The sequence below is a fragment of the Vibrio sp. Y51_MX_L26 genome, from assembly GCF_024181935.1.
Taxonomy (GTDB): domain Bacteria; phylum Pseudomonadota; class Gammaproteobacteria; order Enterobacterales; family Vibrionaceae; genus Vibrio; species Vibrio diabolicus.
The window spans coordinates 190,014-305,356 of the sequence record NZ_JAMZAS010000001.1; the positions used below are offsets into that span (position 1 = coordinate 190,014).

At 44.5% G+C, this 115,343-nt stretch carries 107 protein-coding genes and 1 riboswitch (2 of these 108 cut by a window edge); of the genes, 48 read left to right on the top strand and 59 right to left on the bottom strand.

Annotated elements, in window-relative coordinates; translation table 11 throughout:
- The 8 genes from NL645_RS00800 to NL645_RS00835 all read right to left on the bottom strand — a co-directional run.
- A protein-coding gene (locus NL645_RS00800; RefSeq protein ID WP_005373685.1) for a YccF domain-containing protein crosses the window boundary here: on the bottom strand, window positions 1–41 show its 5' end (the start). The gene continues 391 nt to the left of window position 1, outside the view; only the first 41 of its 432 coding nucleotides appear in the window; the start codon lies at window positions 39–41; its stop codon lies off the left edge, out of view.
- A gap of 217 nt (window positions 42–258) precedes the next feature.
- Window positions 259–1,191, bottom strand: coding sequence for a Gfo/Idh/MocA family protein (locus NL645_RS00805; protein ID WP_145534548.1), 933 nt, complete (start codon window positions 1,189–1,191; stop codon window positions 259–261).
- Between the two features lie 123 nt (window positions 1,192–1,314).
- Window positions 1,315–2,970 (bottom strand): phosphoethanolamine transferase, encoded by a 1,656-nt coding sequence (locus NL645_RS00810; protein WP_253650986.1) that lies wholly within the window; start codon window positions 2,968–2,970, stop codon window positions 1,315–1,317.
- 22 nt (window positions 2,971–2,992) lie between these two features.
- On the bottom strand, window positions 2,993–3,349 hold the full coding sequence (locus NL645_RS00815; protein WP_012842368.1) for a diacylglycerol kinase: 357 nt from the start codon (window positions 3,347–3,349) through the stop codon (window positions 2,993–2,995).
- A gap of 143 nt (window positions 3,350–3,492) precedes the next feature.
- Window positions 3,493–3,885, bottom strand: coding sequence for a glycine zipper family protein (locus tag NL645_RS00820; protein ID WP_253650987.1), 393 nt, complete (start codon window positions 3,883–3,885; stop codon window positions 3,493–3,495).
- 117 nt (window positions 3,886–4,002) lie between these two features.
- Window positions 4,003–5,298: an ATP-binding protein gene (locus NL645_RS00825; RefSeq protein ID WP_253650988.1), complete on the bottom strand. Its 1,296-nt coding sequence runs from the start codon at window positions 5,296–5,298 to the stop codon at window positions 4,003–4,005.
- Window positions 5,298–6,011: a response regulator gene (locus NL645_RS00830; protein WP_005396348.1), complete on the bottom strand. Its 714-nt coding sequence runs from the start codon at window positions 6,009–6,011 to the stop codon at window positions 5,298–5,300. The genes NL645_RS00825 and NL645_RS00830 overlap by 1 nt, the downstream gene beginning before the upstream one ends.
- Before the next feature lie 214 nt (window positions 6,012–6,225).
- Window positions 6,226–6,522, bottom strand: coding sequence for an isoamylase early set domain-containing protein (locus NL645_RS00835; RefSeq protein ID WP_005396349.1), 297 nt, complete (start codon window positions 6,520–6,522; stop codon window positions 6,226–6,228).
- A gap of 284 nt (window positions 6,523–6,806) precedes the next feature.
- On the opposite strand from NL645_RS00835, the gene NL645_RS00840 reads away from it, so the two are divergent.
- Both NL645_RS00840 and NL645_RS00845 read left to right on the top strand, forming a co-directional pair.
- Window positions 6,807–7,187 (top strand): hypothetical protein, encoded by a 381-nt coding sequence (locus NL645_RS00840; RefSeq protein ID WP_253650989.1) that lies wholly within the window; start codon window positions 6,807–6,809, stop codon window positions 7,185–7,187.
- 85 nt (window positions 7,188–7,272) lie between these two features.
- Window positions 7,273–7,872: a thiol:disulfide interchange protein DsbA/DsbL gene (locus NL645_RS00845; RefSeq protein WP_005396351.1), complete on the top strand. Its 600-nt coding sequence runs from the start codon at window positions 7,273–7,275 to the stop codon at window positions 7,870–7,872.
- A gap of 70 nt (window positions 7,873–7,942) precedes the next feature.
- Here NL645_RS00845 and NL645_RS00850 read toward each other — a convergent pair whose 3' ends face one another.
- The 14 genes from NL645_RS00850 to NL645_RS00915 form a co-directional block, all read right to left on the bottom strand.
- The gene (locus NL645_RS00850) at window positions 7,943–8,188 is read right to left on the bottom strand and encodes a hypothetical protein (protein ID WP_005373664.1); all 246 of its coding nucleotides are present in this window, start codon (window positions 8,186–8,188) and stop codon (window positions 7,943–7,945) included.
- A 152-nt stretch (window positions 8,189–8,340) separates the two neighbouring features.
- Window positions 8,341–8,784: a DUF3429 domain-containing protein gene (locus NL645_RS00855; protein WP_005396352.1), complete on the bottom strand. Its 444-nt coding sequence runs from the start codon at window positions 8,782–8,784 to the stop codon at window positions 8,341–8,343.
- Window positions 8,785–8,794: 10 nt separating this feature from the next.
- Window positions 8,795–9,340 carry a glutathione peroxidase gene (locus tag NL645_RS00860; RefSeq protein ID WP_043046033.1) on the bottom strand — a complete coding sequence of 182 codons (546 nt, stop codon included), beginning with the start codon at window positions 9,338–9,340 and terminating at the stop codon, window positions 8,795–8,797.
- A 104-nt stretch (window positions 9,341–9,444) separates the two neighbouring features.
- Window positions 9,445–10,101, bottom strand: coding sequence for a 3,4-dihydroxy-2-butanone-4-phosphate synthase (gene ribB / locus NL645_RS00865; RefSeq protein WP_006741191.1), 657 nt, complete (start codon window positions 10,099–10,101; stop codon window positions 9,445–9,447).
- 113 nt (window positions 10,102–10,214) lie between these two features.
- A riboswitch (FMN riboswitch) is annotated at window positions 10,215–10,355 on the bottom strand.
- A gap of 104 nt (window positions 10,356–10,459) precedes the next feature.
- Window positions 10,460–11,077 (bottom strand): acetyltransferase/hydrolase, encoded by a 618-nt coding sequence (locus NL645_RS00870; RefSeq protein WP_005396355.1) that lies wholly within the window; start codon window positions 11,075–11,077, stop codon window positions 10,460–10,462.
- Window positions 11,078–11,194: 117 nt separating this feature from the next.
- A complete protein-coding gene (locus NL645_RS00875; protein WP_253650990.1) occupies window positions 11,195–13,048 on the bottom strand; it encodes an MFS transporter in 1,854 nt (617 codons plus the stop codon).
- 146 nt (window positions 13,049–13,194) lie between these two features.
- Window positions 13,195–13,953, bottom strand: coding sequence for a helix-turn-helix transcriptional regulator (locus NL645_RS00880; protein WP_253650991.1), 759 nt, complete (start codon window positions 13,951–13,953; stop codon window positions 13,195–13,197).
- Window positions 13,954–14,592 carry an HD domain-containing protein gene (locus NL645_RS00885; RefSeq protein WP_226420430.1) on the bottom strand — a complete coding sequence of 213 codons (639 nt, stop codon included), beginning with the start codon at window positions 14,590–14,592 and terminating at the stop codon, window positions 13,954–13,956.
- Between the two features lie 261 nt (window positions 14,593–14,853).
- Entirely contained in the window at window positions 14,854–16,131 is a 1,278-nt protein-coding gene (locus NL645_RS00890; RefSeq protein WP_253650992.1) for a cytosine deaminase, read from the bottom strand.
- Between the two features lie 9 nt (window positions 16,132–16,140).
- Window positions 16,141–17,379, bottom strand: coding sequence for a cytosine permease (gene codB / locus NL645_RS00895; protein WP_253650993.1), 1,239 nt, complete (start codon window positions 17,377–17,379; stop codon window positions 16,141–16,143).
- A gap of 805 nt (window positions 17,380–18,184) precedes the next feature.
- Window positions 18,185–19,531, bottom strand: a complete 1,347-nt coding sequence (locus tag NL645_RS00900; protein WP_005396363.1) for a magnesium transporter — start codon at window positions 19,529–19,531, stop codon at window positions 18,185–18,187.
- A gap of 112 nt (window positions 19,532–19,643) precedes the next feature.
- On the bottom strand, window positions 19,644–20,966 hold the full coding sequence (locus NL645_RS00905; RefSeq protein ID WP_253650994.1) for an AarF/ABC1/UbiB kinase family protein: 1,323 nt from the start codon (window positions 20,964–20,966) through the stop codon (window positions 19,644–19,646).
- A gap of 101 nt (window positions 20,967–21,067) precedes the next feature.
- Window positions 21,068–22,291 carry an HlyD family secretion protein gene (locus NL645_RS00910; protein ID WP_253650995.1) on the bottom strand — a complete coding sequence of 408 codons (1,224 nt, stop codon included), beginning with the start codon at window positions 22,289–22,291 and terminating at the stop codon, window positions 21,068–21,070.
- Window positions 22,291–22,617, bottom strand: coding sequence for an MFS transporter (locus tag NL645_RS00915; protein WP_046875867.1), 327 nt, complete (start codon window positions 22,615–22,617; stop codon window positions 22,291–22,293). Before NL645_RS00915 ends, NL645_RS00910 begins: the two co-directional genes overlap by 1 nt.
- Before the next feature lie 107 nt (window positions 22,618–22,724).
- Here NL645_RS00915 and NL645_RS00920 point away from each other — a divergent pair, with 107 nt between their 5' ends.
- Window positions 22,725–23,726 carry an AraC family transcriptional regulator gene (locus tag NL645_RS00920; protein ID WP_054866979.1) on the top strand — a complete coding sequence of 334 codons (1,002 nt, stop codon included), beginning with the start codon at window positions 22,725–22,727 and terminating at the stop codon, window positions 23,724–23,726.
- An 85-nt stretch (window positions 23,727–23,811) separates the two neighbouring features.
- On the opposite strand, the gene NL645_RS00925 is transcribed toward NL645_RS00920, so the two are convergent.
- Window positions 23,812–24,501, bottom strand: a complete 690-nt coding sequence (locus NL645_RS00925) for a hypothetical protein (RefSeq protein ID WP_041853146.1) — start codon at window positions 24,499–24,501, stop codon at window positions 23,812–23,814.
- Between the two features lie 12 nt (window positions 24,502–24,513).
- Window positions 24,514–26,055, bottom strand: coding sequence for a hypothetical protein (locus tag NL645_RS00930; RefSeq protein ID WP_253650996.1), 1,542 nt, complete (start codon window positions 26,053–26,055; stop codon window positions 24,514–24,516).
- Between the two features lie 365 nt (window positions 26,056–26,420).
- On the opposite strand from NL645_RS00930, the gene NL645_RS00935 reads away from it, so the two are divergent.
- Both NL645_RS00935 and NL645_RS00940 read left to right on the top strand, forming a co-directional pair.
- Window positions 26,421–27,113: a response regulator transcription factor gene (locus NL645_RS00935; RefSeq protein ID WP_006741176.1), complete on the top strand. Its 693-nt coding sequence runs from the start codon at window positions 26,421–26,423 to the stop codon at window positions 27,111–27,113.
- A 3-nt stretch (window positions 27,114–27,116) separates the two neighbouring features.
- Window positions 27,117–28,439 (top strand): ATP-binding protein, encoded by a 1,323-nt coding sequence (locus NL645_RS00940; protein WP_253650997.1) that lies wholly within the window; start codon window positions 27,117–27,119, stop codon window positions 28,437–28,439.
- Here NL645_RS00940 and NL645_RS00945 read toward each other — a convergent pair.
- Window positions 28,420–29,076 (bottom strand): pyridoxamine 5'-phosphate oxidase family protein, encoded by a 657-nt coding sequence (locus tag NL645_RS00945; protein ID WP_182018719.1) that lies wholly within the window; start codon window positions 29,074–29,076, stop codon window positions 28,420–28,422. The genes NL645_RS00940 and NL645_RS00945 overlap by 20 nt on opposite strands.
- Before the next feature lie 100 nt (window positions 29,077–29,176).
- Here NL645_RS00945 and NL645_RS00950 point away from each other — a divergent pair, with 100 nt between their 5' ends.
- Window positions 29,177–30,622, top strand: coding sequence for a PLP-dependent aminotransferase family protein (locus NL645_RS00950; RefSeq protein WP_253650998.1), 1,446 nt, complete (start codon window positions 29,177–29,179; stop codon window positions 30,620–30,622).
- On the opposite strand, the gene yjeH is transcribed toward NL645_RS00950, so the two are convergent.
- A complete protein-coding gene (gene yjeH, locus NL645_RS00955) occupies window positions 30,623–31,885 on the bottom strand; it encodes an L-methionine/branched-chain amino acid transporter (RefSeq protein ID WP_006741172.1) in 1,263 nt (420 codons plus the stop codon).
- Between the two features lie 327 nt (window positions 31,886–32,212).
- Here yjeH and NL645_RS00960 point away from each other — a divergent pair, with 327 nt between their 5' ends.
- The 3 genes from NL645_RS00960 to NL645_RS00970 all read left to right on the top strand — a co-directional run bounded on the left by NL645_RS00960 (window position 32,213) and on the right by NL645_RS00970 (window position 34,335).
- Window positions 32,213–32,668 carry an Lrp/AsnC family transcriptional regulator gene (locus tag NL645_RS00960; RefSeq protein WP_005396378.1) on the top strand — a complete coding sequence of 152 codons (456 nt, stop codon included), beginning with the start codon at window positions 32,213–32,215 and terminating at the stop codon, window positions 32,666–32,668.
- Window positions 32,669–32,710: 42 nt separating this feature from the next.
- Window positions 32,711–33,625 carry a LysR family transcriptional regulator gene (locus NL645_RS00965; protein ID WP_005396380.1) on the top strand — a complete coding sequence of 305 codons (915 nt, stop codon included), beginning with the start codon at window positions 32,711–32,713 and terminating at the stop codon, window positions 33,623–33,625.
- A 95-nt stretch (window positions 33,626–33,720) separates the two neighbouring features.
- Window positions 33,721–34,335: a LysE family translocator gene (locus tag NL645_RS00970; RefSeq protein ID WP_225460942.1), complete on the top strand. Its 615-nt coding sequence runs from the start codon at window positions 33,721–33,723 to the stop codon at window positions 34,333–34,335.
- A 144-nt stretch (window positions 34,336–34,479) separates the two neighbouring features.
- Here NL645_RS00970 and NL645_RS00975 read toward each other — a convergent pair whose 3' ends face one another.
- On the bottom strand, window positions 34,480–34,701 hold the full coding sequence (locus NL645_RS00975) for a hypothetical protein (protein ID WP_005397748.1): 222 nt from the start codon (window positions 34,699–34,701) through the stop codon (window positions 34,480–34,482).
- 240 nt (window positions 34,702–34,941) lie between these two features.
- Entirely contained in the window at window positions 34,942–36,375 is a 1,434-nt protein-coding gene (locus NL645_RS00980; RefSeq protein ID WP_074190481.1) for a glyceraldehyde-3-phosphate dehydrogenase, read from the bottom strand.
- Window positions 36,376–36,990: 615 nt separating this feature from the next.
- Here NL645_RS00980 and NL645_RS00985 point away from each other — a divergent pair.
- On the top strand, window positions 36,991–39,627 hold the full coding sequence (locus tag NL645_RS00985) for an ATP-binding protein (RefSeq protein ID WP_253650999.1): 2,637 nt from the start codon (window positions 36,991–36,993) through the stop codon (window positions 39,625–39,627).
- 62 nt (window positions 39,628–39,689) lie between these two features.
- On the opposite strand, the gene NL645_RS00990 is transcribed toward NL645_RS00985, so the two are convergent.
- Window positions 39,690–41,027: an MATE family efflux transporter gene (locus tag NL645_RS00990; protein WP_253651000.1), complete on the bottom strand. Its 1,338-nt coding sequence runs from the start codon at window positions 41,025–41,027 to the stop codon at window positions 39,690–39,692.
- A gap of 121 nt (window positions 41,028–41,148) precedes the next feature.
- Window positions 41,149–41,463 carry a DUF496 family protein gene (locus NL645_RS00995; RefSeq protein WP_005373603.1) on the bottom strand — a complete coding sequence of 105 codons (315 nt, stop codon included), beginning with the start codon at window positions 41,461–41,463 and terminating at the stop codon, window positions 41,149–41,151.
- 241 nt (window positions 41,464–41,704) lie between these two features.
- On the opposite strand from NL645_RS00995, the gene NL645_RS01000 reads away from it, so the two are divergent.
- From NL645_RS01000 to NL645_RS01035, 8 genes are all read left to right on the top strand, one after another.
- A complete protein-coding gene (locus NL645_RS01000) occupies window positions 41,705–41,908 on the top strand; it encodes a hypothetical protein (protein ID WP_031780656.1) in 204 nt (67 codons plus the stop codon).
- A 165-nt stretch (window positions 41,909–42,073) separates the two neighbouring features.
- On the top strand, window positions 42,074–42,724 hold the full coding sequence (locus NL645_RS01005; RefSeq protein ID WP_047008119.1) for a YceH family protein: 651 nt from the start codon (window positions 42,074–42,076) through the stop codon (window positions 42,722–42,724).
- Window positions 42,721–43,041, top strand: coding sequence for a GIY-YIG nuclease family protein (locus NL645_RS01010; RefSeq protein WP_012842363.1), 321 nt, complete (start codon window positions 42,721–42,723; stop codon window positions 43,039–43,041). The genes NL645_RS01005 and NL645_RS01010 overlap by 4 nt, the downstream gene beginning before the upstream one ends.
- Window positions 43,042–43,360: 319 nt before the next feature.
- A complete protein-coding gene (locus NL645_RS01015; protein ID WP_005397733.1) occupies window positions 43,361–44,458 on the top strand; it encodes an autoinducer 2-binding periplasmic protein LuxP in 1,098 nt (365 codons plus the stop codon).
- Window positions 44,458–47,034, top strand: coding sequence for a quorum-sensing autoinducer 2 sensor kinase/phosphatase LuxQ (gene luxQ / locus NL645_RS01020; protein ID WP_199804259.1), 2,577 nt, complete (start codon window positions 44,458–44,460; stop codon window positions 47,032–47,034). Before NL645_RS01015 ends, luxQ begins: the two co-directional genes overlap by 1 nt.
- A gap of 296 nt (window positions 47,035–47,330) precedes the next feature.
- Window positions 47,331–47,786 (top strand): MarR family transcriptional regulator, encoded by a 456-nt coding sequence (locus NL645_RS01025; protein WP_005397727.1) that lies wholly within the window; start codon window positions 47,331–47,333, stop codon window positions 47,784–47,786.
- Between the two features lie 35 nt (window positions 47,787–47,821).
- Window positions 47,822–48,880 carry an HlyD family secretion protein gene (locus NL645_RS01030; protein ID WP_006741161.1) on the top strand — a complete coding sequence of 353 codons (1,059 nt, stop codon included), beginning with the start codon at window positions 47,822–47,824 and terminating at the stop codon, window positions 48,878–48,880.
- 13 nt (window positions 48,881–48,893) lie between these two features.
- Window positions 48,894–49,931 (top strand): DUF2955 domain-containing protein, encoded by a 1,038-nt coding sequence (locus NL645_RS01035; RefSeq protein ID WP_006741160.1) that lies wholly within the window; start codon window positions 48,894–48,896, stop codon window positions 49,929–49,931.
- 2 nt (window positions 49,932–49,933) lie between these two features.
- Here NL645_RS01035 and NL645_RS01040 read toward each other — a convergent pair whose 3' ends face one another.
- Window positions 49,934–50,596, bottom strand: coding sequence for a flagellar brake protein (locus NL645_RS01040; protein WP_065646235.1), 663 nt, complete (start codon window positions 50,594–50,596; stop codon window positions 49,934–49,936).
- Between the two features lie 94 nt (window positions 50,597–50,690).
- The gene (locus NL645_RS01045) at window positions 50,691–51,617 is read right to left on the bottom strand and encodes a DMT family transporter (RefSeq protein WP_047008123.1); all 927 of its coding nucleotides are present in this window, start codon (window positions 51,615–51,617) and stop codon (window positions 50,691–50,693) included.
- A gap of 148 nt (window positions 51,618–51,765) precedes the next feature.
- Between NL645_RS01045 and NL645_RS01050 the strand changes: the two genes are divergently transcribed.
- Both NL645_RS01050 and NL645_RS01055 read left to right on the top strand, forming a co-directional pair.
- On the top strand, window positions 51,766–52,221 hold the full coding sequence (locus tag NL645_RS01050; protein WP_031780652.1) for an Lrp/AsnC family transcriptional regulator: 456 nt from the start codon (window positions 51,766–51,768) through the stop codon (window positions 52,219–52,221).
- 5 nt (window positions 52,222–52,226) lie between these two features.
- Complete coding sequence (locus tag NL645_RS01055) at window positions 52,227–52,850, top strand: class I SAM-dependent methyltransferase (RefSeq protein ID WP_005397716.1); 624 nt, start codon at window positions 52,227–52,229, stop codon at window positions 52,848–52,850.
- A gap of 24 nt (window positions 52,851–52,874) precedes the next feature.
- Here the strand turns inward: NL645_RS01055 and NL645_RS23180 are convergent, their stop codons facing one another.
- Window positions 52,875–53,105, bottom strand: a complete 231-nt coding sequence (locus NL645_RS23180; protein WP_031780651.1) for a hypothetical protein — start codon at window positions 53,103–53,105, stop codon at window positions 52,875–52,877.
- Window positions 53,106–53,376: 271 nt separating this feature from the next.
- A complete protein-coding gene (locus NL645_RS01060) occupies window positions 53,377–53,925 on the bottom strand; it encodes an ATPase (RefSeq protein ID WP_065646236.1) in 549 nt (182 codons plus the stop codon).
- A 103-nt stretch (window positions 53,926–54,028) separates the two neighbouring features.
- Here NL645_RS01060 and NL645_RS01065 point away from each other — a divergent pair, with 103 nt between their 5' ends.
- The 4 genes from NL645_RS01065 (at window position 54,029) to secF (ending at window position 58,210) form a co-directional block, all read left to right on the top strand.
- The gene (locus tag NL645_RS01065; protein WP_134645497.1) at window positions 54,029–54,697 is read left to right on the top strand and encodes an SH3 domain-containing protein; all 669 of its coding nucleotides are present in this window, start codon (window positions 54,029–54,031) and stop codon (window positions 54,695–54,697) included.
- A gap of 125 nt (window positions 54,698–54,822) precedes the next feature.
- Window positions 54,823–55,302 carry a hypothetical protein gene (locus NL645_RS01070; protein ID WP_046875884.1) on the top strand — a complete coding sequence of 160 codons (480 nt, stop codon included), beginning with the start codon at window positions 54,823–54,825 and terminating at the stop codon, window positions 55,300–55,302.
- A 164-nt stretch (window positions 55,303–55,466) separates the two neighbouring features.
- On the top strand, window positions 55,467–57,305 hold the full coding sequence (secD, locus tag NL645_RS01075) for a protein translocase subunit SecD (protein WP_199804262.1): 1,839 nt from the start codon (window positions 55,467–55,469) through the stop codon (window positions 57,303–57,305).
- A gap of 2 nt (window positions 57,306–57,307) precedes the next feature.
- Complete coding sequence (gene secF, locus NL645_RS01080) at window positions 57,308–58,210, top strand: protein translocase subunit SecF (protein WP_005397711.1); 903 nt, start codon at window positions 57,308–57,310, stop codon at window positions 58,208–58,210.
- Window positions 58,211–58,272: 62 nt separating this feature from the next.
- Here the strand turns inward: secF and NL645_RS01085 are convergent, their stop codons facing one another.
- Window positions 58,273–58,539, bottom strand: coding sequence for a hypothetical protein (locus NL645_RS01085; RefSeq protein ID WP_048625155.1), 267 nt, complete (start codon window positions 58,537–58,539; stop codon window positions 58,273–58,275).
- Between the two features lie 16 nt (window positions 58,540–58,555).
- A complete protein-coding gene (locus tag NL645_RS01090) occupies window positions 58,556–59,176 on the bottom strand; it encodes a LysE family translocator (RefSeq protein ID WP_048624835.1) in 621 nt (206 codons plus the stop codon).
- Between the two features lie 996 nt (window positions 59,177–60,172).
- Here NL645_RS01090 and NL645_RS01095 point away from each other — a divergent pair.
- From NL645_RS01095 to phaC, 4 genes are all read left to right on the top strand, one after another.
- Window positions 60,173–60,913 carry an SDR family oxidoreductase gene (locus tag NL645_RS01095; RefSeq protein ID WP_046875888.1) on the top strand — a complete coding sequence of 247 codons (741 nt, stop codon included), beginning with the start codon at window positions 60,173–60,175 and terminating at the stop codon, window positions 60,911–60,913.
- Window positions 60,914–60,925: 12 nt separating this feature from the next.
- Window positions 60,926–62,134 (top strand): acetyl-CoA C-acetyltransferase, encoded by a 1,209-nt coding sequence (locus tag NL645_RS01100; RefSeq protein WP_253651414.1) that lies wholly within the window; start codon window positions 60,926–60,928, stop codon window positions 62,132–62,134.
- 44 nt (window positions 62,135–62,178) lie between these two features.
- Complete coding sequence (locus NL645_RS01105) at window positions 62,179–62,526, top strand: phasin family protein (RefSeq protein WP_005398278.1); 348 nt, start codon at window positions 62,179–62,181, stop codon at window positions 62,524–62,526.
- A gap of 80 nt (window positions 62,527–62,606) precedes the next feature.
- Complete coding sequence (gene phaC / locus NL645_RS01110; protein ID WP_006741150.1) at window positions 62,607–64,382, top strand: class I poly(R)-hydroxyalkanoic acid synthase; 1,776 nt, start codon at window positions 62,607–62,609, stop codon at window positions 64,380–64,382.
- A 203-nt stretch (window positions 64,383–64,585) separates the two neighbouring features.
- Here phaC and NL645_RS01115 read toward each other — a convergent pair whose 3' ends face one another.
- The 6 genes from NL645_RS01115 to napF all read right to left on the bottom strand — a co-directional run bounded on the left by NL645_RS01115 (window position 64,586) and on the right by napF (window position 69,194).
- On the bottom strand, window positions 64,586–64,720 hold the full coding sequence (locus NL645_RS01115; protein ID WP_005373546.1) for a TIGR02808 family protein: 135 nt from the start codon (window positions 64,718–64,720) through the stop codon (window positions 64,586–64,588).
- Between the two features lie 11 nt (window positions 64,721–64,731).
- Window positions 64,732–65,310: a NapC/NirT family cytochrome c gene (locus NL645_RS01120; protein ID WP_005398274.1), complete on the bottom strand. Its 579-nt coding sequence runs from the start codon at window positions 65,308–65,310 to the stop codon at window positions 64,732–64,734.
- A gap of 28 nt (window positions 65,311–65,338) precedes the next feature.
- Entirely contained in the window at window positions 65,339–65,794 is a 456-nt protein-coding gene (locus NL645_RS01125; protein ID WP_031780699.1) for a nitrate reductase cytochrome c-type subunit, read from the bottom strand.
- Window positions 65,795–65,872: 78 nt separating this feature from the next.
- Complete coding sequence (gene napA, locus NL645_RS01130; protein ID WP_006741149.1) at window positions 65,873–68,362, bottom strand: periplasmic nitrate reductase subunit alpha; 2,490 nt, start codon at window positions 68,360–68,362, stop codon at window positions 65,873–65,875.
- Window positions 68,359–68,667 (bottom strand): chaperone NapD, encoded by a 309-nt coding sequence (locus NL645_RS01135; protein WP_005398456.1) that lies wholly within the window; start codon window positions 68,665–68,667, stop codon window positions 68,359–68,361. Before NL645_RS01135 ends, napA begins: the two co-directional genes overlap by 4 nt.
- 41 nt (window positions 68,668–68,708) lie before the next feature.
- Complete coding sequence (napF, locus tag NL645_RS01140) at window positions 68,709–69,194, bottom strand: ferredoxin-type protein NapF (protein ID WP_005398455.1); 486 nt, start codon at window positions 69,192–69,194, stop codon at window positions 68,709–68,711.
- A gap of 247 nt (window positions 69,195–69,441) precedes the next feature.
- Here napF and narQ point away from each other — a divergent pair, with 247 nt between their 5' ends.
- Both narQ and NL645_RS01150 read left to right on the top strand, forming a co-directional pair.
- Complete coding sequence (gene narQ / locus NL645_RS01145) at window positions 69,442–71,178, top strand: nitrate/nitrite two-component system sensor histidine kinase NarQ (RefSeq protein WP_253651001.1); 1,737 nt, start codon at window positions 69,442–69,444, stop codon at window positions 71,176–71,178.
- Window positions 71,165–71,797 carry a response regulator gene (locus NL645_RS01150; RefSeq protein WP_005398453.1) on the top strand — a complete coding sequence of 211 codons (633 nt, stop codon included), beginning with the start codon at window positions 71,165–71,167 and terminating at the stop codon, window positions 71,795–71,797. The genes narQ and NL645_RS01150 overlap by 14 nt, the downstream gene beginning before the upstream one ends.
- 80 nt (window positions 71,798–71,877) lie before the next feature.
- On the opposite strand, the gene NL645_RS01155 is transcribed toward NL645_RS01150, so the two are convergent.
- Window positions 71,878–72,051: a hypothetical protein gene (locus NL645_RS01155; protein WP_005373524.1), complete on the bottom strand. Its 174-nt coding sequence runs from the start codon at window positions 72,049–72,051 to the stop codon at window positions 71,878–71,880.
- A 261-nt stretch (window positions 72,052–72,312) separates the two neighbouring features.
- On the opposite strand from NL645_RS01155, the gene NL645_RS01160 reads away from it, so the two are divergent.
- On the top strand, window positions 72,313–73,176 hold the full coding sequence (locus NL645_RS01160; RefSeq protein ID WP_253651002.1) for a DUF6279 family lipoprotein: 864 nt from the start codon (window positions 72,313–72,315) through the stop codon (window positions 73,174–73,176).
- Window positions 73,177–73,346: 170 nt separating this feature from the next.
- Window positions 73,347–74,585 (top strand): peptidase T, encoded by a 1,239-nt coding sequence (pepT, locus tag NL645_RS01165; RefSeq protein ID WP_253651003.1) that lies wholly within the window; start codon window positions 73,347–73,349, stop codon window positions 74,583–74,585.
- A 79-nt stretch (window positions 74,586–74,664) separates the two neighbouring features.
- Here pepT and NL645_RS01170 read toward each other — a convergent pair whose 3' ends face one another.
- Entirely contained in the window at window positions 74,665–75,129 is a 465-nt protein-coding gene (locus tag NL645_RS01170; protein WP_005373515.1) for a dCMP deaminase family protein, read from the bottom strand.
- 417 nt (window positions 75,130–75,546) lie between these two features.
- On the opposite strand from NL645_RS01170, the gene vmeY reads away from it, so the two are divergent.
- Both vmeY and vmeZ read left to right on the top strand, forming a co-directional pair.
- Window positions 75,547–76,674: a multidrug efflux RND transporter periplasmic adaptor subunit VmeY gene (gene vmeY / locus NL645_RS01175; RefSeq protein WP_005396140.1), complete on the top strand. Its 1,128-nt coding sequence runs from the start codon at window positions 75,547–75,549 to the stop codon at window positions 76,672–76,674.
- Between the two features lie 9 nt (window positions 76,675–76,683).
- Window positions 76,684–79,836 carry a multidrug efflux RND transporter permease subunit VmeZ gene (gene vmeZ, locus NL645_RS01180; RefSeq protein ID WP_046875892.1) on the top strand — a complete coding sequence of 1,051 codons (3,153 nt, stop codon included), beginning with the start codon at window positions 76,684–76,686 and terminating at the stop codon, window positions 79,834–79,836.
- A 91-nt stretch (window positions 79,837–79,927) separates the two neighbouring features.
- Here the strand turns inward: vmeZ and NL645_RS01185 are convergent, their stop codons facing one another.
- Both NL645_RS01185 and arfB read right to left on the bottom strand, forming a co-directional pair.
- On the bottom strand, window positions 79,928–81,697 hold the full coding sequence (locus NL645_RS01185) for a methyl-accepting chemotaxis protein (protein ID WP_253651004.1): 1,770 nt from the start codon (window positions 81,695–81,697) through the stop codon (window positions 79,928–79,930).
- Between the two features lie 101 nt (window positions 81,698–81,798).
- Entirely contained in the window at window positions 81,799–82,212 is a 414-nt protein-coding gene (gene arfB / locus NL645_RS01190; protein ID WP_005396137.1) for an alternative ribosome rescue aminoacyl-tRNA hydrolase ArfB, read from the bottom strand.
- 76 nt (window positions 82,213–82,288) lie between these two features.
- Between arfB and NL645_RS01195 the strand changes: the two genes are divergently transcribed.
- Window positions 82,289–82,891 carry a beta-phosphoglucomutase family hydrolase gene (locus NL645_RS01195; protein ID WP_253651005.1) on the top strand — a complete coding sequence of 201 codons (603 nt, stop codon included), beginning with the start codon at window positions 82,289–82,291 and terminating at the stop codon, window positions 82,889–82,891.
- A gap of 87 nt (window positions 82,892–82,978) precedes the next feature.
- On the opposite strand, the gene NL645_RS01200 is transcribed toward NL645_RS01195, so the two are convergent.
- Window positions 82,979–83,971 carry an OmpA family protein gene (locus tag NL645_RS01200; RefSeq protein ID WP_005396135.1) on the bottom strand — a complete coding sequence of 331 codons (993 nt, stop codon included), beginning with the start codon at window positions 83,969–83,971 and terminating at the stop codon, window positions 82,979–82,981.
- Between the two features lie 461 nt (window positions 83,972–84,432).
- Between NL645_RS01200 and aroG the strand changes: the two genes are divergently transcribed.
- The 3 genes from aroG (at window position 84,433) to NL645_RS01215 (ending at window position 88,574) form a co-directional block, all read left to right on the top strand.
- The gene (aroG, locus tag NL645_RS01205) at window positions 84,433–85,485 is read left to right on the top strand and encodes a 3-deoxy-7-phosphoheptulonate synthase AroG (RefSeq protein WP_012842357.1); all 1,053 of its coding nucleotides are present in this window, start codon (window positions 84,433–84,435) and stop codon (window positions 85,483–85,485) included.
- Window positions 85,486–85,627: 142 nt separating this feature from the next.
- The gene (locus NL645_RS01210) at window positions 85,628–86,800 is read left to right on the top strand and encodes an MFS transporter (protein WP_047008131.1); all 1,173 of its coding nucleotides are present in this window, start codon (window positions 85,628–85,630) and stop codon (window positions 86,798–86,800) included.
- A gap of 211 nt (window positions 86,801–87,011) precedes the next feature.
- Window positions 87,012–88,574 (top strand): PAS domain-containing methyl-accepting chemotaxis protein, encoded by a 1,563-nt coding sequence (locus tag NL645_RS01215; RefSeq protein ID WP_253651006.1) that lies wholly within the window; start codon window positions 87,012–87,014, stop codon window positions 88,572–88,574.
- Between the two features lie 141 nt (window positions 88,575–88,715).
- Here the strand turns inward: NL645_RS01215 and tkt are convergent, their stop codons facing one another.
- Both tkt and tal read right to left on the bottom strand, forming a co-directional pair.
- A complete protein-coding gene (gene tkt / locus NL645_RS01220) occupies window positions 88,716–90,707 on the bottom strand; it encodes a transketolase (protein WP_145472775.1) in 1,992 nt (663 codons plus the stop codon).
- Between the two features lie 123 nt (window positions 90,708–90,830).
- The gene (tal, locus tag NL645_RS01225) at window positions 90,831–91,781 is read right to left on the bottom strand and encodes a transaldolase (protein WP_253651007.1); all 951 of its coding nucleotides are present in this window, start codon (window positions 91,779–91,781) and stop codon (window positions 90,831–90,833) included.
- Window positions 91,782–92,247: 466 nt separating this feature from the next.
- Here tal and NL645_RS01230 point away from each other — a divergent pair, with 466 nt between their 5' ends.
- The gene (locus NL645_RS01230; RefSeq protein WP_005396112.1) at window positions 92,248–93,249 is read left to right on the top strand and encodes a sugar-binding transcriptional regulator; all 1,002 of its coding nucleotides are present in this window, start codon (window positions 92,248–92,250) and stop codon (window positions 93,247–93,249) included.
- 131 nt (window positions 93,250–93,380) lie between these two features.
- Window positions 93,381–94,673: a glycoside hydrolase family 18 protein gene (locus NL645_RS01235; RefSeq protein ID WP_253651008.1), complete on the top strand. Its 1,293-nt coding sequence runs from the start codon at window positions 93,381–93,383 to the stop codon at window positions 94,671–94,673.
- Window positions 94,674–94,698: 25 nt separating this feature from the next.
- Here the strand turns inward: NL645_RS01235 and NL645_RS01240 are convergent, their stop codons facing one another.
- The 7 genes from NL645_RS01240 to moeA all read right to left on the bottom strand — a co-directional run bounded on the left by NL645_RS01240 (window position 94,699) and on the right by moeA (window position 103,023).
- Window positions 94,699–96,990 (bottom strand): EAL domain-containing protein, encoded by a 2,292-nt coding sequence (locus tag NL645_RS01240; RefSeq protein ID WP_253651009.1) that lies wholly within the window; start codon window positions 96,988–96,990, stop codon window positions 94,699–94,701.
- A 21-nt stretch (window positions 96,991–97,011) separates the two neighbouring features.
- Window positions 97,012–97,842 (bottom strand): sulfurtransferase, encoded by an 831-nt coding sequence (locus NL645_RS01245; protein WP_176319213.1) that lies wholly within the window; start codon window positions 97,840–97,842, stop codon window positions 97,012–97,014.
- A gap of 39 nt (window positions 97,843–97,881) precedes the next feature.
- Window positions 97,882–98,178: a hypothetical protein gene (locus tag NL645_RS01250; protein WP_006741132.1), complete on the bottom strand. Its 297-nt coding sequence runs from the start codon at window positions 98,176–98,178 to the stop codon at window positions 97,882–97,884.
- Window positions 98,179–98,273: 95 nt separating this feature from the next.
- Window positions 98,274–98,720 (bottom strand): hypothetical protein, encoded by a 447-nt coding sequence (locus NL645_RS01255; protein ID WP_164665480.1) that lies wholly within the window; start codon window positions 98,718–98,720, stop codon window positions 98,274–98,276.
- Between the two features lie 10 nt (window positions 98,721–98,730).
- The gene (locus NL645_RS01260) at window positions 98,731–100,842 is read right to left on the bottom strand and encodes an LruC domain-containing protein (RefSeq protein WP_253651010.1); all 2,112 of its coding nucleotides are present in this window, start codon (window positions 100,840–100,842) and stop codon (window positions 98,731–98,733) included.
- 186 nt (window positions 100,843–101,028) lie between these two features.
- A complete protein-coding gene (gene moeB, locus NL645_RS01265; protein WP_253651011.1) occupies window positions 101,029–101,778 on the bottom strand; it encodes a molybdopterin-synthase adenylyltransferase MoeB in 750 nt (249 codons plus the stop codon).
- A 9-nt stretch (window positions 101,779–101,787) separates the two neighbouring features.
- Complete coding sequence (gene moeA, locus NL645_RS01270; RefSeq protein ID WP_253651012.1) at window positions 101,788–103,023, bottom strand: molybdopterin molybdotransferase MoeA; 1,236 nt, start codon at window positions 103,021–103,023, stop codon at window positions 101,788–101,790.
- Window positions 103,024–103,310: 287 nt separating this feature from the next.
- On the opposite strand from moeA, the gene folE reads away from it, so the two are divergent.
- Together folE and NL645_RS01280 are read left to right on the top strand one after the other, a co-directional pair.
- Window positions 103,311–103,964, top strand: coding sequence for a GTP cyclohydrolase I FolE (gene folE / locus NL645_RS01275; protein ID WP_006741127.1), 654 nt, complete (start codon window positions 103,311–103,313; stop codon window positions 103,962–103,964).
- Between the two features lie 266 nt (window positions 103,965–104,230).
- On the top strand, window positions 104,231–105,469 hold the full coding sequence (locus NL645_RS01280; protein WP_006741126.1) for an NRAMP family divalent metal transporter: 1,239 nt from the start codon (window positions 104,231–104,233) through the stop codon (window positions 105,467–105,469).
- 46 nt (window positions 105,470–105,515) lie between these two features.
- On the opposite strand, the gene NL645_RS01285 is transcribed toward NL645_RS01280, so the two are convergent.
- Complete coding sequence (locus NL645_RS01285) at window positions 105,516–106,463, bottom strand: TDT family transporter (RefSeq protein WP_199804270.1); 948 nt, start codon at window positions 106,461–106,463, stop codon at window positions 105,516–105,518.
- Window positions 106,464–106,724: 261 nt separating this feature from the next.
- Complete coding sequence (gene clcA / locus NL645_RS01290) at window positions 106,725–108,128, bottom strand: H(+)/Cl(-) exchange transporter ClcA (RefSeq protein WP_074190503.1); 1,404 nt, start codon at window positions 108,126–108,128, stop codon at window positions 106,725–106,727.
- A gap of 491 nt (window positions 108,129–108,619) precedes the next feature.
- Between clcA and NL645_RS01295 the strand changes: the two genes are divergently transcribed.
- Window positions 108,620–109,198: a hypothetical protein gene (locus NL645_RS01295; RefSeq protein ID WP_074190504.1), complete on the top strand. Its 579-nt coding sequence runs from the start codon at window positions 108,620–108,622 to the stop codon at window positions 109,196–109,198.
- Here NL645_RS01295 and NL645_RS01300 read toward each other — a convergent pair.
- Window positions 109,179–109,592 carry a helix-turn-helix transcriptional regulator gene (locus tag NL645_RS01300; protein WP_253651013.1) on the bottom strand — a complete coding sequence of 138 codons (414 nt, stop codon included), beginning with the start codon at window positions 109,590–109,592 and terminating at the stop codon, window positions 109,179–109,181. The genes NL645_RS01295 and NL645_RS01300 overlap by 20 nt on opposite strands.
- Before the next feature lie 95 nt (window positions 109,593–109,687).
- On the opposite strand from NL645_RS01300, the gene NL645_RS01305 reads away from it, so the two are divergent.
- The 5 genes from NL645_RS01305 to NL645_RS01325 form a co-directional block, all read left to right on the top strand.
- Complete coding sequence (locus NL645_RS01305; RefSeq protein ID WP_047008144.1) at window positions 109,688–110,596, top strand: aldo/keto reductase family oxidoreductase; 909 nt, start codon at window positions 109,688–109,690, stop codon at window positions 110,594–110,596.
- Between the two features lie 366 nt (window positions 110,597–110,962).
- Window positions 110,963–111,967, top strand: coding sequence for a response regulator (locus NL645_RS01310; RefSeq protein ID WP_253651014.1), 1,005 nt, complete (start codon window positions 110,963–110,965; stop codon window positions 111,965–111,967).
- Window positions 111,967–112,404, top strand: a complete 438-nt coding sequence (locus NL645_RS01315) for a PAS domain-containing protein (RefSeq protein ID WP_253651015.1) — start codon at window positions 111,967–111,969, stop codon at window positions 112,402–112,404. Before NL645_RS01310 ends, NL645_RS01315 begins: the two co-directional genes overlap by 1 nt.
- 86 nt (window positions 112,405–112,490) lie before the next feature.
- On the top strand, window positions 112,491–114,032 hold the full coding sequence (locus tag NL645_RS01320; protein WP_253651016.1) for an NAD(P)H-hydrate dehydratase: 1,542 nt from the start codon (window positions 112,491–112,493) through the stop codon (window positions 114,030–114,032).
- Window positions 114,033–114,468: 436 nt separating this feature from the next.
- Window positions 114,469–115,343, top strand: partial view of a GMP reductase gene (locus tag NL645_RS01325; RefSeq protein ID WP_005396079.1) — the 5' portion only. Its footprint extends 169 nt past the window's final position; the window shows 875 of its 1,044 coding nt (coding positions 1–875); it begins with the start codon at window positions 114,469–114,471; its stop codon lies beyond the right edge, outside the window.

Here is a 115,343-nt window from a genome sequence, read left to right on the forward strand (position 1 = left end):
CCACCAAATACAAACCAAATGATGTTACCGAGTGTTCTCATTCTATTTCCTTTACTCTTGAATATGACGATGCAGGTTCCTGAGGGTATAGTAATGTAAAACTAGAACCACTCCGTTAATAAACGTGATCCGTTCCCTCATTCACTTGCTTGATAGAATAGCCGCATAAGTATTAACAGAGAATGAATGACTCCCTGAAGCTACGTTTGTTTTAGTATAGAGCGTAATACTCGATTAAGCATATAGCCAAGAATTAAGCTACCTAGAGTTAACTTTCTCGATATATTGACAAATTTGCTCTGCTAACTGATGGCTAGCAATGTTGCGTTTCACTACTTCACTAGCGATTTTTCCAGATTCAACGACGTTAAACCAGTCTAGCAACATCGCATGGAAACCTTTGCTCGTCAGCATTGGCGTCCAATCTTTCAAATTGATTTTTTGCTCTTGGTTCGCTTGCCATCGTTTCCCTTCAACGAAAGAGTCGAATTCCACTGCTTTGTTAGCATAACAAGCTTGAACGCGCTCCATAGTCACACCGAAGTGACGATTCATCGAAGCGTGGAGTAAAGTATCTCCGTGTTGCCACTGAATGTCTAAACGCGCCAATTGGGCACCCTCAAGTTGATGCGTTATATAAGCCTCTTTTAAATCGGTCTTGGCTGTCACGTTAATACTGTCTAATGGGTGAATAAAATCATCAAATATAAAGGTACGAATATCGCCTGGTAGTTGGTGACGGTTCTTTTCCCAGCGTAGCGATTTTAGGTCAGAAATGTTGCCTTGCTGTACCTCTGGCATGTGTTGGTTGTAAAGCGGAATATGACGTCGGTTGAAGCCCACATAAAGTGGTTGTTTTTCTTTTTCGGCAATATCGTACAGTTTTTCCACGTCATCAGCATTGTCCGCTAATGGTTTGTCGACAAAGGTTGGGATTCCATGTTGCAAAAAGAATGCTGCGATTTGAGGATGTACGCTTGTTGCCGCATGAATCATGACAGCATCTACGCCAAAGTGCAGAAGCTGCTGGTAGTCTTGACAGGTCTCTGAGATTCGATATTGCTTAGCCAGACTCTCAAGTGCATTTGCGTTGCGGGTACAAAATACAAGTTCGATATTTGGAAGCTGAGTGATAACGGGAAGGTATGCTTTCTGAGCAATATCTCCTAAACCAATAATACCAATTTTCATCCTAGTCCTTATTTCGATGTATGGATGGCAGGTTGTAGTATAACGCTTGGCAAGCTGATGAGTTTAAATGCCTTGTTAGAAAAGAGCCTGACTCACATTTTGAGTCAGGCTTTGTTGGTCCACTTAGGAAGTCGTGCGGCAATCTTTGAATATATCCAACTTGCCGTCGTAGGCTTGGGTTTGTACATCCATAACGCCTAATAAAGAGTGGAACACGTTATCATGTGAGTACTGGCCTGCCTTTTGCGCTTCATTCGACAAACAGTCGGTGTTTATTTGTTTCACTTGCTTAAAGCCGGAAGATAGCCACATGAGCAAAGGAACACGTTTTTGGAAGTCTGGTGCAAGGCCGTAAGGCATGCCATGTAAGAACAATCCGTTTTCGCCTAATGATTCACCATGATCTGATACGTAGATGAGAGCGGTATTATATTGAGACTCTAATGCTTTGAGTTTGTTGATAGTTTCTGCCAACACAAGATCAGTGTAGCGTATCGTATTGTCGTACGTATTCACGATTTGTTCGACGCTACAGTTTTCTATATCTGCACGTGGGCAGTCTGGTTTGAAAAACGCTTTGTCTCTAGGATAACGCTGGAAGTAGGTAGGACCATGGCTTCCTATAAGGTGCATGGCGACAACGCGATTGCCGTGCATATCCGCAACTTCTTGATCAAAGTGATCTAACAGCGCCATATCGTAACAGGTTTGACCGTTACACAGAGGACTTGCTTGCTTTCGGTTAACTTCAATTTTCTTGATCTTGTGGGCGACTTCTTTGTCTCCGCCATCATTTTCTTTCCAGATGAGGTCAACTCCAGCGCGCTGCATGATGTCGAGAGCATTATCTTGGTTATCTGCCTTGGTCCGTTCAAACTCGCTTCGCGTGAGCTGAGAAAACATGCAAGGCACAGATACTGCAGTTGCAGTGCCACAAGACGCAACCTCTTGAAATGAAATCACATCCAGCTTACTGGTGTAAGGGTTTGTCTCTCGCTTATAGCCATTGAGTTGGTAGTTCTGCGTTCGAGCGGTTTCTCCGACAACAAACACCAGTAGTGTCGGCTTGTTCTGTGCTTGCTTTACTGCGCTATCTGACTGCTTTGCATCGATTCCAATCTCGCGATACGGCTCTGGCGTGGTGAAGTATTTCTCCTTTACATACCCAGTCGCGCTGTAAACGAATTGAGTGGGAATAATGATTTTTTTCAGATAGCTGTTATTGCGACCGACAGATGCATAGTCTTGGTAGTAAACACTGGCAATAACAGCAATTACTGCAAGAGATGACAACATCGACACCAACTTCGTGAGAGAAAAATACAGCAATTGGTTGCGCTGAGATTGCAACTTGACCTTATAGACAATCATCGCAGGGACGCCCCCCATAAGTAGCGTCCAGACTACAGAATAAGTACTCAGGTAAGAGCTTGCCTCGCTCGAATCGGTTTCAGCAATATTAGCAATCATTCCAGAATCGAAAAGCGTGCCATAGTTGTAACTTGCGTAGCTCACCATACTCGAAATTATGAGCAAAATAATAAAGAATGGCTTTCCAACCCAAGGCCAACTAAATAAGTTAAAAAGGAAATTGAGCGCGGCAAGAAAGAAAATGGGTATCGTAATAATAAAGCCAATTTTGACATTATCTAGGCTTGAAAAAATACCATTCAGCTCTTTGTAAATAGGAATGTTTACAACCAGCGCGAAATAGAGTGCCAACAAGAAAGTAAAGGTAACGTACGAGATACCTTTTTGTTGCAAATTATGTGTCTTCATAAGTAAATGTCTTGAATCAAAATCAGAGCAAGAACGAAGCCCAAACAAAAAGGGCAAGAGTGAGCGCAACAAATACTGCAGCCGAGCCGATATCTTTGGCTCTACCACTGAGCTCGTGCCAGTCATCGCTAACACGGTCGACAACCGCTTCTACGGCGGAATTAATAAGTTCGACGATCAGGACCAATAACAGGCTACTGATCATCAGTACTCTTTCAAATGTGGTGACTGGAAGGAAAAAAGCACAGACGGAAAGCACTAAGGCTAGAATCAATTCTTGTCTGAAGGCGGCTTCGTATTTCCATGCGGCTTTCAATCCCTGAAATGAATAGCCGGTCGCATCCATGACACGGCGTAGACCTGTTTTTCCTGGCTTCAAAATATGACCTTACTACAGCTTAATAATTTAGATTGTGCATCTATCCAAACGATGAAATGAGACTAATCGTTCTTGCGTGAAACATTTGTGAATGGCATTCATCACACAACGATATAGGGTTTGAATAAGAAAAAAGAGTTGAATTAATCAAGGTCGTAGACGGTATAGCCTTTATTCTGAAGGCATTTTCGCAGTACGAGAGATTGTGTCTTGGTGGAGTCATTGCTTCCACTCAACGCTCCGGCCCCTGCTCCTACAGCACCGCCTGCAGCGGCACCTATAGCAGCCCCTCCTATCCCGCTTTCTAGTGCTCCAGCTGCTGCCCCAATTAGTGCACCTGTAACTGCACCATTAGCGGTTTCAGATTTTGCAGCTTCCGTTTTGTCTACGTTGTCCGCATACCCTTGGCAATAAAGAAAATCTTGTTCATATTTAGCAGGATCAACATTGGTCATGTCGACAACAGGCTTTTGATTATAAGTACAAGCGCTAAGAGTAGAGGCAAGCGTCATAACCAGAATAAAAGGTTTGTACATGAGTATTATCCATTTGTTCTGTGAATTTATGGATTAAATGTACACTGTTTTATTGTTGGGCTCTGTCGCTGGAGTGTATTGAAGTGTCGTCTTCTGTAAAGGAGGAAAGACGTTAACTTAACTGTCTGATTTTGGAAGACGAAGTGTGAAGCAAGCACCACCAAGTGGGCTATGAGAAATCGAAACCTCACCATGTTGAAGTTCCATTATCTGCCTGACGATCGCCAAACCGAGCCCAAATCCACTCGTGTTTTTGTTTCGGGACTCATCCGCGCTATAAAATGCTTCAAAAAGGTGAGGCCAATGCTGCTCTTCTATACCTATACCATCATCATGTACATGGATTAAGCAGCTTTGCTGATCATTTTTTATCTCAACCATAATTTGAGTATTTGCGTATCGCATTGCATTGCGTAGCAGATTATCCAAGGCACGCTTTAGCAGTTTTGGATCGGCGAATGCGCGCGCGTTTTCAGAGTTTGTTTCATTGAGTGAGATTGATAATTTGGTCTCTTTTTGCCATCTCTGTTTTAACTCATTAACTAACTTGGCGAGCGCTACGTTTTCTGTTTGCAACGCCGTATCTGGGCGTTCCATTTTGGCGTAATAAAGCAACTCTTCAACCATGTCTTCCATCTCGTCAATGTCCTCGACGATACTACGTACATGCTTTTTCTGTTGTTCGGTTAATGTAGAGTCCGATAACAAGTCAGCTTGCCACTGTAAACGAAAAATAGGAGTGCGTAATTCATGCGCAACTGCATTGGTCAGCATTTTATTGCTAGTGATCAGGCGAGAAACTTTGTCAGCCATCGTATTAAAGCTTTTGTTCAGTGTCCCAACGGATTTGGCGCTTGAGGTGCTTGCTCGTGCTTTGAAGTTGCCTGAAGCAAACTCGACCGTGACTCTTTCTAACTCACGAATTCGACGACTCAAAAACCAGATCAGCAGTATGCAATACAGAGCAAATCCGGCTAAAAAGAATAACCATACAATGTTGTCATCAAAGTTAATCGCCTGAATAACTGAGCTATCCGGATCATCGATCATTTTGAAAATAGGGGTGTCCGCATCTAGGCGGAACCATATATCCCTTTCTTCGTCGTAAGCAACGTTAACAGAGGTTTCACTTTCAAATGCTTTTCTGATGTCCTCTGGAAGTTCTTCGAGCGCGTGAGGAATCAACAAGCGATGGCTGGACGTGGCAAATTGCTCAAGCTGTTGTTGAGTGTATTCTAGTCCGTGCTCTTCGTAGATAGGATAGATAAGATCGTGGAAAGCTTGACCTTCTTGCTCTTGTAGCAGGTAATCGTAATCTGTGTTGATCTCATAGACTAAGAATTCGTAACCCCACAAACTCACCATAAATAGAATGATAAGACCGACAAAGCTTTCCAGATAAATCCGTCTCATTATTCATTCCATGCATCAGGCATAAATAGGTAGCCTTTGCCGCGAACCGTAATGATTTTTTGTGGAGAGCAAGAAGCATCGCCTAATTTTTTTCTCAATGTCACAATACGGTTGTCAATGGTGCGATCTGTACCGTCGTACTCAATACCACGTAGTGTTTTCGTTAACCACTCACGTGAGAGTGTTTTTTCTGCGTGTGTTGCGAGAACCCATAATAAATCGAACTCACCGTCAGTCAGCGCAATTTCTTCCTGGTTCATGACGCATGATTTACGTAATCGGTTTAAACACAGCACTCCAATTTGTAGACCGTTTTCGGACTCGGTAGAGGCTGCCTCTTTTCTTCTCAATAGCATGCGAATGCGTGCCAGCAGCACGCGAGGTTTGATAGGCTTGGTAACAAAGTCATCGGCGCCAATTTCTAATGCGGCGACGTGATCGAAGTCGTCATCACTCGCTGTCAGCATCAACACTTTGCCTTTGTAGCATTCACGGATTTGACGACATACGCTCAGGCCGTCTTGTCCAGGTAGCATCAAATCTAACAAAACCACGTCTGGCTGTGTGTCAATAATCGCTTCCGGTGCGTCTGTCCCGTTGTCGATACATTTGACCTGGAAACCTTGTTCAACAAAATACTCTCCCAGCATAGCTTGTAATTTGGGATCGTCTTCCACAATGATTAAAGATGGTTTGACTTGTTGTGCGTTCATTTGAGTGATGTATACAATATTTAATATCACTGGAACTTAAACAAATTTACGAATTATTTCAAATAAAGCTTTCTCAGAATAAGGTTATCGGATGAGTTTATTCGATAAATACCCCAAGTAATGATTCAAACTTAATCATTAATCACATTTTGAAAAGTCTAAAAAAGGCGCAACTGTTGCGCCTTAATATGGAATATTAGGGTGAACTTACGTTTTATTCGGTGGTGCACACGACGCTGTTGTCGCTGCCAAAAGCATTGGGAACATAAGCGTCGGCTTGAGGATCGTTTTCCCACTTTGCATCATTGAGCAAGTAGCGGAACTGAACATTCTGCTCTTTAGGTAAGCGCGTTTTAAATTTAAATTGACGGCTTTTCTTCACTAATTTCATCGGTTCTGGCTGCCAGTTGTTAAAATCCCCAGCAATATGGATGGAGTCCCACTGGTCTTTATCTAGCTCGAACGTGACTTCAACTTCATCTTTTGTCTTAAAGAATCTCTTTTTAAGCATTGATCTTTCCTTGTTCGTACAAAAACTGCTCTAACTATTACTCGTGTTTCATAACGATTTCAAGTTTTATCGAATTGTCGCTGGTATCAGGTGAAGAACTATCTGAATGATGAATAGCTTAATCGCTATGAGTTCATGTGAGAGGGGAGCGGTATTGAGAAGCCTCAAGGATATGGAACCGTTAACGTACCAAGTTTTTAGGCGAGGCGGAACTCAGAGTCCGTATCTTGAAGTCAAATCGTTATCATGTATTATCTTAAATCACCATTTTTGTTGATGTAGCTATGTTGAAGTTTAACCGTACATTGTTGATCGCGATAGTTTGTTTAGCCGCTATGCTTTTGAGCAGTGTCGCTCCTATGGCAAAGGCTTCAGCCCCGGTGAAAACAATTGAAGTACGCGATACTATTGTTCAACAGGCTGCTCTGCACAAACAACTTGGCGTCAATGACGACTGCGTAGAATCACATCACGATGAGTCAACTATCAATAAGGTGCAACAGTCTCACACGAGTTGTAGCTCTTCCTGTATGGTCAAAATTCCCGCCAACTTATCTCAAAACGACTTACTGCTTCTTCCTTACAGCCTTGCATTGATTGATAGGCCTTTAGTCGAAAAAGTAGTGACAGTGATCACCAAGCTTTATCGTCCTCCGATTGTTTAATTCCTCATCTCAAATTACTTGGGATTTCCCCCCCTTTTTACCAAATGAAATGATTTGGCATTTGAATGCCACAAGGAAATAAACAATGAAAAAACTACTTGCCTTATGTAGCGCACTTTTACTGACTTTTACCGCTCATGCAGCGCAATTTGAAGAAGGGAAGCACTACAAAGTTCTGGATGTTAAGAAAGCATCGAAACCTGTTGTGACGGAATTCTTTTCTTTTTATTGCCCACATTGCTACAAGTTCGAGTCGCTTATTGAGCGTTTAAAACCTGCTCTGCCAAAAGAGGCAAAGTTTGAAAAGGTACATGTGGGGTTCATGGGCGGAGATATGGCGATTCCGATGGCCAAGTCCTACGCGACGATGGTGTCGCTCGGGGTTGAAGATACAATGATTCCTGCCATGTTTGCCCAAATTCATCAAAAGCGACAAGCGCCAAAAGATGAAGCTGAGCTGAAACAGCTCTTCGTTGATAATGGCGTAGAAGGTAAGAAGTTTGATGCCGCTTACAATAGCTTTGCCGTAAACTCAATGCAGAAAGGCTTTGACAAACAATTTGCAGCCAGCACGTTAAGAGGGGTTCCAGGTGTGGTTGTGAACAATAAGTACATTGTTTTGGCCAACGAAATTCGTACTTACGACGAGTACAATCAATTAGTTAATTACTTATTGACGCTGTAACTATAAATAGCATTGATGCTTAAAAATGGCGACGGTAGAGTCGCCATTTTTTATGCTTATCACTTTCGCATTATCTAAGAACGCTTGTGCATGCTTGAGTCGGAACACTAGTCATAAATATGGCATGCGGATAAAACAAGCTAGCTGCAGTGATTGCGACATTACATGGCTGAGCAATCGTGGTTTTAATCACATTGGTAAGCACGGCGCCTGTATTATTTACTGTTTGAGCGGCGGCTTGTTGTGCTTGGTAAGACACGCAACCTGTCGTTGCATTGATCATCGCAGTGCTAAACAAAAGTTTGCGAAAAAACATATTCATATCCTTTGTGAATGCTTTGAAATACTTATATGTGGATTGATTCATAAATAAAACAAAACAGTGTTCAAAATATGTGTGCATTCACGAAATGAACATTGTTTTATAAAAAGACGTTTTTTTGTGATCTTAGCACTGGACAGACCAGGTTATGAAACTAAAGCCAATCCGTGCATTACGATTACGCCGAAGGTCAGTTTGCTCCTCATTCCTTGATATCCCTTGGGCTCGGCGTCTTGTTCGACTTTCCTCACGAGTTTTTCTGCATACCAAACAGCAAGATACCCAATTGCTAAGAGTAGGGTAGCGACCGCGTAATGTTTGTGACCCTGCAGTAATGCGCCCCAAGCAAGTAAGACAAAAAGGTTGCTGAGAATTAATATATTTCTGCTAAGGCGGTGGTAGTAATGCTCAATGCCGTTACCCCAAAGGATGCCGGATAAAAAACTTAATATAACGGCGCTGTATGCGATGAAAAATTGCTGGCCACTTAAATTGAACAGTGAGATGTCAGTGAAAATCAGCCCTAAACTAAACACAAATGGAACCAGACCTAAGTAACCGAGTTGTAGCATGGTTGAGCGTGTTGTCATGGTCGTCACCTTACAATTGTTGCTCTATCATATTGGTAAGCGTAGTACTTGTCGGTGATGTGGAGCTTGGAAAAGTGGCAATAACTTTGCCTTCAGAGCTAATTAGAAACTTATAGAAGTTCCATTTTGGTTTGATGCCAGCTTGGTTAGTAATCTCGCTGAATACGGGGTTTGCATCTACGCCTAATACTGAGGAGCGAGCCATCATTGGAAAGGTGACCCCGTAATCGAGATAACAGACTTTCGCAGTGTTTGTTTCGCTTCCTCTATCCTGTCGGAAGTCATTGCTCGGGAAGCCTATAACGGTGAAGTTTTGGTCTTTGTAAGTTTGATAGAGGGTTTCTAACTGTTCGAACTGAGGAGTGAAGCCACACTGGCTTGCTGTATTGACGACTAGTAGTGTCTTTCCCTTAAAGCTTTCGCATAGATCGACTTCTTCTGTTGAGTTTAACAACCTTTGCTTACCTTGAAGAATATCAGGGCACTCAGATGCGAGAGCAAGCGAACTCATGGAGATAAAGCTAACGATAGCGGCGAGTTTCAGTAATCCTTTCATGGTGTTGTTCCCCTTGTTTCAATAAGTATAACTACTCAAGTGCAAAGAGGATCGATCAAAAAAGCCGCACAAATGCGCGGCTTCTGTCACGAGCTGAGATCTGATTATGCCAGTTTCAACTCGAACTGGTTGCGGTACATCACCATGTCTTCAATCGTCAGCACTGGCATGTTGTGCAGGCGACCAAACGCAACGATCTCTGGTGCTTTTGCCATCGTGCCATCTGGGTTGGTCACTTCACATAGTACGCCAGCGGGTTGAAGCCCTGCCATTTGCATCAGGTCAATCGTACCTTCTGTGTGACCACGGCGAGTCATTACACCACCTGGACGTGCGCGCAGAGGGAATACGTGACCCGGACGAGCAAGATCTTCCGGTTTTGCGTGCGGGTTTGCCGCCGTTTTAATGGTCGTCACGCGATCTGCTGCTGAAACTCCCGTTGTTACACCAACTTTCGCTTCAATAGAAACCGTAAATGCGGTTTGGTTTGCACTGTTGTTGTTTACCACCATTGGAGGCAGTTCCAGTTTGTCTGCTTGAGCATCTGTTAAGCACAAACAAACGATGCCGCTACATTCGCGGATCATCAATGCCATTTGCTCGTTAGTGAGGTGCTCGACTGAATAAATGATATCGCCTTCGTTTTCGCGATCTTCATCATCAAGAAGTAGTACGCCACGACCTTCTTTTAAAGCGATAAGTGCGTTTTCAACGCGAGTAATTGGGTCGCCGAATTCGGCAAGTAGTGATGACTGATTCATGGTTAACTCCTAAATTTCACCAGAATCAGGGCGGTATGAGAGATCGTCGTAAAATACGATCAAAAAGAAGTGCACCAGCACTCTTAGCAATCTGACTCGCTATGCTGGTGTATTCTTATTCTCTTTCATCCGGACTATAACCGTCGGCTCTGGCATCTCACCAGATCTGCTGACCTCGACGAATCGAGCGCTCGCGGGCTCACTTGAAAAAGTATACCGCCGGTGGGGAATTTCGCCCCGCCCTGAGAACAATTAAAAATGTGCCACTTCATCCAAGTTGTGAGGAAGTGGAGCTAGGATAGTACTGCGAACTGAATAGCTTGGAAAGTCGATTCCATCTGTATGATGGAAAAGTGTGCTATCGACGGAAATAATCTGTGCGAATAAAGTGATCAATCTGCTGCGGCACGAAGGTGTTGTAAATCAGGCTCGTATGCGTTTGCTTCACTTCGATATGATCTTGCATACCGTCCAGTCTTGTCTCTTCTACGGTAACGGTACCGTCCGACATGGTGTTGTCATTACGGATCAACAATGGGCGAGCGCCAATCGGCATCGTTCCTGCGATACTGCCGAGTTTTTGCGGAAAAGCCCACGCGTCATCATGTTTGTTTAATCCGTGGTGTGGCGAATTGCCTAAAATGGCACCCAACCCGAGATCTTGAATCCGACCTACTATGGACGCGCCTTTAAGAGGCGAACCGATAGCGACAACATGAGAGATTAAGCTAGTGCTCGGTTTTCTGTTGGCGAGATAGCGCTTAATCATCAAGCCTCCCAGGCTGTGCCCCACGAGCACGTTTGTGGTCAGTGGATTAAGCGAATGATCAATAGAATCAAACAGTGAAGACTCATCGATAGCAACAGTGTTATAGCTGAGTACTTGCGTTTCGTATCCGAGTTTTCGCAGCTTTTGGCTAAGAGGTTGCATGACCAGTCCATGCATATAAAGACCATGTAAGATGATGATTCTCATAATACCTCCTAGATTTATGACGTCGTAGATATCCTACTCTAATTAACAAGGAACTACTTGTGCTTTGTGGTGCATATTTACGTTTTGCTGCAAAGTTTGATCGGTATAGCAAGCGTATCAGCCCAGTAAATCCTGTACTTGTTGTTGCAATTGATGACGATTTAAAGAAGCTGGGCTTAACACTTCACCGATTACAACATCCACTTTTGACCAAAAACGAGTCGGTCGTTTTGTGAGAGCATGTCCGCCTTTGTGGCTGAAAAAAGAACCCCAAAGCCCTTTTAACGCCATAGGAATGACAGGAACAGGGTTACGTTCAAGGATTTTTTCCACACCAGGGCGAAACTCACCCAATTCACCGTTAGACGTTAAACGACCCTCAGGGAAGATACAGACAACTTCACCGTCGTTTAGCGCTTGTTCAATCTGCTCAAATGCTCGTCGGTAAGTATCGGCACACTTACGTGGGGAACAGATAGGGATAACACCGGCATGACGGAAAACATATTTAAGAACAGGCAGCTCGCTGATGGACTTGTCCATCACAAAACGAACCGGGCGAGTAGAGGTTCCCATCAAAATCAACGCATCGACATAGCTAACATGGTTAGCCACGATTAACGCAGCACCTTGTTCAGGAATATGTTGGCGCCCCTTTACTGACACACGATACATACAATGGCTGAGTAAATAACTGATAAAGCGTTGTGTAAATTCCGGTACTTGACGATAGACATAGATTGCCACGAAGAAGTTGCCTATTGCCATCATGGCAAACAGTTCCACAATAGAAAGCTCTAGTACGCTGAGTACAACGATCGAAACCAAAGCAGACACCACCATAAACAACGCATTCATGATGTTATTAGCAGCAATGGCACGTGCACATTCACCTTTGTTTGAACGCGATTGGATGAACGCATAAAGAGGAACAATAAAGACACCGCCGCTTACACCAACAAGGAATAGGTCAATCATGACGCGCAGATGTTTGGATTCGGCAACGAAGCTTTGCACATCATAGAAGTGCACCGGAAGTGATGGATAACTTGGGACTGCCCATAGCAAGTCGACGCCAAAGACTGTCAGACCAAGGATACCGAATGGCAAAATACCAAGCTCAACGTGGTTGAAAGAGAGCTTTTCACACAACCAAGAGCCTGTCGCGATACCAATGGAAAATAATGCCAACAGTAAAGAAACGACAGTGCTGTCTGCAAACAAATGTTCACGCGCAAAGTTAGGGAATTGAGTCAGGTAAGTCGCACCCATGAACCAAAACCAACTGATGGCTAGAATAGACATCCAAATGCCTCTCTGTTTTTTTGCCACTTTTAACGTGTTCTTTAAACCAGAAATCGGTTCAAATTTCGCTTTGTCATTCGATTGGCTAGGCATCGCTGGAATGTTCACACTGCTCATAAACCCAAGCAAAGACAAGGCAATCACGATACAAGAAGCAATCAAGGTACCATTAGGAATGGCTAGCAGGAGGCCTGCGCTAAGCGTACCTATAAGAATCGAAAGAAACGTGCCCATTTCAACCCAAGCATTTCCTTTAACAAGCTCATTTGGTTTGAGCGCTTGTGGTAGTAAGGCGTATTTTACGGGACCAAAATAGGCCGATTGAGTGCCTGTCATAAACAAAAGAGCCAGCATCAGCATGGCACTTTGAGTGGCAATAGCGGTTGCAGCGCAAGACATGATAGCCAGCTCGATGAGCTTTAGACGCCGGATTAATTTGGCTTTGTCCATGCTGTCAGCGACGGCACCAGCATGCGTAGAGAATAGAAAGAAAGGTAGGATGAATAAGCCTGCCGCCAAATTAACGAATAGATTGACGGATATTGGTAGGTTATCAATTTGGCTGTATGTCACCATCAACAACAGGACGTTTTTGTAGATGTTGTCATTGAGTGCGCCAAGGCATTGCGTCACAAAGTAAGGAAAAAAGCGTTTTGAGAAAAACATACGGGCCCCGATTAAACAAAGTCGAATGAGATGGGAGCACTTTATGCTCAATGAGCTATTAAACCAGCTTTCTCTTTCAAGTGACGTTTTATGCCACCAAAAGTAACGAAATTCGTTACTTTCATTTCCATTCGTTTATTGAGTTACTAATTACGAGACTTCTGAGTAGGTTTTCTTTCCCATGGTTCAAACAGAGGGAACGTCCAACGACGCATCGCAATAATCAGAGAGGTGCCGTGCTTTTCGTCCATATCGAGAGAGCTATCACTTTGGCAAGCCTGATAAAACTCATCGATGACCTTTTGCAGTTTCTGTTGCAGCTTCTTGTTGGTTGGTACGCTCATCAATCCTGTTGCCATGGATAACTGTTCATCTTCACCAGAAAAGTAGCTTTGGAAAAAGGCGTCTTGAACTTGCTGTTGGAAGAACCGTTGAATAGGGCCGCCCATCTGCCACTTAAATGTCGGAGATATACGCAAACGAATTTTGTTATTTGGCTGCAAGTCGATGATGTTCAGACGATCCAAATGAGCAAGCTTTTGTACCAGTTCCAACTCATTGAAGGTGTATTGCTGAACGATTTGTTCAAACTGATAGCCATTTACAACACAGATCGCCACGAGTAGCAGGGCTTTATCGTCAACCAACTGCTTTTCTTGCTCTAATGTTAGCGACTCTAGACCTTTATTGTGCGCAGCCGCGAGCTTAAACAGTTCCGCCATTTCTAAGCCAATCAATTGGCAAATTCGCTCTAAGCGCTCAAGGCTAATGTGTTGACCTTCAGCGAGTAAACGTTTGACGCTTCCTTCACTTAAATCAAGGTGTTGTGCAACATCGGCATAATGCAGCCCAGCTAACTTTAGTTGGCGTTTAAGCTCTTTAATTAACGTATAGCTTTCTGACATTTATGCTGTCACCTCGTCGTGTAATTGCTCTATATACGCTTGCATAAAGGCTTTGCGTTTTTGAGCTTCGCGTCTCGCTGACTCCGTGTTCATAGTTTCAGCGATTTTGAATAACTTGGTTTGAAAGTGATCCAGAGTGAATTGTTTATCGTCGAGCTCTCGCTGTTGAGCAAAGATGTCTTTGTCATCGTAAAGTTGCGCATCAAACTCAGTGCTCACTTGTATACAGCGAGTAATGCCAATTGCGCCTAAAGCGTCCAGACGGTCGGCATCTTGAACGACTTTTGCCTCCAATGTGTTGGGTCTGATATTAGCGCTAAAGCTGTGTGCTTCTATCGCATGGGCAATGGCATCATGGTATTGCTGCGGATAATCGATACTTTCTAAAAACGCGACCGCTTTTTTGGCTGCAATGATTGAGCTCTGCTTGCGGTTGGGATGATCTTTCGGATAGGTAAAACAATCATGTAAATAAGCGGCGGGAAGCACAATAGATAAGTCGGCGCCTTCTTCCATAGCCAGTTTTTTTGCGGTGTTTACGACCCGTTGAACATGGCTTATGTCATGCGCCGCATCGACTTGCATCTCTTGCTGCATAAATTCCAAAAATTGCGATTCTATCTGGCTTAATAAGGTCATGAGTTATATCTACAACTAAAGTGAAGGCAGAAGTATGCCGAACGCAGAGAGGAATTTCCAAGTTCGATAGTGTAATTGAGATTTAGCCATCAGAACCTTATGCAACTTAGTAAGTATCGGGTCATCTTAAATAGCATTTTTGTGCGCTCGGTTGGCTACTAAGGTCGTAAGACACAAAACAGCAGTGACGTTTGCCAATAGCAAAAGGGCCTGATGATTTCGTCAGACCCTTTTTCGTTTTAGTCGGTATTTTTACGAACCTTAGCGCTTGAACGTCACTTGCTCTGCTTGTTCAAGATGAATATGAGTCGTCGCAGGTTGCGTTTCTGCAATGACTTTACCGTGACGAACCGAGTAGCGCACAGTCACTTGGCGACGTACTGCATCAAAGCCATTTTCAGCTGGAAGAATCAGAAGACTACCTGGTTTGCCTTCTTCAATTCCGTAATTGTCTTGAATGTTCAATGTGCGCGCTGAGTTGGTGCTGATGAGATCTAGTGAGTTATTGATTTGCTCGTAACCCATGACCTGACATACATGTAGGCCCATGTGTAGCACTTGCAGCATGTTTGCTGTACCAAGTGGATACCATGGGTCGAATACGTCATCGTGTCCAAAGCAGACGTTGATGTTGGCATTCAGCATCTCTTTTACTCGTGTTACGCCACGACGTTTCGGATAATCATCAAAACGGCCTTGTAAGTGAATGTTCACCAGAGGGTTTGCCACGAAATTGATACCGGACATGCGTAATAAACGGAACAGGCGAGATGCGTATGCGCCGTTGTAGGAACCCATCGCTGTTGTGTGACTGGCCGTGACTTTACTTCCCATATCGAACTTGTGCGCTAATGCTGCTAGCGTTTCAACGAAGCGAGATTGTTCGTCATCGATTTCATCACAATGCACGTCGATCAGACGGTCGTATTTTTGCGCTAACTCGAATACGTAGTGCAGCGATTCAATGCCGTATTCGCGTGTGAATTCAAAGTGTGGAATCGCGCCAATAACGTCCGCACCTAATTTGACGGCTTCTTCTAGTAGCTCTTTGCCATTTGGGTAAGAGAGAATACCTTCCTGCGGGAAGGCGACGATTTGGATATCTACCCACTCTTTCATCTCTTCACGCACTTCTACCATCGCTTTTAGGGCAATTAGGGTAGGGTCTGAAACATCGACGTGGGTACGAACGTGTTGTACACCATTTGCGATCTGCCATTTTAAGGTTTGTTTTGCGCGTGCTTTCACGTCTTCAATCGACAGCATTTCTTTGCGCTCAGCCCAACGTTCAATACCCTCAAACAATGTGCCAGAGATGTTCCAGCTTGGCTCGCCTGCGGTTTGCGTTGTATCTAGGTGGATGTGCGGCTCGCAGAAAGGCGCCACCGCCATGCCGCCTTCAGCATCGATGGTGTCACCGTTATGATTAAGCTCCACATCGTTGCTTTCAATGCGCTTGAATTGACCATCTTCAATCAAAATTTGCTGTAGACCTTCTTGTCCTTTTAGCGTTGCGTTTTTGATCAGTAGTGTTGTCATGATGGTTCCTTACGCTGGCTGTGTTGCCAGTGCTTTTTTGTTGAGAATAGGATTAAGAATCAGGAAGCTAATTGCACCGCCAAGTACAGCGTTAATCGGTACTACGCCAGGAAGGAAGTGTCCTGCACCAACGCCAATCGCTACAGCGATAATGCCAGCCCAGTTTACGCTTTGGAACTGGGTGGCTTCAAAGTTTGCGTAGCGTTTACGGTTCGTGAAGAAGTCAGCGATGATCACGCCGCCAATCGGTGGAATTGCCAACGATAAGAAGGTCAGCCAGCCAACAAAGTTATTGTAGAGCCAGAGAGCGCAAAGTGTGCCAACAAGCCCGTTCGCCATCGAGATGTATTTACTTGGTAAGCCTGTGATGTTGGAAAATCCAAGACCCGATGCGTAGAGCGCGTTGTCGTTAGTCGTCCAAATGTTTAATCCAAGTACGATGATGGCGGGAATTAATAAGCCTTGCGCAATCATCACTTCAGAGATGTCTGATTGACCCGTCACCGACGCACCTGCCGCGCCAAAGATAAACATTAACGAGTTACCGATGAAAAATGCCACCATGGTGATCATCACGGCGCTGCGCGGCTTTTTGCCAAAGCGCACGAAATCTGCCGTTAATGTACCAGCACTGACAAAAGAGCCGACAACCATCGCGAGAGCTATTGAAAAATCGAGTGGCTCGGTTGGTTGAACCTGTTGTAGTTCGCTAATACCGCCAACGCTATTTACTGCCTCGATGACAGAGTAGCCGCCAAGTAGCGCAATGGCAGGAACGGCAATTGCTGACAACACCATCAGTGCTGAGATGCCAAAGTAAACGGTCGCGGTCATGAGCAAACCGGAAACGAGGATCAATGTATTGGTATCGATGCCCGTTGCTTTATGCACCGGAATCGCAAACATCGCGACACCAACTCCAAACCACCCAACTTGAGTACCACCAAGAAGAGCAGAAGGAAGCCAAGATCCTTTAGAACCAAAAGAGAAACGAGCAAGAAGGTGAGTAGAGAGACCAGTAGAAGCGCCGATGTAACCGAGGAAAGAAGTGTAAATACCGAGGATTAGGTTACCGATGAGAACAGCGAGGAAAAAATCATTAAAGGAGAGCCCAGTACCGAGAGAACCCCCTGTCCACATACTTGCGGAGAAAAAAGTGAGTCCTAACATCACCATGGTTAGTGACGCCACGCCTTTTCTGGCCGTGTTGGGAACTGGTCCAAGACTGTAGTTATTGTCTCCAGCCATTATTACCTCCGCACATTGAAATATTAAATTATAGCACCTGGTTTTCAGGCAAACGGCGCGTATTATCGTGATGTAAATTTAATAGTCAATGATAAAATTGCAATTTAAACGTTTGCTTGATTTTTGGTTTCTGTTTTTTCTGTTAATAACAATGATTTGGTTTTTAAGTTCTAAAAGTGAAAAGTTTATTTTTACGTATTTTCTATGATTTATAGACAGGTTTTCTATGTGAAATGAATGTTTTGAATTGCTATTTGTTTTTATGGATTAAATTTATCTATAACTCTGGATTGTTCAGTCGATTTCTATGAAAAGAAAACGATTTCATGATGAGATTTTTGGTTTGGACGTTATTTGTTCTTTTTTGGGGTGTGTTTTCTTGGTTTTATTTTGTGTAGGTGATTTGTTTTTGTTGAAGCTGGTATTTCTAATGGTTTAGTGGGCGAATATTTGAATTTTATAAACAGTAAACAATCTGTTGTGGGCAAGAAAAGTACAACCGAGCTCGGTCAGAGGATAAGAGAGCAATAGCCACATAAAAAAAAGGCCAACCGCAAAGAGTGCGATTGGCTTATATACATGTGAACAAAATCAAGTTCACTAACAACGTCAGTTGGCTAGGTGACCCTCGGCTTAAGAAGGGTCGATTTATATAATGCAGTTACTGTGCCAACTTTAATATGCCCTAAAATACGTAGTTTCTGTGACATGCGTTGCTTAAAGTTTGAGTTTGTTTGCAATTTGCAACTGCGTTATGCAATTTGACTCTATTATGCTAATGATTGATTAATAAACAGTGGACTTTTTAGAGCATGACTAAACTCGCCGTCCCTAAAAAGGCGAAAAAACCAACCACATCTGTCACTGTTGTTAGAATCACCGAGCCAGCCAAAGCAGGGTCCAATTTAAACTTATCCAAAATAATGGGTATCAACACACCAAATAAAGCAGCGGTAATAATGTTGACGATAATGGCCAGCGCGATGGTTCCGCCTAAAACTGGCGATTGGAACCACAATCCGGCTAACCCGCCGATGATTAGCGCCCAAGCAATGCCGTTCAGTGAGCCTATGCCCAACTCATTTTTTAAGAATTTGAATCGGTTACCTGGGGTAATCTGATTAAGCGCCATCGCACGAACCATTAGAGTCAGCGTTTGGCTGCCTGCAATGCCACCCATCGATGCAACAATTGGCATTAGTACGGCTAAAGCCACCACTTGAGCAATCACGTCTTCAAATAGCCCGATAGTGACAGACGCTAAAATTGCAGTCAGCAAATTGATGCCCAGCCACACGCCGCGTTTTTGTGAGCTTTTTAATACTGGCGCAAACAAGTCATCGCCTTCATCCATACCAGTACCGGCCATTAAGCGCGCTTCGTAGATTTCACGTTGCGTACTCAATGCAAATTGCCAATCGACTTCACCAATCAGAGTTTGGTCTGCATCAGTCACAGGCAGAGCGGGCAGTGTGCTGTGCTCTAATGCTTCTACCGCTTCGGGAAGCATCATCTTACTGTCTAGCACCGTCACCGCTTCAATAACGAGTGTTTTCAAGCGAGTATCAGGATCACTACGTAAAATTTCGTAGTAATTGACTGTCCCTCGATACTGTTTATTACGGTTGATCAGGTAGACTTGTTGAGGCGTGTCGTAGCTATAGCGCTCCATTAACTGCTTAGCCGTTCCAATCGTAATATTAAAGGGCAGGGTGATGATTTTACGCTCAGCCCAGTGGCCGAGTTCTTCATCTTCATATTCGTTTGCCTGATCGTAAAGCTCTAACTCATCTTTTTCGATTAACGCGAGCGCTTCGTTGATGATCGACTCAGGCAACGAATCCGCCCATTCGATCAGCGATAAGTTATCAAGTTTAGCGAGGGTGAGTTTTAGCTCGACTTCAGATAATGCATTGATGATAGAAAAACGTACGTCGGCACGCATTTCCGTTAACACGTCGATATGCAGTTCTAGTGGTAAAGCTCGCCATAAGCGAACACGATCATCGATTGGAAAGGCTTCCAGAATTAGGGCGACTGCGCCAGGTTCGAGACCCGCTTCAATAGATTCATTGAGCGTTGCGACTTGATCCGCTTCTTCGGCTTGGCCAATTTGCTGGATTAGAGTGGAGAGATCTTGAAACTTGCTCACCGAGTACCCCGATAGTTAATTCGTTTTATGGAAGTATGGCATGTTATTGAGATGCACAACTATGCATCTTAACCTTGCTCAAGGTACTTGAAAGTAACAGAAAAACAATAGGCTATTCGCTGTTGATAGTGAGATATGGCTGTACCAATTGGCGAATGTTCACTTTTGCGCCAATTCTCGCTGCGAGCAAATACATTCCACCAATTTTACGATGTAAAAATAGGGCATCGGCAGGTGGGGTATGCCAGTACTCTTGTTCCATGCTCAAAATAGTGCCAGCTTCGCGAAGTTTTTGCGCTAAGCCACTGGCTTTAAAATCATATGGCTCATCAACTAACATGGGTTCACATGCCATTTTTACTAAATCGAGAATCGCTTGGCGCTGATCAGGTAAGATGGTTTGGCTGAAGAAGCCAATTTGTTCAAGCGCGTCATTCAAGCCTTGTTCGTCATTATTCATGACGGACGCAAAGGCTTGGCGATAGCCGGCACTGAATCGTTCGCTGTATTCGCGAGTTGCACCGAAATCTAACAAGCCGATTTGGCGAGTACTTTCAATGTACAAGTAATTGGCGAAGTTAGGGTCGGTTTGCACCATCTTGAATTCGAACAGCTCTCTGAACAGCAATTCGAGCAAACTGTGCATGACAAAATCTCGCGTACTTTGATCATAATGTTCGATGTGTTCAATGGGTACGCCGTCAATAAATTCCATGGCGAGAACGGAGTCTGAGCAACTTTCAGTGTGAATCTTTGGTACGACAAAATGAGGATGCCCCTTCAAAGCATCATGGTAACGAATCGCAAATTGCGCCTCTCGTGCGTAATCGGCTTCATCATGCAGTTGCTTTTTGGCTTCTTCTAGTAGCCCTTTGTAGTCGACGGATTCTGGAATCAACCCAACCACTTTAAGCAGCGTACCTACGTTGTTTACGTCGCTATCGATACTTTTTCGTATGCCCGGATATTGCACTTTGACGGCTAGGTTATCGCCCGCATCGCTGTAGGCTTGGTGCACTTGTCCTATTGATGCACTGGCGATTGGTTTGAAGTTAAATGATAGAAACTCAGCTTTCCAATTCGTTCCAAGCGAACTTTCCATTACTGCGTTGAGTTGTTTTGCAGGCATTGGGTCTGCGTCGGAACGAAGACGGGAAAGAATATCGGCAAGTTCAGGTTCTAAAACATCACCAGCATCCATTGAGAGCATTTGACCAAGCTTCATTGCAGCGCCACGTAGGTGAGCAAGTTGGTCGGTTAAACGCGCGATGTTTTGCGGCGTCAGCAATAGGTCTTTCGCTTTTGGTTTGTTGCCTTTGGCTATCTGCTTCGTGCCTTCTGCAATCACATTGCCTGCGACACGGGTAGCAAGTGAGGCGAATTTGCTGAATCTTGAGATGCGATGGGTAGGTAGGCTTCTTTCCTTTGCCGACATGAATCTTCTCCGCTATTTACTAACTAATTGTTATACGGGAAAAGGATATGTTTGGATACAAATGAAAAGAAAACCGCCAGCGTAACTGGCGGTTTGCGAGTTTAGATAGAGTAGAAGAAGTACAGTTGAGACTTCATTCGGATGATGATCCCGCGAATCACATCTAAGAAGGCCATGAAGCCTATCGGTTTTTCACCGCTGACCCATGCGAGGCCAACAGAGCCAACAGGGATGTCGTAGCCTTCTGGCTCATCAATCTTAAGACGAACAAAGTGGTGTTTGTTCAGTAAGTTCTTTCCAGTGGTGACACGTACGGAATCATCGAAACCCAGTAGATTACCTTGTGACTCACCTGTTGCTTCAACAATGCCTTCAACGGTCGCTGAGAAGATCTTACCTGGGTAAACGGACGAAGAGAATTCCGCTGGCTGACCCGGTTTGATGTTACGAATCGCCTGGTGGTTGACTCGCATCAGCACGTACTTCTCGTTAGTGTACATGTTGATACGCGGCATCATCGATACACGCTGACCTTCACGCAGGATAAAGTTGGTGACAAAGCCATCTGTTGGGGCATGAACTTTTGTGCTATTCAAATCCCATTGCGCTTTTGCAATTTGCTCTTCAGCTTGGCGCAGTTCGGCTTGTTTGGTTTCAACTGCAAGTTCCGCTTTATGAATCGCCAGTTTTGCACGGGAAATATCGACTTGTTTCTTCTTAATTTGAGACTCAAGGGTTAACACGTTGTGACGTGCCATATCAACCGCACTCGATTGTTTGTCGATGTCGCTTTCCGTGATGGTGTTTTGCACCACTCGGTTTTGCTCAACATAACGATCTAGCATCTTTTTCTGCAATTTGTAGTCAACGTTCGCCGCTTCCAATTGGCTCTTTGATGTTTCTAGATCTTGCACCAATGCTTGATGATTCGCTTCTTCAATCTCGATGTCGCCTTTTGCCGTAGCTAATGCGACTCGTGCAGAATCGGCGGATACGTTCGCCTGATTTAATGCGATTTCGTATTGAGTTGGGTCAAGTTCATAAATAAGCTGACCTTCTTTAACTTGTTGATTTGGCTTAATGTAAATGTGGTCAACTTTACCCTTCACATTGGTTGAATCTGGACGCAATTGGATGTGTGGTGACTGCACGACAGAACCACCGGATAAATCCATCGGGGTGAAGTTAATCAAACCTACCCATACGAACATCAGCCAACTCAAACCGCCAAGATAAGCGAACGATTTGGTTGCTTTGTTCCAAGGCATGCCAACCAAACGCAGCAGATAGATGAAGAGAGCCCATACCGCTAAACCTTCTAACATTACGCTTCCTCTTTTGGCTGTGTTTCTGTTTGCGGTTTACTTCTCCATGTATCACGCAGATTGATGATGGCTTTTTCCATATCAACGAATGCAAAGATAACAGCTAGCACCCAAACCCAGTGCCAGACAAACCCTATCCAGGTGAGCGCAGTGATGAGCCCTATCTGATGATGGTCTTTGCTGTGCGCCTTATTAATTGGCAATTCATGGATTTTCCAAAAGCCGTAACACGCGCCCGCGACACTCGCGATTAAAACGACAGCAGCGACAACATGTAACGCTGTATCTGCACCAGTTCCGACAAATGGGACACTCAGTAAACTCATTAAACACTCCTCTATCAAACGGTTGGCGTATTGTGATCTGGATTTGATTTAGGTCTTTCTTTGTGACAGATTCAATCAATAGAGGATTAAATTTGATGTGATTGGTAATGAAGACGGTTCGATTTATTCGCGCGATGGGCATTCTAAACATGCATAACCTCGCGTTATCTAAATATAATTTGGGCTCGGATGAACTGGGGATTCCGTCGTCGGTATTTCACAACCCAATGACACTGATCCCGCTAAAAGCCGTCGCAGAATGGTATCGTTGTGTTGAACAAGCCAGTAGTGATCCAGATGTGGTTTTGAGTCTCAGCCGAGGTATTGAACTGCAAAAGCTTGGGCCTGTGGGACGCTGGCTATTTTCTGGGAATGATTTAGCCAGCGCGATTCGACGCGTTAATTATGGTGCGAGTAACTTACAATCTGGGGCATTTTTTGCTGGCGAACAGTCGGGCAAAATCATCAAATGGACTTACCACAATCCGTTTATAGAAACGTCAGTAAAGGTGCACGATAGTATCCGCTGTGCGGTATTTATGATTAAAGTGCTACGCGAATTTCTTGGTAAAGACTATCAGCCTTTGCGCGTCAAGATTTCAGGGTCGAGAAAAAATACTGAGCGATACCGGGAATATTTCGGCTGCGAGGTGGAATGGAGTCAGCCAAAAACAGAAATATGGATCCCGGGAGATGACCGATTAGCTTCCCGCCAAGTGAGCCATCGCGAGGACAGCCGTCTAGCGATGAGTTTTTCCGATTTGGATGATTTGCTTAATATGCCCGACCCAGAAGATGAGTTGAAAGTGATTTATGAAGTGGTGAACTACAGCAGTCATTATGGATTGCCAACGTTAGAGCGCGTTTCTTCTCTGCTTGATTTATCTGAACAGCAGTTTCAACGTCGTTTGCACAAATTAGGCCTCAACTTCTCGATGGTATCCGGCTATGTATTGAGTAATGTTGCGGCTGGGTTATTGAGTAAGCGCGTGAGTATTGATGACATAGCCATGCGCCTTGGTTACACCAATGTGGCGAGCTTCAATCGTATGTTTAAGAAACATCGTGGATTAACGCCCAAGCAGTATGCGGGAAGATTAGAAAAGTAATGCTTCACTTGTCTTTATGAAAACAAGCAATAAAAGCCCTCAAGGTAGAGGGCTTTGCTATTTTTGGTGTTGTTTAATGTAATGGCTATTTCTTAGGGCGCCAGCTTAGTGCACTTGCAACAGCGCCGATGGCAATCACATCCTTTTTTTGTTCACTAAGTTCTGGGAGCATTTGTACCGCAATGGTACCGTTCGTCTGTACAGCGGCAATTTCTTGTGTGCCTTCCTTAAAGCTATAACCCAATGGAATGTCTACCGCCATCATGGCGTCGGGACTAGTATGTACGGTTTCTACATTAAAGTGGGTGCTGCCGATACGCACTACGCCAGTCTCTTTTTTCTCGAAGCTGATGTCGATGAGAGCGGATTTTGGCTCCATAGCAAATTCTCCCACTTTGACGCCATCTTGGGTGATATCACAGGTGTAAGGATCATTCCCACCAAAATCGACGCCCATGTAGTTAACCGACATACCGCCTCCAGAGCAGCTCAGAAGCCAAGTTTCCCCGTTGTCGATACGAGTAACTTCTGCGCCCATCGTACCTTCTTTGAAAGAGATATGGTTAAACCAACTTGAGTTAGAAGCACTGCGTGAATAGTTGCCTTTGTACTTACCAGCAAAATCAAAATGACCATCTGCACCGAATCCCCAAAAATCTCCGTCGGTTTTGATCAGCATTTCTGGTTGTGCTTTTACGGCATCAGTACGATCCATGACGGCTAGGCCACCACAACCTACAAGGAGTAGGGGAGCGAATAGAGTAAGTTTTTTCATGTTTTTCATCGTTTATAGCTCGGTTACATCTAAGAATTGGTCGGTGAATTGGATCTTTTGAATGTCGTACAACTCATCCGAGCCTGTACTCGGACACTTAACAGAAACGCTCTTTGCTTTGATAACAGTACATTCTGCCAGTTTGTGTGGCACGATATAGGTGTTGATACCACCTTCACCATAAATGCTGTTGTCTTTGCTGTTGCCTTCAAAGGTATTGTCTTGGTCATTACCGATGACATTCATTGCGTCGTCGCCAATGATCTTCACTCTTGTCAGCCACTGAGATTTGTAGGTGTATGCTTCTATCAAGCCGTCTTTGTTGGGAGCCATACGGAAGGTAGGCACTGTGCCTGGATTTGTCTTTTCTGTGTAAAGTTTGACGCCCGCAGAGTCGATGTTCGCGGTGTATTGCAGGTATCCGTGGAATAAGCCGCTGATCCAATCAACGGCTTGTGGATCTTGAGTTTGCATTTCTTCACGTGTTAACGCTTGGTAGCCATCTAAACCTTGTCCGTTTGCTTTTGCTACACCCATGTAAGCTTCAAAAGCGGCAGCAAAGTATTCGTGAGAATATGAAGGGCCCGTTTGTTTAACACTTTCAGGATCGAAGTCGTCCGATTTCCAATCGTCCCAGTCATACTGAGTTGGGCGCCACACCGTCGGTTTGCCCGCTTGAATATCGTTATAGATTTTTAACGCATGAGCTTGAATGTCATTTTGCAGTGCCGCAGTCCCCGTGTTAGGTGCAATACCTTGCGCTTGGACCAAGTGTAAAATTTCTTCAAAAGCGGCGTCTCGTTCGGCTTTTTTACCAAGATTGGCACAGTAATCGGCAAAATTACTCATGTAATGGCAATCGCCTTCAACTGTCAGTTCTCGATACATCAAAGATTGGCTGTTCCTTAGCCAGTTTGGTGTTTCTTTACTATTTACTAATGTTGCCACGATAGATGTGACAAGTGTATCCATATCTTCTTCGTTAAGTACCATCATGCTTACAACAAACTTTTCTAGAGAACTCGTATCAAAAGAGTGTGCTAAGCCCGAGTTTGTCACTGCATCGTTCAGTTTGTCTTGGCGAATCAGTTCGTTGATAAAGATTTTGGTTAGCATCTCATCATTCTGTTCGTCGTTTTCGGTCAGCATTAGTGTGGCATCACGCTCGGCTAATGTCTTAGCGATACGAGACTTGTCAGCACCGTACTTAGAGTCTGGTTGGTTTGTGAGAAGGTGTTGTATGATTTTGGCTGCACGAAAGATTTTTTCATTATTCGCACCGTCATCAACAGCCACAATGTGAAATGTATCATTGTTATTTGCTTCAGAAAGGGAGATTTTCACATAGTGGGTGAAGCCCGCATCAGCAGCCACTTTTAACTTGGCTGGAAGCTCTGTAGAAACGACAGTTGGGATTGTGACAGTGCTCAATGTTGGCGCTGGTGGTGTTGGAGGTGTCGTTGTCGATGGTTTCGAATTAGATTCACTGCCGCCGCAAGCAGTTAGACTTATAGCGCAAAATATGGCTAAAGGTGTTAATTGGGAATATCTCATTTCATGTTACTCGTAGACTTTATTAGAGCAATAAACTTAAAAGCAACATAAAGTCCTGTCTATATAAGCAAATCAAGTCATATATATCGATATTGTTTTTTGGTAAGGACTATCATTCGATATATTTAAAAGTGTAGTGGATTTTTATTCCGAATTTTATTTTTATGTGAAGCTATATTCTGCTAATGAATAAAACATCAGGTTATTGCATGGTTTTAGGGGCGTAGAATGATTAGGATTATCGTATATGTATGGTTTGTAAGCGTATGTAAGCCTGCTTTTTATTAAAATTATCATTTAAGTGGGTTGCGCAGTATAGGACGAGCGATATACTCCCTCCATCATATTGGTGGAGTAAATGATTCATGGTGGGCAATACAATCTTACTGGTAGAAGACGACTCTGAGATTGCTCGATTAACCAAAATGTACCTCGAAGCCGAAGGCTATACAGTAATTGTTATCGATAACGGTCAAAATGCATTAGAAACGATTAAGGAACTCAAGCCGGACCTAGTGCTGTTAGATTTGATGTTACCAGGAAAAAATGGCGCAGAAATATGCCAAGAGGCACGTAAATTTTATCATGGGATTATCATTGTTTTGACTGCAACCGATGATGAAATGAGCGAGGTGAGCTTATTTAAGTTCGGTGCTGATGATTACCTTACCAAACCGATAAAAGGCAATATCCTTCTCGCCCGTATTGAAGCGGCGCTGCGTCGCTATCGCCGTCAAGTTGATACCGTTGAAGAAGAAAAGCTGAGCCGATATGGCATTAGCCTTTGTCTTCGTCGTTCCCAAGCATTTTATTTGCAAAAAGATATTGGTTTGACGAGTTCTGAGTTTGAAATTTTAGAGCTCCTGATGCTGAATGTCGATAAGCCAGTATCTCGTGAATCATGTTGCCGTCTTGCCAGAGGTATTGAATACTGTATTACTGATCGTTCGATTGATATGCGTATATCCTCACTAAGGAAGAAATTCTCTAAGGCTCATATCCATACCGCTACCATTAAGACCATACGTCACCACGGCTACATGCTGACAGGTAAATGACGCATGTTTTCCCTGTTTACTCGTCTATATGTGGGGTTAGTTACTGGCCTTGCGCTGACTGTTGCTTTGTTTCTCTTTATGGGGGAAGAGTACATGCGCAAAACAGAAGTCGGCGTTTTTTTGAGTGATGGTGCTTATTTTGTCGATCAATACATTGAGCAACGAGGCACTCCGGATTCTCTCTACAAGAAGTTAACCGAAAACGGCAAGCAAGATTTCTTTATCTTTGATTTAACATTGGTTGAAAACTGGGACGGATCATCGCCTTGTCGAGATTGTAAGCTACTGTACCGAATACAAGGGATACCTGTTTATCTTATTGATGGCAGTACCTATGCTGCGGTATTCCCTTTACCTAACACCTCGCAGAGTTTAGTTTTCAAAGAAAAAACGGATTTCTTTAGCCCAGATGTTGATTGGAATGAAGATTCAGAGATTGTATTTATACTGACTCTACTTTTGGTTGTTGTGTGCAGTTTAGGCATTATGGTTTACATACCTGTACGACGTCTTGACCGCCAAATTCGGCAACTAACGGCTGCACAACAACAATTTGGTTATGGTGAGTTGAATACGAGAGTCGATCTAAAGCAATTTTCGCAACCCGTGAAAGAGCTCGCCCAAGGCTTCAACTGCATGTCTGAAGAGATTGAGAGACGAGTACGTCAAACACACATCTTTACTCAAGCTATTCCTCATGAAGTGCGCACTCCGCTGAGTCGTATTCAGCTAGCGACGGATTTAGCTAGGCGCACGAGTGGTGAAATGCAGGCAGAGTTACATGACGATATTGAACGATACGTTGATGTAGTGACGGATTTAACATCCGACATCGTCATGCTGTCTCGCTTGAGTGTGAAAAACCACTCATGGATCGATTCTGTTGAAACCATGGAACTGCCACTTTGGTGTAAAAGCCGCATGAATTACCTAGGCTTAGAGTCCGCCATGTTGAGAGCAGAAAATGAACTCGCGAACCAATTGATTCACTTTCAGCCTACTTTGGGTAACCTCGTCCTCGATAATTTACTGCAAAACGCCAAGCGTTACGGTGAATCCTGCGTTGAGGTGACGATTCGAATGGTAGCGGATTGCTGGAGCATCGATATTGAGGACGATGGTCCGGGCATCCCTGAATCGATGCGAGAAGAAGTGTTTATGCCATTTTCACGTTTAGACAAAAGCCGTAACGCCGACGTGAAAGGTTTTGGTTTAGGGCTTGCCATTGCTACCAGTGCAGCGAGGCAATTAGGTTGGGAACTTTCTGTCGGCGAGAGTCACTTAGGCGGCGCACGTTTTACAGTGCTTATTCCTGCCAACGATTAGAATAGGCACTGCGATAGTCTGGCTCAGCGATACCTTCATACAAATCTTCACAAGCTTGCAGTGGACCTACGACAGTTCGGTAGGGTAGGACACCTGCCCAAACAGGAATGTCCATGTCTTCTGCGTCGTCGTTGACGCCAAAATTGCTGATTTTCACAGATGCCTCTGTGAGCGGGATACGCAGCAGCATGGTGGCTTTGAGCTCTTTTTCATTGCTCAAACGGACTTGTTTTGTTCTCCCTGGAGCGATCTGTTCGATAAAGTGATTCAGCAACCTGTCTTTTTCTTGGTTATCCTCCACCATCTCAAATTGGCCAAAGACCACTGTACTGCGATAATGCGCACTGTGGTGAAACGCACTTCGAGCCAATACCCAACCATCAAACAAAGTAAAGGTTAAGCACGTTTGCACTCCTTGTTTGAGTGAGCGTAACAGTCGACTGTTGTTGGCACCATGGATATACACGTAATCATCCACACGCCATGCCAGCATAGGGATGACCACAGGGCCTGACTCGTTGGTTATCGCAATATGAGCGATTAGGCTTTCATCTATGATGGCGTGCAGTTTGCTAACATCATAGACTGCTTTATGTGCGCCTTTCTTAATTTCCGTTCTATTGGTGTTGGATAGCATTTTCTCTCCTTGTTTACTCACGATTATGAGCCATTGATCCTCACTCTTTGATTGCAATGTAGCGTTTAACTGGTAGCTTAAAGAGAGCCAGTTTTAACTAATGGATGGATCCAGTTTGTCTTTGATTGATATCGGTGACCTGCATTTAAAAGACAGTGATGGAACGCGTCAGCAAGCGTTGTTTTTTGCTATCCGCGAGAAGATTGTTCAAGGGTTGTGGGCGAAGAATGGGAAATTGCCGTCTACGCGAAAGCTTTCACAAGAGCTTAATCTAAGTAGGAATACCGTGATTTCTGCCTACGAACAATTAGTGGCGGAAGGGTACTTGAACAGCCAAAAAGGTTCTGGCTTTTATGTTGCCGTAGAACTGCCAGAGCAGTACTTGCCTGAACCTAGTTCAGTTCAGAGAGACTCATCACCGAAAGCTCACTTTGATATCAACCGCGCATTTGCACCGGGTGTGCCGGATTTGGACGCATTTCCGATGGCGCAATGGCAAAAGTTACTCACTCGCCACATGTCCCGCACCTGCTTGCTAGGGAATCAAGATATTCAGGGCAGTTGGGCATTGCGCTGTGCTTTAGCTGACTACCTTGCATCAAGCCGTTCAGTAAATTGCTCCCCAGAGCGCATCATTATTACCTCTGGGGCACAGCAAGCGTTGTCAATCGCGACGATGGTAGCTCTAAAACAAGGTGATAAGATTTTGATGGAGCAACCGGGTTACGCGCAAATGCGGAAGTTGATTCAGTTCCAAAACTATCAATTTGAGCCTTTGTTCGTAAGAGAGAAATTAGGCTTTGATGTGGAAGCTGTGACCTCAAGCGATGCCGATGCGCTGTATATCACACCAAGTAATCAATATCCGATGGGGACCACACTCAATACCGAGCAAAGAGGAAAGATCATCAACTGGGCGGTCGAGCAATCAAGTTGGATCATCGAGGACGATTATGACAGCGAATTTCAGTTTGCTCATCGTCCCTACACCAGCTTACAGGGGCTAGCCGCTCAAATGGGTCGAGATGAGCATGTGTTGTATGTGGGTTCCTTCAGTAAAGTGATGTTTAACGGATTGCGGCTTGGCTACCTGGTGGTTCCTGAACGTTTAGTAGAGCAATGCTTAGTGGTTAAAGATGCGTTAAGTGGTGATTCACCGACGCACACTCAAGAAGCGTTGGCAGATTTTATTACCGAGGGTGGGTTGTTGCGCCATATCCGAAAAATGCGCCGACTATATAAAACCAAGCATGAACAGATGCATTTATCCATTCAACAGCATTTTGGCGACAGTGTTTGCGTCGTTAGCCAAGCGGCTGGGCTTCATATTACGTTGAAATGGCAAAACGGTATAGATGAGCTGCGTTTTACAAAACTGGCAGAGCATGAAGGGATCATATTGCGACCTTTGAGCTATTATGAACATCCAGGTTTCCAAGCACGTCACTGGCATGGTGCCGTGCTTGGTTATGGTAATATCGCGTTAGAGAACATAGACGCTGGTATCCAACGTTTAGCCCAAATTTTTCGACATGGGAAGCGGTGACTATTCAACTGCGCGTGTTTGTCGTTTATGTCGCCACTGTTTCCAAGGCAGTAAAAGTAGAGTGAAAATGCCAAGTGCATAAAACATTGACCAGCCTAAACATATAAAAACACCGGTACAAAGCAGTAGAGAAAGTCCCGCAAGCGCTTTACCAAACCCACGGAGCAATTTATAAGCGGCTAACATCGCCAACATGTAAACCAAAACGAATACACTATTTGCTAGTTTTAGGAAAAACTCCAGATCGAGCTGCGATAGCGTTCCTATCACGCAAGATATTAGCAGTACGCCGCCAACTAATAAGGTGGCTGAGAAAGGGACACCACGACGCGAAATCTTGGCTAGTGGGCTGTAAGGACGATGTTCCCGAGCTTGAGCCCAGACCATTCGCGCTAGGCTCTGTGTGTATAAGTTAACGCTCGCGAAACAAGCGGAGAATCCGATCAAACTGATTATCCATTTGGCCCCATCGCCAAGTAGTTGAGCACTCAACCATGGAATCGATGCATTATCGAATTGAGCATTACCATATGCACCAAACTTTAAAATAACAACAGAGCAAGCCCAGTACGTAGCTCCCGCTACAAAACAACCGACAATAATGGCGATAGGGAAGTCTCTTTGAGGGTTTTTGAATTCTTCCCCCATATGAGCAAAAGCCTCTATGCCAACAAAACACCAGAACATCACGCCAAGCGCTGCGGTAATAGGCCAAATTGACTCTTGTGTGATAGCTGGCATCACGAGATCGGCGCTGTTAACGTCACCTTTCCATAAAAATGTGCCAACGAGCGCAAAGACACTCAAAGCAATAAGAGTTTGTAAATGACCTGATGACTTAGTGCCCATCAAGTTGACGAACACAAGAAGTAATACCGTTAGAATTTGTGCAAACAGATTATTGCTAATAGGCTCTGGCAATATTTGCTGTAGAAAGCCTGCGGCGAGTGCAATCGCGGCCGGAACCCCTACCGGAATGACACTAACAAATAGCCAAGCTACACTACTTTCCAGCTTGGCGTTAAATGCTTTACGCACAAAAAATGCGGTTCCGCCCGCGTTGGGATATCGCTTGCCTAGCTGGGCAAAAGTCAGCGCAATAGGACAAATGGCGATGAATAATAAAATCCAGGCCCATAGTGAAAAATGACCCGCTATGCCTGCTGCAATGGCTGGTATCATAAAAAGCCCCGTTCCCATTAATGTTGTGGATAGTTGGGCGATACCGGATGTGAGTGAAATGTCTTTTTTGAGCTGTTCCATGCTAATTGATTCATCCAATGTTGTAGGTCTTATGACGAAAACGCTTGTGGCTTCTAATTATCTCATTTATTGGAGTTTAATGAGCCCGCTAGTGCGCTGAGTGCATAAGAAGCGTATTTGATTTCAATGCGTTATCGCTCTTTTATTTGAATGGATAACGGTGCTCATCTCATGCTTACCAAATAGCATATCCAAAATCTTAATAACAAAATGATTTACTGAACCGTCAATATGACGGTTGTTTTAAATATTTCCAACAAAATGTTGGTTTCTTATGCAGTTAGAATCGGTATAGAATGAGAAAAATAAGGAAAGCTTGGTAAGTATATGGACAAGTTTGATCACAAGATTGTGGATCTTCTCCGACACAACGCTCGGCTGTCGGTGACTGAAATTGCGGATAAAGTGAACCTTTCTCGTTCTGCGGTGACGGCTCGTATTCGTAAGCTAGAACATGACAAAGTGATTCTCGGGTATCACGCTGAAATTGCCTCTTCAGGCGGGGACTCGATTTGTGCTTATTTTGCTCTAAAGTTCGATAAATCTACATCCACGTATTATTGCGAATCATATGCCGACGAACTATACAAAATCGATGGCGTAAAATGGTGCCATGCAATCAGTGGTGAAACGGATATGATGGTTTTTGTCGAAGTACCTACGATGACTCGTTTGAACGAAATCAGAGATCAAATTCAACGTTACCCAGAGCTAAGGCACCTCATGACTCATACCGTTTTAGCTGAGTTCTTTAATACGACTGGCAACCAGTTTGTGAAATAAGCATCATGGGTGCCATTATTTATTAAACCTTCTTGAGCCGGTATGTTAAACAACATCAATTTGAATCTACTTAGGTCCTTGCATGTACTTTTAGAAGAGTGCCATGTCAGCCGAACTGCAGAACGTTTGCACATTACTCAGTCTGCGGTTAGCCGACAGCTTGCACAATTGCGCGATCTGTGTGGTGACCCACTGCTTATTCGTCAAGGTAATCAGCTGATACCAACCCCGCGAGCAATAGCATTAAAATCAAAGCTTGATGCGTTACTGGCTGAGTTTGACCATTTACTCGATGACAAACCTTTTGAGCCGCAACTGTGGCAAGGCGAGCTGGTTATTGCCTCAAGTGATTACGTGGCACAATACGTTTTGCCCGATATTGCATCTCACTTAGGTGAACAAGCACCACAATTGGATTTGGCGTATCGACTGTGGCAGCTAGATTTTATCGATAAGCTTCACGAGTTAGGAATCCACCTTGCTTCTTCTATGTATCCCACTCAGCCTGAAGGTGTATCTAGCATCAATATTGGTTCTGATAAGTCAGTTTGTTTGATGAAGGCATCTCACCCTTTAGCTGGTAAGGCTTCGATTTCTGTAGAGGACCTCATTAGTCATTCGCATATTCAAGTGACGGGTGGGGGAGACAAAGACTCAAGTACCGATATGGCACTAAAAGACAGGGGGCTGATGCGTCATGTTACCTTTAAAGTGCCTTTTTTCTCTGCGGCGGTAAATCGTTTGGTCTCAAGTGAGCACTTGATGGTAGTTCCGGAGCACATTGCAAATAATTTGGCCAAGCACTGGCCTTTGGTTCATAAAGCGCTTCCTTTTGAGACACCTACCCATGAATACTGGCTGATGTGGCATCCTAAATACGACAATGATCCAGCTCATCAATGGGTGCGAGAGCAAATCCACGCGGTGATGAAAATATCGGAATACTCCATCCATTAGGCTATGATTTTAAATCATGACTTTTATGCGAAACTTTGATTTCAAATTATAGCTCTTCAATTGATAGATTGAATTCAAATGGAGAGAGGTTATTTATGACACTAACAGTTTGGTTATCACTTTTTACCGTGTGTTTACTCGGTGCTATGTCACCTGGGCCTAGCCTAGCGATTGTGGCAAAACATGCCTTGGCTGGTGGACGCATCAATGGTTTGGCAACGGCTTGGGCACACGCTTTTGGAATTGGCATTTATGCGTTTATTACGCTGATTGGCCTCGCTGTTGTTTTGCAGCAAAGCCCGATGTTGTTCAAGACGATCAGCCTTGCAGGCGCGGCATATCTTGCATATTTAGGGTTCAATGCGCTGCGTTCGAAAGGCGGTGTGGCGGCGAAGTTGGAGTCAGGCGAAGAAACAACGGTAAGCCAGTCTGCTCGAGAAGGTTTTTTTATCTCGATTTTAAGCCCCAAAATTGCCTTGTTTTTTATCGCACTATTTAGTCAGTTTGTAGCGCTAGGTAATGATTTGAGCAATCAAATGATCATTGTGGCTACACCATTTGTTGTGGACGGGCTTTGGTATACCTTTATCACCCTAGTGTTATCGAGCTCTAAAGTAGTGGACAGAATTCGTTCTAAAGCGATGTTAATTGATCGTTTGTCAGGGATTGTTCTCATGCTATTGGCACTTCGAGTGGTCGTAACCGTATAAATTTGCAAAGACAACAAAATATTAAAGGCAGCCCTGATGGCTGCCTTTTTTGTAAAAAGCACCCTGCCATTGTAAAGACAGGGTGAAAGCAAGAAGTTTCTCAGGAGCAGTCGGGGGAGAGAAACTTATATAAATTCGATTTACTTATCGGCGAACCTCTTCGAACTCACCTTCAATCGCATCGGCTTTACCAGTATTGAATTCATACTCTTCATGCATTTCTTTCTGCATTTTCTTCACGCGCTTCTCAATACGCTTGCCTGTAATCAATGCTGCGATGGTCAACGGAATCGCAATGATCAAGCTAAATACTAATGTAAAAAAGCCCGTAATCAGTGCCAGTGCGGTAACAATAATCCGATTCATAATCATGACCTCTCTGTAATTCATGTGTTCAGATTAATGCTGTGAACATGAACAAAACATGAATGATAGCCTTCACTTTGTCCGGAGAGTGTCAAATGAGCGAAATGAAAAAACGCCTGAGGGTGATCAGGCGTATAAACGGGGAAAAATATTAGTAATGCGCTTCGCGCTTATTATTTAGAACAAATATGAGATATTGTCCGTTACGCTATGTGGTTAACGTTGTGGAGCAAAGTTCACCTATCGAGGGAATGTTTGGTAACGAACACCCATCATTTGTTCCATACAGTGCACAACTTGGCAGCTGTAACCGAATTCGTTGTCGTACCAGATGTAAAGTACGCAACGTTTGTCTTGTGCGATAGTCGCTTGACCATCCACGACGCCTGCATGGCGAGAACCAACTAAGTCAGTTGATACAATTTCTGTTGAATCGGTGTAGTCAATCTGTGCCGAAAGCTCAGAGTTCAACGCCATTTCACGCAAGTAATCGTTCAGTGAATCACGGTCTACGTCTTCACCTAAGTTTAGGTTAGCGACTGCCATCGAAACGTTTGGTGTCGGTACGCGAATTGCGTTACCTGTTAGCTTACCAGCTAGCTCTGGCAGTGCTTTTGCTACTGCTTTAGCTGCGCCAGTTGAAGTTAGAACCATGTTCAGAGAAGCACTACGTCCACGGCGGTCACCAGAGTGGAAGTTGTCGATCAAGTTTTGGTCGTTTGTGTATGAGTGCACGGTTTCGATGTGACCAGAAAGGACACCATATTTATCATTCAGCGCTTTAAGAACCGGCGTGATTGCGTTTGTGGTACAGCTCGCTGCAGAGATGATGGTGTCATTTTCTTGAATAACTGATTCATTTACACCGAATACAACGTTTTTAATATCGCCTTTACCTGGTGCCGTTAGCAGCACTTTCTCTGCACCTTGACACGCTAAGTGTTGGCTTAGGCCTTCAGAATCACGCCAAACACCTGTGTTATCAACAACAAGCGCGTTGTTAATACCGTAAGCAGAGTAGTCTACTTCGCTTGGATTGTTTGCGTAGATGATTTGGATGTAGTTACCGTTAACGATCAGAGCTTTACGTTCCTCATCGATCACGATGCTACCGTTGAACTGACCATGGACTGAGTCACGACGCAGTAAGCTAGCACGCTTCTCTAAATCGCCTTTTTTACCGCCACGAACCACAATCGCTCGTAGTCGTAGTGGGTAACCTGGGCCACTTTTCTCGATCAGAAGGCGAGTTAGTAGTCGACCAATGCGACCAAAACCGTAAAGAACTACATCACGCGCTTTCAATGAAGAGTCTGCATCGCGTGCGCCATCAAGTGCAGTGATAAGGAAATCATTTAGAGACGCAGTATCGTCATGCTCATTCCAGTACTTAGTTGCCAATTGGCCAACATCGACACGACACGAAGAAATGCTCATTTCACATAGCGCTTGAATGATAGGCATTGTGTGCTCAAGTGAGAGTGGGCTGCCTGTATAACGTCTTGCAACGCGATGAGTTTTGAGAATGTCTATAGTAGTAGCATTGATAAGCGTTTTACCAAACAGAACCACTTCGATTCCTTTTTGACGATATAGCTTACCAATTAGAGGGGAAATAGATTCAGCAATCGTTTGGCTAGTTTGCCAGTCTTGGAGATATTTCTCTGGACTCATTGTTGTATTAGACCTTTCACGTTTTGGGGGCTAACCATACTCTCTGCTGTTGCCTCTTCGGCAGCGTGCAAGAGTGTGGTGGGTTATGTAATCGGGTTGTAATAGTTATGTGTGCGGATTCTAAGGTCGGAGCCCTTATTCTGCTAGGAAAATTAAATCCAGTGTAAAACACTAGTTAAGGTCGTGTTAGTGGTGAATTAATGTGACTAAAGCGGTGGTTTTCACGTATTGACATTTAAAAAGTCATCCACTTTTTTCGCGATGATAATGTGTGTTTTCAAATTAGTTTTGTTGTCACTGTTAATTCGTTTGCATTTTTGTGTGATTTGTCTCGATAAGGCAACGAAATAGGTGAACATATGGTTTGGAATTTTATGAAAAGTGATGTGCATCTTAGGTATGAGTGAAACTTCACTGTTTGTACTCAGCTTGAAGATCAAAAAGTATGATTCGAGTCACAATTACCATTTCATTGACCGATGGCGAAATAAGCGGAATGACCATGGTTTTGGTAGGTGAATGTTGTTTTAAAGTAACCATGTCGTATATGCCTTTCAATGCTAGAAACTAGTCTAGTATTAAATAATCGGATGAGATCAACCATTGGGCTGATAGATGTTGAGATTATCAATAAAAACACGCTTAGCACTCCTCGCACTATTACCCACGGTGGTGATAGTGGTTTTTGCAGTTCAGCAGTTTTCTGACAATGCGTTGCGCGTAAGCCGTCTCAATCAAACGGTAATCAATATCCAAGGTTTCCAGTTGATATCCCAAGCCTCTCACTTTATATACTCCATAGAGAAAGCACGCCGCCAGCCTACGCTTCAAGCATCAGCCGCACTTAATATAGAAGAACAAGACGGTGTTATTTCTTCCATGCATCAAAAATTCGTCAGTAACCCCAATACCGCGGAATATGCTGATGAGCTGAAAGAGGCCATGCTAGGGGTATTATCCGGTAGGTTGGACGAGATGGATGACCTTGGCGATTGGGCATTTCAACTGCTTCAAAATATGTCGCGCTCTTTGCTACAAAATCATCAGTGGTATGGCAGTGAGGACGGTATTCGAATGCAGAATTTTATTGCTTACCTTGCTCAGCTGTCTTTTTGGACACAGAAAGAAGCCTGGTTGACGCATCGCCTAGTTCAAGATCCTAAGAGTCGGTTGAGTCAGAGTCTGTTTTTTCAGGCTATTGATCGACAGCAGCAAAATTTGGATGCGTTTTTAAATTTAGGAGGGTCATACGATCAAGTTGATAAGCTGCTAGGCTTGTTTACGTCGCCCAGATATCAGAGAAATTTGGCATCTCGTGGGCGATTAATGTCAGGGGACATGTCACGTAGTGACTATGAAGCGTATTTGAGAGAACTCGATTTCCGTGTGCAACGCTTGCAAGTACTCATTGATGGGTTCACGAAACAAACAGAGCAATCGCTCCTAACACAAGTTCATGAACAAAAGACCAATATTGCGATGATTACCTCTGGCGTTATTTTGGTTATCGTCATGCTTTGCTGGCTTGGTTTTGGCACTTGGTTTCGGGTTAATAGCAAACTAGATGCGATTATTCATACCTTAACGGCGCTGATCAACGATGAAGAGAAACAGACGAAAGTCAAAGTCGATGGCAGTGATGAACTGACGATTTTCGCTCAGCAAGTGAATCGAGTGGTTGAAGAAAAGCAGAGACAAACAGACGAAATACTCCATGCTAAAGAGTCAGCAGTGTCTGCTAATCGCGCTAAATCAGTATTTCTTGCCAACATGTCGCATGAAATACGTACCCCCCTAAACGGTATTATGGGCATGACGGAGATACTCTCTCAAAGCGAATTATCTTCCCATCAACAAGAAGTCGTTGATGACATTGACTCTTCATCCCAAACATTACTTACCTTGCTTAACGATATTTTGGATCTTTCTAAAATCGAATCTGGTCGACTGGAGTTGTCGTTAGTCGAGGCCGATATCCGAGAGGTGGTGTACCAGTCGATGGTTTTATTTCAATCCAAAGCCACATCTAAACAGCTAGAGCTGGGGATTAACTTAGCTGAAAACATTCCAACTCGAGTGATGGTTGATGACCATCGCATCAAGCAGGTCATCACGAATCTGGTATCGAATGCGGTCAAGTTTACCGAAAGCGGGCATATACGTGTTGATGTCAGTTATGACGAGTCACCTGAGAAAGAGTGCGGAGTGCTGATGTTTAAAGTCGAAGATACCGGGATAGGCATTGAACAAGATAAGTTAACGACGATTTTTGAACCCTTTACTCAGGAAGATGAAGGGGTGTCGAGGCAGTTCGGCGGAACGGGACTGGGATTGGCAATTTGTCGTCAACTGGTATCCATGATGGGAGGGCAGCTTATAGCGACATCCACAAAAGGAGTGGGCACATGCTTTGAATTCTCTATTGAGGTTGATGTTATTCCGGTGTTTGGCTGGCGCTCGGACGTGATAAATAAAGGGCTCTTGATCTGCACAAATTACGATTACGCTGATCAACTTTTGAAAGAGTGTCGATTAGCAAAAATCAATCTCTTTGGTGCGAATAATGTTAATGAAGTAAAAGCAATAAACGATGACTTTGATGTCATATTTCTGTGCCATAGTGACGACTCCAATACGGATGAAGCCTTAGATGAATTGTCACTCAAATATGATCTTCGTCGTGTGATTATTTGTCAGCATCATCTATCCACTCCCTACGACAATGCAGAAAGAGTACATGCTGTACTCACATTGCCTTTTCTTGGCAATCGATTTAAGCATGTCATTGACGACTTAGCGAAGGTAGAAAAAACCATTTCAAGTGACGCTGTCACTAATGGTGTTCCAAAGTCTGAATATCGAACGTCGCGCTCTCACAGGAGGATCTTAATCGCGGAGGATAACTTGATGAATCAGAAAATCGCGAGTTTCTTTCTGGATAAAGCAGGATATGACTATTTGATAACAAGCAATGGACAAGAAGCGTTGGAAGCCATCACAAAGGGAGAAGAATTCGATGCAATTTTAATGGATTGTATGATGCCGGTGATGGATGGACTGACCGCGACGAAAGAAATTCGTCGTTGGGAAAAGAAAGCCGGGCGTGAGAAAACGACCATTATTGCGCTCACCGCGAGTGTTTTGGAAGAAGACATTCACAACTGTTTTGCTGCAGGTATGGATGCTTATTTACCTAAGCCTTATAAATCGAATCAGCTATTTGAGCTCTTCAATGAATTAAAACTCGCCTAAATCGATAACATTTCAAGACGATAAAGCCCCAATCAAAGGGGCTTTATTTTAACCATGCATTGTTATGCGTTTGCTTGAGCGCTAGCGAGTTTACGTATGGTTTGTCGATAGGTTAGGTAAGCGGAAATGCCCGCCAGAATGTTGCCGATACAAGCGCCTAAAAGTAGACCTCGGATTCCCCCCGTTTGAGCGCCAACCCATAAGCAAGGAAGGAAAAAGACAAACAAGCGTAGCGCTGAAATGGTGAGCGCGGTGTAAGACTTACCTAATGCATTGCAAAGAGAAACCATCAACATACATACACCTAGTGAACCTAAGCTGATAGGAACAATCAGCAAATGCATTTCTAATACTTGCTCTACTTGAACATCACTGGTCATCAGTAGTGCAAGTGGGTTTGCGACGGCAAACGTAATGGCTGCGATCAAAAGTTGAAAGCCCAGAATGAATTTTACGGCAATACTGACTAGCGATTGGATATCTTGGTAGTTTTTTGCGCCAAGTAAGCGCCCGACCATTGGGGGCATAGACATTGTCAGCGCTAACACCGAAACGATAGCAAAGAATTCGTAGCGTGAACCGAGCGCCCAAGCGGCGACTGCGGCGGTCCCGAAGCTTGCCAACAACTTTGTTGCTAACATGGACGACAACGGAGGCAGCAGTTGGCTGATCATCGCAGGTCCCATGATGTTACCGATAGACGCAACACTTTTAGTTACGTTGAGGTCTTGCCACTGCGTTGTTGCCCAGTGATTCTTTTTTACGCGAGGCGCGACGACTAAAATACCAAACCCAAAGGCAACGATGGTTGCTATTGCGGCTCCGTTAATACCCAAGTCAAACGTGAAAATAAATAGTGGATCGAGCACAAGGTTCACACCGCTGGTCACCATCATCATTGTGCCAGGCAACATGGTGTTGCCGTTAGCTCGGCAAATACTGTAGTAAAAATATAAAACCGCGCCAGTCCATGAACTTAGCAGCCACCAAGGCCAGTAGCTGTCGATAATCGGCATCACAGATTCTGGAGCACTTAATAGAGATAAAATGGGGTAGCGCAAAAGCCAAATTAGCCCTCCAAAAACGGCTACACCGATTGAGCCAATCATCAAAACTAAGCCACCGAGCTGTTTGGCATAACGACTTTCATTCGCCCCAAGCGCTTTAGAAATGACAGCGGTCGTGGCGATACCTAAACCGACTTGAATGCCGATAATGACCATTTGCAACGGAAGAGTAAAACCTTGAGCGGCCAAAGGTAAAACGCCGAGCTGACCGATAAACGCACTATCTACAAGCTGAAAGCTCATTAAAGATAGAACGCCAAATAGCATTGGCCAAGTCATCGTAAATAATTGTTTTGCAAGTGTTGGTTGTGTACTTGTCGTAGTTGAGGACATAGAAAGCTGAATGCGTTAGGAATAAGAGTTGGATTGATTGTACACGGCGCTTAGTTTAGAGACAAAAATAAACCCCGAGGAAGGTAGCCTTACTCGGGGTTGAAAAATCTAGCTTACGTGTTTACTTTTTGCCGCTAGTTTGCTTGTCTTCTTCGGTCAGTTCGCGAATACGACGGCTGATGTCACGACGTGCTTTAGAGATTTCTGCACTTTTGATGATGTGGTCATCAACACGATCTTCGTAGTCTGCTTTCATATTTTTGATGATTGCGACGATTTCATCGTGAGTCATTTCTGGTTTGATGTAATCTAGAAGGTTTTCTAGAAGGTCAACACGTTTGCGGTTATCACGAACTTTCTTTTCGTTATCAAGCAGCTCACGTTTTAGTTTGTTTTTACGACGAGCTTGGTTAACGATTTCAAATACGCTACTCATAGTTCTCTTTCCTAATTTTATGAATATCTCCCTCGATTAAAGCACAACATCCAGTGGCATAACAGTCTTTAGATCAATCACAATGCAGAGTTGAACATTTCTCAACCAATTGCGATGTGTCCACATAATCACGCTTCTTTAATCGAGTTTTGGGCAACATCGTAGAATCCATCGATTCATTGTCATAACGTGGCCTTCACTATATTATCAACACCATTGAATGCAAAATGATGAACTTGATATGGACTCTGGGAACACTGCGGAGCAAGTAAGTAGTCAAGATAATGAGCAAGCCACTCGCTCTGTGGCTGAAAAGTTAAAAACAGCGTATATCAACGCTCGCGAGCAACTCGAAATCATCGAAGTTGAGCTGAATCGTTCAAAAATAATGATGGTTGATCAAGATGGCAATTTGACGAAAGTGCCAATTCTCTCGGAGCATTGATACCTGACCCGATTCGCAAAGGGTGCCAGGTCTTGCGCTATGCTTTAGCCTGACACCGACACCTGAATCGTTAACGCTTCTTGCATCTCTTTGCCAATGTATGATGCATGATTTCGAAACGATTTAGGTACCAAGTCAAATGCAAAAATAATAAGGAAATGCATTATGAAAGTTGAGCTAACGGCAATTGAAGCACGAGTCATTGGTTGCTTGATCGAAAAAGAAGTCACCACTCCAGATCTTTACCCCCTCAGCCTAAACGCATTAACCAACGCGTGTAATCAAAAAAGCAACCGTGATCCCGTAATGTCGCTCTCTGAGTCAGACGTTCTCGATGCCGTTGATGCTCTAATTGAGCGTAGGCTCGTCAGTGACGAAAGTGCGTTTAACAGCCGTGTTAGCAAGTATCAGCACCGTTTCTGTAATACGGAGTTTGGTGATTTAAAACTGACAGAACAAGAGAAGGGAATCGTGTGCTGTATGCTTTTGCGTGGTGCTCAAACGCCTGGGGAAATTCGCACTCGTACCAATCGTCTCGCGACATTTCATGATGTAAAAGAAGTTGAAACGGTTCTGGAGCACTTAGCAAGCGAAGACAAAGGGCCATTAGTGGTCAAGTTACCGCGTGAAGCCGGAAAGCGAGAGTCACGCTATATGCATTTGTTCTGTGGCGACGTTGACGTCTCTGAGCTAGCAGTGCCAGTGTCAGCGGCTGGCTCTAATTCTGATCGAGTCAGCCAGCTAGAGCTCGAAGTTGCTCAGCTTAAAGAAGAGCTCGATGAACTTAAAGCTAAGGTCGAGTCACTACTTTCATGATTGAAAATACAGCGCAGCGTTGGAGTGTCTATTTGATACGAAATAACCGCAATGCGCTGTATTGCGGTGTCACAAACAATGTTGAGCGAAGATTCAATCAGCACCAAACGGGCAAAGGAGCGAAAGCTTTAAAGGGAAAAGGTCCCTTGGTATTGGAGTGGTCTTCGGATTTTGATTCAAAGACACTTGCCATGCGGGCTGAGTATTATATTAAGCAACTAACAAAAGCTAAGAAAGAGCTGCTTGTGACGTCAAAAGCAAGTATTGTCGTTGATGAAAATCAGCAGATGATGTTAGAAATGGCTTTATCGAAATAAGCGTTCGCGACATGCCGAATAACAAAGAAACCGTCCACTGAGGCGGTTTCTTTTTAGTTTTGGAGTACCATGTAAGAACAAACTGACGCATAATGGGTTGGTGTTCTGTTTAAACACTCAGAGTATGAAAAGGAGAAATGATATTTGTGACCTTGCAATTAGGTACACAATAAACGTTTATTCGTTCCAACTCAGACTAAGAACCAATTTATTATTGAAACAGGCACTCAGAGGAAGGTAGATTACAAGAGTAAAGGATGACTCGGCTAGGTAACGAATAGAGCTGAATTAGGCTCATAAAAAGCTAAAAGAGCAGTAGATGAAAAAAGCGTTAGTATTCTCCCTGATGTCAATGGCCACTGTCGCGCCGATAGCGCAAGCCACTCAAGTTCTCAATGGGTATTGGGCATATCAAGAATTTTTAGACCAGTTTCCAGAACAGAAGCAGTTAACGAATGCGTTGGCTGACGCCGTGCGAGAGACTCCTGTTCCGGTTGAAAGAGACAAAAAACGTCCGTTAAAAATTTCTGTGGTTTATCCAGGCCAACAGATTTCGGATTATTGGATTCGAAATATCGACGCATTTGAACAGCGTTTAGATAAACTCGATATCGACTATCAACTTAATCAAGTATTTACCCGTCCCAACGCAGATATTAAGCAACAAAGTTTGTCTTTAATGGAAGCGCTGAAGAGCAACTCCGATTATCTGATTTTCACTCTCGATACCACTAGGCATCGTAAGTTTGTTGAACACGTCTTAGACTCAAAGAAAACCAAGTTGATCTTACAAAATATCACTACACCGGTAAGAGATTGGGAGGATCACCAACCGTTCCTTTATGTTGGTTTTGATCATGCTGAAGGCAGCCGTGAGCTTGCCGTGGAGTTTGGTAAGCGTTTTCCAAAACAGAGCCATTATAGTGTGCTCTACTTTTCAGAAGGGTATATCAGCGATATCAGAGGCAATACCTTTATCAATCAAGTCAACCGTGATAACAACTTTGAACTACAATCTGCTTACTATACCAAAGCGACAAAGCAGTCTGGGTATGAAGCAGCAAAAGCGAGTTTGGAAAAATACCCTGACGTCGATTTTATTTATGCGTGTTCTACAGATGTGGCGCTAGGGGCTGTTGATGCGCTGAAAGAATTAGGGCGTGAAGATGTCATGATCAACGGCTGGGGTGGCGGCTCTGCAGAATTAGAAGCGCTTTCGAAAGGGGAGTTAGACGTTACTGTTATGCGTATGAACGATGATACTGGCATTGCAATGGCAGAAGCGATTAAGTGGGATCTTGAAGGGAAACCCGTTCCAACCGTTTATTCTGGTGATTTTGAAGTCGTCACGAAATCTGATTCTCCAGAAAGAATTGAAGCATTAAGAAAACGCGCATTTAGATACTCAGACAATTGATGACAACTACATCAAAAACAAGAAAGCGTCGCTCATTGTCGACGCTTATTACGAAAATAATCATTCTCGTACTTGCTCCGATCATTTTAGGCATCTTCGTTCAGAGTTATTACTTCTCGAAGCAAATTATTTGGCAAGAAGTGGATAGAACTAAGCAACAGACGTCAGCGCTGATTCTTAATATTTTTGATAGCCATTTTGCTGCGATTCAGATTCATCACAACAGTAACTCGAAGAGTGATGTTGTTTTAGATTTTTATACAAAACGGGATGAAGAAGCTCTCAATTACTTTTTCATGAGTATTGACCAGAGTGATCCTTCTCATACGCCAGAATTTCGCTTCCTCACCGATCATCAAGGCATTATTTGGGACGATGGGAATGCGCATTTCTATGGCATCAATAACTTGATTCTCAATGACCTCGCGAGCCAAGTGACTTTTAGCAACAATTGGTATTACCTTCCTTCACATACCCCAATGGGAACTCGCCATCTGTTACTGCGTCGTGTACCGGTTTTACAACCTAAAACCGGTGAAGTGATGGGGTATTCTTACAATGTTGTTGTTCTAGATAACAACTTCGGGTTGATGGAAAGACTAAAAAACGAAGGGAACGTTGATAATGTTGTTTTGGTGGCCAACGATACGCCACTAGCTAGCTCACTAGTCGGAGATGAAGCGTACAAGATATTTGATGTTCTGAAGCGGCGAGAGTCTCAGCAAAAGCTTGACCAGTTGTTGATCATTAAAACCCCTATCGAAGTCAATGCTGCCACGACGGATTTGTGTTTACTAACCGTGCAGGACAATCAGAGTGTTGTGACGCTGCAAATCCAGCACCTTTTAGCGATGCTGGCTTCGGTTATCGGGATGGTGATGATTGCGTTGATGACCAAAGAGTGGATTGAGAATCGAGTTGTCGAAGAGCTTGGCTCGTTGATGGCATACACTCGTTCGGCTCGTGAAGAAAAAGGGTTCGAACGATTTGGCGGATCGGATATCGAGGAGTTCGATCATATTGGTTCGACACTAGAAAACACCTTTGAAGAGCTGGAAGCGCAAAAGCGTTCATTCCGCGATCTGTTTAACTTTGCGTTATCGCCGATTATGGTTTGGTCAGAGTCTGGCGTACTCATCCAAATCAATCCGGCAGCCCGCAAAGAATTGGTCATGGAAAACGACATTGAAACCATGCACCCAGTGTTTAAAGGCTTCAAAGAAAAGTTGATGCCGCACCTGCGAATGGCAGCTCAAGGAGCCACGTTAACTGGCGTCAATGTACCAATTGGAGACAAGGTATATCGCTGGAACTTATCGCCGATTCGAGTGGATGGTGATATCAGCGGTATCATTGTTCAAGGTCAGGATATTACGACGCTTATTGAAGCGGAAAAACAAAGTAACTTGGCACGTAAAGAGGCAGAAAAATCCGCCCAAGCACGTGCCGATTTTCTGGCTAAAATGAGCCATGAAATCCGAACGCCAATCAATGGCATTCTAGGAGTTGCTCAATTATTAAAAGACTCGGTCGAAACGGAAGAGCAGAATAACCAAATTGATGTACTCCGACATAGTGGTGAGCACTTACTTGCTGTTTTGAATGATATTTTGGATTTTTCGAAGATTGAGCAGGGTAAGTTTAATATTCAAAAGCACCCGTTTTCGTTCACTGACACGATTCGAACGTTAGAAAACATTTATCGTCCAATTTGCGAAAATAAAGGCGTTAACCTTGTCATTGAAAACAAGATTGATCCCAATGTTGAAATCTTTACTGACCAAGTTCGTCTGAACCAAATTTTATTTAACTTAGTCAGTAACTCAGTCAAGTTTACCCCCTCGGGCAGCGTACGCTTGCATGCTGAACTGGAGCAGTTCTACGGCGCCGAAAATAGTGTGTTGGTAGTGGAAATTACGGATACGGGCATCGGCATAGAGCCCGATAAGCTTGACCAAATGTTCGAACCTTTCGTTCAAGAGGAAGCAACGACCACTCGAGAATACGGTGGCAGTGGCTTGGGACTGACCATTGTGAAAAGCCTCGTCGATATGCTGGAAGGTGACGTTCAAGTACGTAGTCAAAAAGGTTTGGGTACGACCTTTGTTATTACAATGCCAGTGAAAGATCGTGAGCGAGTGCTCACCCCTCTTGATTCAAGCTTGAGAGTTAAACCTGGTGAGTTATTCGCAGAGAGTCTAAAAGTACTGTTGGTAGAAGATAACCATACTAATGCTTTCATTCTCAAAGCATTTTGTAACAAGTACAAAATGCAGGTTGATTGGGCAAAAGATGGGTTGGAAGCGATGGAGTTCTTAAAAGATCATACTTACGATTTGATTTTGATGGACAACCAACTGCCGCATCTTGGAGGAATTGAAACAACCAAAGAGATCCGACAGAAGCTGAAGTTAGGCACGCCAATTTATGCTTGTACTGCCGATACGGCGAAAGAAACCAGTGATGCGTTTATGGAGGCGGGCGCGAATTACGTATTGCTCAAACCGATTAAAGAAAATGCGCTGCATGAAGCCTTTGTTGACTTCAAGCAGCGATTCTTAATTGAACGAACGTGATGAACTCATTCGCTATGAGCCTCAATTGATAATTCAATCGCTCACTAAACCGAAAAGCACAACGCCATAACTTAGGGTTGTGCTTTTTTTGTATCTCAATGCTTCACTTGTTGATAAGCCAGGAGTGCTGATATCACCTTTAGTGTCGTATATCACTACTATTCAACCCAAGTACTACGTTACGCAAACTTGTTCCCCAATGGCATATTCTATGTGATTTAAATCACAAAAACTTATTTACTTAGCGTGCTAACTATTTTATATTACTTAGCAAGCTAAGTAATTGAGTAGATCTTATGATTCAAGACATCAACAGTTTGCGCGACCTTTCTCTGGCTGAAAAGTTATCTCGTGTTGCCCGTTTGTGGAAAATGGTTGCAGATCGCGAGTTGGAGCCTTTAAACCTGACGTACCCGCGTTGGACTGCGTTATGGAAACTTTATCGAATGGGCGACAACGTTAGTCAGAAGCATTTGGCTGAAGCGCTTGAGATTGAGTTGGCATCGCTGATGCGCACATTAAAGCTATTAGAAGAGCAATCTCTGATCACTCGCCATTGCAGTGAGCATGACAAGCGAGCACGCATTGTTAGCCTTACAGAAGAAGGTAAAACCCTACTCAAGCAAATGGAGACTCGAATTCTTCAAGTACGGAGCAAGCTACTGACAGAAATCAATGACCAAGAGCTTCAAAAGCTTTCATTGATCCTAGATCAGATTGCTCACAATGCACTTGATTCACTTAGCGAATAAGTCAGAAACCCGAATTAAAAGAGAAGTAAACGCCTATGACTCCAGATCAAAAATTCGCACGTTGGATCAAGTATTCTTGCGTCGCGTTTGTCCTTGTCTTTGCCTATTTTCTAGTCGCAGATCTCGCCATGCCACTGACGCCCCAGGCAATGGCAACGCGAGTGGTAACTAAAGTAGCTCCCCGTGTGAGTGGACAGATTACGCATCTTTATGTTGCCAACAACCAAGAAATAAGCCAAGGCGATCTACTATTCCAGATTGATCCACAGCCTTATCAGCTCGCCGTAGAAAAGGCTCAACTTAACCTTGAGCGTGTGATTCAAAATAATGAACAGCTTGATGCCTCTATTGCAGCGGCAAAAGCGGACGTTGAAGCAAGCAAAATTGTCGCCGAGCAAAAAGTTCGCGAAGCCAAACGTCTTGATACATTGTTTCATCGCAATGGCACCTCGCAACAACAGCGTGATGACGCACAAAGTAGTGCAACGGCAGCCAGAGCAAACTTACTGGCCGCGCGCGCTCGTTTAAAAGAGTTGGAAGTAAACCGAGGCGATTTAGGTGCAACGAATGTAAATATCCGCGTGGCACAAAACCAGCTAAAACAAGCGGAACTTAATCTGTCTTACACTAAAGTAATTGCTGAACATGATGGCGTTGTCGCTAACTTGCAGCTGGAAACGGGTGCCTATGCGGCAGCTGGTACGCCTCTTGTGGCTTTAGTCTCGGATGACGTGGATATTATTGCCGACTTTCGTGAAAAGAGTCTGCGACACTTCAATCAGAACAGTCGGGCGTTAGTGGCCTTTGATAGCTTGCCAGGTGACGTATTTGAAGCTCGTATTACGAGTGTGGATGCGGGGGTAAGCTCGGGCCAGTTTGATGCGGATGGCCGTTTAGCGACACCGACAGACTCAAACCGTTGGGTGAGAGACGCGCAGCGTTTACGTTTACATTTAGCTATCGATGAACCTCAACAGCGCGCATTTCCGGCCGGGGCACGTGCGACTGTGCAACTGTTGCCAGAAAACTCGTTATCTGGCTGGTTAGCGAGATGTCAGATCCGATTTTTGAGTCTTCTTCATTACATTTATTAACGGGGGAGGCGATATGAAGTTATGGGATCATCCCATGTCGGAAAACGACTTCCGCCAGTGTTTGCGCATTGCAACTGGCGCGACCATTGGCTTCACCTTATGTAAGGTCTTTGGCTGGAATTATGGCGTATTTTTTACCGTAACACCGATGTTGTTACTTGGAATGGTACCAGTCATGAGCCTGCATGCTGCACGACAGCTGATTTTTTCAGCGGTCGTATGCGGATTAGAGGTCGGTATTCTTGGTGGGCTATTTGGTGGACATCCTGGCATGATGACGATCATCGCCTTCGGGTTGTTTTTGTATAAGTTCGCCTGTATGTCAAAAGGGAGCTTATTCTTGTTTGGGGCAAATAGCGTGCTGAGCTTGAGCATCATGCTGCATTTTGCGAGTTATCCAACAACCGACTTAAATGATCTGATATTCAGCAACCTACAAGCGAATGTTATTTCAGTGATCGTGGCCTACGTCGTGACATTTTTGATCCCTGATGCAGAGCCTCGTCAGCCATCGGCCAAACCATCTCAGCCTAAACAGAATCACCGCATGCGTCATGAAGCCCTTATGGGGGCGAGCATCGCTACAATGTCTTTCCTTGTATTCCAGCTATTTGACCTCAGTGATTCTATGTCCGCTCAGGCGACAACCTTGCTTTTATTGTTTCCTATGCATTGGAACGGTGCTTTAGGGTATGCGCGCAAAAGAGCAATGGGGACCTTGATGGGGGTAACCTTTGGTATTGCTGGGCAGCTCGTACTATACGATTGGTCGGATACCTTGCTGTTTATTGTCCCATTGCTGTGGATTGGCGCGATGATGTTCAGCTATATGCATGTAAAAGAGTCTAGTGGGTCAGGAGCTGGGTTTGGCGGATTAACTACATTAGGTATTTTATTTGGCCAATACCTTACTCCGGATGGCGATTTAATGTTCAGCGCGCTGTATCGCGTGAGTAGTATTTTGTTTGCTATTGTTGTCACTCTGCTCGTGACCTATGCGGTGCACAGAGTGCTCAACAGCTTTGAGGCGACGCGCTTTAGCCAGCAGTAAGTTCAGACGTTACTGGTTAGAAAGGACTGCTCCAGTAACTCTGTTTTTAGCTCGTGACTCATCGCTATTGGGCTTTCAAACTTAATTCCTATTACCCAGCCTTTCACCAACTTCTTAATGTTGGCAATGACACACCGATTTTCTTCTCCGATATAGTGACTTAGAGAAGAGTCGATAGTGACACTTTCACCAACGTTGAATTCAGGCTCTATAAAAGTTGAGATACCAATACCTGCCAGTGAGAAGTCGATAAGGCTACCGTCGTAAACATTCCCCGCGTGAACAATCTTACAATCCATTTGCAGCTTATATCGTTCGTGTTCCCGGACTGGTTTGGTTGCAAATGTTCCTGGAATTCGAATAAATAAAAGGGGCGAAGGACGAACCGCAGTTGTTAGAACACTGGATTTAAATGCAATGACATGGCCTAACTCCGTATCTGATACACCACGCACGATGACATCGGCGTTTGGGAGTTTTCTCATCACTTGCTCTTCAAGCAAACGCATCGGTATATCAAGAATCAAATACGCGTTCTCTTTCATCCCAAGATAGGTGGTGGAATACGTATACTGGTCCTTAGGCCCAAACTCGAAATTAGTCGAAAGTTTCATTCCCGGTTTGAGGAATCTATGCAGTTCATCTTTAGTATGAGTGGCAGGCATTACATTGGCGTTTTAATTATTGGTTAAATCGAGGCTATCAAAACGCCATTTTGTTATTCAAGATAGTAGGACAAAAGTTTTTGTAAAATTATCGCTATCTGTGAAGTGGTGGGCGATAAGTTTGGCTCATTCCATCTTTCATAAAGATTTGGCTTGCCACAATACTGCCGCAGGTTACCAGCATCAGCGCTAACCAAGTAAGTGAATCTGGTTGTTCACCAAAGATTGGAACGGCAAGAAGTGTCGCGACGACTGGAGTTAATGACCCAAAAGCAGCACTGGCTTCGGCGCCAATAATTCGGATTGCATAGATAAAGGTAAAAGAGGCGATTAAGCCTGCGCCGACACCTTGCAACATCGCGTGGCCAAATAACTCTTCCCACGGCCACTGACTGATCGGCGTTATCGCTAGGTAACTATCTACCCATCCGAAGCCAACCGCAATGATGAGCAGTGCCAAAGACGCGATTGCAACGAACCCAGCACAGACATGCGCATTAAGGTTAGCAACACGAGCACTGATGGTGAAAACGGCCCACATAATGCTACCGGTTAGAAACAAGATGTGGCCTTGTAATTGAGACCAGTTGTACTCTGCACCGCTATTAGAAAGAAGGAATACGAAAATCCCTAACAACACCGTAGAAAGCCCGATTAAGCGGTGAGCACTCAGCGACTGTTGATAGCACAACACCGCGATAGCAGAAACAAATAATGGCAAAGTGCCAGGTACTAATGCACTGCCGTGCGCCACGGGAGCGAAATGCATAGCTGTGCCGACGACCAGCAGGTAGGGCAGGCCACTCCCTACCACAACACCAGTTAGGTAGCGTTTAGGCACGACGCGAAGCGCCTGCTTATGCTTAATCACAAATGGTAATAAAATTAAACTTGGGATTAGAAAGCGAACTAACGCGATATCGGCTGGCTGCAAGTTAGAAATTGCGCCCCCTTTTAAAGAAATAAAGAAACCAGACCAAAGCAGTAAGGTCGTTAATATAGCTGCGTATCCCAAGATCATTGTCGGCATGTCCATTTGTAAATGATGTGTTAATTGTTGAATAAAACTCGTGCCAAAGGGAGGCAAAGTTTGACGTAATTAAGCTTGATGTTGGTGATAAAGCGCGTATAAATGTTAATTGTTAGTGATTATTGGCACGGAAGGATAAATGGACAAAATTGACAGGCAACTGATCAACTTGATGCAGAAGGATGCAACCCTGACTACGGCAGAGCTCGCTGACAAAGTAGGATTATCGGCATCACCTTGTGCAAGACGCATTAAGCGTTTAGAGCAGGAGGGCGTAATTAGCGGTTATCGAGCCATTGTGTCCAGAGACACGGTGGGTATTGCGATGACTGTATTTGTTGAAGTCAGTTTGAACAACCACCAAGCTTCTTCGATTGATGAATTTGAACATGCTGTTGTTGAAATGGACGAGGTGATCTCGTGCCATGTTGTATCAGGGGCTTATGATTATTTGTTAGAAGTGGTCAGCAAAGATCTCGCTGGCTATGAAACATTCACTAGAAAGCTACAACGATTAGAAAACGTAAAAGATATCCATACGCACTTGGCGATTAGACAAGTGAAAGGAAATGGAAGCTTGCCGATTTATGCATAAGAAAGATGAAATTTCTCGATAGACTTAAGATTGCTCACTATCACCGAAAGCGATACCGACAGTTCGGTACAGACAGAGCGCGAACGCTGGGATGGAGAGATAAGTACAGCCAAATCAGTCGATTTGAAGCCTTGTGCCGTGGGTTAACGTTAGACGGTTCAAGTCTTTTAGATATTGGGTGCGGCTACGGAGACTTATTAGCGTTTATTGAGTTCAACAATCTGCGCCCCCAAAGTTATATTGGCATTGATCAGCAAAAACAGTTTATCTCTGAGGCCAGAAAGCGGGACTTTCGTACTCAAAGTGAGTTCGTATGCGGTGACTTTTCAACGTTGGTATTGCCCCGCAGTGATTATGTCTTTGCTTCTGGATCATTGAATTATCAATCCGCGAATCCAAATCATACCATTGAGATGATCGAGAAAATGTACCGGGCCGCAGAGAAAGGGTGCGTGTTTAACTTATTGGATGAAGAAAAGCTGCCGAGCATGAGAATGCTCGCATCGCATAATAAAGTTGGGGTGTTACGCTATTGCCGATGGCTATGTCCAGACGCACAATTGATCGAGGGTTATTCCGATCACGACTTTACGATCGCGATGATCAAAAAAGCGGAATCAGTTTCCTGACTCCGCCTTATAAATTCTTAAGCCTTATTGGTGCTTGTATTGTGAGATTTCACAGTTACCTGTGTATCTATCAACCTTGAATGAGAACGCAGCTGAATGGTATTCCCTCCCATCACTCCAAATTGTTTCTCCGAAGATTTTACAAAGGTCCAAATCGCTGATTGAACCAAACTCTTTTACGTGCCTAACTACTGACAAAAACTTGGCTTTGGTAGCATTAGGACAGTCCCTGTTACTTAATCGATTGATAACCATGGTTGTAGCATCATCTCCAGCCAAATGTGACTTTTTATTAAATTTTATTAATGGGTAAATTAACCAAAAATTGGCCATAAGTAAAGCATTATTGTGACGTATGTCTCTATAAGTTGCCTCTCTTGGTCATGGTTTAGTCAAGTTTGTAAAAGGGAACAGTCCCATTTTTTACATATAATGTTGGGATCACTAAAAGAGGGAATTAAAGCACGAATAACGTCCAATATTGGAGTGAAAACCCGACATCGTCTTTTCAAAACGGGCTCGATTTTTACCTCGAAACATCTTGAGCGTATTGAAGCGATCTCGCTTCTTTATCATAGAGTTGCGCTAGTGCTTGGTACTGTGAAGAAAGGCGTTTGTAATCCTCGGTAAGTTGCAAAGCGTTGGTGTTATACCACTCCGCAGTGATTTGATTGGCAGTTTCGTTTGACTCACGGCACTTTTGGGCAAGTTTCTTCCATCCATTTGCTGACCATTGAGATTGTGTGCTCAATTTAATCAACTCATTAGCTTTAGTCGTGAGTTCTTCTTTATATTGAATGGAGGCTTTTAATTGAGTTTTGAACGCATTTTGGTTCGAGCGGGCGCGCCAAAGTAACACGAGTTCATGTAGGGAAAAGGTTTGGGACAATAACTGGCGCTGCTTATGTTCGGCTAAAAGTGCATTGAATACCTCAACATGCTTATTGTAATTGGACTCTAAACGATTGAATTGGGTAAGATTGTCATTCCACGACGATGGGTTACATTGAATATTGGCGTGCCCCATAATGGGGAACAGAAGAAACAACAGTATCCAATTGAGTTTGTTGATCATTATTGCTCGCGTTAGTTGACCGACCCTTTTGAGTATATACCCAAATTTCCGCGACATGCGTGTTGCCGGTGAGATAAGAACAAAGAATGAAAAGGAAAAGTACATGAAGAAAATTCTCATCGCATTGATTGTCATACTGTTGCTCGGTGGGGCGGGTGCTGGATACTATTTCTTCTTTATGCAGAAAGATGAACCTGAAGTGCCAAAAGCTGCGCAAGTGGAGCAAGCGCCCGTGGAAGAAGAAACATCCAAACCGATTCTGGATTTAGAAACCTCCCCTCCTGAAGTGACCGAATACTATGTCATTGAGCGTCGAATCAATGTTTACAATAAGCCAAATGCTAATGCTTTGGTTGTCGATACGCTCTATAAGGGAGAAAAAGTATCGGTGTTAGAAAAAGTGGATGGTTGGTATCGAATCTCTGGTTACCTTGTTTATGAAGAGGGCGGTGAAGAAAAAGCTGAGTGGTTGAATTCCGAAGGATTATCTGATGCAGAGCCAGTTATTAAAGAACAAGAGCGTTTAGAAATACTGGATGGATATTTGCAGAAGTCGGATGATTTAAAAGTCCACTTAGACATCTTCCGCAAGAAAACACAGCAATTGTTAGATGATGAAACCTGTGATCCGAGTGATTTTGAAGAGCTCGGTGGCTGGGTTCGTTCGGTTACTTATGACAAGCGCAATGTGTACTTCATTTATTGTGGTGGTTTGGAGCAAGAAAATAAAATCTATTTAGATGTCGATAAAGGCGATATCTTTTACCGCTAACAGGGTGCCTTTAGTTTAAAGCCTCTAGAGATTTATAACTTTTTAGTTGTGAACCATAATTAATAGGAATACTATCATCGAGTCGAGTGAAAAAACTCGACTCGTTTTGTTTTTAGTGAGTTCGTATGTCTCAGATTTGCTTGAAAAAATTGCTTTTTATGCTGCTTGCGATGGTGTTGCTACCAGCGCATGTTTTTGCTGCGCAAATCGATCAGAAAGCTCATTTACCTTACTTTTCTAAGCTGCAACCATTTGTTGCGAGTATTGCTTTTGCAAATACCTCAATCGATTTTTCTGAGGTCTCAGAAGAAACGACGCAGTCTCCGATTTCTGAAAGTCACGCAAGACTCGATACGCTAGCCCTATTTAACACTCAACGTTGGGTTTCTCACTTACGTGAAGGCCTCGATGATGAGCATGTTGACGTTGTTGGTGACCTAAACACGCCTTTCTATGCTGACGCAGGTTATGCCTACAGCCTGATGGATATCAATTGGCGTCAAAACCAGTACACTTTTTATCATTTCACAAGCGATCATCGCATTTCTGGTTGGAAAGAGACCAACGCAATGTACGTCGCACTCAATAGTCAGTTTTCTGCCTAAACACCATCTATTTGCACCATTGTGCACTCTTAACACGACGATTGTATTCAACAGGGCGTAACCGTCCTGAGCATTTCATACCCTGAATTTTTTCTGGGGGCATCTGTCGTGTGTTAAGCCTTGTTATTAAAAGCTTCACTTCGTAGTGAAGGGATGATGTTTACATGAAAAAAACAGCAAAGCAGCAAAAGAACAGAAAGTTGATGAATCACTATTCAGCTTGGAAATATGTCGTATTAATCACGACGGTCATTATCTTAACGTTAAGCGCGATTCCGACTTGGTTCGGTGAGCAACCATCGATCCAGCTAACGTTTTCAAACCAAAACAGCAGTGAAATGTCGGTTGTTCAGTTGAATCAACTACTGAAAACCAATCACATCTCAGCAGACAAAATCATCGAAAAAGATGGCAAAACGACCATTGTATTCGATGATGAAAATGCGCAAAGCAAAGCTCGTGCGTTACTAAACAATGAGCTAAATAAAGAAGACAGCATTACCTTCTCATATGTGTCTGTTGCTCCAGAGTGGCTGAATGAGATGGGGTTTAGCCCAATCAAACTCGGTCTTGACCTTCGCGGTGGGGTACAGTTCCTCTTGAATGTCGACGTAAATAAAGCATTTGAGGAGCAACGTAATGCTTTGATCGATGAGATCAAAGCAAGCCTGCGAGATCAGCGCGTGCGTGGTGTACAAATTCGCGCAGAAAGTGGTAACCGCATTGCGGTAAACAGTGAGAGTGATACCGCCCTGGCTGAAGTAAATAAATTCTTGCGTCAAAACTATCCAGGTTGGGTGGTGAAAAGCTCGTCTCGCGGTTTTGTTCTTGAGCCAAGTGAGCAGAATATTCAAGAGTTCCAATCAACGACATTGCAACAAAACTTGAAGATTATGCGTGGTCGTATTGAAGAGCTTGGCATTACGGAAGCATTAGTTCAGCGTCAGGGTAAAGACAGCATTCGTATTGAGCTCCCAGGTGTACAAGACCCAGCACAAGCGAAAAACGTTATTGGTGCCACTGCGAGTTTGGCATTCTACGAAGTGAAAGATGCAGGCCAAGCGCGAAGCGGCCAAGATCTTGTGCTGAAAGATAACGATGGCCGAACTGTTATTCTGGAGAAACGACCAGTCCTAACGGGTGAGCACATTGTTAACGCTCGTGCAGGCGTCGACAATATGGGTATGTCAGAAGTTAACATCTCGCTTGACCACGCGGGCGGTAAAAAGATGAGTGATTTCTCTGCAACGCATATTGGCAAACCAATGGCGACGGTTTATCGCGAATACAAGACAAACGATCGTGGCGTAACAGAGCGCAGCGAGCGCGTTATCAGCGTTGCGACTATTCAATCTCAACTTGGTAGCCAGTTCCGTATTACCGGCGCTGGCAGCATGGACGAAGCGCAGCAGTTAGCGCTATTACTTCGTGCGGGGTCGCTAACAGCCCCGGTTACTATCGTAGAGGAGCGTACTATTGGTGCTTCTTTGGGGGCTGAAAACATTGAAAATGGCTTTGCGGCACTTGCTTTGGGTATGGGTTTAACACTGACCTTTATGGCCCTTTGGTACCGCCGCTTAGGTTGGGTGGCGAACGTGGCGCTTTGTGCCAACATGCTTTGTTTGCTTGGCTTAATTGCCTTGTTACCAGGTGCGGTGCTAACGCTTCCAGGTATTGCAGGGTTGGTGTTAACTGTTGGTATGGCAGTGGACACCAACGTTATTATCTTCGAACGTATTAAGGACAAAATGCGTGAAGGCCGCAGTTTCGCTCAAGCGATTGATCTGGGCTTTGATAGCGCGTTCTCGACCATCCTTGATGCCAACATTACTACCATGATCACCGCCGTGATTTTATACGCCATCGGTAACGGTCCAATCCAAGGCTTTGCTTTAACACTCGGATTAGGTTTGTTAACCAGTATGTTTACAGGCGTATTTGCCTCTCGAGCAATGATCAATTTAATTTGGGGCCGAGATGCCCGTCGTGATGTGAGGGTTTAATCATGGTCGAAATGCTAAAACAAAATATTCGTAAAATTCGCCACTTCACTACGCTAGTTTCTATCGTTTTGACGGTGATCGCACTTGGTGCTCTGGGCTTTAAAGGGTTGAATCTCGGCTTGGATTTCACTGGTGGTATGGTGACAGAAGTGAAAGTCGATAAGTCGTTAACCAACCACGATCTGCTTGATGCACTACAACCAAAACTTGGTGAATCAACCTCTGTCACCCGCACAGGTGAAGATGGTCGTTGGCTCATTCGCTACTCCGCCCCTGAAGAAGGGCAAACTCTGCCAAGTGTGGAAGAGGTATTAAAGCCAGTTTCACATCAAGTTGATGTCGTCAGCAACAGTATTGTTGGTGCTCAAGTTGGTCAGGATTTGTTTGACCAAGGCGGTTTAGCACTATTGATTTGTGTGCTGAGCATCCTTGGTTACTTGTGTTTCCGTTTTGAATGGCGCTTAGCGAGTGGCTCTGTATTTGCTCTGGCTCATGACGTAATTGTCGTCCTCGGCTTCTTTGCCGTTACCCAAATGGAATTCAACTTAACGGTTTTTGCTGCCGTATTGGCAATTTTAGGCTACTCATTGAATGATTCGATCATCATTTCAGATCGAATTCGTGAGCTACTGATCGCGAAACAAAGTTGGAAAATGGAAGACATCAATGACCAGGCTGTCATCGCGACGTTCTCTAGAACGATGGTGACATCAGGCACAACACTGATTACTGTTGGTGCACTATGGATTATGGGGGGAGCACCGCTAGCGGGTTTCTCAACAGCGATGTTTATTGGTGTGCTATCAGGTACATGGTCTTCCATTTCCATTGGTACCGTATTACCTGAACTGTTCAAGCTCGAACCGAAGCATTACTTGCCTGTTGAGATTGATACCGCGCCGTAATACGAGGTGCTGAAGGTAAAAAGTGCTTGCGCCACTCAGTTTGAGTGGCGTTTTACTTTGTGCTATTTCACACGCATCAGGCGGTGTTTGACGTGACCTAAGTCGAACTCAATGATTTGAGAGCGCTTCATCGATTCAACCAGGCGCAGCATGGATGTGTGATAACCTTTCTTTTTCATCCATTGCAATGGCTCGGAAAAGCTGTCTTCGTTTACAACGTAAGATTCGCCTTTGTGTTCTCCAGCATAAACGTTTACGACCCAAACCCGGGCCTGAAAATCTAATACTGCACTTATGTTTCGCGTAATTTTTCTTAGGATATTTTTCATCATTTCCAGCGTTGCTTTAGCTCAGTAATAGCCAAACACCAACCCCCATCATTAAAGTGCCCGCGATACGGTTCATCAGGCGCACATTCTTTGATTGACCCAACACGCGTTTCAGTCCTTTACCACCCGTGGCATACAGAGACATACAAATGAACTCAAAAAGAAGGATGATGGAGACAAGCACGATCAGCTGTGGAGCAAGAGCCGCATTTTGATCGATAAAAGGCGGCAGCAGAGAAATCATAAATGCCCAGCCTTTTGGGTTTGCGATAGCGGTAACGAAGCCTTGCATGATGAGCGCGACGTTGCCACTTCTGGGTTTTTCTAAATTATCGACATTTATTGCTAACTTACCTCGAGATCGCCACATTTCTACACCAAGATAGAGTAAGTAGCCGCCACCAATAAACTTGAGTGCGATAAACATCCAAGGATAGTTGAGCATGATCGCTGCGATCCCTAGTACTGCCGAGACTGAAACCAGCGCGACACCGACGAGTTCACCAATCATCATCCATAATGTGCGGCGATAACCGATACTCATTCCTAGCGTTAAGGCGAGCGTCATGCACATTCCTGGTGTAATTGAGACAAAAAAGAAGGTAGGGATGAACATACTGAGCAATGCAAGATTCATGTTTGTTGATAACTAAGTGATTTGATAGAAGCCACAAAGATAGTGCAAATTGATAAAGGATACTATCCCCAAATAACCTCAAGGTGCTTAGGTTCAGCGAGAATGACTTGGCTCACAGGCACGGCAACGATTTGAAGATCTAGTGGTTCTAAATCAAAAATCGTTAACAAAGGCTGTGGGATAAGGAAACTCGCCCTGCGGAGCATGTCACTGACACGATTTCTGCATCTTGACGTCATTTGGGTATAACATCAATTTACTGGGTTAAAGAATCTAGATGATTGCTTTAGGAGATGGCACCATCGAATATTGCACCGTACCGGTACTTCAATAGATAAAAAGTGATTCGATACGTTAAATGCTAGTTAATTGATGTTATTTGGATATTTAAAATAAAACTGAAATTATTTTTTAATTGCTGCGTCATAATAGTGCGAACTGCACCAAAATGAGACGTTTTCTTCTATTGTTTACATTCTAAATATACCAATTTTCATAAGCGAAACTATAAATATAAAATTAAGTTTATACTGTCTTAAATATCATTTAAGTTAGTAATTAAATGATATTACTGACAATTGCTTATATTGATATTTGAATTATTATTCTAATCGTATTTATAGAGAACAACTCTGAGCATGAGAGTGGTATCTGAAATCATGAGATGATGTAACGTCCACTGTTCGGTATGTAACCTATTGATAAATAATGCTTAAACTTATGTTCTGATAAGCTTGTGTTTAACTTTATTTTATTTAAAACAATGACTTATAAAGAGTTAACCATTTTATAACATTTCATGTTTAATGAGATCTAAATCAATCTTATGCAAATGGATTAGTTTTTTATTTGAAATGTAATATTTCTGGTTTAACTTAAAATAAAAGGCATCACAGGATTGATAGCCAAAAGAATAAATAAACACGTCAGTTGGTGATTTATTTCATCAGTGTATTTAGTTTGCTTTTTTAAATGCCGTTAAGAATGGAGTCTTCGATGAAGAAAGTCGCTTTGATCACCGGATCAAAAGGCGGAATTGGTTCTGCTATTTCCTCTCAATTAGTGAATGATGGTTACCGTGTAATCGCTACTTATTTCACAGGAAACTATGAATGTGCGTTGGAGTGGTTCAACAGTAAAGGGTTTACCAAAGATCAGGTTCGCCTTTTTGAGTTGGACGTAACAAACACTGCAGAGTGTGCAGAAAAGTTAGCGCAATTGCTTGAGGAAGAAGGGACCATTGATGTCGTTATCAACAACGCAGGTATCACACGTGATGGCGTGTTTAAAAAGATGACTGCGCAAGCTTGGAATGACGTCATTAATACCAACCTCAATAGTCTATTCAACGTTACGCAACCTCTGTTCGCTGCGATGTGCGAAAAAGGCGGTGGTCGTGTCATTAACATCTCCTCAGTCAATGGCTTAAAAGGGCAGTTTGGTCAAGCAAACTACTCGGCGGCGAAAGCTGGGATGATAGGTTTCTCTAAAGCCTTGGCGTATGAAGGTGCTCGTTCGGGTGTGACAGTAAATGTTATTGCGCCAGGTTACACTGGTACACCAATGGTTGAGCAAATGAAGCCAGAAGTATTGGAATCCATCACGAATCAAATCCCAATGAAACGCCTTGCTACACCAGAAGAAATTGCAGCATCAGTCAGCTTCTTGGTCAGCGATGCAGGAGCCTATATCACCGGTGAGACTTTGTCGGTGAATGGCGGCCTATATATGCACTAAGGAGAGAAGATGATGGAAAAAGTATTTATCGTAGCGGCGAAGCGCACTCCAATTGGTGCCTTTGGTGGCAGTCTTAAAAATACCTCTGCTGGCAACTTGGCAGCAGTAGCGATTAAAGGCGCGTTAGAAGCGGCAAAGTTGACTGGTGATAAGATTGATGAGGTGATTGTTGGCAACGTTGTCGGCGCAGGTCAAGGCATGGGAGTCGGTCGTCAGGCGGCATTGTTCGCTGGGATTCCGGACGCGGTTCCTGCGTATGGCGTAAACATGGTTTGCGGCAGTGGCATGAAAACGGTCATGGATGCAGTTTCACATATCCGTAGTGGCGATACAGAGATTGTTGTTGCAGCAGGTGTTGAGGTCATGTCTCAGATACCGTTTGCCGCGCCAAGTAGTATTCGTGATGGCAACAAAATGGGCAACCTAGAGCTGAAAGACCTGCTCGTAGCGGACGGTTTAACCGACGTTTACAACCAATATCACATGGGTGTGACGGCAGAAAACGTTGCAAAAGAAATCGGCCTAACCCGTCAACAGCAAGACGAGTATGCGCTGTCTAGCCAACAGAAAGCGGTGGCGGCAATCGAAGCGGGCAAATTCAAAGACGAAATTGTGCCTGTAGAAGTAAAGCAACGCCGTGAAACGGTGCTATTCGATACCGACGAATACCCAAAGGCTAATGCGACTATGGAAGCGTTAAGCAAGCTGCGCCCTGCTTTTGACCGTGAAGGCACTGTGACTGCGGGGAATGCATCAGGTATTAACGATGGTGCGAGTGCAATTATCGTCGCGTCTGAGAGCGCAGTTAAAGCACATGGACTCACGCCTATTGCTGAGATCGTAAGCTATGCGCAATCGGGACTTGATCCGAAAATCATGGGTCTAGGTCCAGTGGAGTCAGTCAATAAAGCATTAGCAAAAGTGGAATTAACGGTAAACGACATTGACGTTTACGAGTTGAACGAAGCATTTGCTGCGCAAGCACTTGGCGTGATTCATCAGTTGGCGGAAACCAACCAAGTTCCCGTTAACGCGATTCAAGATAAAGCGAACTTTAATGGTGGTGCTATCGCGCTAGGTCACCCACTTGGTGCATCGGGCAACCGAATCTTAGTGACGCTTGTTCACGAGCTTCATAAGCAAAATGGTCAATATGGTGTCGCATCACTTTGTGTGGGCGGCGGCATGGGGACGGCTGTGGTTATAAAAGCAGTTAAGTAATTATTTAAACGGACATTTTTAATTCTTTCTCTAGGAGATAAACCATGTACACAGATTTCTTCAAAACCTTTAGCGATCAAACTGAAAAAAATCTAGAACCTTACTTGAAGTTCAACAAGCTAGTGACAAAAAACGTAGAAGTGTTGACTGAGCTTCAACTGAACGCAATTCGTACTTACAGCGAAGTGGGTCTGAACCAAATGAAAGCGGCATCAGAAATCAAAGACGTAACGTCATTGACTGCTTTCAACAGCCAGCAACTAAGCGTTCTTACTAAGCTTTCTCAACAAATGATGGACGACAGCAACAAGCTTCAAGCTATTGCAAAAGAGTTCAAAGAAGACGTTGAGAAAATGACTTCGGAAAATCTAAAGACTGTTACTCCAGCGTAATTTGTCCGATTCTCGCCGCCTTAGGGTCTCTAGACCCTAATTTGGGCGGCGTTGTTTTTTCCGAATATAGGAGTAAGACTATGTTTCAGCACTTCTTTTCGGACTATCTTGTACAGCTTCAACAAACCAATCAACAGTGGTGGCATGATTTCGAAGTGAACAAGGCAGTCGTGAACTCTCCTTTAAATAAGGCCATGCAAGAAGTGAACTTGGAAGACACTGCCAAACTCTTCGAACAAGCTGTAAATCAACCTGCTGCGATCTTAAAACTGCAAGCAGAATGGTGGGAACAGCAGCTACAAATTTGGCAGAATGTCGCGTTGGCAGGTAACCAAAAACAGATCATTGAAGCAGAAAAAGGGGACAAGCGTTTTTCTAATGAAGCGTGGCAAAATGAGGTGATGTATAGCTTCATTAAGCAATCCTACCTGTTATTCAGCAAGACTTATTTAGATACAATTGAGTCACTCGAAGGTTTGGATGAAAAATCTAAAGAGCGAATACTTTTCTTTTCTCGTCAAGCCATCAATGCACTTTCCCCTTCGAATTTCATCGCGACGAATCCAGAACTCTTGAAACTGACACTTGAGCAAAACGGTCAAAACCTTCTGGCTGGCTTAGAGCAGTTAAAAGAAGACGTTGAGTCCAGTGCGGACATTTTGAAAATTCGTATGACGAACAACAATGCGTTCCGCGTGGGTGATGACGTGGCGACCACTCCGGGCGATGTGGTTTTTCAAAACGAATTGTTTGAGTTGATTCAATATCGACCTCTAACAGAGAAAGTGAATGCGACGCCACTGCTCATCGTTCCGCCTTTCATTAATAAATACTACATCCTTGACTTAACAGCGAAGAACTCAATGGTTCGATGGTTGCTAGAGCAGGGACATAGCGTATTTATGATGTCTTGGCGCAACCCAGGCAAGGCACAAGCGCATGTAGAGTTTGGTGACTATGTGACAGAAGGCGTCGTCAAAGCCGTCGCCGCAATTGAAGATATAACGGGCCAAGAGCAAATCAACGCGGCTGGTTACTGTATCGGTGGTACGGTTCTGGCGAGCACGGTTGCGTACTATGCGGCAAAACGTATGAAGAAGCGTATTAAATCAGCGACTTTCTTCACCACATTGCTCGACTTTTCTCAGCCAGGCGAAGTTGGCGCGTACATCAATGACACCATTGTGAGTGCAATTGAGGCGCAAAACAACGCAAAAGGGTATATGGACGGTCGTTCATTAAGCGTCACATTCAGCTTACTGCGCGAAAACAGCTTGTACTGGAACTACTATGTCGACAACTACTTGAAGGGCAACAGCCCAGTCGATTTTGACTTGTTGTACTGGAACAGTGATAGCACCAACGTGAGTGCCGCCTCTCATAACTTCTTGCTTCGTGAACTCTATTTAGAGAACAAGTTGGTGCAAGACAAAGGCGTCAAAATTGGTGGGGTATGGATTGACCTAAATAAGATCAAAATTCCTAGCTATTTTGTATCAACGAAAGAAGACCATATTGCGTTATGGCAGGGAACTTATCGTGGTGCCCTGAACACTGGTGGCAACAAAACGTTTGTTCTTGGTGAGTCGGGTCATATTGCGGGTATCGTGAACCCTCCAGCGAAAAATAAGTATGGTTATTGGTTGAACGATACTTTGGATGATTCGGCTGACGAGTGGTTGAATAATGCCGAGCACAAAGAGGGGTCGTGGTGGACACATTGGAATGAATGGCTACTTCAATTCAATCCTAAAGAGCAAGTCGAACCATTCCCTATTGGCTCGGAAGACCACCCAGCAATCGATGAAGCTCCAGGGCAATACGTCAAGCAGGTTCTGCCAGTAAAAGAATCTTAAACAACTCCCTATAGCAGTAAATTTTAGCGACCTTTATGGTCGCTTTTTTGGGTCGTTACTGACTACCTTATTATACCGATTGAGTATATGTATCGGTTGAGGACATTTTGGGCCGAAAGTGACGGTGAATAAAAAAGCGCCGAGTAGATACTCAGCGCTTAGTGTCAACAAATAGGCAAGTTGACGGGTAGAAGTGCGTTACGTTACACCTCTTTATCCTTACCAAATGACAGCAGCCAGAGAGAGATTGCTGCTACTGCCACAAAGCCGGAAAGAATAATCACAGGCATGGCGCTATAGCCAAGGATATGCCAAATTACAGATTCTAAAGTACTCATGGGAAGTCTCCTTAGTGCCAGCCTTCAACGCCGCTCATGTCCGGTAGTTTGTGCGCGATGCCTTTGTGACAATCTACGCAGGTTTTCTCTCCAGAAGCTAGCGCAGTAGAGTGCTGCTCCGCTGCTCGTGAGCCTTGTTGAGAGTAATCCATATAATCAAACTCGTGACAGTTACGACACTCAAGAGAGTCATTCTTTTTCATTCGCGCCCACTCTCGCTCAGCAAGGTGTCCTCGACGCTCTTGGAACTTCTCTGGTGTATCGATAGTACGCAGAACATAGTGAGCGAATAGCTCTTTGGATGCTTGTACTTTACGAACGATCTTATCTGTCCATTCATGAGGAACGTGACAGTCTGAGCAGATGGCACGAACACCAGAACGGTTAGAATAGTGAATTGTTTCTTGAATTTCAGCAACGATTGGTGCGTGACAGCCAGAACAGAACTCTTCTGTGTTGGTTGCCTCCATACCTGTGTTGAATGCGCCCCAAAATAAAAGACCGCCAGCAAAACCTAAGAACAAAACCACACCAGCGGCAGCTTTACTTGGGTTCTTCAGTCTTTTCCAAAACGCTTTAAGTATTTTCATAAATAACCTCTTCGTACTCGCGTTTCAATTACTGAAGCGAATCAACTGCCTCGAACTTGTTTTCAACTAGTGGCTTAGCATTAGTTTGTGGCACGTGGCATTGCAAACAGAAGTAACGACGAGGAGACATATCCGCCAATACAGCATCTTCTCGGTTTACATAGTGCGTTACGCTAATTTTAGTCGCGCCTGACTCTTTTGCATTTTTCCAGCTGTGGCACGCAAGACACTTGTTAGCATTTAACGATACTTCGTAGTGACGGATGCTGTGTGGGATCAACGGTGGTTGATAAACAAAGCTATCTTCAACAATCTGGTCTTTAGGGAAGTCTTTGAACTCATCTGCAGGGCGTGTGTCTTCCAATTGAGACATTCCACGTAGAGACTCTAGACCGCCAATACCACCTGGATTATCTAACTCAGCTTGCGCAATGCCTGTCACTAAAGCACCTACAGATAAAAGTGCGACAAGTAATTTTTTCATCATTTCATCTCCGCCTTTATGGCTTAAATTCTTTATTAGGCCGCCATAGTGACGGCCGTAGCATTCGGTATCTGAAGGTTAAGCAATCTTAGTGATTTTGACTGGACACTTCTTAAAGTCTGTCTGTTTAGACAGTGGGTCAGTCGCATCTAGGATGAGCTTGTTAATCAAAATACGTGCATCAAAGAACGGTACGAATACCAAACCTTTTGGCGGACGGTTACGACCGCGAGTTTCAACACGAACGCGTACTTCGCCGCGTTTGTTTGCCATGAGTACTTCTTCACCACGACGAACGTTACGCGCTTTTGCGTCTTCAGGGTGCATGTAACACACTGCGTCTGGTACTGCTTTGTATAGCTCAGGTACACGACGAGTCATGGTGCCTGTGTGCCAATGTTCAAGAACACGGCCAGTACATAGCCACATATCAAACTCATCGTTTGGCACTTCTGGTGGCGCTTCATATGGTGCAGAGATAATCTTCGCTTTGCCGTCAGCATTGCCGTAGAAATCCCAACCAGAACCTTCTTTTGCGTATGGATCAGAACCTTCTTTAAAGCGCCATTGTGTTTCCTTACCATCAACAACTGGCCAACGTAGACCACGCACTTCATGGTAACGGTCGTATGGTGCTAAATCATGCCCGTGACCGCGGCCAAACGTTGCGTATTCCTCAAACAGACCTTTTTGAACATAGAAACCGAAGTGGTGGGCATCGTCATTCAATTCGCGAGCTTCTTCGATAGGGAACTTGTCGACATTACCATTGCGGTATAGTACGTCGTACATGGTTTTACCACGGTACTGAGGCGCTTTCGCTAGTAGCTCTTCAGGCCACACTTCTTCCATTTTGAAGCGTTTCGAGAACTCCATTAGCTGCCATAGGTCAGATTTTGCCTGACCGACCGTGCCCACTTGTTGGTACCAAGCCTGAGTACGACGCTCTGCGTTACCGTAAGCACCTTCTTTCTCAATCCACATTGCTGTTGGAAGAATAAGGTCTGCTGCTTGCGCTGTTGCCGTCGGGTATGGGTCAGACACAACGATGAAGTTTTCTGGGTTGCGGTAACCTGGAAGACGTTCTGTGTTGATGTTTGGACCTGCTTGCATGTTGTTGTTACATTGAACCCAGTAACAGTTCAGAACGCCGTCATTCAGCATACGGTCTTGCAATACGGCGTGGAAGCCAGGTTTTGGTGGAATCGTACCTTCTGGCAGTTTCCAGATGTCTTCTGCAATCTTACGGTGTTTAGGGTTAGCAACCACCATGTCTGCAGGTAGACGGTGAGCGAAAGTACCAACCTCACGAGCCGTACCACACGCAGATGGTTGACCCGTTAGTGAGAATGGGCTGTTACCTGGAGTTGAGATCTTACCGGTTAGTAGGTGGATGTTGTAAACCAAGTTATTCATCCACACGCCACGAGTATGTTGGTTCATACCCATTGTCCAAAGTGACATTACTTTCGTATTTGGATTGGCGTATTGCTTCGCAAGCTCGATAAGCTTTTCTTTTTCAACACCAGAGATTTCAGAGGCTTTCTCAGCTGTGTAAGGTGCAACAGACTTTTTGTACTCTTCGAAAGAGATAGACGTTAGTTTGCCTGAGTTAGGATTCTTCGCTGCTTTTTGTAGCGGATCATCGTCACGTAGGCCGTAACCGATGTCGGTATCTGCTTGAGTGAAGTTAGTGTGCTTGTTCACGAAGTCCCAGTTTACCGCATCGTTTTCGATGATGTAGTTCGCGATGAAGTTAGCAATCGCTAGGTCAGACTGTGGATTAAAAATGTAGCCGTGATCTGCCAACTCAAATGAACGGTGGTAGTAAGTAGAAAGCACGTTCACTTTAACGTGAGGGTGACTTAGGCGACGGTCAGTAATACGAGTCCATAGAACAGGGTGCATCTCTGCCATGTTCGAGCCCCATAGAACGAATGCGTCTGCGTTCTCAAAGTCATCGTAACAACCCATCGGCTCATCGATACCGAATGCGCGCATAAAGCCAACTACAGCAGAAGCCATACAGTGACGAGCGTTTGGATCAATGTTATTTGAACGGAAGCCCGCTTTCATTAGCTTTGACGCAGCGTAGCCTTCCATTACTGTCCATTGGCCTGAGCCAAACATACCTACGCTTGTTGGACCTTTTTTCTCGAGGGAAGCTTTCCATTTCTCAGCCATGATGTCGAAAGCGTCATCCCAAGAGATAGGTGTAAATTCACCGTCTTTGTGGAATTTGCCATCTTTCATTCTCAGCATCGGCTGAGTCAGGCGGTCTTGACCGTACATGATCTTAGAAAGGAAGTAGCCTTTAATACAGTTTAGGCCTTTGTTTACTGGTGCTTCTGGGTCACCCTGTGTTGCTACCACTTTGCCATTTTGAGTACCAACAAGAACAGAACAGCCTGTACCACAGAAACGACAAGGTGCTTTGTCCCATGTGATTTTGGTTTGATCAGAGCTTGCAATCAGGTTGGCTGCAGATGCTGGTAGTGTCACACCTGCGACAGCAGCAGCTGATGCAGCCGCGTTTGCTTTCACAAACGCACGTCTTGTCATTTTCATACTTCACCCTCGATTTGGGAATGTTGTGTTCCAGTGTCTTCTTCATCCGTTTCTTCGAGCCCAGTTTCGATTTGGTGATAAACCAATACCGTGCTCAAGACATTCGGTAAATTGTTAATGGCATCGATAGTGTCTGTGATAAAACCTTGGTTTTCGGTTTCAAGCACGACGATAATCTTGCCTTCTGGACTGTCACCATAGATTTCCGCATTTTCATGTGCTTCGATCTGTTGTTTGATTTCGTCCAGATGTTCTGGCAGTACATGTACTACCAAACTTGAAATATGCACTTCATTTAGTGACATATAGCTCTCTCATTTATTGCCTTTGGCCGACGACATACGGCTTAGGCTGTTATATTGCTCACATTGATGGATGAAGTCGGGCACACTGAAACACAGGCGCCGCAGCCGTTACACTCATCAAGGTCTAAATTGGGTTGTGCTACTTTCCCCAGCTCTAATTTGAACTGAATTGCCATCGGGTCGCACATATCCCCACAGCTTCGGCATTCGACATTTTGTTTTGCTAAGCAGCTATCATTGATGCTTGCTTTCGCTTGCCAAGGTTGCTCTGTTTTTGGCAAGAAAAGGGGCTCAGGACAGGCGTCTGCACACTGATAACAAAATGTGCATTCATCAATAGAAAAATCGACCGAAGGGAATCCGCCATCACTTTTAGTTATAATCTTTGTTTCGCAGGCCTCAATGCATTTACCGCAGCGAGTGCAATCGTCCGTAAACTGTTCTGGCTTGGTTAACCAAGGCAAACGTACGGCGTTGTCGGGGTGCGCTTTTCTTGCAAAGAGTCTTCTTCTGGAAAGGTCTACCACTTAGTCACCTCGAAACTTGGAACCCAAACTAAGCATAGTCCACAATTTTCATTAATAAACTGTCATTTAAACTAACGAAATTGTAGTTTTTGACATATTTGTATAAATACCTCTTAGGAGGTAAATGGGATGCAATATTGTTTTGGATCAATAAATTCCGTCGCAGGTGATCACATATTGATAAAGTTGAAAGGTAATGGGTTCATTGCACGTACAAATAGGGTTGTTAATGGGCGAGGAACTCAGATTGTTTAAAAATGTGAAAAAGTCAGTGACGCGCACGATTGCGTCCGCGATGCTTCTTATTTTGCTGCTTTCAGTTGCTACGACTGGTTTTGCAATTTTTACGTTAGCGTCAAGCTTGAATGATGCAGAAGCCGTCAATGTTGCTGGCTCAATGCGAATGCAAAGTTATCGTTTGGCACATGATATTCAGATTAAATCTGTTGATTACTCTTCACATATTGACGCCTTTGAACATTCGATATATTCACCTTCCATGAAAGCACTCCAGCACTGGTCAGTGCCAGAAGACATTACTCATGATTACTACCGTCTTATTATGAGATGGCATGAGCTCAAGTCGGTGTTGAGAGGAGATAATCCGGCGGAGTACCAACTCCTAGTGGCTGGTTTTGTAAATCAGATCGATGAGTTTGTATTTAAGCTGCAAAGCTTTTCGGAACAAAAGCTGATTAACTTAGCTTGGATTGGTGGGTTAGGGCTAGGCGGCATTCTTTGTGTCAGTATGTTTGTTGTTCATTTTGTGCGCCTCGAAGTTGTACGGCCTTTGCGTGCTTTAGTTTTTGCTAGCGAGCAAATTAAGAATCGCTCATTTAATATATCGCTTGATGTATCCAGCGATAATGAAATGGGGATCCTGACTCGAACCTTTAATCGGATGGCGACGGACCTTGGTAAGTTATACCGAGGGCTAGAACAAGCGGTTGATGAAAAAACGCGTAAATTACAGCATGCGAATCAGTCTTTAGAAGTGTTGTATGACTCGTCGAAAGAGTTAACGGCTTCGCGTATTAATCAGGATAACTTCCAAGCCATATTGCAACATATTGCAAGTCTTGAAGGCATTAAAGCGGTCAAACTTGAAATAGAGCAATTGGGAGAACCGAGTTGGATATTGATGGAAGGGGAAGAGTGCTGCCACGACTGTGATGAAGATTGCCACAGTAAGGCTCTAACGTTGGACGGTGAGCACTTAGGCTATTTGTATTGGAAGGCCGGGTTACCTTGTCCGAATGAGGCACTGATTGACAACTTTGTGCAGATTTTATCGCGTGCCGTGTATTACAATCGAGCCCAACGCCAAGCAGAACAAATCCTACTGATGGAAGAGCGAGCCACCATTGCTCGGGAACTGCATGATTCATTAGCTCAAGCACTCTCTTATTTAAAAATTCAGGTCGCTTTATTAAAGAGAAGCGTAAAGAATTTGCCTGATGAAAAAGCGATAGCTCACGCGAATCAAGTCATTGCCGAGTTGGATACGGGCTTATCTGCTGCTTATACCCAACTACGCGAATTACTGACGACGTTTCGTCTTACGATTAAAGAGGGCAGTTTTGGCCAAGCATTGCAAGATATGGTCGAAACGCTCAACGAGCAAACCGCCGCTGACATTACGTTAAAAAATAGACTTTCTTCAACTGAACTGGATGCACACCAGCAGGTTCATTTACTACAGTTGATAAGAGAAGCGGCAATTAATGCCATCAAGCATGCGCAAGCAGATAATATTCACATTCAATGTCTTGATAATGATGGAAAAGTCACAGTAACCGTTACCGATGATGGAATAGGCTTTGAACATCAAGACGAAAAATTAAATCATTACGGTATGAGTATCATGCAAGAGCGAGCCGCTAGGCTGCATGCCGATCTTCACATTGAAGCATCGATCAACAAAGGCTGTACCGTAAAACTAGAATTCCAACATAGTAAGGAAGTAAACAGTGACAGTGTGTAAAGTAATGCTGGTGGATGATCATCCACTCATGCGACGAGGTATTCACCAACTTTTAAGCTTTGAGCCTGAGTTTGAAGTCGTTGCAGAAGCAAGTAATGGCGCAGATGCGGTAGCGAAAGCGCATGAGCTGGAACTGGATCTTGTACTTCTTGATCTCAATATGAAAGGCATGTCAGGCCTCGATACCTTACAAGCGCTACGTGCTGATGGTTGTGAAGCTCGAATTGTTATCTTAACCGTATCGGATAGTCCTGCTGACATAGAAGCAATAGTTAGAAGTGGTGCAGATGGCTATTTATTGAAAGATACTGAGCCCGATGAGTTGGTTGAGTTGCTAAAACAAGCGCATCAAGGTGACAAAGCTTACAGCCAAGAAGTTTCTAAGTATTTGAGTGAGCGTTCAGGACAAGAGGACGTTTTTGATACGCTGACGGATCGCGAAACGCAGATCTTAAGAGAGGTGGCAAGAGGTTTCCGCAACAAGCAGATTGCCGATCGTCTTTTTATTTCTGAATCAACGGTTAAAGTGCATATGAAGAGTTTACTTAAAAAGCTTCAAGTTCCTTCTCGTACTGCGGCAACCGTTCTTTATCTTGAGCGCTTTGGCGACATCAAATAATACAGTTGAAGATTAATCAAAAATAATCAATTATTTAGCGTGGTTTTAATAATAAAAAAACCGCCTTAAAGGCGGTTTTTTTATTTGTCTGGGCGAATAGAGTACAAGTCACTGTTGTGCTTACCGCACTCTAAATAGTACTGATAAGCCACTTTTTTGCTTTCAGCAATGACTCTCATGCAGTGCATTTTCCCCTGTTCAAAATATCGAATCTCATATTCTACACTGGTATCAAGTTGCTCAGCGGCTGCCATACTTCGCCTCCATAAACCATCCAAAAAACATCCATGCAAATTATATGCCGTTATAGGGAGCGTCGTTCGGTGCATTTTTTAGCCGATAATTGCGCTCTAACTCACTTTTTTGCGGATAGCTGTGATCAAAAAGTTAATTTCAAACTCTATATATTATTAAGGTGGCAATCAATATTTGTCACACTGGTGTAAGTTTGCCGCAATATTAAGTGATACAAGTTGAGTATAGAACTTAATCAATAGAAAAGGGAATACGAATAAGTGACTAAATTACAGGGTGTATCTAATAAGGTGCTTCGCTATGGCCTTCTATTTTGTTTCGTATTTCTTCTTGCCGGATGTACGAAGAAGTTTCTATACAGCAATATCGATTGGTTCGTTATCGATTACATAGAGGATTATGTTTCTCTGCAAGGTGAACAAGAAGTCCTAGTGGAAGAACGCTTATTATTGTTAGCAGAATGGCATAAGAAAGAAGAATTACCGTTATATATCGATCATTTAAAAGAGCTTGAGGGATTAAAAGCGAGCGATATCACCCTAAATTATTTGCAGGAAAATCGAGATAGAATGCGAGCGCATTACGATAGAGTGGTAAGCAAAGCGGCACCAGACCTTTTTGCTTTGAGTTTACAGTTAACGAAAGATCAAGAACGGGAATTTCTGAGTAATATACAAGAGCATTATCAAGAGCGAAACGCAAAATATGCGGATAAAACGGAAGATGAAATACGTGAAATTATTCTAGATAACACAGAAGAATGGATGGAAGAGTGGTTGGGAAGCCTATCAGAAAGTCAGCGCCAATTAGCTCAAACGTTTTCTCAGCAAGTCACTCTTAACAGTCCTTTATGGAGAGGTTATCGAGCAACGATATATCAAGAGCTCGAATATCTGTTCGACAACAAGCCCAATGCTGTCACTTATCAGGATATATTTATGCGCCTGTTGTTCGAGCCAGAGAGCTATTACAGTGAGCAGCTTTCTAAAAATATTGATTCTAACTTTGTGCTGGTCGATCAACTGACATTAGATATTTCTCAATCTATGACCGATAAACAATGGCGTCATTTTCGCAGTAAGGTAAAAGAGTGGCGAGTACTAGCTGAGGAATTATTAGATTAGATTCATGCTTCAATTGACGAGGGGATGTGCATTAGCCTTTCTTATGAAAAAATGATTCAAAGCAAATTCTTATTGAGCTAAGAGCGTAACATAGCTTGAGGTTTGATGAGGTAAGGTCAGCTTACTGATGGTTGATAAAGCCTCGTCGTATAAAAACAATGAGAATAAATATGAAACATTTAGTTGAAAGATTTCTTCGCTACGTCACGTTCGATACCCAATCAAATCCACATGTTACGCTTTGCCCAAGCTCGCCTGGTCAGCTTGTGTTTGCTGAGTTGCTTAAGAAAGAGATGATCGAACTTGGCTTAAGTGATGTGACATTAGATAAAAATGGCTACTTGATGGCTAGACTGCCAGCTAACGTTGATTATGAGGTGCCGCCTATCGGCTTTATTGCCCATATGGATACCGCGCCTGACGCCTCAGGAAAAAACGTAAAACCGCAATTTATTGAAGATTACCAAGGCGGCGATATCGCGCTAGGGTTGGGGGATGAAGTGTTATCTCCGGTGCAATACCCAGATTTACATCATCTACATGGCCACAATCTTATCACCACCGATGGCACTACATTACTTGGCGCGGATAACAAAGCTGGTATTGCTGAGATTCTCTCTGCGGTCGCGCTGTTACTAGAAAATCCAGACATTCCACACGGCGACATTTGTATCGGCTTCACACCAGATGAAGAGATTGGCCGAGGCGCAGATTTATTTGATGTTGAAAAGTTTGGCGCGAAATGGGCATACACTATTGATGGTGGCCCGCAAGGTGAACTGGAATACGAAAACTTTAATGCGGCAAACGCCGATGTGATTTTTCATGGTGTTAGCGTTCATCCAGGTACCGCAAAAGGCAAAATGGTCAATGCGATGAACTTGGCTGCGAAATTTCAAGTTCAAATGCCCCAAGATCAAACTCCGGAAACAACCGAAGGCTACGAAGGGTTCTTCCATTTAAAATCGGCAGAAATGGGCGTGGCGCGAAGCGAGCTTGGTTACATTATCCGAGACTTTGATCGTCAGGGGCTTGAAGAGCGTAAAGCCTTTATGCAGAAACTCGTTGATGACATGAACGCGGGCTTACGCCATGGTTCTGTAGAACTGAAAATAACAGACAGCTATTACAATATGAGAGAAATGGTTGAGCCTTACCCGCATATCATTGAGCTAGCGAAGCAAGCGATGGAAGCGTGTGATGTGGAGCCGATTATAAAACCTATTCGTGGTGGTACAGATGGCGCTCGTTTATCTTTTATGGGGTTGCCGTGCCCGAATATCTTCACTGGTGGTTTTAACTTCCATGGGATTCATGAGTTTATTTCGGTTGAAATGATGGAGAAGTCAGTGCTTGTCATCGTCAAAATTGCTGAACTCACCGCGAAAAAAACACGGTTAACAGACTAGGTCGAGCGGTTCTTGTCGATTGAATGGGGGAAAATAGCCCAGAGTCATCTGGGCTATTTTTAAATTCAAAAACGAAACATTAACGTACGTCTTTGTCTTCAATTTCAATGTCTTCTAGTGGTAGCCAGTCGACTTTCACACCCGCTTGATCGAACATGTCTTGGCTGACTTGGATTTTATCTCCCCAGCGAGATAGAAAGTCTTCAGATTGCTCAGGGCAGTGCACGTGTGAGATCCCTGTTTGAATGATCTTTGCCGCGCAGTTGGGACATGGAAAATGCGTCACCCAAATATCACATCCGTCTAAATCACGTTTTGAGAACAAAATTGCGTTCTCTTCTGCATGCAGTGTTTTTAGATATTTCAACTCGCGCTCATCAGTGTCGACACTATCAGAAACACCGTGCGGGTAGCCATTAAATCCAACAGATACAATGCGATTCTGTTTAGTGATAACTGCACCGACTTGTGTTGATGGGTCCTTACTCCATGACGCCACTAGTTCTGCCATCTGGTAAAAGCGTTTTGCCCATTTAGAAATCATAGTCATCCTCTCTGTCGAAGGCGTTGAATTAATTGAATGATAACCCATTTATATTAAAAAAATAGTCAAAATCGGGGTCTTGAGTATGAAGGCGTCATTTTTTGTCTTTTTAACCATAAAACGTTCTTATCTTGAGCACCGAATCTCACTTTCCGTCTTTATACGATATCTCACTTAGTGTTTCCTAGCGCCTCTAAATGCACGATGCCTGAGAGTGTATATCAAATAGTTATGATTGAGCTGCTTGTATATTGTTCATTAAATATCACTGTTAACTAAATTACTTTATTTTCTTTTTGTTTCTCATGTTTACATTTAGAAACATTTTGGGGGCTTTTGAGTGAAGTTTTCAGTGGCAGCAAGGAGTAAGGTTGATGGGAATTCAACAATATCCTGTTCTATAAAGACGGTAAATACATGCAAAAGAAACCACTTGTCGCACTAATGGCGGCTACAGCAATCCTCGCTGGATGCGGGGAAGCTAATAATGCCCAAAGGGAAGGCCAGGCGCCTCTCGTAGTGACTCAGGATGTCACGGTTATCGACTACCAACCGAGCAAGTCTTATATCGGTCGCATTGAAGCAGTAGAAGATACCAATATTACCGCGCAGATTTCTGGCTATTTAAAAGCTCGTCACTTTGAAGAGGGGCAAATGGTAGAAAAAGGGCAGCTTCTTTATTCTATCGAGCCATCTTCTTTTGAAGCACAAGTCGCGAGCGCTAAAGCGGCACTTGCACAAGCAAAAGCCGCGCTAAAAAAAGCGGAACTAGACCACACCCGAGGTAAAAACTTGTTGCCTCGCGGTAGTATCTCCCAATCTGAGTTTGACGCCTTAACTGCGGCACTTCTTGGTGCGAAAGCCGAGCTAGAAGCAGCAAACGCTCAGCTTAAGCTTGCTGAAGTTAACCTTTCTTATACTCAAATCCGAGCTCCGTTCAGCGGTCGTATTAGCGATACCAAAGTGAGTACCGGTGATCTTGTTTCCCCTTCATCTGGCGTGCTGACGACATTGGTGAGCTTAGACCCAGTGCATACTTCATTTAGTGTGAGTGAGCGCGAGCGGTTAGCCATGGGTATGGATCAAGTCAAAGGCGACGGCTCAGCAGAATCAAACAGAGTTGAAGTTCAGCTTGAGCTGGAAAATGGCCAGTTTTTTGAGCATCTCGGTAAGCTCGATTTCTTAGGTAATCGTATTGATACCAAAACTGGTACGATTGCAATGCGTGCGCTAGTGCCAAACCCAGAGCAGAAGTTACTTCCGGGTCAGCACATCAAAGTGAACTTGAGAGATAAGAACACGAAAGACGTTATTGTTATCCCACGACGTGCCGTACAGACTGACTTAGAAGGTGACTTTGTGATGGTGATGGCTGAGGGAAGTGTGGCAGAGCGTCGTAACGTCGAGCTTGGACCTCAGGTTGAACAAGGCATTATCATTCGAGAAGGCCTCGAACAGGAAGATACGGTTATTACACAGGGCCTACAGCGTGTGCGTAATGGTGTAGAAGTGCGTATTCAAACACCTGCTGAAGATAAGCAGTAGGGGGGCACTATGTTAAGTCGTTTCTTTATTCAGAGACCTAAATTCGCGCTGGTTATTTCGATCATATTAACGCTAGCAGGCGCGATCTCACTGGCGATTTTGCCAGTGGCGGAGTACCCACAGATAAGTCCGCCATCAGTCAGCGTTTCGGCTTACTACACTGGCGCGAGTGCGGAAGTTGTCGAGCAGGCCATTGCGGACCCCATAGAGACGTCGGTCAATGGTGTTGAGGACATGATCTACATGTCTTCAAAGAGCGCGAACGATGGCTCATACAGCCTAAATGTCACGTTCGATGTCGGGACCGATCCAGACATGGCGCAAGTAAACGTGCAAAACCGTGTGTCACAGATCGAGTCAAAACTGCCTCAAGAAGTGCGCATGGTTGGTGTGACGGTGAAAAAACGCTCACCTGACTTGCTGATGGTCCTTAACTTCTATTCGCCTGATGGCAAATACGACGATCAGTTCTTGATTAACTACATTAACTTGAATGTAAAAGATCAGCTCGCTCGTGCGAAAGGCATCAGTGAAGTTAACGTGATTGGTGGTGGCGAATACGCAATGCGTGTTTGGTTAGATCCGGAAAAAATGGCCAACCTTAAGCTAACCACGTCAGACGTATACGCCGCTTTGGCTGAACAAAACGTTCAAGTTGCGGCAGGGCGTGTTGGTGCAGCACCATACAACAATCCGCAAGAAGTTCAGTTTAACCTTGTGACCAAAGGTCGCTTGGAAAGCGTGAGCGAGTTTGAGAACGTTGTCCTTCGAGCTAATCCCAATGGTTCCACGGTTTATCTGAAAGATGTTGCTCGCGTTGAACTAGGCAAAAAGTTCTACGATGGTAACGGTAAATTCCGTGGTCAGGACGCGTCAATTGTTGCATTGTCTCTTCAATCAGATGCGAACGCGTTAGAAAGTGGTCAGGCCGTCATGGAGCTGCTTGAGGACTTGAGTAAAAACTTCCCTGAGGGCATGGCGTATGAGACCAGCTACGATACAACCGTGTTTGTATCTGAATCGATCAAAGGGGTAGTCAAAACACTGATTGAAGCGATTCTATTGGTGATTGCTGTAACTTACTTGTTTTTGGGTAGCGCGCGCGCAACGTTGATTCCTGTTGTTGCGATCCCCGTTTCTCTGATTGGTACGTTTGCCATCATGCAGGCGACGGGCTTCACCATCAATACGGTCACTTTGTTTGGCTTGATCCTCGCGATTGGTATCGTGGTGGACGATGCGATTCTGGTTATCGAAAACGTCGATACCACCATGGCGAAAGACCCAACCATTTCACCGCGTAAAGCGACATTGCTAGCGATGAAAGAAGTAACGGGCCCAATCATCACGTCGACCTTGGTTCTACTTGCGGTATTCATACCAGTCGCGATGCTGCCGGGTATCACTGGAATCATGTATCGCCAGTTCGCTTTGACCATCTGTATTTCGGTTGTGATCTCATCCATTAACGCATTGACGCTGTCTCCAGCACTTTGTTCTTTGGTATTGAAGCAGGGTGGGGGCAACACGGCTAACTGGTTCCAGGCTTTCAACCGAGGCTTAGAGCGTATCACAACGCGTTATGGTCAGGTCGCTGGTTTCTTGGTGAAGAAATCTTTGCTGCTCGTGACGTTCTTTATAGTCGCTATCGCGGCGGTCACTTTCTTTGCGAAAACTACCTCAACAGCGTTTGTTCCTCAAGAAGATAAAGGCATTTTGCTGGTTAACGTTCAGCTACCAGATTCAGCATCTTTATCTCGTACTGAAGAAGTCACCAATGATTTAATGAACATGATTGGTGAAGAGCCTGGTGTGGATGGCGTGACGGTTGCGAACGGTTACTCGTTTATGACAGGCGCAGCAGCATCAAACGGTGCATCTGTGTTTATCAAACTGCATGACTGGGATACTCGTAACTCGTTGCAAGGGGAGCACTCTGCCAATGCCATCGCGGCGCGTATTAACGGTCGTGCTGCAACAGAGTTGCCTCAAGCGGTTGTGTTTGCGATGGGACCTCCGGCGGTTCCTGGTATGGGCGCTGCGTCTGGTTTTGAGTTTGTGCTTGAAGATACGCTAGGGCGAAGCCGTACCGATTTGTCGATGGTCATGGGAGAAATGATCCAAGCGGCCAACCAAGCCCCTGAAATTGCCTACACGTTTAGTACGTTCCGCGCGAATGTCCCGCACTACTACGTTGATATCGACCGTGAGAAAGCACAGCAGTTGGGTATTTCACTGTCGTCTATTTTCCAAACCTTGCAAGGCAACTTAGGTTCGCTTTATGTGAATGACTTCACCATGTTTGGTAAGAACTTCCGCGTGACCATGCAAGCTGATAGCCAGCACCGTAGCAGCATGGAAGATCTAGAGCGTTTCCATGTTCGTTCTTCGAACGGTGATATGGTTCCGCTAAGTACGCTAGTGAGCTACGAGCAAGTGTTTGAGCCTGATGTGGCATGGCGTTACAACATGTACCGCAGTGCTATCATTCAAGGCCAACCAGCTCCGGGCTACTCTAGTGGTGATGCGATTGCCGCAATGGAACGCGTTGCAGCAGAGGTTCTTCCGCAGGGCTACACGTACGAATGGACAGGTATGGCTTATCAGGAAGTACTTGCGGGTAACCAAGCCATTTATGCGTTTGCACTGGCTTTGATCTTCATTTACTTGTTCATGGTGGCACAATATGAGAGCTGGAGTATTCCATTAGCCATCATTTTGGTGGTGCCAGTAGCAACGTTAGGCTCCTTCTTGGCGTTGAATCTGACTGGGACACCGCTTAACTTGTATGCGCAAATTGGCCTTGTCTTGCTCATAGCCTTGGCGGCGAAAAACGCAATTTTGATTGTGGAGTTCGCCAAGCAAGAACGTGAAGAAAAAGATGCTGATATCGATAGTGCAGCGGTTAAAGGAGGCACGTTACGTTTCCGCGCTGTGAATATGACATCTTGGTCGTTTATCCTGGGTATCTTCCCGCTGATCTTCGCCGCAGGTGCAGGGCACGTGAGCCAAAACTCGCTCGGCGTGTCGCTGATTGGTGGTCTATTGTGTGTGCTTCTAGCAGGTACATTCTTGATCCCAGGCTTCTACGCTCTGGTGCAAAGACAGCGTGAGAAAGTTCATGGCGGCAACACCAAGCTGGTTCCTCTTGATGATGAGTAATCACACCCGCTGTGCACAGTAGAGCACGAAGTTAAAGTCGAAAAAAAGCCCGAAGCAATGATTGCCTCGGGCTTTTTATTTGTAGGGAAGGTTATTTTAGCGCGGTTTTAAATTGTGCAACGGCTTCGTCCATATCATGAGCTTGAGCAGAAACAGAGTTCACCTCGTGCAAGCATTCCTGAGCGGATTGCATGTTGTTTTCAGATATCGCGTTAAGCTCGGTGATTGAGCCACTAACTTGGTTCATCACGATACCTTGCTCTTCAATCGCAGAAGCAATGCGCTCCGAATTGCCTTGAATTGCATGCATGTCAGTGATGATCTGCTGCAGGCTAGAATCAAGTTTTTCAGAGGCATTAAGCGTTTGTTGTCCTTGATCGTTACATTGATCAATATCCGCCACGACCGTCGACATTTGAGCTTGAATATCAACAACAACTCGCGTGATTTCCTCGGTAGATTGATGAGTTCGGCTAGCTAGGGCACGTACTTCATCGGCAACAACGGCGAAGCCACGACCTTGCTCGCCTGCTCGCGCGGCTTCAATTGCTGCATTGAGAGCCAGTAAGTTAGTTTGTTCCGCAATTTCTTGGATGATGTTCACGGCACCACCAATTTTATCTACATGCTGGTTCAACGAGCCAATCGACTGCTGACTGTTCGATAAAATACTGGTCAATTGACCAATGTTGGTTACGGTGGTTTCAACAACACTTCGGCCTTGTTCGGCATTATTCGCGGCTTGATGTACACCCTCTACCGCAACCGACGTGCTTTCCGATATTTCGCCTATCGTTGCCACCATTTGCTGAACCGCAGTAGCCATCGATGCAGTGTGGTCCGTTTGAGTATGGAACTGCTCCATAACCCCTTCTAGCTCACGATGCATATTATCGGTACTGGCTGTTAACTGCGCCGATTTTTCTTGGGTGCCACTAATTAACTGCTCAAGCTTATCCAACAGATCATTGAGGTGGTGGCTGATATCAAATAGCTCATCTTTGCCTTTCAAGTCAGAGCGCAGTCCCATGTTGTTTGTTTCGCTAATGCTTCGAATGGTGCCAAGCAAGCTGTTTACTCGTGTATTGATTGAGCGAGAGATCTGCCAAATCAATGCGAAAATAACACCTAAGATCAGAGCGGTAATGACTTGCTTGATAGTCGACATTTGTTCATCACGCTTTGCAGCAGCAGAGCTAAGGGCTGTCGAAAAGGTTTCAAATTGCTCTTCTACAGCATGAGATAATGCGCGAGTTTCACCAAGTAGGCCTTGGTCGTAAGCGACCCCTACAACTTGTTTTTGTGCCGCTACTAGCTTACCTGTTTTGATGATCTCCGGAGCATATAGCCCAACAAGCAAATCACTATTGAATTGACCTGATTTGACCGCAGAGTCAAAACGAACCAACGCCAGCAATTGCTGGTGGTCGGAGCGTTGCTTGGCTTCTAACAGTGCTTGCTCGTAACCAGAAAGAAGGCCACTCTTTGCATCAAGTCCGTAGCGTTGGTAAGCACTGACCAGATTCTGAAAGCCCTTTTGGTATGCAAGAAGGTCTTGTTTGAATCGTTGACTGGAAGGTAATTCATTGCTCGTGAGTATGCTCGCAAGCTCTTTTTCGGTATTTAGAAACTTATCAACATTCGCATCAAATTTGTTTAAGTATTTGTCATTACTACGCAGTAAGAAATCTTTCTCGTTTCTGCGTAAGTTGAGTAAACGTATTTCTAGATCGCCAACGAGTTTGATGGCGTGGTTAAGTTCATTGCTCTTATTGGCGAAATGGGATGACGTACCCAAAAGGGCCACGATGCCTAAAATGGCGATAACTCCGAGGAAGTAGAGTTTTTGCCTAATAGTCATATTGTTGTTTCCTGAATAAGTAACTAAAAAGAGAAATCCAATGAGATTTCCCAAGGGCTAGCAAACGTTGTTCAACTAACATGTCGAGAAAACGACATGCATTAATACAGCACTTTCTTACGTTGCTGCTTTTTCGCTCCATGCTTGTTCTTGGTATCAAGTCTTCGGCGTTGAGAAGCGCGGGTTGGTTTCGTTTTAATACGCTTCTTCTCCTGTAAGGCGGCAGCTTTAATTAAAGCTTGAAGCCGATTCAGGGCGTCTTCCTTATTTTGTTCTTGCGTGCGAAATTGTTGCGCTTTGATGATGATCACGCCATCTTTAGTTATACGACTGTCAGAAAGAGCAAGTAATCGTTCTTTGTAGAAGTCAGGTAAGCTGGAATGTCGGATATCAAAGCGTAAATGTATAGCGGACGCTACCTTGTTAACGTTCTGGCCACCATTTCCTTGAGCTCTAATTGGGGATAATTGAATTTCCCACTCTTGAATTGTGACGGAGTTCGAAATTTTGAGCATGATAAGTAAATGCCGGTAAGGACGATTGAAAGAGCTGATAAATTAACATCACAGATGTACAAATAGAAGAAAAGACATGAGCACGATTGATTTTAGGCCCTATGAGGGATTCATATTTGATATGGATGGTACTTTAATAGATACCATGCCAGCCCATTTGGCTGCTTGGCAAGCAACCGCAGATCGCTTTGATTTTCCGTTTTGTCAGGAGTGGTTTCACAGTTTAGGGGGCATGCCGAGCTTTAAAATTGTTGAGGAGCTAAACCGTGTGCATGAGCTTTCATTAGATCCTAAAACCGTCGCTACATTTAAAATGGAAACGTTCGCTGCTATGGAGCTGCACGGGGACGTTATTCCGTGCACTAATATCGTGTTAGAAGAATATTTAGGCCACAAGAAAATAGCGGTCGGAACTGGCAGTCAACGAGAAAGTGCCATGCGCCTATTGAGCCACTCCGGTTTATTGGACAAGTTGGATGTTGTGGTAACAGCAAGTGATGTAGAGAGCCATAAGCCTTTTCCGGATACCTTTTTGGTGGCGGCCGAGCATCTTGGGTTGGAAGCGTCACAATGTCTTGTATTCGAGGATACCGAGCTAGGTAAACGAGCGGCGCATGCAGCGGGTATGGATTGCGTTATGGTGCAAGATAACGAGTTAATCTTTTTTCCAAAACCATAGTAAAAAGAGCGATAAAGCGAGATCAAAATGGGGTGCAAACGCACCCCATTAACTGTTACAACATCATAGATAAAGTATCATAGATGTTTATTCAGGTTGAACTAGCTCTTGGTATTCAAACGAAGGAACCACAACCTCTACGCGACGGTTTTTCTCACGACCTTCACGAGTGCTGTTGTCAGCAACTGGGTTTTCTTCACCCATGCCTTTCACAGTTAAACGATCTGAGTCAATGCCTGCAGCAGTTAGGTAATCCGCAACAGATTGAGCACGACGCTCAGACAGTTTTTGGTTGTAAGTCGCAGGACCAGAGCTATCCGTGTAGCCAGTGATCTCTACTTGAGCTTGAGGGTATTCGTTCAAGAATGATACGAAGTTGTCTAGACGCTCCGAAACAGAGTCTGTTAGCTTAGCACTGTCGAATTCAAACGTACCTGTACCGTACTCTTCTTTGTGCACTTTGCTCATCATCACTGGTTCTGGATCTGGCTCAACCACTTCCTCTGTTACAACTGCCGCAACCACTGGCGCAGCCGCAAATTTGTAGTTAAAGCCGATACCGAAGAAGTTAGCGTCCATGTCGTCCCATACGTCATCAGACAGGTCTTGATAGCGTTGATATTCTGCGCGTACGCTCCAGTTTCTGTCGATAGTGTATTCAGCACCTAGCGAGCCAGTTGGAACGAAATCTTTTTCGTCATCAGACATCATGTAAGCACCACCGATCTTAGCGAATAAGTTCCAAGATTCGTTCAAGTGCCAGTTAAATTTAGGTGCGAGAGTTAAAGCCGTTAAATTGCCGTCGATCGTATTAACTGTATTAGCCCCTGACTTAAAGTTAGCTTTGTAATCGCCTAAGAAGTCGACACCATACTCTAGCCCGATGATATCGGTGAAGTCATAACCGATATGTAGTCCAGCACCAAAAGCTTCATCATCACAAGGGCTATTTAGATAGCAAGCATCGTCAAGTGTAGTCATGCCTACTTTGCCCCCGATATACATTTCAGCCTGAGCAGAGTTTAAAAGCGCGCTACTACCAGCTACCACTGCTGCTACTGCAATTGCTACTTTGTTCATAATGTTTCCTTGTATTGATTGCATATTAACTTCTACTTCGTTTTATCAAAAAATTAGAAAAAACCAGCGTTTATAAGAAATTAGTTTAATATTCTAATCATTTCATATCAAGCAACAATATCTTTGAACTTGATCAACATTTAATAACCAATAACACCTCACAAACTTCTGATATTTCTTACATTGTAGTAAAGATTTTTGGGGTCATAAGAAAATTGATGATTATTTTGAACTTTTTTTCGTAAAGTTTATTTTACATTGTGCGCGGTAGTTAACAGGTGGTTTTTATTTGCATTTATTTGCAAAAACTGATTGCAAGTCTACGCCTAAGCCGATAAGTTACTTAAACGCTAGACAGAAAATGACCAGAGCCCTTGATGCTGCTCGCTTTGTGAACAATGTTGCAATGAGTTCAGTTGGCAAAAAATTGGGTCGGAAATAAAAACCAGGAAGTAGAAGTAATGTTTCAAACTGATGATGTAAGAATAAATAGAGTAAAAGAGTTATTGCCACCTGTAGCAGTATTAGAGAAGTTCCCAGCGACTGAAACCGCTTCTTCGACCACTTTTGATTGCCGTAATGCCATTCACAATATTCTTGAAGGAAAAGATGACCGATTACTTGTAATTGTTGGCCCGTGTTCCATTCACGATCCTGCTGCTGCGGTTGAATATGGTAAAAAGCTAAAAGTATTACGTGATGAACTTGGTGAACAACTAGAAGTTGTGATGCGAGTTTATTTTGAGAAACCGCGTACAACGGTAGGATGGAAAGGTCTGATCAACGATCCTTACCTGAATGATACCTACAAGCTGAATGATGGTCTGCGTATTGGACGTAAGCTTCTTCTTGATCTTACCGATATGGGCTTGCCAACCGCGAGTGAATTCCTAGATATGATTACGCCTCAGTACGTGGCGGATCTGATCAGTTGGGGTGCTATCGGTGCTCGTACGACAGAATCTCAGGTTCACCGTGAGCTTGCTTCTGGTCTTTCTTGTCCTGTTGGGTTTAAAAATGGTACAGACGGGAACATTAAGATCGCGAGCGATGCGATTCGTTCTGCAAGTGCTTCTCACCACTTCTTATCAGTAACAAAATACGGTCATTCTGCGATCGTAGAAACCGCTGGCAATCCTGATTGCCATATCATTCTCCGTGGTGGTAAAGAGCCAAACTACAGTGCAGCGCATGTTGCTCAAATTAAAAACGAGTTAGACGGCGCAGGGCTACCGAAAAAAGTGATGATTGATTTTAGCCACGCTAACAGCTCGAAGCAGTTCAAACGTCAAATGTTGGTATCTGATGACGTATCAGAGCAAATCGCTGGTGGCGAAGAAGCAATTTTTGGTGTGATGATTGAGTCTCATTTAGTTGAAGGTCGCCAAGACCTAGTAGATGGCAAAGCGGCCACTTATGGTCAGTCGATTACCGATGCATGTATCGGTTGGGAAGATACGGAAACCGTACTTCGTCAGCTTTCAGATGCAGTAAAAGCGCGCCGTAACAAATAAGCTCAACAGAAAGAACTTTTTTAAAGAGCCAGAGGCATTGTGCTTCTGGCTCTTTTTTATTGAGAATTACTCGCATCTCTTTCTATTGTTTCTGCTTTCCTATATGTTATCTGTATGCGCTGTAACCAAAAGGAATTTGGAATTGAATCGTAATGTATGGCTATTATCCCTTTGCCAAGCCCTATTAATGACAGGGAATATTTTACTCATATCTGTTATTGCCCTTATTGGCAAAACACTTGCGCCGTCATCAAGTTTTATTACGTTGCCCGTTGCGCTGCAATTTTTAGGACTGATGGCTGCGACGATCCCAGCATCACTAATTATGGGCAAGTTGGGACGTCGACTTGGGTTTAGTCTCGGTAATGTTATTGGCATTTTGGGTGCCAGCCTAGCGACGTATGCGTTAAGTCAACAGAACTTCTATCTATTCTGTGTTTCTACCTTTTTGCTCGGTGTTGGTATTGGCTTCGGTACGCTATACAGATTTGCTGCTATTGAAGTGTGTGAAGAGTCGGCAAGACACAGGGCGATTTCGATATCTATGGCGGGAGGGGTACTAGCGGCGATACTTGGCCCTAATTTGGCGGTGTATTCGCAGCAATGGTCAAATGATGGTTTGTACATTAGTGCTTTTGCCGTGCTTATTGGACTTTATATAACTGCGTTGATCGTGCTGCAAACGATTCGTTTTCCACCAGCACACACGCAAGTTCTACATACTAAAGCGGATAAAGTGGGGGACATTATCCGTCGACCTAATTTCATGCTAGCGGTTATCGCCGCAATGGTTGCGTATGCGGTAATGAACATTTTAATGACAGCAACGCCTCTGGCGATGATTGGTTGTGGCTTTGATTTTGACAAAGCGGCAGGAGTGATCGAATGGCATGTGCTGGGCATGTTTGCACCGGCGTTTGTCACGGGACGCTTGATAGAGCGGTTTGGCGCGAAGAATATGATTTTAGCCGGTGGATTGCTATTTGTTGCTTGTATTGGAATTAACATACACGGAGTGTCCATTTGGCACTTTAGTCTTGCTTTAGTTCTGTTAGGCGTTGGTTGGAACTTTATGTTTATCGCGGCAACTGGGTTATTTAGTCAAAGCTATGAAGCGAAAAACAGGAGCAAGGCTCAAGCGTTTAATGAATTCTTCGTGTTCAGTTGTGTCACTATCACTGCATTACTATCTGGCTGGCTTGAATCCACCGTAGGTTGGCAAAACCTTAATTTGTACGTTCTTCCTTTTGTGTTACTCGTCATCGTGATGTTTGCTTTGAAAACGAACAAAGAAACGGAATCCCAAACTGCTTGATTAGATCTTCTATACATAGCCCGGCATAACGTGTCGGGTTTTGTTTATTAGCTCAACTCCACAACTTCTTCTTTATATTTTTATTGATAATGTGAATTCCCACACTAAAAATGTCGAATTGATAAGACTTTTTGTCTAACTTTTTGTAATAAAAATAAAAATCCTGTATATATCTTGCCGAAAATCAATAAAAACTACAGAAGTTTCGTCTATGTCAGTCAATATTTCTCATAAAGCTCAAGAAACTCTCGTGAGGGAGTCTGAGGAACTCGTCTCAACAACGAACCTACAAGGTGTTATTACGTATTGTAACGAAGCCTTTTGCCGTGTTGCTGAGTACACTCACGAAGAACTCGTCGGTCAGAACCACAATATCGTTCGCCACAATGACATGCCTAAAGCCGCTTTCGGCGATATGTGGGCACGTCTTAAGCAAGGCAAAGCCTGGCGCGGCATGGTTAAGAATGCCACTAAGTCGGGCGGTTACTATTGGGTTGATGCCTATGTCACCCCTATTTATGAAAATAACCACGTTGTTGGTTATCAATCTGTGCGCGTGAAGCCAAAGCGAGAGTGGGTTGATATAGCCACGAAAGCCTACAAGAGTATGCGCGCCGCCGAGAAATCAGGTCGTACTTGGTCGTTGAAAATCAATGAAACCATTCGCTATGCGATTCTACTTGGCGCATTGACCGCACCTGCAGCCGCATATGCATTGTCTATTGAAGGTCCATTAGCTTGGCTTGCAAGTGCACTACCTGCGAGTGTTCTAGCGTTGTTATTCCGCCAAGAATTAATTGATACGCCTCAACAACTGAAAAAGTTACAAAAGCAATACGACAGCGTGAGTCGCTTGATCTATTCCGGTAATACGGCATTTTCGATTGCCGATTTCCATATCAAAATGCTGTCCGCAAGAATTCGAACCGTGTTGGGAAGAATGACAGACTCCGCACTGCCGTTGCAGCATTGCGCCGAAGAACTCAGTCAAACCACAGCAGAAGTTTCGGCTGCATTAAATCAGCAAAACACCGATATTCATCGCGTACGTGATGCGACTCAAGAGGTGGAGTCTTCGGCGAATTCAGTCTCTTCTAGCACCAATGATGCCCATATGCTAATTGATGACACATTGAAGTCATGCTTGATGGCGAAGGAAACCATCGATCAAACGCACACCAATCTAACGCAGTTGAGCCTTCAAGCTGAAAAAGCGACGGAAACGACGTATCAGCTGAGTGATCAGGCGCAGAAAGTGAATCATTTGATGGAAGAGATTGGTGGGATCGCAGAACAAACCAATTTACTGGCACTTAACGCGGCAATTGAAGCGGCGAGGGCGGGTGAGCAAGGTCGTGGTTTTGCTGTTGTTGCCGATGAGGTGCGCGCGCTCTCTGGTCGCACATCCAATGCAACTGAACAAATCCAAGCGTCTATCTCTGCTATGTTGGCGACGATACAAAGTTGGCAAAAAGACATTCTGGCAAACAAAGAGCAAACGGATACCTGTTCTCAGGTTGCAGAACAAAGCGCGCTTCGCTTGTCTGAGGTTGAACAGATGATGCAAAGCATGAGTGGGTTGATGGTCGATGTGGCGGAAGCGGCGAATAACCAGCTGAAGCTATCCAGCGATGTAAATCAGCATATTCACTCTATTGCTTCTACGGCAGAGCAAAACTTGGCAGCAACGCACTCCGTAGAGCAAAACAGCCGTCAGTTGAAAGAGCAAGTACAAGATTTCTATCAGCTCGCGCTTCGATTTGAAGACAAATAGCCGTAACGATAGTCGTTGTGTTCACTTTCTGGCTGTGTTTACACAAATAGGGGCCAGATAAAAGAAAGCCCCGCCATTGCTGGCGGGGCTTTTCAGTTTTCACATTCGCAATAGAGAAAACTGATTATCTTTTTACTGCAATTACGCTAGTAGTTCTTTTGCTGTATTTACTACGTTTTCAGTAGTGAAACCGAACATTTTGAATAGTTCACCAGCAGGTGCAGATTCACCGAATGAAGTCATACCGATGATGCGACCGTCGAAGCCTACGTACTTGTACCAGAAGTCAGCAATACCTGCTTCGATAGCGATACGAGCTGTTACGTCTGATGGTAGAACGGCTTCACGGTAAGCGGCGTCTTGTTTGTCGAATGCATCTGTTGATGGCATTGAAACAACGCGTACTTTCTTACCTTCAGCAGTTAGCTGTGCTGCTGCTTCTACTGCTAGCTCAACTTCTGAACCTGTTGCGATAAGGATTAGCTCTGGTTTGCCTTCGCAATCTTTCAGGATGTAACCACCTTTTGCGATGTTTGCTAGCTGCTCTGCATCACGCTCTTGTTGCGCTAGGTTTTGACGAGAGAAGATAAGCGCAGTTGGTGCATCTTTACGTTCAATCGCTAGTTTCCAAGCCACTGCTGATTCAACTTGGTCACATGGACGCCATGTGCTCATGTTTGGCGTTAGACGTAGCGATGCCATTTGCTCAACTGGTTGGTGAGTTGGGCCATCTTCGCCAAGACCGATAGAATCGTGCGTGTATACTTGGATGTTCTGAATCTTCATCAGAGCCGCCATACGCATAGCGTTACGAGCGTACTCCATGAACATTAGGAATGTCGCGCCGTAAGGAACGAAACCACCGTGTAGCGCAATACCGTTCATGATAGCCGTCATACCGAATTCACGTACACCGTAGTGGATGTAGTTACCAGAGAAGTCACTTGCTTCTAGAGACTTAGAACCAGACCACATGGTTAGGTTAGAAGGCGCTAGGTCAGCAGAGCCGCCCATGAACTCAGGTAGTAGAGCACCAAATGCCTCTAGAGCGTTTTGAGATGCTTTACGTGATGCAATGTTTGCTGGGTTTGCTTGAAGATCGGCAATGATTTGGCTTGCTTTCTCTTCCCATTGTGCAGGAAGCTCACCGTTTACGCGGCGTTTAAATTCAGCTGCCAGCTCAGGGTACGCTGCTTCATAAGCTGCAAATTTCTCGTTCCACGCTGCTTCCTTAGCTGCGCCTGTTTCTTTCGCTGACCATTCTGCGTAGACTTCTTGCGGAATTTCAAAAGGACCGTGCTCCCAACCTAGTTCTTTGCGTGTTGCTGCGATTTCTTCTGCACCTAGTGGCGCACCGTGACAATCGTGTGAACCAGATTTGTTTGGTGAACCAAAACCGATGATTGTCTTAGTACAGATAAGTGTAGGACGTGGATCCGCTTTCGCCGCTTCGATTGCAGCGTTGATCGCTTCAGAATCGTGACCGTCTACTGCTGGGATTACGTGCCAGCCGTACGCTTCAAAACGCTTAGGCGTGTCGTCAGAGAACCAACCTTCAACGTGACCATCGATAGAGATGCCGTTGTCATCCCAGAATGCGATCAGTTTGCCTAGGCCTAGCGTACCTGCTAGAGAACATGCCTCGTGCGAGATACCTTCCATTAGACAGCCGTCGCCCATGAACACGTAAGTGAAGTGGTCAACGATGTCGTGGCCTTCTTTGTTGAACTGTGCTGCTAGCGCTTTCTCAGCTAGAGCCATACCAACCGCATTCGTGATGCCTTGACCTAGAGGACCCGTTGTTGTCTCGATACCAGGCGCGTAGCCGTACTCTGGGTGACCTGGAGTCTTAGAGTGAAGCTGACGGAAGTTTTTCAGATCATCGATAGATAGCTCGTAACCGCTCAAGTGCAGTAGAGAGTAAATTAGCATTGAGCCGTGGCCGTTAGACAGTACGAAGCGGTCGCGGTCGGCCCACTCTGGGTTTGATGGGTTGTGGTTTAGGTGAGAGCGCCAAAGAACTTCAGCGATATCAGCCATGCCCATAGGTGCACCTGGGTGACCAGAGTTAGCTTGTTGAACACCATCCATGCTTAGCGCACGAATTGCATTTGCTAGATATTTACGATCCATAGTGATTACTTCTCGATAAGGGTTTAAATAGAGGGAACTCGTCGAAACAAGTTCAAATAGAAAATCTTGAATAAGCGCTGATGGTAAAAGCGAGTAGACGGGCTACTCGCTTTTGGTAAGCAATTAAAGCTTAGCTTTGATCATCGCTTCTAGTTTACCTTGGTCAACGGCGAAGTTGCGGATGCCTTCAGCCAGTTTCTCAACCGCCATTGGGTCTTGGTTGTGTTCCCATAGGAACTCAGAATGAGTCATTGGTGCAGGACGCTCAGCTGCGCCTTTAGAATCAACTAGCTTCTCAACCACTTCACCTTCTGCAGCTTCTAGCTCAGCAAGTAGAGCAGGAGCGATAGTTAGACGGTCACAGCCAGCCAGTTCTAGGATCTCACCGATGTTACGGAAGCTTGCGCCCATTACAACAGTTTTGTAGCCGTACTCTTTGTAGTAGTTGTAGATCTTAGTTACAGACAGTACGCCTGGATCTTCTGAAGCTTCGAAGTCACGGCCTTCTTTCGCTTTGTACCAGTCCATAATACGGCCAACGAATGGAGAGATTAGGAATACGCCAGCTTCTGCACAAGCACGCGCTTGAGCGAATGAGAATAGAAGCGTTAGGTTACAGTTGATGCCTTCTTTCTCTAGGATTTCTGCTGCGCGGATACCTTCCCAAGTAGACGCTAGTTTGATAAGGATGCGGTCGTTAGTGATGCCTGCATCGTTGTACATTTTTACTAGTTGACGTGCTTTCGCTACGCTGCCTTCCATATCGTAAGATAGGCGTGCGTCAACTTCTGTAGAGATACGACCTGGAATAGTTTTTAGGATTTCTTTACCGATGTTTACTGCAAGCATGTCACAAGTGTCTTGAACTTGTTGAGCTTTGTCGTTGCTCTGTGCTTTAGCATATTCGATTGAAGCATCGATTAGAGGTGCGTACTCTGCGATTTGAGCGGCTTTCAGGATAAGAGAAGGGTTAGTTGTTGCGTCTTCTGGTTGATACTTTTTGATTGCATCAATTTCGCCAGTGTCTGCTACTACAGTCGTTAGTTTACGAAGTTGCTCTAACTTGTTGCTCATAATCGATCATCCTATTTAAATGGGCTTAAGCGTGATTTTTGTTATCACAGCTTGTGCATTTGCAAGCGAGTTAGCTAATCGTCTCATCGCATTTAATGAGACATCTGCTCAGCCAACTACGGAAAATTTCGTTACCGAACAAATGCAATGAACATTTGATCGATAGCTGAGTAAATGATGTGTCCATATTTATCCTATCTATGCTGAAAGTCAATCGCTGAAATCGACTTATAGTGAACTTCATCAACGTTTTTTTACTGTGTGTTTAGTGGTTAACCCAAATAAACGTTTGCCCTTATTGTTCAAAGGTTGAGCGTTGTACGTGAGGGTAAAAAACTGTAGTGAGAAAATGTTATTGCGATGAGCAAATGTAGCGTTTAAATTGATAAAGAACATATGCTAAGTCAATGAGCATATGCTCACTTATTGCATACAATATCGATCCTCTTAAAGGGCGAGAGAAACCATGAGCAGTTCTAATCAAGATATTTCCATTGAAAACACGGATTTGTTGACAGAGATTTCCGTCGCGTATTATCAAGACGGTGCGACTCAGGAAGAGATATCGAGAAAATTTGCCATATCACGCGCAAAGGTCGGGCGAATGCTCAAGCAGGCGCGTGATGAAGGCATCGTTGAAATCACCGTTAAATACCACCCGGTGTTTAGCGCCAAGATTGAGCAACGTTTGATCGAGCGATTCGGCGTTAAGCGTGCGCTTGTCGCTCTTGATCAGCCAAATGAAGAGGCACAGCGACTACAGGTGTCGGGATTGGTGTCCAATTATCTCACCAGCACGCTTAAAAACGGCATGGTGGTGACCGTTGGACAAGGGCGTAACGTATCTTCTGTTGCTCATCATATTGGGGTGATCACCCCGCGCGACTGTAAATTTGTGTGTGGTATCGGCGGTATTCACCCACGTGGTGGTATGTATAACGCCGACCACATTTGTCGTCAGTTAGCGAAAAAGTACGGTGGAACGTCCGAAACTCTCTATGCGCCGGCTTATGCAGAGAACAGAGAACAGAAGTTGGCTTTCATGCAAAATGCAACCGTGAAACAAACGCTCGACCTAGCACGTAAAGCCGATGTCGCTTTGGTTGGTATTGGTGACATGAGTGAAAACAGTTACATGGTCGACTTAGGTTGGTTTACGCCTGATGAAGTGGTTCAGTCGAGACTTCAACAAGGTGTGGTAGGGGATTTTGCTGGTTATGACTTCTTTGATATTCACGGTAATGTAGCGAACACGGTAATGAGTGACCGAGTAATTGGACTTGGTATTGAAGAGTTTCGGCCGATCTCGGAAGTCATTGCGATCGCAGCAGAGAACAGCAAGCCACTCGCTCTACTCGGAGCATTAAGAACTGGAGCGATAGACGTGATCGCCACGAGCGTTAGCAACGCATTAACGGTACTCAACTTAGATGAGCAAATGCACGGCAACGCGGCATCTGAGAGTTAGCACAAATAATATGCAACTTATGTAATCAGGCTGCGAGGAGTTATAAATGACTCGCAGCCTGATTTCGTTTTCAAGTTAAAAATATTCTCTAGGAGTAGCTTTAAATTTGTACATTTACTCTGGAGAACATAATGAAAAAGACACTTCTTGCTGCACTGATTATGGGACTGACTGGTGCGGCGCACGCCGAGCAAAAAGTCGTAGCGGGTTACTTTGCGGATTGGCAGTACTCTAACGCAGAAAACCCATACACGGTGAACGATATTCCCGCAGATAAGCTGACGCATGTGATTTACGCGTTTCTTAGTATGTGTGGTCCTCATGCTGGTGCTTCTGAAACGGTACAAAAACTGGTTGCCGAACAATGTGAAGGAAAAGATCCGTATACGGCGATCATTGTCGATACCGAAGCAGCATTAGAAAAGGACTTTGGTGATGTCTCCGTTAACGTGCCATACAAAGGCCACTTCGCTCAACTTGCTGAAATGAAGAAACAACATCCTGATCTTAAAATTCTCCCTTCTTTTGGTGGTTGGACAATGTCCGAACCGTTCCATGCTATGGCGAAAAGCAAACAAGCGATGGAGCAATTTTCAAAAACTGCCGTTAAGTTGATTGCTCAATATGATTTCTTTGATGGTATTGATCTGGATTGGGAATACCCAGGTGGTGGCGGTTTAACAACGTCGCCTTGGAACCCTGACACCAAGCTTTCTGATGAACAAAAAGCATCTGAGCGTGAGGCCTTTACCTATTTGGTAAAAACCATGCGTGCAGAGTTAGATGAACTCACAAATCAAACCAAACGTGAATACGAGCTCTCTACTGCTGTTGGCGTTGGTCCAAAAGCTGCAGGTATCGATTGGAAAGCCGCGGAGCCGTACCTAACTAACATGTTTGCAATGACGTATGACTTCCTTGGTGGTTGGGGGCAGCAAACCGGGCATACTACCAACTTGCATGCGACTGAGCGAAGCTGGTGGGGCATGGGCGCAGACGTGTTCATCAACCAGATGATCGAGCTCGGTATTCCAAGTGAGAAACTGGTGATTGGCGCTGCGTTTTACGGGCGTGGCTGGCAAGGCACCAAAGACTTCTCGGGTGGCTTACCAACGCAAGATCTTGTATCCGAGCAAGGAGCGCAGTTTGGTACGGGTGAGAACGGCTATTTCATGTTTTGGGATTTGGTGAAGAACTATGGAGCGGAGCAGGGCTACGAGTACAAGTATGATGAGCAATCTCAAGCGCCTTACTTGTGGCATCCTGTAAAGAAAGTCTTTATCTCTTACGAAGATCAACGCTCGATCAAAGCCAAAGCAAATTGGGCTAAACAGGCGAACTTAGGTGGCATTTTTACCTGGGAATTATCAGGCGACCCGAAAGGCGAGTTGGTGGAGGTGATGTACCAAGAAATGAATAAATAAAACCTTCTAAGCAAAGCGATCGTAGTTATTCAACTACGGTTTCTTTGCTTTGGTTCTGCTTCGTAAAAGCGATCAAGTCTTCAAGCGATAAAGGTTTAGAGTAGAAGTAGCCCTGAATCAAATCACAACCGCAAGCTTTTAACTCATTCAGTTGTTGCAGCGTTTCTACTCCTTCAGCCAGTACTTTCATTTCAAAGTTTTTGCCGATAGAAATGATATTCTTAACCATGTTCAGTGCTTTTTTGTCATGCTCAATGTGATCGACAAAGCTCTTGTCAATCTTCACCTCGTCAATAGGTAGCGTACGCAACATGCTTAATGAAGAGTAGCCAGTCCCGAAATCATCGAGCGAGATTTTAAAGCCAAGAGCATGCAAGCGCTCGCAAATTGGTGCGAACTTTTCAAGATCTTCAATAAACAGGTTTTCGGTGATCTCTAGGGTAATCTTTGAACATTCGATGCCGCGTTTCTCAATAGCATTCATAAGATTAGTAATGAATTTGGCGTGAACAAACTGTTTGACCGAGATGTTAATAGACATCTGGATAGATGTATCAATATTACCAGTCAGTTTAGCCATATCTGTCAGGCTATTTTCAATGATTTGTTCACCAATACGAACCATCAACCCAGTGCTTTCTGCGACGGGAATAAATTCACTTGGTGGGACTAAGCCGAGCTCATCATCACTCCAACGAATAAGCGCTTCGACACCATAAATATCGCCTTCTAGGTTTAACTGAGGTTGATAAACCATATGAAGCGCTTGCTTATCTATCGCGAGCCTCAGGCGTTGCTCAATTTTCATTTTACGCAGGTGTGTAGCTTGCATCTGCTGATTGAACAGGCTGTATACGTTGCGTTGTTTTTTCGCTTGATACATCGCAATATCGGCTGACAGGAGCAGTTCATCTAATGTTTCACCATGGTGTGGATAGCAGGCAATACCAATACTGCAACTGAGCAGAAACTGACTGTCATTGACTTCGTAGGGTTCTGATAGCACCTTTATTAAGTCGCTCGCTAGTCTTTTAACGCTTACTTCATCAATTCGATTTGTTAGAAAAATAAACTCGTCACTGGCTTCACGGATGATTAATCGGCCATCGTTAACAAAGGTGTTTAAGCGGATAGATATTTGTTTTAGAACTTCGTCGCCAAAGTCATGACCATGTGTGTCGTTGACTGATTTGAAATTATCAATATCGATAAACATCAAAGAAAAAGGATTCCCTTTCCCAGAAAGCCAGTGTCGAATGTTTGCGCGTAGGTACTCTCGGTTTGGTAATCCAGTGAGATGATCGTGGTTCGCTTGATAGAGCAAACGCAGTTTTGTTTTATGTTCATTGTTCGCAATGGAGCGAAATAAAGCGTAAAAAGCACCTTGGACGATAAGAAAAACAATCGAGTACAGTGCAAACTGTTCGTAAAATCCGCGCTTAATAAAATTCAAATCTGTCGAGGAAGAGGCCCAAAGATGATAATCAGGAAGGTATCTCAATGTGATTAACTCACTCAGGCGAGAATTGTCGACAACAATATTGAGCGCTCGTGTGAGCTCTTTTAGTTGCGCCATATCCCAGCCTGAATCTTTTGTGATTTGAGCCATAACGGCTTTTATATCTAAATCATTGGCAGGTTTTAGGTAATCTTCTAGGGTTGTATCTTCTGACGAGCTAAAAGTAAGGTAGCCATCACTGCGGATCAATGTGACCCGGTTGTGCTCATTGGCATGGATATTGTTACGAAAAACCGAAGATGAATTCATATTAAAGCCAGCCGTCATCACTGCTTGTACAACACCATCTTTATTTGGAATTGCTTTTCGGATCGGAATCACAAGTGAATCTTGAGCTGGCATAAAATACGTTCGACCTATAATCATTCGGTCGGAGTTGAGCGCTGCCAAAAAGGTATCACGAGTCAATGGATCTTGTTTTAGATTATGCAGCTTTGCCAAGATCAAGTTGGAGCTTACGGCGATGTAGTCTCCATCGGGGTTGGTTAGGCCGAATCCAATAATCGCCGGATGGATACTGAGCAGTTTGTCCAGCATCGGGCGAGTTTGAACTGCTGCTGTACGAGTAAAGTCATTTCTCTCGACCAACTGATGACCAATGACTTCAAGTAACGATTCTTGTCCTTTCAGAAGTGATTCGACAGAAGAGGCAAACAGCTCCAATTGTAGGAGCTGCTTATCTTTGTACTTATTCAGGGTTGACTCATAATGGTAGCGGCCAAACAACACGAACAGCACGGCACTTATCGTAAGTAGCGCCATGTATAGTGTCCAAATGTTCTTCTTTAACCTGACCATGCCGCTTCGATAGCTCCTAGATTAGCGAGTAATGGGTAATGAGTGGTCTGCGCCCCATTCTGTCCATGACCCGTCATAGACCGATAAATCACGCCAACCTAACTGGTATGCTGCTAGCAGCAAAATACAGGCCGTTACACCTGAGCCACAACTGAAAATGATTGATTTATCATTATATAACGTTAGTGCACTAAATGCTTGTTTCAATTCCGAGTCTGCCTTTATAAAGCCATTACTCAATAATGTTTGGAAAGGGAGGCAAACAGAATTAGGAATATGACCAGAACGCAGTCCTTCTCTTGGCTCTGGTACCTCGCCTAAAAAACGTGCACGTGAGCGAGCGTCAACAATGTTTGCACTGCAATTGTTTGAGTACTCTAATATTGCATTTGCGTCCAAAAAAGCATGTTTATTTAATTTCCCGGTAAAGTTTCCAAGCTGCTTAGCTTCTGACAAGACATCCGTGACAGGCAGTCCAGCCTCAATCCAAGCCGGGAGGCCACCATTAAGCACTTTGACATTATCGTGTCCCATTGCCTTAAACATCCACCATGCGCGCGGAGAGGCGAGTGTTCCTGAGTTGTCATAAACAACAATAAGGTCTTCGTTGTTCAGGCCAAGTTTCTGAGCGCTGTTATTAAATCCTTCTTCTGTTGGCATCATATGAGGGAGATTGGTATCTGGGAGACAAAAGTCATTGTCGTAGTCGAAACGCAATGAGCCTGGAATCCACTTATTGGTGATCTTTTTCCCTTCGGAAGGAATTTGAAAACGAATACTCGCGTCTAGAAGTTTTACATTTGGTTGGTCTAATAAAGCATGAAGTTCTTTGGCATCGATCAATGCTTGCATGGTTAAATCCTTCTGATTTGGGAAGTCCGCACAGTAGCTTTACTCACAGCGAATGAATGAAAGGGATGAGTCAAGACTTGAGCGGGATGCTTGGTGGAACAACGCAATAGAGCCCACTGGACAAGATGCGGACACTGGAACCGTCACTCGTTGTTGCTCTATCTCAGGTGAATTAATAGTGAGGTACCGACGTTGACCATCAAGGGACTGAGTTAAAGTGTTGCTAATGACGGTGGCTGAAACCGTGTTCTCATCCGTCTGCTTAATGAGCAACAAGAGCACAAGTAGGGCAATGAAACCGCTGAAGACCAACATATAGGTTTTGGGATTATCCAATTTGCGCTCCATTGCTATTGTTTCAAGTAATCATTTTGTCTTAAAACCTGTGGCTTGCGCCAGTCCCGAGTATCAATGCTCACCAATAGAGCATCTTACATGCGCCATGTCGTATTTCCGGTTGAGACGACTTTTTGCAGAGGTTCTGAGCCATCGTAGAACCAAATTTCGATTAACAGGTTACCTTGGCTATCCGAGGTGGAGAAGTCTAAGTTAGCTTTCCCACTCGTCAGCGCAGCAGAAGCAACATTGCTCGAATATTTCGCTTGGTAGGTTCCAGACGCATCTTCACGGTACTCCTTATAAATGCTCAGATGTGCGCGCTGTAAAGAGTAACCACTAATATCTACCGCAAGTGAGCTTTCTAACCTTGGGTCATAATCGAACCCATCTGGTACGTCTAAATTTTGCATGCTTGGCTCTTCAACAATAACGGTAGTTTGAGCTGGAGGTGGAGTAGCGTTATCGTTGCTTTTGTCGCCACCGCCACCACCGCAGGCTGTTAACGCTAATCCCATGATGATTGTGATTAAGTTTTTCATGATGCTTCTCCTATGGAATGTAACGTTTGTTTGCTTTAGGTTGGGTATGCCAGTTTGCTCCTTCTCGCCCACCAGACTCGGCGTAGGTGGCAAACTCTGGGTAAGCGTCAACTAAGTCAACTTTCTCTAGCGGCCAATTCCACTCTTCGACGATAAGCAATGCCCAAGGGAGATTGTTCGCTGTTTTGAAGTACACGCCTCGAGCCGGGTCACTTGCGTCTACGCCCACGCCATATAGGTTTGCGTCATCAAACTGCTCAGTTGGTGCTTGGTCTGGCAAATGTACTTCCCATTTTCTACCTGGTTGAAAGGTGATGCCATCGCCGTGATATGTATTGGGTGTGGCAAAGATAAATGGGTCATAAGGCATGGCCTGTAGCGCTGAGCGGTCGGCTCCTTCCTTAAAGTAGATGGTCAGTGTGAAAGACAACGCGACGTTATCATTACAACCCGTTTGGGTTCTAAAATACGCACATTGACTTTGCGCATACTGACTGAGGTCGTCACTGATAATGAAGATGGCTTCTTCTGATATCGCTTCTAGACCGTTGGTCGGTTGTTCTTTGCCATTAAACGTTAGCTTTGTTAAGCCGTTTTCAATACTCGCTTTCGAAACGCCAGGTAGACGAATAGCAAAGCCATTTTTATAGCCAGCCCCATAGGCGGCCAGATCTCCGCTAATTTGGATATTTTCCACCGTGCCGTCCATACGTGTTTCAGTCATACGGAACTTAATTACAACGTCATTCATGTCGTAGTCAGCGGTGTAAGGCCAGTTGTCTTCATACGCGACCGTTGCGTAGGAATCGGCACTTGGGAAGTGCTGAACGGATACGCCGTTTTCAGTGATTGTGATTGGGTAATCTTCTACTTCACCTGATGTTGATCCGCCATCGAAGTTCAGACCAGTTTGTTGGCTAAAGCGGAATCGGCTCCAGCTAGGACCTGCGGTTGCCAGTTCAGAGACGACAAATGGAAGCGTATTGCTGCCTTCAGAGAGTAACTCATCAGTGAATACTTGCTCACCTTCGTCAGCAAAGTCACCATCTCGATTCCAGTCAAACCAAGCTGACAAGTAGCCGGATGTCGATGCAGTTACGTTCACCAGTGAACTTAACCCTGGGTCGAGTGCGGCAACAAAGCCGACGCCATCTTCATCTGCTGTACCAACTTTGTTATCTCCAGACGGAGCCACTTGTCCATCAGCATCACCATCTGGCGCAATTGTGCCAAGCCAAGTTACACCATCAACAGCGTGGCGTGGTCCGTTAGAAGAGAGCAAGGTAGCGTAAGTGTCAGGTGCATCACCAAAGTCAATTGGCTCGTCTTCGTCAATAACAGGAGCGTTCGCGCATCGGGCACCGTCATTTTGGCTGGAACTTGGACCGTTAGACACAAACTCTACAGCAGGAACAATGCCCGCAGCGATATTGGCTGCATTGTTTTCTGATAAGTCGACGCGATAAATTTTGCCGTCCTGATTACGCGATACGTAGTAGTTTCCGTTTACATCAAAGTAGCCTGCACCAAAGGTACCCGTTTCCCCTGTATTGCCGATCGCGGTTGCTTGGCCTGTTTTTGTATCGAATTTATACAATACGCCAGACCCATTATCGATACCATAGAGCGCACCGTCACCAGGGTGGAACGCAAAATCGGTTAAACTCACACTTGCATTTGATGTGATTTTATTCAGGGTTAAGGTAGCATTTGGGTCCGTATCTAACGGCGACAGATCAATGGAAAACAGCCCTTTACCTTTGCGATACAAGTAGTAGACGTGGTTGTGTACGTCGCCGACAAAAAACGTATGGCTAGGAAGCCCTTGTACGTTGAGAGTTTCTGCTTGAAAGTCCTGGCCTAAACGTACGATTTTCAAGTTGGTTGTATCGTAACCATAGATGTATCGATCAGTGAAGTTGAAACCGACGCCGTTAATACCAGATGCTAAGCCCACATCGTCGGTCAGTAACTTGGTTGATCCGGTAACCAGATTAACGCCGTAAACTTGCACTGGGGTCGATTGGAATAAATATGCTTTGCTCGGACAAGTGTCGAATGGCGCTGCGCTTACGTATGCGCTTGCGAACAGAGATCCAAGTAATAGTGATGTCCTTTTCATGATTCGCCCTCTCATTGGTTTGTATGATATGCAATGAAAGGAGTGTGCCAGTTTTTAACTTACTGTTTATAATGATTTTTATATCGGTAAGTTATTTGGTTCGAAATATGAATCTCAGAATAAGAAAAAGCTCAACGTTACGTTGAGCTTTTTGAGAATCGATTGACACGGGAGCGAATGCGTTACTTACCCACAAACAGGGCAGGTAGGCATTTTCATCAAGTTCATTTCTCGCCACGACATGCTGAGCGCATCGAGAATAAGGATTTTCCCTTTCTTTGGCTGGCCGTAATTTGCGATCACCTTGATGGTTTCCATCGCTTGTACGGCGCCCACAATCCCGACCACTGGTGCCATTACACCCGCTTCAACGCAGCTTAGTGCACCGCTACCAAATAGTGCACTCAAGCACTGGTAACAAGGTTGAGTTGGATCGTCGTACGTAAACACACTCACTTGACCTTCCATACGAATGGCTGCACCAGAAATAAGCGGTGTTTTTGTTGCAAAGCAGAGTCGGTTGAGTTGATTGCGAGTGTCGACGTTATCTGAAGCATCGACCACCACAGTGTGTTGTTCAATCAAAGCTTGAAGTTGAGCATCATCGAGGCGTTTAGCAACGGTGTTTACTTCGATATGAGGATTAAGTTCCCGCAACGCATCCGCCGCAGAGTCAACCTTTTTACGGCCAATATCGGCGTCGTGGTGCAATACTTGGCGTTGTAAATTGGAGAGCTCAACAATATCGTCATCGATAAAAGTAATATTGCCAACACCAGCCGTGGCAAGGTATTGGCTAGAAGCGCAACCTAAACCGCCAGCACCCAAAATAAGCACTGAGCTTTGTTTGAGAGCTTCTTGCCCTTCGAAATCGAACTGGCGAAGAATGATCTGGCGGTTATAGCGCAGCATCTCCTGATCGGAAAGAATATCCACGGTATGTTCCTAGTATAACGTTGAGTTAAACAGTTGGATTTGAACCGTTTCGCCAACTTCCACACGGCCACGCTCACGTTCCAACACAACAAAGCAGTTTGCCAAACTCATTGAGCGAAAGGCTCCTGAACTTTGGTTGCCAGTGGTTTCAACGACAAATTTACCGTTTTCCAGAGTATAGATACCGCGTTGGTAGTCTGTACGTCCCGGCGCTTTCTTAAATGCGGTTTTAGTCGTCGCAGGGATAGACTCAGGCGCTTTCCATTCAGTGTGGCCTGCCAATTTAGCCAACATTGGTTGAACAAGTACGTACATGGTTAGCACCGCAGATACAGGGTTACCTGGTAGCCCACAGAACCAAGCAGTACTTAACTTGCCAAATGCGAAAGGTTTACCCGGCTTGATTGCCAGTTTCCAGAAACCGATTTCGCCAAGTTCTTCAAGAATGTCTTTGGTGTAATCTGCTTCACCAACGCTGACGCCGCCAGACGTTACAACTACATCCGCGAGCGTTTGTGCTTTTTCGAATGTTGCTTTTAGTGTTTCTGGGCAGTCAGGGATAATGCCAAGATCAATCGCTTCACAGCCAAAGTTTTCGATTAGCGGCTTAATACCGTAACGATTACTGTCGTAGATTTGACCCGCCTTGAGTGGCTCACCCAATGATTTAAGTTCATCACCTGTGGAGAAAAATGCCACCTTTGGCTTACGCACGACGGTGACATGGCTTACACCAAGAGAGGCAATCATTGGAATATCGCGCGGTGTCAGGCGCGCGCCTTTTGCCAATACAATATCGCCTTGCTTGATGTCGTCACCCGTAGGGCGGATGTTATTTTGCGGCTTCACATCCGTTTGGTTGAACTGGATACCAGCGTCGGTCACTTCCGTATTTTCTTGCATGATAACGGCATCACAGCCTTCCGGAATTTTCGCACCAGTCATGATTCGAACACAAGTGCCTGCCGGCCATTCACCCTCAAAAGGCTGACCTGCGAAGGATTTACCTGCCAGAGGCAACACTGTAGACACTTCTAGGTCTTGAATACGAATGGCATAACCGTCCATCGCTGAATTGTCGAAAGGGGGCACGTGAATTGGCGATAAAATGTCTTCAGCCAGCACAAAACCCAGAGCGTTAGCAAGAGGAAGAGAAAGTGTCGTTTGGATAGGTTTGATTCGCGATAGCATCTTATCCATCGCTTCTTCAATTGGCATCAAGCCAGGTGCGTCGCAGCAGCCCATTGAGATAATCCTATGTTCTTTTGTTTTGTGGCAACTCTACCATAAAAGGGGACCGAGTAAGAATGTCCACCTATAAAATATGGGTGTAATTATTCAAAAATCCGAGTATCCTTGTCACCCATCCGAAAGGGGTAAAGTTCCTACGGAGCATGAGAAAATAGCTCAGTGTATTCTTGTTATGTGCCTTGGCGTTATAAACATCGGACTGAGCGACTTTAACGCTACGGGATGAAAACACGGCAATTGTATTTCACACCGAGAGTGGTAGTTACAAAAGAGGAAGTGGAATGTCAGGTCTTAGCGAGTCAGCAAAGTTAGTGAAAGAAGCGCTAGAGCAACGCGGGTTAGAAACACCAATGCGCCCTAATGCCGTTAGCCGTGAAGAGAAGAAGGAAAAGATTGAATACCACATGCGTGAGATTCTTGGTCTGCTTCAGCTCGACCTTACGGATGATAGCTTAGAGGAAACGCCACACCGCATTGCAAAAATGTACGTGGACGAGATTTTCTCTGGTTTGGATTACTCCAACTTCCCCAAGATCACAGTTATCGAAAACAAGATGAACGTGAGCGAAATGGTTCGCGTGAAAGACATTACTGTGACTAGTACGTGCGAACACCACCTTGTGACAATCGACGGTAAAGCCGCTGTTGCTTATATTCCTCGCGGTAAGATCATTGGCCTGTCTAAGATCAACCGTATTGTTCGTTTCTTTGCGCAACGCCCTCAAGTTCAAGAGCGTATGACCCAGCAAATCCTTGTTGCTTTGCAAACATTGCTTGAGTCTGACGATGTAGCGGTGACTATCGACGCGACGCATTACTGTGTGAAATCACGCGGTGTGATGGATGCCACCAGTGAAACCACGACTACAGCGTTAGGTGGTATTTTTAAGAGCAACCCAGCGACCCGTGCTGAATTTCTGCATGGCCTGCGTTAATCAAATCGACAAATAAAATTGAGAGAGGATGGCGAGTTGCCATCCTTTTTTATATCCAAATCATAGTCAAGTGAGTCGCAATAAATAGTAATTATGCAATTGTGTATTGACAGTCACATTCGTTGCTCTTAATATATGCGCCCAATGAACGGCTACAACTTGTAATTGTTTGTTTTAAAAAGAGATATTTCTCTAAGTTCAGCTGATCTCGGTCAGTTGTCTTTCTATTTTCTAATAATAGAAAGACAACAAATTTGGGACTCGGCATGACTACACAAAGCACTATCAGCACCTCCTCTATTTCAGCTCCAGTTACAGAAAGCAGTTGGCAAAAGAAAGCCATGCTTAGTGTCGCTTTTTTGATGGCGACAACCTCTGTTGGTCCCGGCTTTTTGACTCAAACCGCAGTCTTCACAAATATCTACAAAGTCGACATGGCATTTCCTGTTTTGGCTTCCATTTTTATCACATTTGGTATCGTGATGAACTTGTGGCGCATTGTGGGCGTTTCTGGCATGCGAATCCAAGACATTGCGAACAAAGTGGCACCCGGCATGGGTTATGGTGTTGGTATTCTCCTTGCGCTTGGTGCAGTGGCGTTTAACTTTGGCAACGTGAGTGGCGCAGCGTTAGGCATCAATGTGCTAACGGGCGTGGACACAACATGGGGCGCACTGTTTACCGGTGTCGTTGGCTGTTTGTTGTTTGTGGTTCATAACGCTTCCAAACGAATGGACCAAATGGCCCGCTATCTTGGCTTGTTTATGATTGTTCTGATCGCATACGTGGCTATGACGAGCTTACCTCCGATGGGAGAGACACTAAGTGCAGCGGTGATGCCTATGGATGTTGGTAGTTTGCTTCTGCCTACGTTGACTATCGTTGGCGGCGCAGTTGGCGGTTACTACACGGGTGCACAACGCCTAGTAGACATCGGCTTGAAAGGCAAAGAGAACGTGCCCTCCATCACCTCAACAGCGTGGGCTGGTATTTCTATTGCGGTGGTTATTCGAATCCTACTGTTTTTGGCAGTGTTTGGCGTTATCGCGACAGGCGCAACGCTGGATACGGCTAACCCTGCGGCGGATGCTTTCCGTCAAGGTGCTGGCCAGCTTGGTTACTTCATCTTTGGTTTAGTACTGTTTGTAGCTTCCATCACGTCTGTGGTTGGCAACTCTTACATGGCTATATCATTAATTAAGACGCTTTTCCCAGTTGTGGCGCGAAACGAGAAAGCGTGGTGTGTTGGTTTCATTATCTTAACCTCGCTAGGCACGGTAACCATGGACATGCCAATTCTTCTTTTGATGCTAGCGGGCCTAGTGAACAGCATTATTCTTCCTATCGTTTTGGGCACTGTATTGGTTGCGACAAAACGCAAAGATATTGTCGGTGACTACCAACACCCAATGTACTTAACGCTAACTGGAGCAGCGATTGTTATCGTAATGGCGGCATCGAGTTTGACTAACATTGGGAACTTCATGGCGAAGTTTGCGGGTTGATGTCTTATTGATAGAGATAAACAGCGGCCTCAGATGAGGCCGTTTTTTAAGCTTGTTTAGAGGGCGACTTAACGATTTCTGGCCAATACATTTTGATGTAACCTGCCGATACCCAAACCACCAACACAGTCGCAATGCTGAGCTCCAAAAAGCCAAAATCGTGTAGCCAGTGCCAATGTGGGTGCGATTCGGCAAAAAAGGAGGTTAAGCGGTGCATCGCAATGGCACTGATCACGGAAGGAAAGGTTACCGCCGCGATAGAAGGTTGAAACTTCAATCGAAGTAAGCGGAAGTAACACAGGTAGATCAATAACGTCATTGTGATAGCAATCCCTGCTAATGCGCCCGTCAGTATCGGATCGGGAAGGGGAAAGTTCACCAAGTATGCCGCCAATGACAAGTTTACCGGTGCGGCCATAATTGCGAGGGTCGGCCTGGCTCGTCTCGGTAGAGATCCGAAAAACACCAAACGATAGAGCACCAGCGGTAACATAAAGAAATAAATGCCAATGCACATCATCGCTAAGGTTTCAGAGAATAGGTTGTGACCCAATTGGGAGCCTGCTAATGAGCTGCTGATCAGTCCCACTGGATATAGAAACCAGCTAGGTACGATATTCGACATTTTGAAGTTCATTAGCTGAAAGCTAAAAAACAGTACCATCATAGTAAAATGCAGCAAAAGTGCCATAAACCAGAGTGGATAAGCAATGATTGCTGCTACAGAAGCAAGATAATCTGCAAGGATCAGTAACGCCATACTCATGGGGGCCATTAAGCTACCGCTCAATGGGTGACGAATGTCGACCATAAATAATCGTGGATTCGTGGCATATTTTATCAGCACAGGGGCGAGTAAAAGCGCGCCGAGTGACGCTAAAAATGGGCGTATTGGTTCACCAATTTCAGGGACATAGAGTGCCCAAGCTTGTCCTAAACCTATCATACCTAGCGCTAACGCGGCTTGAGACGGCGGAACGCTATAAAACTGCACAAGTCTTCTCCAGTTCAAATCTACTCCATTTGATTTTTGCCTGAATGAAACGAAACGTGATGATTTGGATGAAATGCTCTATTTGAGTAGCGAATACTAGCAAGTTTAGAGGGTGCTTACTCATGAAAGGTGGTGAGGAAATATCAGAGAATGGTGTTTTTGTGAGTTTGGTATCGAATATTTTGGAAAAGATGTAAAAATGTAGAGTTTATCGCTCCAAACCCTTCGGTAGTTTGGAGCGAAATAATAACAAAGCGAGAACTATGTCGATTGGTTTTCAGGAAGATCCTGCTGACGTAACTTATCGTTTTTGATTGTACGATGTAGCAACTGGCTGTAAATCGGTTGTCCGCCAAACAACTGAGCAATAATCACGGCACCTAAACAAGTAATGATAAGTGGTAGAATTAAGTAGTAGTTATTGGTCATTTCAATCACCAACAAAATGCCCGTGATCGGTGCGCGTACCGTTGCAGCAAAAAGGGCCCCCATGCCCGCAATAGCAAATACGCCAGGTTCGATATCAAGCGTGGGAAGCAACACATCAGCACTCGCTCCGAATGCATAGCCAAACAAGGTCCCCAGAGCAAGCATCGGTGCAAAGATACCGCCCGGCGCACCAGAGCCAAAGCATAGCAACGTCGTGATGACGCGACCAAAGAAAAGCAGAACTAAAACGGATACCGAGTAGTTGCCATTGGTAATATCAGGAATAAGGCCGATGCCACCGCCAGTTAGCTGTGGCACGTATAAGAGAAGCAGACCAAAAATGCCACCAAGTAGTGAACCCACGATTAAATAGCGTTTACGATCGTTTTTGTGAATTGCGACAAAACTGTCTTGTGCCACGGTAATCAATTTATTGAAGATCACTCCGAATACGCCAAACAATGCGCCAAGCAATAAAAATAACCAAAGGGACTGAAGCTCTGGAGAGTGATATTGCGGCATTGTGATGACAGCGTCTTGCCCGTTGATGGCACGAAACACAATATTGGCCATAATAGCAGAGATGATCACCGCGCGAATTGAGATCAGAGAATAGCGAAACTGAGGTCGCATTTCCTCCACAACGAACATAATGCCAGCGAGTGGGGCATTAAAGGCGGCAGCCAAACCACCAGCGGCACCTGAAGCGAGTAGGGAATGACGAGTATCGTCATCTTTCACACGGAAAATATCGGTCACCATTCGACCGACAGCACCGCCCATTTGCACCGTTGGGCCTTCACGACCGAGCACCATTCCGGAGCCAAGTGCGCCCATGCCGCCGAAGAATTTTACTGGCAGGACTCGCCACCAACGCACAGGGCGAATGTTGTCCATCGCGCCTTCAATTTCAGGGATACCTGAGCCCGCCGCCTCTGGGGCAAAGCGGTGAACAAGAAAGTAGCCAATAAAAGCAAGCAACGCGCTGATCAGCACCGCAGCAAGCCAAAGAGGAAGTACGCTACCGATTTCGCTTCTCAGCCATTCGGTACGGGTTTCAGAAACAAAATGAACCGCAAGTTCGAAGTAAGTGCCGACAAAACCAGCTAGTGTGCCAACGATTGCGGCCATAATCAGGACAGAAAATGGTGTGGACCCTCGAGAGACAAACTGGTTAATCGCATCTTTCGGTACGTGCGCTAACACAGATTTTACAATTCTCTCTCGTTTGGTCATTAACAAGTTCTCCTGTTGCTGGTGGAAGGGACGCGAGAAAGTATACGCTTCGCAGAGTCTAGACCTAATCAATAAAGATGCAATTTAGCTTTTCACTATTGAGTGTTCGAAGTGTCGCGATGTCATTCATTCACCAAGATTGTGCTATTGCTCTCATAATTTGGGATAAAAAACTTGTTTTTTGAGCAAAATGAACCATGCTTTAGGTGTAAAGCAACATGACTGCTTCAGAAGGAGGGATGTGAGGTTTTACACACAATTTGGATGGATTCAAACCCTACGGTAAGTCCTCGTTTTATGTTCGGGATGCATCAATAGACATCTCCGATTCGCACACTCACGATTGAGTAACGAGGTAGAGGCGCACGCAAATGTGCGCCTTCTTAATTTCTGCTCTACAACTTTCCGCACTACTTGCTACTATTTTTATCTTGAACAATTTCTACTAGTCGGTAATGTCTGGGGTCGATGTTAATCAACCAGAGTAATTCATGCGCTTTTATCCTCGAGTCCTGTTTTCTTTATGTTGTTTTTCGGTAACGTTTCCAGCATTTTCAACCCAGAGTTGGTGGCAGGACACGTTGTCTGCAATGCCGTACTCCAATTTAAGAGAGCGTATAGAAACAAAGGGAAGCTGGTATCGCTGTGACGTGCAGCAGCAAGATGCTTCAACGTATTTCAGCACATTTTGTTTGGACGATTTTTCGTACTATCAGCAGCATCTGTATGGTGAAGTTGTTTTGGGAAAGGACAGTGCTCAGTTCTCTTTTTTGACCGAATATCAATGGCAAAGTCTCAATGACTTAATCCTCAATTTAAGAACAGACGGATTGGTTTTACGCAATATAACTATCGGACAAGAACACTATGACGTCGTTGAAGCGCTGGAAAAGAAATCTTCTGAGCTCGTCGATAAAGAAGTTATCTTGTTGATAAACCGCTATCCGCAAGAAACGATTCGAAGCTTATTTTGGGTAAAACCGGACGAGTTTTCGTCGCCATCACCGTCTTTAAATGTGGAATTGCACAGCGATGGCGAAATTATCGATGTTAAAGTGACTCGTTTTTAGGTTCTTTATGGAGAGATAGGAAGGTCGCCATCGCAGACTCGTCCAAAAATCCATCCGATTTTTTGTGCGCGCGCAGGTATTGATAGCCAGCGATGAGCTTACGGTGCTGTTCTTCTGCCTCATCTGTCAACGGCTGATTCATAACGTGTTGAAATGCAAGTTTGTACGCATCCATATCTACGACTTCAGCGCGGCGATATAAATAACCACATCCGGTCGCTAACCATTCAAGAGAGCAGTTGGCTCGCATCGCAATTTGATTTGCTTTCGTTAGGCTCGGTTCACTGCCTTTTAAATATTTGCGTATTAAAGCTTCAGACACATCAACGCGTCGTGCAAATCCGCTGATGCTTTCTTCTCCGATCAAGGTGGCTAGGCGTTGGGCAAAAGACATATTTCGTACTCCAGTTCGAATTGCCAAAGTTTACCCGTTGAGCCGATGTGAAAACAAGACTACGATGAATGCAGATCAATTGAAGGAGAAAAACCATGGTTGCAAAAGTTGTGACTGCACCAAAAGGCCCTGAGTTCTCAGAGCTGGTCCAAGGATATTGGCGTGCAGTTGATTGGGGCATGACTGCTCAAGAGCGTTTGTCATTCCTCAAGCAACATATTGAGTTAGGCATTACCACGGTCGATCACGCAGACATATACGGTAATTACGAGTGTGAGAAATTGTTTGGTGAAGCACTTGCTCTCGATAAGAGCGTGCGAGAGCAGATTCAGATCGTCACAAAGTGTGATATCAACCTGTGCGGAGATAAAACACCAGAGCGTAAGATCAATCACTATGATACAAGTTCCGCTCACATCTACCAATCGGTGAATAACTCGCTTGAGCGTTTGAATGTGGACGAAATCGATGTGCTTTTAATCCATCGCCCTGACGTGTTAATGGATGCCGATGAAGTGGCTGAAGCATTCTCAGAGTTACACAAAGTGGGTAAAGTGAAGCACTTTGGTGTATCTAACTTTACTCCACGTCAGTTTGAGCTGTTGCAATCTCGTTTAGGTAAGCCTCTTGTGACTAACCAAGTGGAAATCAACCCGCTTAATTTTGAAGTTGCACATGATGGAACGCTTGATCAAATGCAAATGCTGCGTACGCGCCCAATGGCTTGGTCTTGTCTCGGTGGTGGCTCAATCTTCAGTGGTGACAGTGAGCAAGCCGTTCGTGTTCGCAACGAATTAGAAGCGATTCGCGAAGAAGTGGGCGCGACTAGCATTGACCAAGTGATTTACGCTTGGGTACGTCGTTTACCATCTAACCCAATTCCAATCATTGGCTCTGGTAAGATTGAGCGTGTGCAAACGGCAGTAAATGCGCTGAATATCGAATTGACTCGAGAGCAATGGTATCGCGTATGGGTGGCTTCGAAAGGTCACGGAGTGCCATAGAAGTGACACTTTATTGATGAATACATTATTCAAGGCACCCTATGAAAGGGTGCTTTTTTATTGCTACGTGATACCGATTTCCCCAGCACTCATACTGAGCGGATAGAGTGTAAGTAAAAACGGATTTTTAATTTAAAATGCAACTTTGTGCTTATTTTTAATGGAGGCGTTTTATCCATGTTTGTTTCATGTCACTAAACAGCGAATGGGATGTTTGCTTTTTCGCCATTTTGTTCACTCATCCATTCATATTGCGTATGCTTATTGAATAAAAAAGAAATAAAAACTCGTCAGTTTTCTCGTATTACATGCTGTAACAATCTGTTAGACTCCGGCGCAGATTGTGGAATATAAAAAGGTGATTGAATGTCTTTTCCCGTACTCATCTGTGATGATTCAGCGTTAGCACGCAAACAGATGGCGAGATCACTACCAGCCACATTGAATGCCGATATTACGTTTGCTATCCACGGAAAAAATGCGCTAGAAGAACTCGAAAGGAACGAGTTTAAATTGATGTTTCTTGATTTGACCATGCCAGAAATGGATGGCTTTGAAACATTAGAAAACATGCAGCGGTTAGGGAATACAACTCCGGTGGTTGTGGTGTCGGGGGATATCCAACCTAAAGCGAAAGAGCGCGTGTTCGCACTGGGTGCAAAAGCGTTTATTCAAAAACCGATCGCCAAAGATGAACTCAAGAAGGCGCTTAAAGAGTTGGTTGAGCCAGAGCCTCGTCCTCAAATTATCACGCCTGTTTCTATTGAGTTACCGATTTTACGTCGTCGCGATATTTACATGGAAGTGGCGAACGTCTCTATTGGTCGAGCCGCAGATGCATTGGCGCGTCACTTTGATGTGTTTGTGCAGTTACCGCTTCCGAACGTTAATATCTTCGAAGTGAGTGAACTACACATGGCTCTCCGTGACTTAGCGTCGCATGACAACGTATCGGGCGTTTGTCAGGGCTTTTGTGGCGAAGGTATTGCGGGTGAAGCGCTGGTGATTTTGAGCGATTCGAGCGTATCGGATCTCAAGAAGTTGATGAAAGTGCCAGCTGACAGCGACGAACTGGAAGAGCTTGAGCTGCTCATGGATATTTCCAATATCTTGGTGGGGTCATTCTTAAATGGCTTAGGCGAACAATCTGAAGTGCGATTCTTCCAAAGCCCTCCAGTGCTTCTTGGTCAGCATATATCAATTGATTCGATCATTGAGTCTACGACGGGCGCATTCAGCCGCACCATGACATTCGAGGTGAGCTACAACATTGAGGGAACGTCAATCCGTTGTGATTTATTGTTTATGTTCGTCGATGAATCTTTGCCGTTGCTCGATAACAAACTGTCATATCTAATGGAGGAGTTCTAATGTTGAATATGCCAGCAGAGTTTGAACAATTCCATTGGATGGTCGACATGGTACAAAACGTCGACATGGGGCTCGTCGTCATTGACCGAGATTATAATGTGCAAGTGTGGAACGGGTTTATGACTCATCATAGTGGTTTGCAATCTCATGATGCAATTGGTCGTTCTATCTTTGATATTTTCCCTGAAATCCCGCAGGAATGGTTTAAGTTAAAAACAAAGCCCGTATATGATTTAGGTTGCCGCAGCTTTATTACGTGGCGCCAGCGTCCTTACTTGTTTCGCTGCCGTAACGTACGCCCTGTCACTCAGCAAGCGGAGTTTATGTACCAGAACGTTACGTTGAACCCCATGCGTACACCGACTGGGAGAATCAATTCGTTGTTTTTATCTATACAAGACGCGACGGCCGAAGCATTGATGTCTCAGAGTCAGTAGCGATAAAAAACTTTCTCAAAAGCCAAGGTTCGCCTTGGCTTTTTTGTATACTTATAATTGTGTTTCCTAATGCGCAGAACGTTAAGATGGACTTTAATCTCGCCCTAAAACTCTACACCGCAGAACAAGTAAAAAACGGTGAAACGCTGGCAGCGCAAATGGCTGGTGTTTCTATGTATAGCCTAATGCAACGCGCAGGTATGGCTGTGTATGAGCGTTTTTTACACTTGTATCCCAAATCAAAAAATATCTTAGTCATTTGTGGCAAAGGGAATAATGGTGGTGACGGATACGTATTTGCCTCGCTTGCTAAACAAGCGCAACTCAATGTACAGGTTTTCCAACTTGGTGATGTGACTGCGCTCAAAGGTGATGCTTTACGCGCATATCAAGATTGGCAGTCCATCGATGGTGTTAACAATGATTGGGATGAGTGGAATACCGCATTGCTAGAAGCCGATGTGATCATTGATGCCATGTTAGGCACTGGTTTAAGTGGTGAGGTTCGTTCGGAGTACCGTCGCTACATTGAGCAAATCAATCAAATTCACACCCCAGTGATAGCAGTCGATATTCCTTCCGGGCTGTGTGCAAATACAGGTGCTATTTTAGGCGATGCCATTCATGCTGAGCATACTGTAACCTTCATTGGTGTTAAGCAAGGCTTGTGCACCGGACAAGCGAGAGATCGAGTTGGTGAACTCCACTTTTGTGGATTGGGTGTAAATGTTGAGTTTGACTCTATCGAAGTAGAAAGTGCACTAGGTATTGATCGTCAGGTTGTTTCAAGGTTAATGCCCAAGCCAAATCCGACAGCACACAAAGGTGACAATGGCAAACTACTTTGCGTCGGTGGTAACCAAGGTATGTCAGGAGCGATTCGTTTATGTTCCTCCGCAGCGGTTAGATCCGGAGCGGGTTTAACTGCCGCAATTACTCACCCGAGTAGCCTTATTCCGCTACAGATTGGCTGCCCAGAAGTAATGAGCCAAAGCATCACCGCCGACTTACTCAGGGATACTGAGAATGACTTAACCAAACGCATTCGTTGGGCTGAAGTATTGGTGTTTGGTCCAGGTTTTGGTGATGATGAGTGGGCTTATCAAGCCTATCAATATCTGGCTCAAGAACAGAAACCTAAAGTTGTTGATGCTGATGGGCTCAATATTCTAGCGATGCTAAGCCAACGATGTGATGGCACTTTGGTGTGCGACAACCAGCGAGTGATCACGCCGCATCCTGGAGAGGCAGCTCGACTATTAAATGTGACCACTCAACAAATAGAAAGTGACCGATATTCTGCTGCAAGACAACTGCAAGAGCGTTATGGCGGTGTGGTGGTTTTAAAAGGCGCGGGAACACTTATTTACGATGGAACGAGAATGTACGTCTGCCTAGCGGGTAACGCCGGAATGGCGACGGGCGGAATGGGAGATGTGCTATCTGGTGTTATTGGTGCGTTGCTAGCTAAAGGGGGACCCATTTCCATTGCGGCACGTTTAGGTGTGGTACTCCACAGTCATGCTGCGGATATAAACGTGAGTCAGCATGGTCAAGTTGGTCTTTTGGCAAGTGATGTTATAGGCACACTTCGTACCGCTATTACTCAACAAATCGATAGGACGTAGCTAGATCTCGCCCATTACTATGAAAAAGTGGGCGATTTTTTTGAGTACTTTTTCCGAATTAGCAGCGCATCTTAGTATTAGGTGATTGAGTTTTAGGCAGATTTGAGAGGTTGTGCGTTTTCATTTTAAAGGTATGACGCAAAGGTTTGCGCAAGAGGTTAACTTAAACGTTTTCTTAAGTTGTTGATAATTATAAATAATGAGAAAAAATAACGACTTGAGGAGTGTTTTTGATATGCGATTATCAAGATGGTATCACAAAAAAAATTCAAATATCAGACTTGTAGGAAATAAATCACAGCCTATAATGCTGAAAACCGGAGCGTCTGCCAACGCTCCGGTTTTTTTGTGTCCGAAGAACAGTGAACTTGTCTGCCAACGAGATCACTACGCACTCTGAGATGACACATATACATATGAATCAAGGAATTACACAATGCGTATCGAACAAGAACTTAAGTTAGGTTTTAAAGATGTACTGTTTCGCCCGAAACGTTCTACCCTTAAGAGCCGTTCTCAAGTAAATTTAACCCGCGATTTTACATTCAAGCATAGTGGTCGTCAATGGTCTGGTGTGCCTGTAATCGCAGCAAACATGGATTCGGTTGGTAGCTTTGCAATGGCTAAAGCGCTAGCTGAGCATGGTGTAATGACTGCTGTTCACAAACATTACACGGTAGAAGATTGGGCTGAGTTTGCTAAATCAGCTGATAAAGCAACCCTGAATAACGTAATGGTGTCTACGGGAACATCTGACGCGGATTTCCAAAAAACCAAAGATATTATGGCGCTTTCAGATGAATTTATTTTCATCTGTATCGACATTGCAAATGGTTACTCAGAGCATTTAGTTGAGTACGTAGAGCGTGTACGTGCAGAGTTTCCAGACAAAGTGATCTCTGCGGGTAACGTGGTTACTGGTGATATGTGTGAAGAGTTGATTCTCGCTGGTGCAGACATCGTGAAAGTAGGCATTGGCCCTGGCTCAGTTTGTACAACTCGTGTAAAAACGGGTGTTGGTTACCCGCAGCTTTCTGCAATCATCGAGTGTGGCGATGCAGCGCACGGCCTTGGTGGCATGATCATCGGTGACGGTGGTTGCTCATGCGCAGGTGATGTATCCAAAGCATTCGGCGGCGGTGCGGACTTTGTTATGCTAGGCGGCATGTTAGCGGGCCACGAAGAGTCAGGCGGCGAAGTGATCGAGAAAGACGGCGAGAAGTTCATGAAATTCTACGGCATGTCTTCTAAGAGCGCGATGGAGAAGCACTCAGGTGGTGTCGCTGGCTACCGTGCGGCCGAAGGTAAAAC

What these genes read in the sequence shown, in the direction of transcription:
- NL645_RS01060 (WP_065646236.1), bottom strand. Translation starts at nt 53,925, where the DNA reads ATGATCAACAAACTCAATTGGATACTGTTGTTTCTTCTGTTCCCCATT.
- NL645_RS00960 (WP_005396378.1), top strand. Translation starts at nt 32,213, where the DNA reads ATGGACAAGTTTGATCACAAGATTGTGGATCTTCTCCGACACAACGCT.
- NL645_RS00885 (WP_226420430.1), bottom strand. Translation starts at nt 14,592, where the DNA reads ATGACCTTATTAAGCCAGATAGAATCGCAATTTTTGGAATTTATGCAG.
- yjeH (WP_006741172.1), bottom strand. Translation starts at nt 31,885, where the DNA reads ATGGAACAGCTCAAAAAAGACATTTCACTCACATCCGGTATCGCCCAA.
- NL645_RS00855 (WP_005396352.1), bottom strand. Translation starts at nt 8,784, where the DNA reads ATGACAACACGCTCAACCATGCTACAACTCGGTTACTTAGGTCTGGTT.
- NL645_RS01065 (WP_134645497.1), top strand. Translation starts at nt 54,029, where the DNA reads ATGAAGAAAATTCTCATCGCATTGATTGTCATACTGTTGCTCGGTGGG.
- NL645_RS00940 (WP_253650997.1), top strand. Translation starts at nt 27,117, where the DNA reads ATGTTTTCCCTGTTTACTCGTCTATATGTGGGGTTAGTTACTGGCCTT.
- NL645_RS01185 (WP_253651004.1), bottom strand. Translation starts at nt 81,697, where the DNA reads ATGACTATTAGGCAAAAACTCTACTTCCTCGGAGTTATCGCCATTTTA.
- NL645_RS01170 (WP_005373515.1), bottom strand. Translation starts at nt 75,129, where the DNA reads ATGATTTCTAAATGGGCAAAACGCTTTTACCAGATGGCAGAACTAGTG.
- NL645_RS01295 (WP_074190504.1), top strand. Translation starts at nt 108,620, where the DNA reads ATGCGCTTTTATCCTCGAGTCCTGTTTTCTTTATGTTGTTTTTCGGTA.
- NL645_RS01055 (WP_005397716.1), top strand. Translation starts at nt 52,227, where the DNA reads ATGAAATTTCTCGATAGACTTAAGATTGCTCACTATCACCGAAAGCGA.
- pepT (WP_253651003.1), top strand. Translation starts at nt 73,347, where the DNA reads ATGAAACATTTAGTTGAAAGATTTCTTCGCTACGTCACGTTCGATACC.
- moeA (WP_253651012.1), bottom strand. Translation starts at nt 103,023, where the DNA reads ATGGGCTGCTGCGACGCACCTGGCTTGATGCCAATTGAAGAAGCGATG.
- NL645_RS01280 (WP_006741126.1), top strand. Translation starts at nt 104,231, where the DNA reads ATGACTACACAAAGCACTATCAGCACCTCCTCTATTTCAGCTCCAGTT.
- NL645_RS01025 (WP_005397727.1), top strand. Translation starts at nt 47,331, where the DNA reads ATGATTCAAGACATCAACAGTTTGCGCGACCTTTCTCTGGCTGAAAAG.
- NL645_RS00820 (WP_253650987.1), bottom strand. Translation starts at nt 3,885, where the DNA reads ATGTACAAACCTTTTATTCTGGTTATGACGCTTGCCTCTACTCTTAGC.
- NL645_RS00910 (WP_253650995.1), bottom strand. Translation starts at nt 22,291, where the DNA reads ATGTTAGAAGGTTTAGCGGTATGGGCTCTCTTCATCTATCTGCTGCGT.
- NL645_RS01125 (WP_031780699.1), bottom strand. Translation starts at nt 65,794, where the DNA reads ATGAAAAAATTACTTGTCGCACTTTTATCTGTAGGTGCTTTAGTGACA.
- NL645_RS00945 (WP_182018719.1), bottom strand. Translation starts at nt 29,076, where the DNA reads ATGCTATCCAACACCAATAGAACGGAAATTAAGAAAGGCGCACATAAA.
- NL645_RS01200 (WP_005396135.1), bottom strand. Translation starts at nt 83,971, where the DNA reads ATGAACAAAGTAGCAATTGCAGTAGCAGCAGTGGTAGCTGGTAGTAGC.
- NL645_RS01105 (WP_005398278.1), top strand. Translation starts at nt 62,179, where the DNA reads ATGTACACAGATTTCTTCAAAACCTTTAGCGATCAAACTGAAAAAAAT.
- NL645_RS01135 (WP_005398456.1), bottom strand. Translation starts at nt 68,667, where the DNA reads ATGTCACTAAATGAAGTGCATATTTCAAGTTTGGTAGTACATGTACTG.
- tal (WP_253651007.1), bottom strand. Translation starts at nt 91,781, where the DNA reads ATGAGCAACAAGTTAGAGCAACTTCGTAAACTAACGACTGTAGTAGCA.
- NL645_RS00845 (WP_005396351.1), top strand. Translation starts at nt 7,273, where the DNA reads ATGAAAAAACTACTTGCCTTATGTAGCGCACTTTTACTGACTTTTACC.
- vmeZ (WP_046875892.1), top strand. Translation starts at nt 76,684, where the DNA reads ATGTTAAGTCGTTTCTTTATTCAGAGACCTAAATTCGCGCTGGTTATT.
- NL645_RS01320 (WP_253651016.1), top strand. Translation starts at nt 112,491, where the DNA reads ATGGACTTTAATCTCGCCCTAAAACTCTACACCGCAGAACAAGTAAAA.
- arfB (WP_005396137.1), bottom strand. Translation starts at nt 82,212, where the DNA reads ATGCTCAAAATTTCGAACTCCGTCACAATTCAAGAGTGGGAAATTCAA.
- NL645_RS01255 (WP_164665480.1), bottom strand. Translation starts at nt 98,720, where the DNA reads ATGAAAAACTTAATCACAATCATCATGGGATTAGCGTTAACAGCCTGC.
- NL645_RS00925 (WP_041853146.1), bottom strand. Translation starts at nt 24,501, where the DNA reads ATGAAAAAACTTACTCTATTCGCTCCCCTACTCCTTGTAGGTTGTGGT.
- NL645_RS01000 (WP_031780656.1), top strand. Translation starts at nt 41,705, where the DNA reads ATGGACTCTGGGAACACTGCGGAGCAAGTAAGTAGTCAAGATAATGAG.
- NL645_RS01215 (WP_253651006.1), top strand. Translation starts at nt 87,012, where the DNA reads ATGTCAGTCAATATTTCTCATAAAGCTCAAGAAACTCTCGTGAGGGAG.
- NL645_RS01245 (WP_176319213.1), bottom strand. Translation starts at nt 97,842, where the DNA reads ATGCAAGCATTGATCGATGCCAAAGAACTTCATGCTTTATTAGACCAA.
- clcA (WP_074190503.1), bottom strand. Translation starts at nt 108,128, where the DNA reads ATGACCAAACGAGAGAGAATTGTAAAATCTGTGTTAGCGCACGTACCG.
- NL645_RS00890 (WP_253650992.1), bottom strand. Translation starts at nt 16,131, where the DNA reads ATGACAACACTACTGATCAAAAACGCAACGCTAAAAGGACAAGAAGGT.
- NL645_RS00995 (WP_005373603.1), bottom strand. Translation starts at nt 41,463, where the DNA reads ATGAGTAGCGTATTTGAAATCGTTAACCAAGCTCGTCGTAAAAACAAA.
- NL645_RS00965 (WP_005396380.1), top strand. Translation starts at nt 32,711, where the DNA reads ATGTTAAACAACATCAATTTGAATCTACTTAGGTCCTTGCATGTACTT.
- NL645_RS00980 (WP_074190481.1), bottom strand. Translation starts at nt 36,375, where the DNA reads ATGAGTCCAGAGAAATATCTCCAAGACTGGCAAACTAGCCAAACGATT.
- NL645_RS00930 (WP_253650996.1), bottom strand. Translation starts at nt 26,055, where the DNA reads ATGAGATATTCCCAATTAACACCTTTAGCCATATTTTGCGCTATAAGT.
- NL645_RS00875 (WP_253650990.1), bottom strand. Translation starts at nt 13,048, where the DNA reads ATGTTTTTCTCAAAACGCTTTTTTCCTTACTTTGTGACGCAATGCCTT.
- NL645_RS01005 (WP_047008119.1), top strand. Translation starts at nt 42,074, where the DNA reads ATGAAAGTTGAGCTAACGGCAATTGAAGCACGAGTCATTGGTTGCTTG.
- NL645_RS01300 (WP_253651013.1), bottom strand. Translation starts at nt 109,592, where the DNA reads ATGTCTTTTGCCCAACGCCTAGCCACCTTGATCGGAGAAGAAAGCATC.
- NL645_RS00935 (WP_006741176.1), top strand. Translation starts at nt 26,421, where the DNA reads ATGGTGGGCAATACAATCTTACTGGTAGAAGACGACTCTGAGATTGCT.
- aroG (WP_012842357.1), top strand. Translation starts at nt 84,433, where the DNA reads ATGTTTCAAACTGATGATGTAAGAATAAATAGAGTAAAAGAGTTATTG.
- NL645_RS00840 (WP_253650989.1), top strand. Translation starts at nt 6,807, where the DNA reads ATGTTGAAGTTTAACCGTACATTGTTGATCGCGATAGTTTGTTTAGCC.
- NL645_RS01070 (WP_046875884.1), top strand. Translation starts at nt 54,823, where the DNA reads ATGTCTCAGATTTGCTTGAAAAAATTGCTTTTTATGCTGCTTGCGATG.
- NL645_RS01310 (WP_253651014.1), top strand. Translation starts at nt 110,963, where the DNA reads ATGTCTTTTCCCGTACTCATCTGTGATGATTCAGCGTTAGCACGCAAA.
- NL645_RS01100 (WP_253651414.1), top strand. Translation starts at nt 60,926, where the DNA reads ATGGAAAAAGTATTTATCGTAGCGGCGAAGCGCACTCCAATTGGTGCC.
- vmeY (WP_005396140.1), top strand. Translation starts at nt 75,547, where the DNA reads ATGCAAAAGAAACCACTTGTCGCACTAATGGCGGCTACAGCAATCCTC.
- NL645_RS00830 (WP_005396348.1), bottom strand. Translation starts at nt 6,011, where the DNA reads ATGAACGCACAACAAGTCAAACCATCTTTAATCATTGTGGAAGACGAT.
- NL645_RS01050 (WP_031780652.1), top strand. Translation starts at nt 51,766, where the DNA reads ATGGACAAAATTGACAGGCAACTGATCAACTTGATGCAGAAGGATGCA.
- NL645_RS01030 (WP_006741161.1), top strand. Translation starts at nt 47,822, where the DNA reads ATGACTCCAGATCAAAAATTCGCACGTTGGATCAAGTATTCTTGCGTC.
- NL645_RS00805 (WP_145534548.1), bottom strand. Translation starts at nt 1,191, where the DNA reads ATGAAAATTGGTATTATTGGTTTAGGAGATATTGCTCAGAAAGCATAC.
- NL645_RS00975 (WP_005397748.1), bottom strand. Translation starts at nt 34,701, where the DNA reads ATGAATCGGATTATTGTTACCGCACTGGCACTGATTACGGGCTTTTTT.
- NL645_RS01235 (WP_253651008.1), top strand. Translation starts at nt 93,381, where the DNA reads ATGAAAAAGACACTTCTTGCTGCACTGATTATGGGACTGACTGGTGCG.
- NL645_RS00850 (WP_005373664.1), bottom strand. Translation starts at nt 8,188, where the DNA reads ATGTTTTTTCGCAAACTTTTGTTTAGCACTGCGATGATCAATGCAACG.
- NL645_RS01010 (WP_012842363.1), top strand. Translation starts at nt 42,721, where the DNA reads ATGATTGAAAATACAGCGCAGCGTTGGAGTGTCTATTTGATACGAAAT.
- NL645_RS01045 (WP_047008123.1), bottom strand. Translation starts at nt 51,617, where the DNA reads ATGATCTTGGGATACGCAGCTATATTAACGACCTTACTGCTTTGGTCT.
- NL645_RS00970 (WP_225460942.1), top strand. Translation starts at nt 33,721, where the DNA reads ATGACACTAACAGTTTGGTTATCACTTTTTACCGTGTGTTTACTCGGT.
- NL645_RS01315 (WP_253651015.1), top strand. Translation starts at nt 111,967, where the DNA reads ATGTTGAATATGCCAGCAGAGTTTGAACAATTCCATTGGATGGTCGAC.
- secD (WP_199804262.1), top strand. Translation starts at nt 55,467, where the DNA reads ATGAAAAAAACAGCAAAGCAGCAAAAGAACAGAAAGTTGATGAATCAC.
- NL645_RS23180 (WP_031780651.1), bottom strand. Translation starts at nt 53,105, where the DNA reads ATGGTTATCAATCGATTAAGTAACAGGGACTGTCCTAATGCTACCAAA.
- NL645_RS01090 (WP_048624835.1), bottom strand. Translation starts at nt 59,176, where the DNA reads ATGAATCTTGCATTGCTCAGTATGTTCATCCCTACCTTCTTTTTTGTC.
- NL645_RS01230 (WP_005396112.1), top strand. Translation starts at nt 92,248, where the DNA reads ATGAGCAGTTCTAATCAAGATATTTCCATTGAAAACACGGATTTGTTG.
- luxQ (WP_199804259.1), top strand. Translation starts at nt 44,458, where the DNA reads ATGACAACTACATCAAAAACAAGAAAGCGTCGCTCATTGTCGACGCTT.
- ribB (WP_006741191.1), bottom strand. Translation starts at nt 10,101, where the DNA reads ATGAATCAGTCATCACTACTTGCCGAATTCGGCGACCCAATTACTCGC.
- NL645_RS01120 (WP_005398274.1), bottom strand. Translation starts at nt 65,310, where the DNA reads ATGAAAATACTTAAAGCGTTTTGGAAAAGACTGAAGAACCCAAGTAAA.
- NL645_RS00825 (WP_253650988.1), bottom strand. Translation starts at nt 5,298, where the DNA reads ATGAGACGGATTTATCTGGAAAGCTTTGTCGGTCTTATCATTCTATTT.
- NL645_RS00905 (WP_253650994.1), bottom strand. Translation starts at nt 20,966, where the DNA reads ATGTCGGCAAAGGAAAGAAGCCTACCTACCCATCGCATCTCAAGATTC.
- NL645_RS00915 (WP_046875867.1), bottom strand. Translation starts at nt 22,617, where the DNA reads ATGAGTTTACTGAGTGTCCCATTTGTCGGAACTGGTGCAGATACAGCG.
- NL645_RS00810 (WP_253650986.1), bottom strand. Translation starts at nt 2,970, where the DNA reads ATGAAGACACATAATTTGCAACAAAAAGGTATCTCGTACGTTACCTTT.
- NL645_RS01260 (WP_253651010.1), bottom strand. Translation starts at nt 100,842, where the DNA reads ATGAAAAGGACATCACTATTACTTGGATCTCTGTTCGCAAGCGCATAC.
- NL645_RS01040 (WP_065646235.1), bottom strand. Translation starts at nt 50,596, where the DNA reads ATGCCTGCCACTCATACTAAAGATGAACTGCATAGATTCCTCAAACCG.
- NL645_RS01305 (WP_047008144.1), top strand. Translation starts at nt 109,688, where the DNA reads ATGGTTGCAAAAGTTGTGACTGCACCAAAAGGCCCTGAGTTCTCAGAG.
- NL645_RS01035 (WP_006741160.1), top strand. Translation starts at nt 48,894, where the DNA reads ATGAAGTTATGGGATCATCCCATGTCGGAAAACGACTTCCGCCAGTGT.
- NL645_RS00860 (WP_043046033.1), bottom strand. Translation starts at nt 9,340, where the DNA reads ATGAAAGGATTACTGAAACTCGCCGCTATCGTTAGCTTTATCTCCATG.
- napA (WP_006741149.1), bottom strand. Translation starts at nt 68,362, where the DNA reads ATGAAAATGACAAGACGTGCGTTTGTGAAAGCAAACGCGGCTGCATCA.
- NL645_RS01195 (WP_253651005.1), top strand. Translation starts at nt 82,289, where the DNA reads ATGAGCACGATTGATTTTAGGCCCTATGAGGGATTCATATTTGATATG.
- NL645_RS00835 (WP_005396349.1), bottom strand. Translation starts at nt 6,522, where the DNA reads ATGCTTAAAAAGAGATTCTTTAAGACAAAAGATGAAGTTGAAGTCACG.
- NL645_RS01085 (WP_048625155.1), bottom strand. Translation starts at nt 58,539, where the DNA reads ATGAAAAATATCCTAAGAAAAATTACGCGAAACATAAGTGCAGTATTA.
- folE (WP_006741127.1), top strand. Translation starts at nt 103,311, where the DNA reads ATGTCAGGTCTTAGCGAGTCAGCAAAGTTAGTGAAAGAAGCGCTAGAG.
- NL645_RS00920 (WP_054866979.1), top strand. Translation starts at nt 22,725, where the DNA reads ATGAAGACGGTTCGATTTATTCGCGCGATGGGCATTCTAAACATGCAT.
- NL645_RS01155 (WP_005373524.1), bottom strand. Translation starts at nt 72,051, where the DNA reads ATGGCAGCCGCTGAGCAACTTGATACCAGTGTAGAATATGAGATTCGA.
- NL645_RS01115 (WP_005373546.1), bottom strand. Translation starts at nt 64,720, where the DNA reads ATGAGTACTTTAGAATCTGTAATTTGGCATATCCTTGGCTATAGCGCC.
- NL645_RS00870 (WP_005396355.1), bottom strand. Translation starts at nt 11,077, where the DNA reads ATGAGAATCATCATCTTACATGGTCTTTATATGCATGGACTGGTCATG.
- phaC (WP_006741150.1), top strand. Translation starts at nt 62,607, where the DNA reads ATGTTTCAGCACTTCTTTTCGGACTATCTTGTACAGCTTCAACAAACC.
- secF (WP_005397711.1), top strand. Translation starts at nt 57,308, where the DNA reads ATGGTCGAAATGCTAAAACAAAATATTCGTAAAATTCGCCACTTCACT.
- codB (WP_253650993.1), bottom strand. Translation starts at nt 17,379, where the DNA reads ATGGCTGGAGACAATAACTACAGTCTTGGACCAGTTCCCAACACGGCC.
- tkt (WP_145472775.1), bottom strand. Translation starts at nt 90,707, where the DNA reads ATGGATCGTAAATATCTAGCAAATGCAATTCGTGCGCTAAGCATGGAT.
- NL645_RS01240 (WP_253651009.1), bottom strand. Translation starts at nt 96,990, where the DNA reads ATGGTCAGGTTAAAGAAGAACATTTGGACACTATACATGGCGCTACTT.
- NL645_RS00985 (WP_253650999.1), top strand. Translation starts at nt 36,991, where the DNA reads ATGTTGAGATTATCAATAAAAACACGCTTAGCACTCCTCGCACTATTA.
- NL645_RS01015 (WP_005397733.1), top strand. Translation starts at nt 43,361, where the DNA reads ATGAAAAAAGCGTTAGTATTCTCCCTGATGTCAATGGCCACTGTCGCG.
- NL645_RS00990 (WP_253651000.1), bottom strand. Translation starts at nt 41,027, where the DNA reads ATGTCCTCAACTACGACAAGTACACAACCAACACTTGCAAAACAATTA.
- NL645_RS00880 (WP_253650991.1), bottom strand. Translation starts at nt 13,953, where the DNA reads ATGTCAGAAAGCTATACGTTAATTAAAGAGCTTAAACGCCAACTAAAG.
- NL645_RS00950 (WP_253650998.1), top strand. Translation starts at nt 29,177, where the DNA reads ATGGATGGATCCAGTTTGTCTTTGATTGATATCGGTGACCTGCATTTA.
- NL645_RS01095 (WP_046875888.1), top strand. Translation starts at nt 60,173, where the DNA reads ATGAAGAAAGTCGCTTTGATCACCGGATCAAAAGGCGGAATTGGTTCT.